Source organism: Luteipulveratus flavus (assembly GCF_029439465.1).
Classification (GTDB): domain Bacteria; phylum Actinomycetota; class Actinomycetes; order Actinomycetales; family Dermatophilaceae; genus Luteipulveratus; species Luteipulveratus flavus.
On record NZ_JAROAV010000021.1, the window covers coordinates 56204 to 159355 of the forward strand.

General features: G+C 72.0%; 98 protein-coding genes, 2 tRNA genes and 3 pseudogenes (1 of these 103 running past the window's edge). 73 read left to right on the forward strand and 30 right to left on the reverse strand.

What is annotated here, in order from left to right:
- The 3 genes from P4R38_RS05695 to P4R38_RS05705 form a co-directional block, all read right to left on the reverse strand.
- Positions 1-92 carry the 5' end (the start) of an HNH endonuclease signature motif containing protein gene (locus P4R38_RS05695; protein ID WP_277191396.1) on the reverse strand. The gene continues 1195 nt to the left of window position 1, outside the view, so only the first 92 of its 1287 coding nucleotides appear in the window; its start codon is at positions 90-92; the stop codon falls past the left edge of the window.
- 128 nt (positions 93-220) lie between these two features.
- Positions 221-1276 (reverse strand): EcsC family protein, encoded by a 1056-nt coding sequence (locus tag P4R38_RS05700; RefSeq protein WP_277191397.1) that lies wholly within the window; start codon positions 1274-1276, stop codon positions 221-223.
- Positions 1277-1701: 425 nt separating this feature from the next.
- Positions 1702-2199 (reverse strand): hypothetical protein, encoded by a 498-nt coding sequence (locus P4R38_RS05705; protein WP_277191398.1) that lies wholly within the window; start codon positions 2197-2199, stop codon positions 1702-1704.
- Positions 2200-2384: 185 nt separating this feature from the next.
- On the opposite strand from P4R38_RS05705, the gene P4R38_RS05710 reads away from it, so the two are divergent.
- The 5 genes from P4R38_RS05710 (at position 2385) to P4R38_RS05730 (ending at position 11902) form a co-directional block, all read left to right on the forward strand.
- Positions 2385-4463 carry a hypothetical protein gene (locus P4R38_RS05710; RefSeq protein WP_277191399.1) on the forward strand — a complete coding sequence of 693 codons (2079 nt, stop codon included), beginning with the start codon at positions 2385-2387 and terminating at the stop codon, positions 4461-4463.
- 3 nt (positions 4464-4466) lie between these two features.
- Positions 4467-6122 (forward strand): class I SAM-dependent DNA methyltransferase, encoded by a 1656-nt coding sequence (locus P4R38_RS05715; RefSeq protein ID WP_277191400.1) that lies wholly within the window; start codon positions 4467-4469, stop codon positions 6120-6122.
- Positions 6123-6130: 8 nt separating this feature from the next.
- Positions 6131-7378, forward strand: a complete 1248-nt coding sequence (locus tag P4R38_RS05720) for a restriction endonuclease subunit S (protein ID WP_277191401.1) — start codon at positions 6131-6133, stop codon at positions 7376-7378.
- Position 7379: 1 nt separating this feature from the next.
- Positions 7380-10580: a type I restriction endonuclease subunit R gene (locus tag P4R38_RS05725; protein ID WP_277191402.1), complete on the forward strand. Its 3201-nt coding sequence runs from the start codon at positions 7380-7382 to the stop codon at positions 10578-10580.
- Positions 10581-10810: 230 nt separating this feature from the next.
- On the forward strand, positions 10811-11902 hold the full coding sequence (locus tag P4R38_RS05730) for a fibronectin type III domain-containing protein (protein WP_277191403.1): 1092 nt from the start codon (positions 10811-10813) through the stop codon (positions 11900-11902).
- An 86-nt stretch (positions 11903-11988) separates the two neighbouring features.
- Here the strand turns inward: P4R38_RS05730 and P4R38_RS05735 are convergent, their stop codons facing one another.
- Positions 11989-12672 carry a TetR/AcrR family transcriptional regulator gene (locus P4R38_RS05735; protein WP_277191404.1) on the reverse strand — a complete coding sequence of 228 codons (684 nt, stop codon included), beginning with the start codon at positions 12670-12672 and terminating at the stop codon, positions 11989-11991.
- A gap of 88 nt (positions 12673-12760) precedes the next feature.
- On the opposite strand from P4R38_RS05735, the gene P4R38_RS05740 reads away from it, so the two are divergent.
- The gene (locus P4R38_RS05740; RefSeq protein ID WP_277191405.1) at positions 12761-13696 is read left to right on the forward strand and encodes an RDD family protein; all 936 of its coding nucleotides are present in this window, start codon (positions 12761-12763) and stop codon (positions 13694-13696) included.
- The gene (locus P4R38_RS05745; protein ID WP_277191406.1) at positions 13693-14250 is read left to right on the forward strand and encodes an LOG family protein; all 558 of its coding nucleotides are present in this window, start codon (positions 13693-13695) and stop codon (positions 14248-14250) included. Before P4R38_RS05740 ends, P4R38_RS05745 begins: the two co-directional genes overlap by 4 nt.
- Here the strand turns inward: P4R38_RS05745 and P4R38_RS05750 are convergent.
- Positions 14219-14704, reverse strand: coding sequence for a VOC family protein (locus P4R38_RS05750; RefSeq protein ID WP_277191407.1), 486 nt, complete (start codon positions 14702-14704; stop codon positions 14219-14221). The genes P4R38_RS05745 and P4R38_RS05750 overlap by 32 nt on opposite strands.
- Positions 14705-14731: 27 nt before the next feature.
- On the opposite strand from P4R38_RS05750, the gene P4R38_RS05755 reads away from it, so the two are divergent.
- Positions 14732-15646, forward strand: a complete 915-nt coding sequence (locus P4R38_RS05755) for an AraC family transcriptional regulator (protein ID WP_277191408.1) — start codon at positions 14732-14734, stop codon at positions 15644-15646.
- A gap of 68 nt (positions 15647-15714) precedes the next feature.
- Here P4R38_RS05755 and fahA read toward each other — a convergent pair whose 3' ends face one another.
- Positions 15715-16932 (reverse strand): fumarylacetoacetase, encoded by a 1218-nt coding sequence (fahA, locus tag P4R38_RS05760; protein ID WP_277191409.1) that lies wholly within the window; start codon positions 16930-16932, stop codon positions 15715-15717.
- Entirely contained in the window at positions 16929-17777 is an 849-nt protein-coding gene (locus P4R38_RS05765) for a hypothetical protein (RefSeq protein WP_277191410.1), read from the reverse strand. Before P4R38_RS05765 ends, fahA begins: the two co-directional genes overlap by 4 nt.
- Positions 17778-17877: 100 nt before the next feature.
- On the opposite strand from P4R38_RS05765, the gene P4R38_RS05770 reads away from it, so the two are divergent.
- A complete protein-coding gene (locus tag P4R38_RS05770; protein WP_277191411.1) occupies positions 17878-19170 on the forward strand; it encodes a homogentisate 1,2-dioxygenase in 1293 nt (430 codons plus the stop codon).
- A 297-nt stretch (positions 19171-19467) separates the two neighbouring features.
- Complete coding sequence (locus P4R38_RS05775; RefSeq protein ID WP_277191412.1) at positions 19468-21297, forward strand: bifunctional metallophosphatase/5'-nucleotidase; 1830 nt, start codon at positions 19468-19470, stop codon at positions 21295-21297.
- Positions 21298-21372: 75 nt separating this feature from the next.
- On the opposite strand, the gene P4R38_RS05780 is transcribed toward P4R38_RS05775, so the two are convergent.
- Positions 21373-21981, reverse strand: coding sequence for an isochorismatase family protein (locus P4R38_RS05780; protein WP_277191413.1), 609 nt, complete (start codon positions 21979-21981; stop codon positions 21373-21375).
- 66 nt (positions 21982-22047) lie between these two features.
- Between P4R38_RS05780 and P4R38_RS05785 the strand changes: the two genes are divergently transcribed.
- The 4 genes from P4R38_RS05785 to P4R38_RS05800 all read left to right on the forward strand — a co-directional run bounded on the left by P4R38_RS05785 (position 22048) and on the right by P4R38_RS05800 (position 25784).
- Entirely contained in the window at positions 22048-23208 is a 1161-nt protein-coding gene (locus tag P4R38_RS05785; protein ID WP_277191414.1) for a sensor histidine kinase, read from the forward strand.
- Entirely contained in the window at positions 23205-23933 is a 729-nt protein-coding gene (locus P4R38_RS05790; protein WP_275240838.1) for a response regulator, read from the forward strand. The genes P4R38_RS05785 and P4R38_RS05790 overlap by 4 nt, the downstream gene beginning before the upstream one ends.
- A 91-nt stretch (positions 23934-24024) precedes the next feature.
- Positions 24025-24957: an ABC transporter ATP-binding protein gene (locus tag P4R38_RS05795; RefSeq protein ID WP_275240741.1), complete on the forward strand. Its 933-nt coding sequence runs from the start codon at positions 24025-24027 to the stop codon at positions 24955-24957.
- A complete protein-coding gene (locus tag P4R38_RS05800; protein ID WP_275240742.1) occupies positions 24954-25784 on the forward strand; it encodes a hypothetical protein in 831 nt (276 codons plus the stop codon). The genes P4R38_RS05795 and P4R38_RS05800 overlap by 4 nt, the downstream gene beginning before the upstream one ends.
- Before the next feature lie 169 nt (positions 25785-25953).
- Here P4R38_RS05800 and P4R38_RS05805 read toward each other — a convergent pair whose 3' ends face one another.
- Entirely contained in the window at positions 25954-27279 is a 1326-nt protein-coding gene (locus P4R38_RS05805; protein ID WP_277191415.1) for a nicotinate phosphoribosyltransferase, read from the reverse strand.
- A 23-nt stretch (positions 27280-27302) separates the two neighbouring features.
- On the opposite strand from P4R38_RS05805, the gene clpS reads away from it, so the two are divergent.
- The 7 genes from clpS (at position 27303) to P4R38_RS05840 (ending at position 31680) form a co-directional block, all read left to right on the forward strand.
- Positions 27303-27617 carry an ATP-dependent Clp protease adapter ClpS gene (gene clpS / locus P4R38_RS05810; RefSeq protein ID WP_275240744.1) on the forward strand — a complete coding sequence of 105 codons (315 nt, stop codon included), beginning with the start codon at positions 27303-27305 and terminating at the stop codon, positions 27615-27617.
- Positions 27618-27619: 2 nt separating this feature from the next.
- Positions 27620-28240, forward strand: a complete 621-nt coding sequence (locus P4R38_RS05815) for a DUF2017 domain-containing protein (protein ID WP_275240745.1) — start codon at positions 27620-27622, stop codon at positions 28238-28240.
- 88 nt (positions 28241-28328) lie between these two features.
- Positions 28329-29849 (forward strand): glutamate--tRNA ligase, encoded by a 1521-nt coding sequence (gene gltX / locus P4R38_RS05820; protein ID WP_277191416.1) that lies wholly within the window; start codon positions 28329-28331, stop codon positions 29847-29849.
- Positions 29846-30652, forward strand: coding sequence for an HAD family hydrolase (locus P4R38_RS05825; protein ID WP_275240747.1), 807 nt, complete (start codon positions 29846-29848; stop codon positions 30650-30652). The genes gltX and P4R38_RS05825 overlap by 4 nt, the downstream gene beginning before the upstream one ends.
- Before the next feature lie 68 nt (positions 30653-30720).
- Positions 30721-30792: transfer RNA gene (locus P4R38_RS05830), tRNA-Gln, on the forward strand.
- A gap of 110 nt (positions 30793-30902) precedes the next feature.
- Positions 30903-30975, forward strand: a tRNA-Glu gene (locus tag P4R38_RS05835).
- Positions 30976-31053: 78 nt separating this feature from the next.
- Positions 31054-31680 (forward strand): histone deacetylase, encoded by a 627-nt coding sequence (locus P4R38_RS05840; RefSeq protein WP_275240748.1) that lies wholly within the window; start codon positions 31054-31056, stop codon positions 31678-31680.
- Here P4R38_RS05840 and P4R38_RS05845 read toward each other — a convergent pair.
- Positions 31599-32291 (reverse strand): MerR family transcriptional regulator, encoded by a 693-nt coding sequence (locus P4R38_RS05845; protein ID WP_277191417.1) that lies wholly within the window; start codon positions 32289-32291, stop codon positions 31599-31601. The two genes, P4R38_RS05840 and P4R38_RS05845, sit on opposite strands and share 82 nt — an antisense overlap.
- A 77-nt stretch (positions 32292-32368) precedes the next feature.
- Between P4R38_RS05845 and P4R38_RS05850 the strand changes: the two genes are divergently transcribed.
- Positions 32369-32911 (forward strand): DUF4188 domain-containing protein, encoded by a 543-nt coding sequence (locus P4R38_RS05850; RefSeq protein WP_277191418.1) that lies wholly within the window; start codon positions 32369-32371, stop codon positions 32909-32911.
- Here the strand turns inward: P4R38_RS05850 and P4R38_RS05855 are convergent.
- Positions 32908-33654, reverse strand: a complete 747-nt coding sequence (locus tag P4R38_RS05855) for an IclR family transcriptional regulator (protein WP_050670005.1) — start codon at positions 33652-33654, stop codon at positions 32908-32910. The genes P4R38_RS05850 and P4R38_RS05855 overlap by 4 nt on opposite strands.
- Positions 33655-33752: 98 nt before the next feature.
- Between P4R38_RS05855 and leuC the strand changes: the two genes are divergently transcribed.
- The 3 genes from leuC (at position 33753) to P4R38_RS05870 (ending at position 36852) form a co-directional block, all read left to right on the forward strand.
- Complete coding sequence (gene leuC, locus P4R38_RS05860; RefSeq protein WP_277191419.1) at positions 33753-35144, forward strand: 3-isopropylmalate dehydratase large subunit; 1392 nt, start codon at positions 33753-33755, stop codon at positions 35142-35144.
- Positions 35145-35158: 14 nt separating this feature from the next.
- Positions 35159-35761 carry a 3-isopropylmalate dehydratase small subunit gene (gene leuD / locus P4R38_RS05865; RefSeq protein ID WP_277191420.1) on the forward strand — a complete coding sequence of 201 codons (603 nt, stop codon included), beginning with the start codon at positions 35159-35161 and terminating at the stop codon, positions 35759-35761.
- 329 nt (positions 35762-36090) lie between these two features.
- A complete protein-coding gene (locus P4R38_RS05870; protein ID WP_277191421.1) occupies positions 36091-36852 on the forward strand; it encodes an HU family DNA-binding protein in 762 nt (253 codons plus the stop codon).
- A 97-nt stretch (positions 36853-36949) separates the two neighbouring features.
- Here P4R38_RS05870 and P4R38_RS05875 read toward each other — a convergent pair whose 3' ends face one another.
- Both P4R38_RS05875 and cofC read right to left on the reverse strand, forming a co-directional pair.
- On the reverse strand, positions 36950-37162 hold the full coding sequence (locus tag P4R38_RS05875) for a hypothetical protein (protein WP_275240754.1): 213 nt from the start codon (positions 37160-37162) through the stop codon (positions 36950-36952).
- A gap of 2 nt (positions 37163-37164) precedes the next feature.
- Positions 37165-37809: a 2-phospho-L-lactate guanylyltransferase gene (gene cofC / locus P4R38_RS05880; protein WP_277191422.1), complete on the reverse strand. Its 645-nt coding sequence runs from the start codon at positions 37807-37809 to the stop codon at positions 37165-37167.
- Between the two features lie 109 nt (positions 37810-37918).
- Between cofC and P4R38_RS05885 the strand changes: the two genes are divergently transcribed.
- Both P4R38_RS05885 and P4R38_RS05890 read left to right on the forward strand, forming a co-directional pair.
- Positions 37919-38680 carry a lysophospholipid acyltransferase family protein gene (locus P4R38_RS05885; protein ID WP_277191423.1) on the forward strand — a complete coding sequence of 254 codons (762 nt, stop codon included), beginning with the start codon at positions 37919-37921 and terminating at the stop codon, positions 38678-38680.
- Positions 38677-39678, forward strand: a complete 1002-nt coding sequence (locus tag P4R38_RS05890; protein WP_277191424.1) for an NAD(P)H-dependent glycerol-3-phosphate dehydrogenase — start codon at positions 38677-38679, stop codon at positions 39676-39678. Before P4R38_RS05885 ends, P4R38_RS05890 begins: the two co-directional genes overlap by 4 nt.
- On the opposite strand, the gene P4R38_RS05895 is transcribed toward P4R38_RS05890, so the two are convergent.
- Entirely contained in the window at positions 39659-40738 is a 1080-nt protein-coding gene (locus tag P4R38_RS05895; RefSeq protein ID WP_277191425.1) for a trans-sulfuration enzyme family protein, read from the reverse strand. The genes P4R38_RS05890 and P4R38_RS05895 overlap by 20 nt on opposite strands.
- A 72-nt stretch (positions 40739-40810) precedes the next feature.
- On the opposite strand from P4R38_RS05895, the gene P4R38_RS05900 reads away from it, so the two are divergent.
- Complete coding sequence (locus P4R38_RS05900; RefSeq protein WP_277191426.1) at positions 40811-41932, forward strand: D-alanine--D-alanine ligase family protein; 1122 nt, start codon at positions 40811-40813, stop codon at positions 41930-41932.
- Positions 41933-41951: 19 nt separating this feature from the next.
- Here P4R38_RS05900 and P4R38_RS05905 read toward each other — a convergent pair whose 3' ends face one another.
- Together P4R38_RS05905 and P4R38_RS05910 are read right to left on the reverse strand one after the other, a co-directional pair.
- Complete coding sequence (locus tag P4R38_RS05905) at positions 41952-42407, reverse strand: DUF3515 family protein (RefSeq protein WP_277191427.1); 456 nt, start codon at positions 42405-42407, stop codon at positions 41952-41954.
- Positions 42386-42619, reverse strand: coding sequence for an Lrp/AsnC family transcriptional regulator (locus P4R38_RS05910; RefSeq protein WP_275240761.1), 234 nt, complete (start codon positions 42617-42619; stop codon positions 42386-42388). The genes P4R38_RS05905 and P4R38_RS05910 overlap by 22 nt, the downstream gene beginning before the upstream one ends.
- Before the next feature lie 110 nt (positions 42620-42729).
- Between P4R38_RS05910 and thiL the strand changes: the two genes are divergently transcribed.
- The 4 genes from thiL (at position 42730) to P4R38_RS05930 (ending at position 46856) form a co-directional block, all read left to right on the forward strand.
- A complete protein-coding gene (thiL, locus tag P4R38_RS05915) occupies positions 42730-43722 on the forward strand; it encodes a thiamine-phosphate kinase (RefSeq protein ID WP_277191428.1) in 993 nt (330 codons plus the stop codon).
- 76 nt (positions 43723-43798) lie between these two features.
- Complete coding sequence (locus P4R38_RS05920; protein ID WP_277191472.1) at positions 43799-45499, forward strand: sodium:solute symporter family protein; 1701 nt, start codon at positions 43799-43801, stop codon at positions 45497-45499.
- 21 nt (positions 45500-45520) lie between these two features.
- A complete protein-coding gene (locus P4R38_RS05925; RefSeq protein ID WP_277191429.1) occupies positions 45521-46027 on the forward strand; it encodes a hypothetical protein in 507 nt (168 codons plus the stop codon).
- Positions 46028-46175: 148 nt separating this feature from the next.
- Entirely contained in the window at positions 46176-46856 is a 681-nt protein-coding gene (locus tag P4R38_RS05930) for a snapalysin family zinc-dependent metalloprotease (RefSeq protein WP_277191430.1), read from the forward strand.
- 54 nt (positions 46857-46910) lie between these two features.
- On the opposite strand, the gene P4R38_RS20045 is transcribed toward P4R38_RS05930, so the two are convergent.
- The 3 genes and pseudogenes from P4R38_RS20045 to rpmB form a co-directional block, all read right to left on the reverse strand.
- Positions 46911-47240, reverse strand: coding sequence for a hypothetical protein (locus P4R38_RS20045; protein WP_346770746.1), 330 nt, complete (start codon positions 47238-47240; stop codon positions 46911-46913).
- Between the two features lie 98 nt (positions 47241-47338).
- Positions 47339-47719 (reverse strand): annotated as a pseudogene (locus P4R38_RS20050) (class I SAM-dependent methyltransferase); the annotation flags it as partial.
- A 76-nt stretch (positions 47720-47795) separates the two neighbouring features.
- Positions 47796-47990 (reverse strand): 50S ribosomal protein L28, encoded by a 195-nt coding sequence (gene rpmB, locus P4R38_RS05940; RefSeq protein ID WP_275240766.1) that lies wholly within the window; start codon positions 47988-47990, stop codon positions 47796-47798.
- Positions 47991-48206: 216 nt separating this feature from the next.
- Between rpmB and P4R38_RS05945 the strand changes: the two genes are divergently transcribed.
- From P4R38_RS05945 to coaD, 4 genes are all read left to right on the forward strand, one after another.
- On the forward strand, positions 48207-49706 hold the full coding sequence (locus P4R38_RS05945) for a DAK2 domain-containing protein (RefSeq protein WP_277191431.1): 1500 nt from the start codon (positions 48207-48209) through the stop codon (positions 49704-49706).
- 5 nt (positions 49707-49711) lie between these two features.
- Positions 49712-51904 carry an ATP-dependent DNA helicase RecG gene (locus tag P4R38_RS05950; RefSeq protein ID WP_346770742.1) on the forward strand — a complete coding sequence of 731 codons (2193 nt, stop codon included), beginning with the start codon at positions 49712-49714 and terminating at the stop codon, positions 51902-51904.
- Positions 51904-52476 carry a 16S rRNA (guanine(966)-N(2))-methyltransferase RsmD gene (rsmD, locus tag P4R38_RS05955; protein ID WP_277191433.1) on the forward strand — a complete coding sequence of 191 codons (573 nt, stop codon included), beginning with the start codon at positions 51904-51906 and terminating at the stop codon, positions 52474-52476. Before P4R38_RS05950 ends, rsmD begins: the two co-directional genes overlap by 1 nt.
- Positions 52477-52551: 75 nt before the next feature.
- Positions 52552-53043, forward strand: coding sequence for a pantetheine-phosphate adenylyltransferase (gene coaD / locus P4R38_RS05960; RefSeq protein ID WP_277191434.1), 492 nt, complete (start codon positions 52552-52554; stop codon positions 53041-53043).
- Between the two features lie 14 nt (positions 53044-53057).
- Here coaD and P4R38_RS05965 read toward each other — a convergent pair whose 3' ends face one another.
- Positions 53058-53966 (reverse strand): diacylglycerol kinase, encoded by a 909-nt coding sequence (locus P4R38_RS05965; protein WP_277191435.1) that lies wholly within the window; start codon positions 53964-53966, stop codon positions 53058-53060.
- Positions 53967-54110: 144 nt separating this feature from the next.
- Here P4R38_RS05965 and P4R38_RS05970 point away from each other — a divergent pair, with 144 nt between their 5' ends.
- Genes P4R38_RS05970 through map form a run of 6 tightly spaced genes read left to right on the forward strand, consistent with a single transcriptional unit; the run spans position 54111 to position 59400 of the window.
- On the forward strand, positions 54111-54695 hold the full coding sequence (locus P4R38_RS05970) for a YceD family protein (protein ID WP_275240772.1): 585 nt from the start codon (positions 54111-54113) through the stop codon (positions 54693-54695).
- 1 nt (position 54696) lies between these two features.
- Positions 54697-54891 (forward strand): 50S ribosomal protein L32, encoded by a 195-nt coding sequence (gene rpmF, locus P4R38_RS05975; protein ID WP_275240773.1) that lies wholly within the window; start codon positions 54697-54699, stop codon positions 54889-54891.
- A gap of 13 nt (positions 54892-54904) precedes the next feature.
- Positions 54905-55711, forward strand: a complete 807-nt coding sequence (rnc, locus tag P4R38_RS05980) for a ribonuclease III (protein WP_277191436.1) — start codon at positions 54905-54907, stop codon at positions 55709-55711.
- Positions 55704-56672: a bifunctional DNA-formamidopyrimidine glycosylase/DNA-(apurinic or apyrimidinic site) lyase gene (gene mutM, locus P4R38_RS05985; protein WP_277191437.1), complete on the forward strand. Its 969-nt coding sequence runs from the start codon at positions 55704-55706 to the stop codon at positions 56670-56672. The genes rnc and mutM overlap by 8 nt, the downstream gene beginning before the upstream one ends.
- Complete coding sequence (locus tag P4R38_RS05990; protein WP_277191438.1) at positions 56669-58582, forward strand: M3 family metallopeptidase; 1914 nt, start codon at positions 56669-56671, stop codon at positions 58580-58582. The genes mutM and P4R38_RS05990 overlap by 4 nt, the downstream gene beginning before the upstream one ends.
- Before the next feature lie 50 nt (positions 58583-58632).
- The gene (gene map, locus P4R38_RS05995; RefSeq protein WP_277191439.1) at positions 58633-59400 is read left to right on the forward strand and encodes a type I methionyl aminopeptidase; all 768 of its coding nucleotides are present in this window, start codon (positions 58633-58635) and stop codon (positions 59398-59400) included.
- Positions 59401-59413: 13 nt separating this feature from the next.
- Here map and P4R38_RS06000 read toward each other — a convergent pair whose 3' ends face one another.
- The 3 genes from P4R38_RS06000 to P4R38_RS06010 form a co-directional block, all read right to left on the reverse strand.
- Positions 59414-60124 (reverse strand): hypothetical protein, encoded by a 711-nt coding sequence (locus tag P4R38_RS06000; RefSeq protein WP_277191440.1) that lies wholly within the window; start codon positions 60122-60124, stop codon positions 59414-59416.
- A 59-nt stretch (positions 60125-60183) separates the two neighbouring features.
- Positions 60184-60810: an amidohydrolase family protein gene (locus P4R38_RS06005; protein ID WP_346770743.1), complete on the reverse strand. Its 627-nt coding sequence runs from the start codon at positions 60808-60810 to the stop codon at positions 60184-60186.
- Between the two features lie 300 nt (positions 60811-61110).
- Positions 61111-61629 carry a MarR family winged helix-turn-helix transcriptional regulator gene (locus P4R38_RS06010; protein WP_277191442.1) on the reverse strand — a complete coding sequence of 173 codons (519 nt, stop codon included), beginning with the start codon at positions 61627-61629 and terminating at the stop codon, positions 61111-61113.
- 191 nt (positions 61630-61820) lie between these two features.
- Here P4R38_RS06010 and smc point away from each other — a divergent pair, with 191 nt between their 5' ends.
- From smc to P4R38_RS06030, 4 genes are all read left to right on the forward strand, one after another.
- A complete protein-coding gene (gene smc / locus P4R38_RS06015) occupies positions 61821-65477 on the forward strand; it encodes a chromosome segregation protein SMC (protein ID WP_277191443.1) in 3657 nt (1218 codons plus the stop codon).
- A gap of 99 nt (positions 65478-65576) precedes the next feature.
- Complete coding sequence (locus P4R38_RS06020; protein WP_275240783.1) at positions 65577-65825, forward strand: hypothetical protein; 249 nt, start codon at positions 65577-65579, stop codon at positions 65823-65825.
- A 72-nt stretch (positions 65826-65897) separates the two neighbouring features.
- Complete coding sequence (gene ftsY / locus P4R38_RS06025; protein ID WP_275240784.1) at positions 65898-67166, forward strand: signal recognition particle-docking protein FtsY; 1269 nt, start codon at positions 65898-65900, stop codon at positions 67164-67166.
- Positions 67167-67262: 96 nt separating this feature from the next.
- Positions 67263-68057, forward strand: coding sequence for a hypothetical protein (locus tag P4R38_RS06030; RefSeq protein WP_277191444.1), 795 nt, complete (start codon positions 67263-67265; stop codon positions 68055-68057).
- 2 nt (positions 68058-68059) lie between these two features.
- Here the strand turns inward: P4R38_RS06030 and P4R38_RS06035 are convergent, their stop codons facing one another.
- Positions 68060-68974 (reverse strand): oxygenase MpaB family protein, encoded by a 915-nt coding sequence (locus P4R38_RS06035; protein WP_277191445.1) that lies wholly within the window; start codon positions 68972-68974, stop codon positions 68060-68062.
- Between the two features lie 138 nt (positions 68975-69112).
- Here P4R38_RS06035 and P4R38_RS06040 point away from each other — a divergent pair, with 138 nt between their 5' ends.
- From P4R38_RS06040 to P4R38_RS06070, 7 genes are all read left to right on the forward strand, one after another.
- A complete protein-coding gene (locus P4R38_RS06040; RefSeq protein WP_277191446.1) occupies positions 69113-70498 on the forward strand; it encodes an ammonium transporter in 1386 nt (461 codons plus the stop codon).
- Entirely contained in the window at positions 70495-70833 is a 339-nt protein-coding gene (locus tag P4R38_RS06045; RefSeq protein ID WP_277191447.1) for a P-II family nitrogen regulator, read from the forward strand. The genes P4R38_RS06040 and P4R38_RS06045 overlap by 4 nt, the downstream gene beginning before the upstream one ends.
- A 152-nt stretch (positions 70834-70985) precedes the next feature.
- Positions 70986-73358 (forward strand): [protein-PII] uridylyltransferase, encoded by a 2373-nt coding sequence (locus P4R38_RS06050; RefSeq protein WP_277191448.1) that lies wholly within the window; start codon positions 70986-70988, stop codon positions 73356-73358.
- A 61-nt stretch (positions 73359-73419) separates the two neighbouring features.
- The gene (gene ffh, locus P4R38_RS06055) at positions 73420-75015 is read left to right on the forward strand and encodes a signal recognition particle protein (protein ID WP_275240790.1); all 1596 of its coding nucleotides are present in this window, start codon (positions 73420-73422) and stop codon (positions 75013-75015) included.
- 57 nt (positions 75016-75072) lie between these two features.
- On the forward strand, positions 75073-76158 hold the full coding sequence (locus P4R38_RS06060; protein WP_275240791.1) for an amidohydrolase family protein: 1086 nt from the start codon (positions 75073-75075) through the stop codon (positions 76156-76158).
- 37 nt (positions 76159-76195) lie between these two features.
- Positions 76196-77296 carry a GNAT family N-acetyltransferase gene (locus P4R38_RS06065; RefSeq protein WP_277191449.1) on the forward strand — a complete coding sequence of 367 codons (1101 nt, stop codon included), beginning with the start codon at positions 76196-76198 and terminating at the stop codon, positions 77294-77296.
- A gap of 94 nt (positions 77297-77390) precedes the next feature.
- The gene (locus P4R38_RS06070; RefSeq protein WP_277191450.1) at positions 77391-77891 is read left to right on the forward strand and encodes a TetR/AcrR family transcriptional regulator; all 501 of its coding nucleotides are present in this window, start codon (positions 77391-77393) and stop codon (positions 77889-77891) included.
- 55 nt (positions 77892-77946) lie between these two features.
- Here the strand turns inward: P4R38_RS06070 and P4R38_RS06075 are convergent, their stop codons facing one another.
- A complete protein-coding gene (locus tag P4R38_RS06075; protein ID WP_277191451.1) occupies positions 77947-78837 on the reverse strand; it encodes a hypothetical protein in 891 nt (296 codons plus the stop codon).
- Between the two features lie 206 nt (positions 78838-79043).
- On the opposite strand from P4R38_RS06075, the gene P4R38_RS06080 reads away from it, so the two are divergent.
- Positions 79044-79709 (forward strand): alpha/beta fold hydrolase, encoded by a 666-nt coding sequence (locus tag P4R38_RS06080; protein WP_277191452.1) that lies wholly within the window; start codon positions 79044-79046, stop codon positions 79707-79709.
- A gap of 108 nt (positions 79710-79817) precedes the next feature.
- Here the strand turns inward: P4R38_RS06080 and aceB are convergent, their stop codons facing one another.
- Positions 79818-81497, reverse strand: coding sequence for a malate synthase A (aceB, locus tag P4R38_RS06085; RefSeq protein ID WP_277191453.1), 1680 nt, complete (start codon positions 81495-81497; stop codon positions 79818-79820).
- Positions 81498-81646: 149 nt separating this feature from the next.
- A complete protein-coding gene (gene aceA / locus P4R38_RS06090) occupies positions 81647-82966 on the reverse strand; it encodes an isocitrate lyase (protein WP_277191454.1) in 1320 nt (439 codons plus the stop codon).
- 212 nt (positions 82967-83178) lie between these two features.
- On the opposite strand from aceA, the gene P4R38_RS06095 reads away from it, so the two are divergent.
- The gene (locus tag P4R38_RS06095) at positions 83179-84702 is read left to right on the forward strand and encodes a helix-turn-helix domain-containing protein (protein WP_277191455.1); all 1524 of its coding nucleotides are present in this window, start codon (positions 83179-83181) and stop codon (positions 84700-84702) included.
- Positions 84703-84736: 34 nt separating this feature from the next.
- Here the strand turns inward: P4R38_RS06095 and P4R38_RS06100 are convergent, their stop codons facing one another.
- Complete coding sequence (locus tag P4R38_RS06100) at positions 84737-85219, reverse strand: DUF4395 domain-containing protein (RefSeq protein ID WP_277191456.1); 483 nt, start codon at positions 85217-85219, stop codon at positions 84737-84739.
- A 331-nt stretch (positions 85220-85550) separates the two neighbouring features.
- On the opposite strand from P4R38_RS06100, the pseudogene rpsP reads away from it, so the two are divergent.
- From rpsP to P4R38_RS06175, 16 genes and pseudogenes are all read left to right on the forward strand, one after another.
- Positions 85551-85991: pseudogene (rpsP, locus tag P4R38_RS06105) on the forward strand (30S ribosomal protein S16); the annotation flags it as partial.
- Positions 85992-86102: 111 nt separating this feature from the next.
- Positions 86103-86246 (forward strand): annotated as a pseudogene (locus P4R38_RS20145) (sunset domain-containing protein); the annotation flags it as partial.
- Positions 86247-86249: 3 nt separating this feature from the next.
- Positions 86250-86492 carry an RNA-binding protein gene (locus tag P4R38_RS06110; RefSeq protein ID WP_275240801.1) on the forward strand — a complete coding sequence of 81 codons (243 nt, stop codon included), beginning with the start codon at positions 86250-86252 and terminating at the stop codon, positions 86490-86492.
- A gap of 98 nt (positions 86493-86590) precedes the next feature.
- Positions 86591-87100: a ribosome maturation factor RimM gene (rimM, locus tag P4R38_RS06115; protein ID WP_277191458.1), complete on the forward strand. Its 510-nt coding sequence runs from the start codon at positions 86591-86593 to the stop codon at positions 87098-87100.
- 4 nt (positions 87101-87104) lie between these two features.
- Entirely contained in the window at positions 87105-88280 is a 1176-nt protein-coding gene (gene trmD, locus P4R38_RS06120) for a tRNA (guanosine(37)-N1)-methyltransferase TrmD (RefSeq protein WP_277191459.1), read from the forward strand.
- Between the two features lie 254 nt (positions 88281-88534).
- A complete protein-coding gene (rplS, locus tag P4R38_RS06125) occupies positions 88535-88897 on the forward strand; it encodes a 50S ribosomal protein L19 (protein WP_275240808.1) in 363 nt (120 codons plus the stop codon).
- A 44-nt stretch (positions 88898-88941) separates the two neighbouring features.
- Entirely contained in the window at positions 88942-89649 is a 708-nt protein-coding gene (lepB, locus tag P4R38_RS06130) for a signal peptidase I (protein WP_409201238.1), read from the forward strand.
- A gap of 200 nt (positions 89650-89849) precedes the next feature.
- Positions 89850-90929, forward strand: a complete 1080-nt coding sequence (lepB, locus tag P4R38_RS06135) for a signal peptidase I (protein ID WP_346770744.1) — start codon at positions 89850-89852, stop codon at positions 90927-90929.
- A complete protein-coding gene (lepB, locus tag P4R38_RS06140; RefSeq protein WP_277191460.1) occupies positions 90926-91783 on the forward strand; it encodes a signal peptidase I in 858 nt (285 codons plus the stop codon). Before lepB (P4R38_RS06135) ends, lepB (P4R38_RS06140) begins: the two co-directional genes overlap by 4 nt.
- Positions 91780-92556, forward strand: coding sequence for a ribonuclease HII (locus tag P4R38_RS06145; RefSeq protein WP_277191461.1), 777 nt, complete (start codon positions 91780-91782; stop codon positions 92554-92556). The genes lepB (P4R38_RS06140) and P4R38_RS06145 overlap by 4 nt, the downstream gene beginning before the upstream one ends.
- Positions 92553-92876, forward strand: a complete 324-nt coding sequence (locus P4R38_RS06150; RefSeq protein WP_275240811.1) for a DUF2469 domain-containing protein — start codon at positions 92553-92555, stop codon at positions 92874-92876. The genes P4R38_RS06145 and P4R38_RS06150 overlap by 4 nt, the downstream gene beginning before the upstream one ends.
- 106 nt (positions 92877-92982) lie before the next feature.
- Complete coding sequence (locus tag P4R38_RS06155; RefSeq protein WP_277191462.1) at positions 92983-93369, forward strand: YraN family protein; 387 nt, start codon at positions 92983-92985, stop codon at positions 93367-93369.
- Positions 93366-94901: a YifB family Mg chelatase-like AAA ATPase gene (locus tag P4R38_RS06160; RefSeq protein ID WP_277191463.1), complete on the forward strand. Its 1536-nt coding sequence runs from the start codon at positions 93366-93368 to the stop codon at positions 94899-94901. The genes P4R38_RS06155 and P4R38_RS06160 overlap by 4 nt, the downstream gene beginning before the upstream one ends.
- Positions 94898-96064 (forward strand): DNA-processing protein DprA, encoded by a 1167-nt coding sequence (dprA, locus tag P4R38_RS06165; RefSeq protein WP_277191464.1) that lies wholly within the window; start codon positions 94898-94900, stop codon positions 96062-96064. Before P4R38_RS06160 ends, dprA begins: the two co-directional genes overlap by 4 nt.
- 9 nt (positions 96065-96073) lie before the next feature.
- Positions 96074-96973 carry a tyrosine recombinase XerC gene (locus P4R38_RS06170; RefSeq protein ID WP_277191465.1) on the forward strand — a complete coding sequence of 300 codons (900 nt, stop codon included), beginning with the start codon at positions 96074-96076 and terminating at the stop codon, positions 96971-96973.
- Positions 96974-96994: 21 nt separating this feature from the next.
- Positions 96995-99322 (forward strand): DUF3152 domain-containing protein, encoded by a 2328-nt coding sequence (locus P4R38_RS06175; protein ID WP_277191466.1) that lies wholly within the window; start codon positions 96995-96997, stop codon positions 99320-99322.
- Between the two features lie 4 nt (positions 99323-99326).
- Here the strand turns inward: P4R38_RS06175 and P4R38_RS06180 are convergent, their stop codons facing one another.
- A complete protein-coding gene (locus tag P4R38_RS06180; RefSeq protein ID WP_277191467.1) occupies positions 99327-99830 on the reverse strand; it encodes a M23 family metallopeptidase in 504 nt (167 codons plus the stop codon).
- 160 nt (positions 99831-99990) lie between these two features.
- Between P4R38_RS06180 and P4R38_RS06185 the strand changes: the two genes are divergently transcribed.
- Entirely contained in the window at positions 99991-100830 is an 840-nt protein-coding gene (locus P4R38_RS06185) for a DUF3152 domain-containing protein (RefSeq protein WP_277191468.1), read from the forward strand.
- Positions 100831-100844: 14 nt separating this feature from the next.
- Here the strand turns inward: P4R38_RS06185 and P4R38_RS06190 are convergent, their stop codons facing one another.
- A complete protein-coding gene (locus P4R38_RS06190) occupies positions 100845-102002 on the reverse strand; it encodes a pyridoxal phosphate-dependent aminotransferase (protein ID WP_277191469.1) in 1158 nt (385 codons plus the stop codon).
- 281 nt (positions 102003-102283) lie between these two features.
- Between P4R38_RS06190 and rpsB the strand changes: the two genes are divergently transcribed.
- On the forward strand, positions 102284-103152 hold an 869-nt coding region (gene rpsB, locus P4R38_RS06195; RefSeq protein ID WP_277191471.1), incomplete at its 3' end, for a 30S ribosomal protein S2.

The window sequence follows — 103152 nt, forward strand, 5'->3', positions numbered from 1 at the left end:
GCCTCGACACCCGCCAGTGCCGACACCGCGGCGTCCATCGCCTGGGGCACCGAGTGCGCCAGGGCGACAGGCGAGAGCGGCTGAACGGCCATGACTCGAACATACATTCGAACACCGACAGCGTCCGCGCGGCGATCGTGGCTGTCAGGACATGTGCGCTCTCGCTCACCGTTCCTTACTGCTTCACCGACAACGCGTGGAGGTGCCGGTGGAAGGGGACTCAGCGGACCGACAGGTCCGCATCCTCGACGGCGCGCGCGTCCGCGGTTTCGTCCTCCAGAATGGCGAGCACGGACAGGTGGTCGTCCTGGTCCTCCGGCTGCCGACGCGCATCGTCGGCTTGTGGAACGTGCGCGGGCGGCAGGTCGTACTTTTCTCGCAGGAACCTCTCGCGGTACAGAAGATCAGCGTCGGTGGCCGCGTTCATCAGCGACGCGGCATTCATGCCCGCTCCGATCACCACGCTGACGACAGGAACGGCTTGGCCGAGCTTCTTCTTGGTCAGGCGGATCCCGAGGCGGTGGAACACCGCCTGGATTATCTGCGTCACCTGGCTCTGGTTCAGCTGCTTCCACGTGGCGTTCCGGGCGAGTGCCTGGCTGAGCTTGGTGAGCTCGACGTAGGCGGCGTTCTTCGCGCCCTGCCCGCTCATGCAGTAGCCCATGACGCCCAGGGCGTAGATGCGCTCTTCCGGACGGTCCACGTCATACCCGTAGTACGCGGCTGTCTGCGCGATCAGCCGCGATGTGCCTCCGAGGACAGCGGCGGCGTCAGCGCTGATGGCCGTCACGACGACGGCGGCAGCCGGTGCGGTCGCCAATCCTCCGCTGGCGACCGTGCCGGCGGCGGCAGCTGCTTGAGTCGTCGTCACCGCCGCGCCGGCGGTCGCGCCGGTACTCAGGCCCCAGGCCGCGTAGCGCAGGTCGAGGGCGGGCTTCACGTCATCAATCTGCTCGAGCTCGAGCTTTCGGATGTCGCGGACCCGTTCGACGTGCTGGTGCCCATCTTGCTGGAAGGCGCTGACGACCGACGTCTTCCGAAGGGTGGACTCGCCGGCTCGTGTCACCGTACCGACCAGACCCTCGACGGCGTGGGCCATGGCGCGCCCGAACTCGTCGGCTCCGGGCATCGACCCGACGCGGTCGCGTGCGGCAGCGCCTGCGGCTGCCATACGGTGTCGAGCGGACTTCGGAAGCAGATGCCGCGGCGAGCGTGCTTCGCGCTTTCGGCGCGCCTCTTGGACGGCGTCCCACGCTTTGCGGTCGTAGTCGTTCATCGTCGGCGTTGTCATGAATTCCCCTGTGTGAGTGCTGCTCCCGCGCGGCAGCGTAGGACGTGAACGTTCGAGTCGTACTCGTTTCGGCAGCGTGGGTCGGGCGCGCCCCTCCGCACGCCCGACCCACGCCTCGATCCGGTCACGCCTGCGTGGACGGATCGTCCGGGCGCCGGCGGCGCACCGGCTTGGACGTCAGGTGCCACTGGTGGCAGTCGGCGCATCGGTAGCAGCGACGCTCCTGGCGTCTGGTTCCGGCGAGGTCGCCGCCCTCATCGGCGAGCTGCCGTGCCTTCGCAGCGTCCCGAAGGGCCTGACGAGCTGCGCCGCGGCTGAGACACCGCTTGCCCGTCGCCGGGCAGCGCGGGAAACGAGGAACCGGACGGTACGTCCGTCGCAGCCGGCGATGGCGTCGCCACCCGGCCATGTCAGCGAGCCGTCCAGTCGTTGCAGCCCGACGACTCGAAAAACTTGTCCGAGGCCTTGATCACCACGACCGACTGACCGGACGAGTTGTTGTTCGCGATGATCCCGTCGAACCCGTCGGCGCTCTTGAGCCGAGCCCAGTAGCAGTTGCCGCTGTCGGGGGTAGTGGAGGTGTAGCGGCCCGGCTGGACATCGACGCCGACCTCGTACGTGCCGTCGCCGGGAATCGTGGCTCCCGCGTTCGCGGAGCCGCCGCCGGCCGCGGTCGGTGTGGCGGTGACGGTGACGGTCTCCGCCGGCGGCGTGACCGTCTCCGCCGGCGGCGTCACGGTGACGGTCGCCGCGGGCGTCCCCTCGTCGCCGGCGACGGTCTGGGTCACGGCGGGCGTCGCTCCGGTGACGGTGTTGCCCGAGCCGCCGCTCGCGGCCGCGCTGCCGATCCCGATCGCGGCGACGGCGGTGACCGTGTAGCCGATGATGTGCTTGGTCTTGCTGTTCATGTCGAGCCCCTTGTCCGCTGGGCGAGCTCCTGTCGAGCCCGGCTGGCTGAACCATCCGCCCTGAGCTCTTGACACATCGAGCAAGAGCACCGATAAGGGGAGTTATCGCGCGTGCCTTCCGTCAATGCGTTCGTCGCCCCTAGTGTTCTCGTGTCCGGGATCACAGCGTCGGAGGGAGGGAAATCATGACGGTCACGACGACCGTGCCCGCATCGGGCGGGCTACGCATGTCGCTCGCGGATGTCGCGCGGCTGACCCAGGTGCAGCGCGCCGTCGTCACGATGTGGCGCAAGCGCACCAACCGTGCCGGCGTCGCCTTCCCGGAGCCGGTCGGGACCCGCTCGGGTCACGCGGAGTTCGACGCCTTCGAGGTGGCCCGCTGGCTGGAGGCCACCGGCCTCGGCAACAACCCGGACGCACCCGCCGACGTCGTCGCCCACGCCCGTCCGTCCGAGGCGATGGCTGCGTCTGCGTCGTACGACGTCGTCACCGCGCTTCTGGCCCTCGCAGCGGCGTCCCACGAGCAGCTCGCCGGCCTGGACCGCGACGAGGTGCTCGACCTGGCCGAGGACGTCGACGCCGACGACGCGTTCCTGCTGACGGAGGCCGAGGCGTTGCCGCAGGACTGCTCGGCGCTGCTGGCGTACGTCGACCGGCTGGCCGACGCGGCGTACTCACCGGAGCGCGCGCTGGACCTGGTCACCGAGCAGCACCGTCGCCTGTCGGGTGGCGCCGCACGCCGGCACGCGCTGCGGTCCGAGGCGCGAGAGCTGGTCTCCCGTACGGCGTGTGCCGTCGCCGAGGCGCTGGACCTCTCGTCGTGGGCGTTCGTCGACCCGACGCGCGGCGGTTGCGACCTGCTACTCGCGACGGCGCTGGCCGCTCGGGACGCGCAGCCGGTGACCGTGCTGACGGGGGAGTACGCGTCGGTCGAGGCGCGCCGCGCCCGTCGTCGGCTGCGAGCACACGACCTCGCCCACGAGCCGTGCGCGGTGCAGGACGGTGTCGTACTGATCGATCGGCCGGCGGTCGTGGTGGCGCATCTGCCCGACCCGGCGCGGCCCGGCATGGCCGTCGGCGAGATCCTGCGCGAGGTCGACGAGCTCACGCTCCAGATGGGTGCGGAGCAGTGGGCGTTGGTGCTCGCACCCGCGAGCGCGCTGTCGGACCGGTTGCGTTCGGACGCCGACGAGCGGGCGCGGGACGCGATCATGCGCGACGGCCGCCTGCGGATGGTCCTGCGCCTTCCGGCGGGCATGGCGACGCACCTGGGGCAGCAGCAGCTGACGCTGTGGTTGCTCGGCCCGGCGCACCCGGACGTGCCGCCGAGCGAGCGGCGCACGGTCCTCGGCGACCTGACCGGCGTCGAGCTGACCGAGGCGGTGTACGACGAGGTGGCCACGGACGCCGTGGCGGCCCTGGCGCCGCCCCGGCTGGCGGCGGCGCACCGGTGGCACCACGGCAGCACGGTGCTCACGTCGCGGCTGGTTCGGCAGCGCGGGGGCCTGATGACGTTCGCGACGGCGGAACCCGTTGACAGCCGTACGGACTCGGCGGCCGCCGTCCTCGCGATCGACGGACTGCGTACGGCGCTCGACGTCGGTGCGGCCTGGACGCTCGGCGCGGGCGAGGAGGGGCGCCGGCAGACCGTGACGGTGCAGCACGCCCAGGAGATCGGCGCGCTGCGCGTCCTGTCGGGCCATCGCATCCGCGCGCACGACGTCCGGGTCGGTGCGGGCGGCGGTGTCGCGGTGATCGGCCCGGACGAGGTGTCGGGCTCCGCCCGCTGGGGTGAGCGGCGGATCGACCGGTTCGACCTGGAGGCGACCTACCCTGGCTCCAGACTGACCGAGCCTGGAGACGTGGTCTTCGCGACGAGTGGCCGGGTCGTCGCCCGGGTCGACCGGCGGGGAGGCAGCGTGGTGCAGGCGCCGGCGCGGGTGATGCGCCTCCGGGCCGTCGAGAAGTGGCGTGGTGCGCTCAGCCCGGACGTCGTCGCTGCCGACCTGAACGCCCAGCCGCGCGCCGGGAACGCCTACCGCGCCTGGCAGCTGCGGATCGTCTCCCGTGAGGCGACCGCGCCGCTGGCCGACGCCGTCGCCGACATCGAGGCGATGGCGCAGGAGGCGCAGCGGCGGCTTGCAGACCTGCGGGACCTGCGTACTCGTCTCGTCGACGGCGTCGCCGCCGGCGCCGTGACGATGACCGACCAGACCAGAAGCATTGACACACAGCACGATTCGACACAGAGAGCAGGACGCTGACGTATGCCTCCGAAGAAGAAGGTCGACGCCACGGTGCCGTCGACGATGAAAGAGCTCAAGGACACGCTGTGGAAGGCGGCCGACAAGCTGCGCGGTTCGATGGACGCCTCGCAGTACAAGGACGTGATCCTCGGCCTGGTCTTCTTGAAGTACGTCTCGGACGCGTTCGAGGAGGCGCGTGGTCAGATCCGTGCGGAGCTGAGCGCGGACGGCTGGTCGGAGGATCAGATAGCGTCGGTCATCGACGACACGGACGAGTACGTCGGTCGCGGCGTCTTCTGGGTCGGGACGCACGCGCGCTGGACCTACCTCGCGAACCACGCCAAGGGCCTGCCAGCGACGGCAGGTCAGCCCGCCAAGAGCGTCGGTGACCTGATCGACGACGCGATGGATCTGCTGATGGGGTCGAACCCCTCGCTGAAGGGCACGCTCCCGCGCCTGTACGGCCGCGACAACGTCGACCAGCGCCGGCTGGGGGAGCTGCTGGACCTGTTCAACAGCGCGCGCTTCACCGGGCACGGCGTCTCCAAGGCGCGCGACCTGCTGGGCGAGGTGTACGAGTACTTCCTGGAGAAGTTCGCCCGGGCGGAGGGCAAGCGGGGTGGCGAGTTCTACACGCCCGCCGGGGTCGTGCGGGTGCTGGTGGAGGTGCTGGAGCCCGACCACGGCCGCGTGTACGACCCGTGCTGCGGGTCGGGCGGCATGTTCGTGCAGGCGGAGAAGTTCCTGGAGGCGCACGGCAAGGACGGCTCCGACATCGCCGTGTACGGGCAGGAGCTCAACGAGCGCACCTGGCGGATGGCGCAGATGAACCTCGCGATCCACGGCATCGACACCCAGGGCCTGGGCAGCCGGTGGGGTGACACGTTCGCCCGCGACATCCACCCGGACGTCAAGGCCGACTTCGTCATGGCGAACCCGCCGTTCAACATCAAGGACTGGACCCGCAATGAGGAGGACGCGCGCTGGGCGTACGGCACGCCGCCGCGCAACAACGCGAACTACGCGTGGATCCAGCACATCCTGTCCAAGCTGACGCCGACGGGCACGGCGGGTGTGGTGATGGCGAACGGGTCGATGTCGTCCAACTCCGGTGGTGAGGGCGACATCCGCGCGAACCTCGTGGAGGCGGACCTGGTCTCGTGCATGGTCGCCCTGCCGACGCAGCTGTTCCGCTCGACCGGGATCCCCGTCTGTCTGTGGTTCTTCGCCAAGGACAAGAGCAAGGGTGCGGGCGGGTTGGTGGACCGCAGCGGGCAGATCCTGTTCGTCGACGCCCGCGAGCTCGGCCACATGGTCGACCGCGCCGAGCGTGCGCTGTCCGACGACGACATTGCCCGGATCGCCGACACCTACCACGCCTGGCGCGGCACCAATGGCCGGTCGAGTAGGGCCGAGGCGCTAGCCGAGGGCCGTATCGAGACCAAGGACGAGGAGTACGCCGACGTGCCCGGCTTCTGCCGAAGCGTCACCCTCGCGGAGGTCAAGGAGGCCGGGTACGCCCTGACGCCAGGCCGGTTCGTCGGTGCGGCTGAGGCCGAGGACGACGGCGAACCGGTCGAGCAGAAGATCGAGCGCCTCACGAAGGATCTGCTGGCGGCCATGGACGAGTCCGCCCGTCTCGACGCCGCCGTCCGCACCCAGCTCGGGCGGCTCTGATGGCGCGAGTGACGACTACCGGCGGTCGAGCGGCGGTCGGCGGTGTTTCGCTCGGCCGGATCGCCATCAGCATCGGCGAGCCGAACATCAGCACACCGGACGGCTTTCGATGGACCGCGCTGAGCGCCGTCGCGCGCCTGGAAAGCGGACACACGCCGAGTCGGAAGCATGCTCACTACTGGGATGGTGATATCCCCTGGGTTGGTGTCCGCGACGCGACCGGCAACCATGGCTTGGTCATTGATGACACCGCACAGCATGTGACACAGGCCGGGATCGACAACTCTTCGGCACGAGTCCTTCCTGAGGGCACCGTGTGCCTCTCTCGAACTGCGTCGGTCGGATACGTCGTGACGCTCGGCCGACCGATGGCGACGAGCCAAGACTTCGTGAATTGGGTGTGCGGTCCTGATCTGGATCCGCGGTATCTGCACTACGTGCTGATGCTGGAGCAGGAAAGCATCCGTCGATTCGCGCGAGGAACGACTCACCAGACCATGTACTACCCGGAGGCTAAGGCGCTCCACGCCCTGCTCCCATCGAGGCCACAACAGACCGCAATTGCAGACGTATTGCGTGCGCTCGACGACAAGATCGCCGCGAACCGCACCGTCATCGACCGGGCCGACGACCTCGCCCGCGTCATGTATGCCTCCGCGTCCGCCGCCTCAGGCGTGCAGGTGCCGCTGTCGTCCCTGGCGCAGTTCGTCAACGGGAAGGCGTTCACCAAGGACGCCACCGGCACCGGCCGAGTGGTAATCCGGATCGCCGAACTGAACAGCGGCCTTGGCGGATCGACCGTGCGGAACGACCTTGAGGTGGCGGACCAGCATGTGGCACGCGCCGGTGATCTGCTGTTCGCGTGGTCCGGATCGCTCACGGTGCACCGCTGGTTCCGTGACGAAGCGATTGTCAATCAGCACATCTTCAAGGTGATCCCTGCTGAGGGTGTCCCGATGTGGGTCGTCAACGGTGCGGTTCGGTTGAAGCTCAGGGAGTTTCAGGCGATTGCTGCCGACAAGGCGACGACGATGGGTCACATCCAGCGTCGGCACCTGGATGAGCCAGTTGCCGTACCGAGTGAGACCGCGCTTGCGTCACTCAGCGACAAGATGACGTCCCTGTGGGAGCGTGCGCTGTCGGCGGAGATGGAGAACGAGCGGTTGGCGGCGACGCGGGATGCGTTGTTGCCGCTGCTGATGTCAGGCAAGGTCCGCGTCAAGGACGCCGAAGCAACAGTGGGGGAGATGGTGTGAGATGGCACTGACCGCAACAGGTTTCAGCGAGGCCGACTGGGAGGAGCTCGCGCTCGACACGCTCGGCGAGCTCGGCTGGCAGCCGAAGGAAGGCGCCGCCCTCGCGCCCGGCTCCGGCGAGCGCGAGTCGTGGGACGACCTGGTCCTGCGCGGCCGGCTGCTGCAGGCGATGCGCGACCTCAACCCCGGCGTACCCGAGCAGTACCTCCAGCAGACGATGGCCGACATCCTCGCCCCGAAGAGCCAGGACGCCATCACCGAGAACCACCGCGTCCACGACCTGCTGGTCGGCGGCTACCGGGGCACGACGTACGTCGACCACGACGGTGTCGAGCAGCACCCGACGATCCACCTGATGAGCACCGACCCGGACCGCAACGACTGGGTCGCCGCCCACCAGGTGACGATCCGCGACCGGGACCGCGAGCGCCGCTTCGACGTCGTCCTCTACTGCAACGGCCTGCCCGTCAGCATCATCGAGCTGAAGAAGGCCGGCTCGAAGACCGCGACCGTCGCCGCCGCGCACGCCCAGCTGCAGACGTACGTCGAGGAGTTCCCGATGGCGTTCCGGTTCGCGGTGTGCACGGTCGCCAGCGACGGCGTCCAGGCGCGCTACGGCACGCCGTTCACTCCGCTGAACCACTTCGCGGTCTGGAACGTCGACGACAGCGGCCACCCGATGGCCATCGGTGAGGCGGACGAGGACGGCAGGCCCGTCACCGAGCTCGAGCTCACCCTGCAGGGGCTGTTCAACCTCGAACGGTTCGTGCAGCTGCAGCACAGCTTCACCGCGTTCGACGAGGACGAGCGCGGCCTGGCCAAGCGGATCGCCAAGCCGCACCAGTACTTCGCCGTCACCAAGGCCGTCGCCAGCACCATCGAGGCGGTCGGCTCCGACGGACGCGCCGGTGTCGTCTGGCACACCCAGGGCTCCGGCAAGTCGATGGAGATGGAGCTGTACGCCAACCTCGTCAGCCGCCACCCCCGGCTGCTCAACCCGACGATCGTCGTCATCACCGACCGCAACGAGCTGGACGGCCAGCTGTACGGCGCGTTCGACAAGAGCCTGCTGCTGTCCGAGTCGCCGAAGCAGATCACCCGCCGCGCCCAGCTGCGCGAAGAGCTGACCGACCGCGTCACCGGCGGCATCTACTTCACGACGCTGCAGAAGTTCGGCAAGACCAAGGCCGAGAAGGAGTCCGGCGCCGACCACCCGGTGCTGTGCGACCGGCGCAATGTCATCGTCATCGTGGACGAGGCGCACCGCAGCCACTACGACGACCTCGATGGCTACGCCCGCCACCTCAAGGACGCTCTGCCGCACGCGACCCTGATCGCATTCACGGGTACGCCGGTGGCACAAGGGGATCGGGACACCCGCAAGGTCTTCGGCGACGACATCGACGTCTACGACCTGAACCGCGCGGTCGAGGACGGCGCCACCGTCCCCGTCCTCTTCGAGCCGCGGCTGATCAAGGTCGAGCGCAAGGGCGACCTGGACGACGAGTCCCTCGACGCCGCCGCCGACGAGGCCACCGCCGGCCTGGACGACGCCGAGCGCACCAAGGTCGAGCAGAGCGTCGCCGTCCTCAACGCGGTGTACGGCACGCCGGCCCGGCTGGCGACGCTCGCCGACGACTTCGTCGCGCACTGGGAGGCTCGGCGCGAGCGGATGCGTCCGTTCATCGGGGCCGACGGCAAGGCGATGATCGTGTGCGCCACCCGCCAGATCTGCGCCGACCTGTACGACGCGATCACCGCCCTGCGCAAGGACTGGCACTCCGACGACATCAGCAAGGGCGTGATCAAGGTCGTCTACTCCGGCGACCCGTCGGACACCGGCGCCGTCAAGAAGCACGTCCGCCGTCCGTCCGAGAACGCCACGATCAAGCAGCGGCTCAAGGACGTCGACGACGAGCTGGAGATCGTCATCGTCAAGGACATGATGCTGACCGGTTACGACTCGCCGCCGCTGCACACGCTCTACCTCGACCGGCCCATCAAGGGCGCGCTGCTCATGCAGACCCTCGCCCGGGTCAACCGCACCTTCCGCGGCAAGGAGGAGGGCCTGCTCGTCGCGTACGCCCCGGTCGCGGACAACCTGACCAAGGCGCTTGCCGAGTACACCGTCGCCGGCGGCCGCGACCAGCGCGACGCGGTCGGCCGCGGAGTGGAGGAGGCCGTCGAGCTGGCGCTCGACCTCGTCGTCAAGCTGCGTGCGCTCGTCGCGCCGGTCGACTGGAAGGGCATCTGGAGCGCGGACCCCAAGCGCGGCTTCGCTCACGCCGTGCAGGCGACGACGAACTTCCTGCGGACCGCAACACCCGGCCAGGGCGACGACGACAGCGAGACGCCGGCGGCGGCGTACCGGCGTCTGTCCACGCAGCTCGCCCGCGCCTGGGCGCTCGCACCGCGCTCGGAGGAGCTGGAGAACCTGCTGCCCGAGCTGCGCTTCTACGAGGAGGTGCGCGTCTGGATGGCCAAGTTCGACGTGGCCGACCGGCAGGCGCGCGGCGAACCCGTGCCTGAGGACGCCGCCCGGTTGCTCGGCGAGCTCATCGTGACCTCGACCGAGGCGGGCGGGATCGTCGACATCTACGAGGCGGCCGGCCTGCCGAAGCCGAGCCTGTCCGACCTGTCCACCGACTTCGTCGAGAAGGCGCAGCAGTCCAGCGCGCCCCAGCTGGCGATCGAGGCGCTGCGCGCCAGCATCCTCGCCGAGAGCGCCCGCGTGACGCGCGGCAACGTCGTCCGGCAGCGCGCGTTCTCCCAGCGGCTGGCCGAGCTGATGGCGAAGTACACCAACCAGCAGCTGACCTCGGCCGAGATCATCGCCGAGCTGGTCGAGCTGGCCAAGGAGGTCGCAGCCGACGCCGACCGGGGCAGCCGGTTCGACCCGCCGATGAATGGCGACGAGCTCGCCTACTACGACGTGGTCAGCGCCAACGAGTCCGCGGTCGACGTGATGGGCGACGACGTCCTTGCCCAGATCGCCCGCGAGCTGGTCCAGGTGATGCGGCGGGACGTCCGTACGGACTGGACGGTGCGCGACGACGTACGGGCCAAACTGCGGTCGTCGATCAAGCGGCTGCTGGTCAAGCACGGCTGGCCACCGGACCAGCAGCCGGGCGCGATCAAGGACGTCATGGAGCAGATGGAGGCCATGGCTCCCCGCTACGCCGAGGAGCGCCGCCGTCGCTGACCGATGCGCTGGACCTGTGACGGGGAGAGCGTCAGGACTCACTCTCTGGCACAGGTCCGAGCGCGAGCGAAATCGTAAGGAGAAGTGCGACTGGACGCACCTTTCCGTACCGCTCAAAGGCAGCGACGACTGATCCCGCTGTGAACGCGGTGGTATCAAGTTCCGGGCATCGACGTCCTTGGGTGATGTGCGTCTCACCTGGGAGGCGCCCATCCGAACGGGGAACCACCATGCAGCACCGCACGCGCACCCTCGCCGCCGTCCTGAGCACCACGACCCTCGGTCTCTTCGCCGGGGGAGTAGCCATCGCCGGTCCGGCGGCGGCGATCAACCCCTGCCAGAGCTCCAACCCGCCGGAGTACTGCTACACCGACCCGGACCCGGGCCCGGCCGTCCCCGGCGCGCCCGGCTCGCTGACCGCCGTGTCCGTGCTGCAGAGCGACGTCACGCTCAGCTGGACGGACGCGTCCGGCGCGCAGACCTCCTACTTCGTCCGGCGCACCGTGAACGGCGTCGCCGGCACCCCGGTGCAGCTGGGTTCCACGGCCACCGGCTTCTCCGACCACGGCGTCCCGACCGGCACGACCGTGACGTACGACGTGTACGCCCAGAACTGCGACGACACCGGCCAGTGCGTCAACGGCTCAGCCGCCCGGAAGGTCGCCACCACCAAGCCGGCGCCCTCCGACGCGGTCCTGTCCTCGATGTCGGCGGCGCAGGACGGGTACTACACCTACCCGTACGGCTGGACCGGCCGCGCGGTCTGGAACCCGTCCGGGTCGTACACGCTCAAGGGGACCGCGGTCGACTGGGACACCACCTCGCCGATCACCGTCCGCCTGGACGACTCGGGCACCAGCCGGACGGCCACCGCGAACGGCACCGCGGCGGGCTTCAACGTTGCGAACCCGGGGTACGGCGACGCGCACGCGTTCTCGTTCGGCTGGACGCCGATGTCGACCGTGCCCGGTAACCACTCGGCGTGCGCGACCGCGCTCAACGTGGGCGGCGGCTCGGACAGCGCGCCTTGGTGCTGGGGCTACTTCGTCGACGGCCCGCCGACGAACCTGGCCATCACCAAGGCCGCCAACACGGTGGACGTGACGTTCATCGACGCCTCCGACCACGAGACCGGCTACTACCTCCAGCGTGAGACCGCACAGGGCTGGGTGTCGGTCGGCAGCTCGCTCGGCGCCACGACCGGCCACGGCACCCGGCTCTCCATGCGGGAGTACGCGTCCGTCGGGTCCGGCGTCTGCTACCGGGTGCTGATGACCGACGCCAAGGGCCAGGTGCCCAGCGCACCGGTCTGCACCGCCTGAACGCGACCGGAGCCGTGAGGGAAGGTGCGCAGGAGCGCACCTTCCCTCACGGTTTCACGGCTTCACGGCTTCACGGCTTCACGGCTTCACGGCTTCACGGTGTCGGGCGTAGGCGAGGTCCCCGAGTCCAGCAGGGACGCGTCGCCGCCGTTCTCCTGCACGATGCCGGCCAGTGCGTGCCAGATCAGCAGGGTGAGGTGCTTCCCGATCTCGGCGCGCGTCATGGTGCGGCTGTCGAGCCACCACTCGCCGGTTGTCAGGCAGAGGCCGACGATGGCGTGCGACCACGGCTCGGCCAGCGCGGTGTCGAGCCCGAGGTGGCGCAGCTGCCCGGCCATCAGGCCGGCGAGGGCCGCGGCGATGGAGCTCTTCTGCGCGGCCAGGATGTCGCCGTCACCCCGGTGGTGGATCAGCAGCCGGAACACCGACGGGTGCTCCTCGATGACGGCGAGGTACCCGTCGACCGCGGCGCCGATGCGCTCCCGCATCGGGCCCGGCGCGACCAGGGCGGGCAGGACCCGCTCGGCGACCCGGGCGCTGCCCCACGCCGCGACGGCCGCGTGCACCTCGTTCTTGTCGGCGAAGTAGCGGTAGAGCACCGGTTTGCTCGCCTGGGCCTCCCGGGCCATCTCGGCGACGCTCGCATCCGGGCCGACCCGGTCGATCGTGCGTACGGCGGCTTCGATCAGACCCGCGCGCCGCTGCTCCCGGTGCTCGTCCCACCGGGTGGTCCGCCGGTCGACCCGGTCGACCTGGTCACGTGCTGTCACGGCGTCACCGTAGTGCGCCCCGCTGACGGTCCGCGCCGTGTGCCGACACCGCGGCCGGTGCCGGTCCCACCGGTGAGAGGATGCGCGCATGGCGCAACGTCCCTCCGGGTGGTACGACGACCCTGACGACTCGACGCAGCTGCGGTACTTCGACGGCATCCTGTGGACCGAGCGCCGCATGCCGAAGGTGCTGCCCGGGCTGGCGGAGTCGACGATCGGATCGCCGCCCCGCCCCGAGCAGCCGTACGCCGGGTCGCCGGCCGCGACCACGTCCCGCGCGCCGGGGTCCGGGGCGGGTTCCGGGGCGGGGTCCGGGCAAGGGTCGTCCTCGGGTACCCCTGAGCAGAACCCCTGGCAGGCGCCGCCGCAGGGCGGGTCCAGCCGCGTGCCCGGGGGCGAGCACCACGGTGAGTGGCCGGGTGGCCCCGCGCAGACCGGCCAGCACCCGCAGCGGCCGCCGGTCCCGACGACCCCGGACGGCCGGCCGATCAGCGGGTGGTGGCGTCGGTTCGGCGCGTACGCCCTCGACGGCATGCTCGTCTTCGTCATCAGCGCGGTCGCGTCGTGGCCGTGGGCGCAGAGCTGGTTCGAGACGTACGCGGACTACGCCCGCGACGTCACCGACGCCCAGCAGCGGGGGCTGACCACGCCGTCGGCGCCCGAGGCGCTGCAGGAGCTGCCGTGGCAGTGGCTCCTGATCTTCGTCCTCCTGCTGGCCGTGTACGAGATCGGCTTCACGGTCTGGCGGGGCCAGACGATCGGCAAGATGATCACCGGCATCAGCGTCCGGCAGCTCGAGCACGCGACCCTCCCGACGCTCAGCGAGGCGGCGGTGCGGTTCGTCGTCAAGGGGATCGCGGCGATCCTCGCGCCGGTCACCGTGCTCAGCGGGCTGGGCACGCTCTTCATGATCGCCGACGGGCTGTGGCCGCTCGGTGACCGCAACCGTCAGGCCGTGCACGACAAGGCGCCGGGCACCGTCGTCGTGGTCGGCCGGGTGCACCGGCAGAGCCCGCTGCAGTGAGGCGGGTCGCTCTCTTCACGGGGTCCTCGTTCGGCGCCGACGACCGGTGGCGCCAGGCGGTGGCCGACCTCACCGCCTTCTTCGCCGAGCGCGGCGTCGGGGTCGTCTACGGCGGCGCGTCCGTCGGGCTGATGGGCGTGGTCGCCGACACGGCACTCGCGCACGGCGTCGAGGTGATCGGTGTCATCCCGCGCGCGGTCTTCTCCGCCGAGGTGCCCCACCACGGGCTGACCGAGCTGATCCAGGTCGAGTCGATGCACGAGCGCAAGGCCGTGATGGCCTCGTACGCCGATGCCTTCGTCGCACTGCCCGGCGGGCTGGGCACGCTGGAGGAGATCTTCGAGGTCTGGACCTGGCGCACCATAGGCCTGCACGACAAGCCGGTGGCGTTCTACGACGTGGACGGCTACTGGTCGCCGCTGCTCGGCGCGCTCGACCACATGGTGGCGGCCGGCTTCGTCCGGGCGCCGGCGCGCGACGGGCTCGTCGTCGCCGATCGCCCGGACGGTCTGTGGGCGGCGCTCAGCCGTCCTGCTGGCTCACCCACTCCTTGACCCGACGCTCGGCCTCCTCGTCCGAGACGTCCTCCACGCGGGTCATGATCGACCAGCGGACGCCGAACGGGTCCAGGACGGACGCGAACCGGTCCCCGGTGACGAACGTCGACGGTGCCTCCCGCACGGTGCCGCCGGCCTTCTCGGCGGCCGTCGTCGTGGCGTCGCAGTCCGGCACGTAGATCGCGATCGAGTGCGTGGCGGCCGCTCCCGAGGTCGGCGCCGCGATGCCGTACGCCTCCGCCGGGTCGCTCAGCTGCAGGCGGCCCTGCTCCAGCTCCAGCTCGGCATGGGCGACCGTGCCGTCCGGGCCGTCGGTGCGCGACACGAGGCGTGCCCCGAAGACGTCGGTGTAGAAGTCGATGGCGCGGGCGGCGCCGTCCACGCACAGGAAGGGGGTCAGCGAGGTGTAGCCCGCCGGACGGTAGGTCGTGCTCGGTGATGTCTGGGTCATGTCGGCCATCCTGCCTAGGCTTCGAGGGTGGCGTCTTGGACGAATGCGACATCGACCCGACCCCGGCACGTCGGGCCGTACGGCCGTGGCGACGGGCTGGGCGAGATCGTCCACCCGCAGCGCACCGACCAGGTCCTGGAGCGGGGGCGGCTCGAGGTGACCTCACCGGCGCTGGCGGCGTACGCCGACCGGTTCTGGACGGTGCGCTGGCGGCGGTACGACGCCCCGGTCGAGTTCAGCGAGGTCATCACCAACCCGGTGTGCCACCTCACCTTCGAGGACGGCCGACGGTCCGACGGTGGCCCGCTCGTGCGCCACGGCATCGAGCTGCCGGCCGCCGTGCTCACCACGGTGTGGACCGACCGGTTCCGGGTCCGGCTCGAAGGCGAGGCACGGGTCATCGGGGTGCGCTTCCGCCCTGGTGCGATGGCCGCGATCGCCGGCCGGCCGCTGGCCGCGGACCAGAGCCTGACCGTCGACGACGTGCTCACCGGTGCCGGCGCCGTCCTGCGCCAGGTCCTGGCGGAGCCGTCCGACGAGCGCCGGCGCACCATCGTGCAGGACTGGCTCGAGCCGCAGCTGCCCGAGCCGGCGCCCGACTACCTCGCCGTCTCGGCGCTGGTCGACGAGATCCGCCTGGACGCATCGATCGTGCGCGTCGACCAGATCGGCTCCTCGGCCGGCCTGTCGGTGCGCTCGGTGCAGCGGCTGTTCCGTCGCTACATCGGCGTGACGCCCAAGTGGGTGCTCCTGCGGTGCAGGCTGCAGGACGCCGCGGCCCACCTCGACGACGACCCCTGCACGGATCTCGCCGACCTCGCGACCCGGCTGGGGTGGTACGACCAGTCCCACTTCGTCCGCGACTTCCGCCGCTTCCTCGGCGTCACACCGGGTCGGTACGCCCGCGACGCCCGTACGACGCCGCCGTCCGCGATGCCGTGAGAAGTGGCCCCGCCTGGCGAGGCTGCCAGGGCCACCGCCCGCGATCTCGTGGGAGGTGGCCCTGAGCGTCAGCGGGCGGGGAGGATCGTCCCCGTCACCTCGCCGAGCCCGATGCGGGTGCCGTGCGGACCGGGCGCCGTACCGGTGATCGTCACCGTGTCGCCGTCCTCCAGGAAGGCGCGGGTCGTCCCGTCCTTCAACGTGATCGGCTCCTGGCCGGCCCAGGTCAGCTCGAGCAGCGAGCCGCGCTCGCCCTTGTCGTGCCCGGAGATCGTGCCCGACGCGAACAGGTCGCCGGGGCGCAGGCTCGCGCCGTTCACGGTCAGGTGGGCGAGCATCTGGGTGGGGGACCAGTACATGTCCAGGTACGGCGGGTGCGACACCACCGTCCCGTTGATCGCCACCTCCAGGGAGATGTCCAGGCCGAACAGCGCCGAGCCGCGCAGGTAGTCCAGCGGCTGCGGGTCCTGGCCCGGGAGGTCGACGCGCGCGGCGGCCAGCGCCTCCATCGGGACCACCCAGGCGCCGACGGACGAGGCGAAGGACTTGCCGAGGAACGGTCCGAGCGGGACGTACTCCCACGCCTGGATGTCTCGGGCCGACCAGTCGTTGAACAGCGTCATGCCGAACAGGTGGTCCTCGGCCTGGTCCACGCCGACGCGGGTACCCACCTGCGTGGAGTCGCCGACGACGAAGCCCAGCTCGGCCTCGATGTCCAGGCGGACGCTGGGTCCGAACACCGGAGCGGGGTCCTGCGGGCCCTTGCGCTGCCCGGTCGGGCGGACGATGTCGGTGCCGCTGACCACGACCGTCCCGGCGCGGCCGTGGTAGCCGATCGGCAGGTGCTTCCAGTTCGGGGTGAGCGCGTCGCCGTCCGGGCGGAAGATCGAGCCGACGTTGGTCGCATGCTGCTCGCTGGCGTAGAAGTCGACGTAGTCCGCGACCTCGAACGGCAGGTGCAGCGTCACCGCGTCCAGGTCGTACAGGAACGGCTCGACGCAGCCGCGGCGCGTGTCGTTGGTGAGCATCTCCACGATCCACGCGCGCCCGGCGGCCCACGCCGAACGTCCCTCGGCCAGAAAGGCGTTCAGGGTCCCGGTCTGCCAGACGAGGGCCGACTCCATCCCCGCGGCCTCAGCCGCGGCGCCGAGGTCCAGGACGCGGTCGCCGACGCGGCAGCCGACGCGCGCCTCACCGTCACGGGGCGAGAACACGCCGTACGGCAGGTTGCTGACGCCGAACAGGTGGTCGGAGGGCAGCTGCAGCCAGTCTGCGGCCACGGTCATGGGCGGGTCTCCTCGATGAGTCGTAGGTCGGCCAGGTCACGGATGGGGTCGAGCACATCACAGCAGCCGTAGGAGTGGAACTGGTCGCGGACGGCGCGTACGGCCGTGTCGTCGAGGGCGCGGACCTGGTCGGCGAGCTCGGCCGAGTCACGTTGCGCCAAAACGGTTCCCACCTCGGACGCGGAGTCGCCCTGGAGCGCCCGGTGGGTCGCGAGCAGGACGTTGAGGACGCCGTGCTGCTCCTCGTCCCCGGCCGGGGTGGACGCCGTGTGGGCGACGGCGTGGTGCAGTCCGCCGGTGAGCTTGAACGCGATGCCGTGCTGCACGGTCGCGACGACGAACGCCGCCAGCTGGTGGACGGTCGGGACGGGCGTGCGCTCGGTCGAGCCGGTACGCAGCTTGGCCCGGACCTGCTGCCCGTCGGCGAGCTCGGACAGGTCCTGCAAGGCCGCCAGCCCGGCCTCGTCCGGACTCACCTCGACCGCGAGCGGGACCCCGAGGTCGAGCGCGTCCCGCCAGTGCGGCCCGTGGCCGAGCTCGATGCCGGCGAGCGAGTGACCCTCGGCGTCGGCGAGCAGGTGCGCGGCGCTGAGCAGCCGGCCGAGGTCGGCGCCGGGGCGCCCGACGACCGCGATGGTGAGCGGTGACGCGCCGCTGACCGCCTCGTTGACCAGATCGGTCGGGAGCAGCAGCGGCCCGACCAGGTCGGCGTACGTCGCGCCGCGTCTGCGCTCGCGTCGCGCGATGGCGTCCGGCAGGCTCGCGTTGCCCGGAGGAAAGACCGCGGCATCGTCGACGAGACCGATGAACAGCGCACGTGGGGGCAGCGTCCGCGGCGTTGACATGGCCGTCACGCTACTGCATGCTCGGCGGGCCGATGATACAGATGCGTCCGTTTATCGGACGCGCGCTCACGGGTTCAGCCGAGCGACGAAGGGGCACACGATGGCGCACTACCGCTCGCAGGGCAGCATCCCGCCCAAGCGGCACACCCAGCACCGCGACGAGAGCGGAAACCTCTACTACGAGGAGCTGATGGGCGAGGAGGGCTTCACCGCCGACTCCTCGCTGCTCTACCACCGCGGCATCCCCTCGGCCATCTCCGACGCCCGGGTCTGGGAGCTCGGCGACTCGCTCGCGACGACGCCGAACCACCCGCTGATGCCCCGCCACCTGAAGCTGCACGACCTGTTCAGCGCCGACGACACCGGAGTCGACGCCGTGACCGGGCGCCGGCTCGTGCTCGGCAACGGCGACGTCCGGATCTCCTACGTCGTCGCGGACACGGTGAGCCCCTGGTACCGCAACGGCATCGGCGACGAGTGCGTGTACGTCGAGCGCGGGAACGCCCGGGTGGAGACGGTCTTCGGGACGTTCGACCTGCGCCAGGGCGACTACCTGGTCATCCCGCGCGCGACGACCCACCGCTGGCTGCCGGTCGTGGCCGGCGACGAGGGCTTCGTCGAGCCGCTGCGGGCGTACTGCATCGAGGCCAACTCCCACATCGCACCGCCCAAGCGGTACCTGTCCCGGTACGGCCAGCTGCTGGAGCACGCGCCGTACTGCGAGCGGGACCTGCGCGGCCCGGACGGTCCGCTGCTGGCCGAGGGCATCGGCGCCGAGCGGGACGAGCCGACCGAGGTCTACATCAAGCACCGGGGAAGCGGCCCGCAGGCCAGCGGCGGCATCGTCGGGACGGTCTACACCTACCCGTACCACCCGCTGGACGTGGTCGGCTGGGACGGCTGCCTCTACCCGTACGCGTTCAACATCGAGGACTACATGCCGATCACCGGCAAGGTCCATCAGCCGCCGCCCGTGCACCAGGTGTTCGAGGGCTACAACTTCGTGATCTGCAACTTCGTGCCGCGCAAGGTCGACTACCACGAGCTGTCGATCCCGGTGCCGTACTACCACTCCAACGTCGACAGCGACGAGATCATGTTCTACGTCGACGGCGACTACGAGGCGCGCAAGGGTTCGGGCATCGGCAAGGGCTCGATCTCGGTGCACCCGGGCGGTCACGCGCACGGCCCGCAGCCCGGCGCCACGGAGAAGTCGATCGGCGTCCACTACTTTGACGAGCTCGCGGTCATGGTCGACACGTTCCGTCCGCTGGAGCTGGGCGAGGCCGGCCGCACGGTCGACGACGGCAAGTACGCCTGGAGCTGGGTCGGCGGACGGACCGACCCGCCCGAGTCCGCCCCCGGCAGCACCGAGGTCTTCAGCACCAGCTGACCACCGGCCGCCGGTTGAGCCGGTCCGAGGCGCCGGCTGTGTACGCCGGTTGAGCCGGTCCGAGGCGCTAGCCGAGGACCGTGTCGAAACCCCGTGACACGCAGGGAGACTCTCCCTGCGCGTCCGGCGGCCTCGACGGCTCCACCTCGCTCCGCAGGCTCGACCAGCGGCCGGTCGCTCCGACGACGGGCGACGGACGCGTGAACGCGGTCGGAAGTTTGGCCGGCTCGGCGGCGGGCGTCGGCGGTCGCGAGTAACGTCCCCTCGGTCCTACCGGACGCCACCCCGAGGAGAACGATGTCGAACCCGAGCAGCTCCCTGTCCCGCCGCAACCTGCTGTCCATGGCCGTCGTCGGCGGCGCCGGCCTGGCGCTGGCCTCGACCACCGAGGCCCGCGCGGCCGCGACCGGTGGTGACGACGTGACGATCACCGTGCTCGGCACGACCGACCTGCACGGCAACGTCTTCAACTGGGACTACTTCAAGAACGCCGAGTACGACGACGCCAAGCACAACGACATCGGCGCGGCCAAGTGCGCGACCCTCATCAAGGCCGTACGGGCCGAGCGCGGCGCCGACACCTGCATCACGCTCGACGCCGGCGACACGATCCAGGGCACCCCGCTGGCCTACTACTACGCCAAGATCGACCCGATCACCCAGGGCTCGACCCACCCGATGGCCGCGGCGATGAACGAGATCGGCTACGACGCCGCCGCGCTGGGCAACCACGAGTTCAACTACGGCATGGACCTGCTGCGCGCGTTCGAGCGCCAGCTGCGCCACCCGCTGCTCGGCGCCAACGCCGTCGACTGGAGCACCAAGGAGCCCGTCTTCCCGCCGTACGTCCTCAGGCGCGTCAAGGTGAAGGGGCAGAAGCCGATCACCGTCGGCATCCTCGGCCTGGTGACCCCGGGCGTCGCGATCTGGGACAAGGCCAACGTCGAGGGCAAGGTCCGCTTCGAGGGCATCGTCGAGCAGGCCAAGGTGTACGTCCCGAAGATGAAGGCCGCCGGCGCGGACGTCGTCGTCGTGTCCTGCCACTCGGGCGCCGACACCTCCTCCTCGTACGGGGACGCGCTGCCGTACCCGGAGAACGCCAGCACCCTGCTGGCGCAGCAGGTCCCGGGCATCGACGCGGTCCTGGTGGGCCACGCGCACAAGGAGATCCCGCAGCGGTTCGTCACCAACGAGCAGACCGGCAAGCAGGTGCTGCTCAGCGAGCCGTACTACTGGGGCATGCGCGTCACCGTCATGGACCTCGGCCTGACCAAGGTCCGCGGCCAGTGGCAGGTCACCAGCTCCTCGGCGACGCTGCTGGACGCGAACACCGCTCCCGAGGACGCCGCGGTCGCCGCGCTCGTCCGTCCCGCGCACCAGAAGGTGCTCACCTACGTCAACGGCGTCATCGGCACGAGCAAGGCCGCGATGTCGGCGGCGACGTCCCGGTACGAGGACACCCCGGCCATGGACTTCATCAACCACGTGCAGGCGGACGCGGTGAAGAAGGCGCTCGCCGGCACGTCCGACGCGAGCACGCCCGTGCTGTCGATCGCCGCGCCGTTCAACAAGGCCGCCGCGATCCCGGCCGGCGACGTCACCGTCCGCGACGTGGCGGGCCTGTACATCTACGACAACACGCTGCTGGCCATCCGGTTCACCGGCGCCCAGGTCCGGGCGTACCTGGAGAAGTCGGCGGAGTACTTCAAGCAGGTCTCCGGCGCCGGTCCGTTCACGCCCGACCAGCTGACCAACGCCGTGACGCCGACCGCGCCGAACGGCACGCCGGACTACAACTACGACATCATGGGCGGCCTCGACGCGGCGCTGACGTACGACATCGACGTGACCGTCCCGGCGGGCAGGCGGATCCGCAACCTCGCCTACGCCGGCGCGCCTGTGACCGACGGCCAGCCGTTCGTGGTCGCGATCAACAACTACCGCCAGTCCGGTGGCGGCGGCTTCCCGGGCGTCACCACCGCGCCGGTGCTCTACAACCGCCAGGTCGAGATCCGTCAGCTGCTGATCGACTGGGTCACCGCGGAGAAGGTCATCGACCCCGCCACGTTCTCCAGCACCGACTGGCGCCTGGTGTCGGGCAGCACCCCGGTGGTCATCAACGGCTGATCCCCACCCGCGACCACCCGATTTCGGTGTGGCTTACCGAGCGCTCTGGCGCTCGGTAAGCCACACCGACGGGGCTCAGGCTCCGACGACCGGCTCCCCGACCAGCTCGACCCCGGCGGCGCGCAGCCGATCGAGCGCGCTCTCGGTGCTCTCGGCGGCGACACCGGCGGTGAGGTCCAGCAGGACCCGGGTGCCGAAGCCCGCCTCCACCGCGTCCAGCGCCGTGGCCCGCACGCAGTGGTCGGTGGCGATGCCGACCACGTCGACGCGCTCGACCCCGCGCTCCTGCAGCCAGTCCGCCAGCGGCTGCTCCTGCTCGGTCGCACCCTCGAACCCGCTGTACGCCGCAGCGAACCGGCCCTTGCGGAAGACCGCCTCGACCTGGTCCAGCGCCGGCTGCACGGCCGGGTGGAAGTCCGCCCCGGCCGTACCGATCTTGCAGTGCACCGGCCAGGTGTCGACGAAGTCCGGGCTGCTGGACCAGTGCTCGCCCGGGTCCTCGTGCCAGTCGGCGGTCGCGACGACGTGCTCGTAGGAGTCGCCCTCGGCCTCGACGAACGCAGCGATGTCGGCGGCCACCTCGGCGCCGCCGGCGACGGCGAGGGACCCGCCCTCGCAGAAGTCGTTCTGCACGTCGACGAGGACGAGCGCGCGGCGGGTCGGGGCGACGGGGTCGGTGCTCATGGATCGAGCGTAGATCTCAACGCTGGTATGACCCGGGCGAGACCGTCGGTTCCTACAGTGACGGGCATGAGCGAGCGTTCCTGGTGGGAGTCCGTCCCCGCCGCCGTGGCGGTCGCGGGCCTCATCACCGTCGGAGTGCTCGGCTCCGCCCCGCACATCCCCGCCGGGCCCGGTCACCGTGAGATCGACGCGCTCGCGGTAGGGCTCGGCCTCGTCGGCGCCTGGGCGCTGCTGCTGCGCTGGGTTCAGCCGTACCTCATGGTGGCGATCTCCGGGCTCGCCGTCGCGACGTACGCGTACCTGAACTACCCGGGCGGGCCGGAGTACCTGCCCGGCCCGCTCGCGGTGATGACTTTCGGGTTCGTCCGGTCGCGGCGCCAGCTGTACGCCGTCGCCGTCGCGTACCTGGCCGCGATGTCGGTCGCGACGCTCGCGGCGGGTGACGGGAGCGACTACTCGGCGTTCCTGGGCTTCCTCGGCTGGACCGGCGCCGCCGTGCTCGTCGCGGAGGTGCTGCGCGCTCGTCGGGAGCGGGCGGCGGCCCACCGTGAGACCCAGCGCCGCCAGCAGCAGCAGACCCTGGTCGAGCAGCAGCTCGGGCTGGCCAGGGACCTGCACGACAGCGTCGCGCACGCCCTCACCGCCATCAACGTGCAGGCCGCCATCGCCGAGCGCACCGTCCACCGCGACCCGGAGGCCGCTGCCGGGGCGGCCGCCGCGATCCGCGAGACCAGCCGCAGCGCGCTGACCGACCTGACCCAGATCGTGAAGTCGCTGCGCTCCACCGACGACACGCCGACCAGCCCGGACCGCGGGCTCGAGGACGTGGAGACGCTCGTCGAGCAGGCCCGCCGGGGCGGCCTGCAGGTCGAGCTGCAGCGCCTCGGCGGGGAGGGCCGCGACAGGCCCGGCGGAGACAGCAGCGACCGCGAGGTTGGCGTCCCGGCCGCGCTCGCGGCGTACCGGCTGGTCCAGGAGGCGCTCACCAACGCGACCCGGTACGCACCCGGCTCGCGGGTCCAGGTCGTCATCGACCGCAGGCAGGGACTGACCGTCATCGTGCGCGACGACGGCGGCGACCCGCACCGGGCCGACGAGCGCGTGCAGGGATCCGGTCACGGCCTGCTCGGCATGCGCGAACGCGTCCTCGCCTCTGGTGGCACGCTGGAGCACGGACCTCGTGAGCGAACAGGATTCGAGGTGGCCGGCCGATGGGCGAATCCATGACCCCCGAGCAACCCGACCGCCCCGGCACGCCCGCCGAACGGACCGGGCCGATCCGCGTCGTCGTCGCGGACGACCAGACGCTCGTACGCCGCGGGTTCGCCACGCTGATCGGCCTGGAGGCCGACATCGAGGTGGTCGCCGAGGCGACCGACGGCGCCGAGGCGGTCCGGGCGGCCCGCGACCTGCGCCCGGATGTGATCCTGATGGACATCCGGATGCCCGGCCTGGACGGGCTCGAGGCCACGCGGCAGATCACCGGCGACCCTGCGCTCGCCGACGTCCGGGTGCTCGTGCTGACGACGTTCGACCTGGACGAGTACGTCTTCGAGGCGCTCCGGCTCGGCGCCAGCGGCTTCCTGGTCAAGCACACCGACCCGGACGAGCTGGTCCGCGCGGTCCGCGTCGTCGCCGCGGGCGAGGCGCTGCTCTCACCCGGCGTGACCCGGCGGCTGATCCACCAGTTCGCCCAGGGTCCGGCGGCGCCGCCCGGTCGTACCGCAGCCGCGACCTCGGACATCGCCCGGCACCTCACCGAGCGCGAGCGGGAGGTCGTCGGGCTGGTGGCGCAGGGGCTGTCCAACGAGGAGATCGCTGAGCAGTGGTTCGTCAGCCAGGCCACCGTGCGCACCCACGTGAGCCGCGCAATGACCAAGCTGTACGCCCGCGACCGCGCTCAGCTGGTGGTCCTGGCCTACCAGCACGGCCTCGCGACCCCGCCCGCCTGAGGTCCGGGTGCGCGGGCTCAACGCCTGACGTACGCCGAACGTCGACACCTGCACGACGCGGGTGACCACCGCTCGCCGGAACAGTCGAGGCATGAGCACCTCAACCCTTCCCGACGCGGTCGCGGTGACCGGCCTGACCAAGAGGTACGGCCGCCGCACCGTCGTCGACGACGTCTCCGTGCGGATCCCGAGCGGGTCCGTCACCGGTCTGATCGGCCCGAACGGCGCCGGCAAGACCACTGTCATGTCCATGCTGCTCGGCCTGGTCCGGCCGACGTCCGGCGAGGGCCAGGTGCTCGGTCATGACCTGGCCCGGCCCAAGGCGTACGTGGGCCGGGTCGGCGCCCTCATCGAGGGTCCGGCGTTCCACCCGTCCATGAGCGGCCGGGCCAACCTGCGCAACCTCGTCCGGCTCGGGCGCCATGACCCCGAGCAGATCGCACCCCTGCTGCACCTGGTCGGCCTCGCCGACCGCGGCGACGACCTGTACGGCGCGTACTCGCTCGGGATGAAGCAGCGCCTCGGCATCGCCGCCGCGCTGCTCGGCGACCCCGACCTGGTGATCCTCGACGAGCCCACCAACGGCGTCGACCCGCAGGGGATGCGCGACATCCGTCACCTGGTCCGGCGCATCGCCGAGGGCGGCCGGACCGTCCTGGTGTCCTCGCACCTGCTAGCCGAGCTGGAGCACGTGTGCGACCACCTGGTCGTGATCGACCGCGGGGGCCTGCGCTACCAGGGGCCGATGGACGAGCTCCCGACCGGCCGGCGCGAGGTCATCCGGGTCGCCGCCGACGGCGCGGCCACGGACCTGCACGACCTGCTCGTCCGCGACGGGCTCGAGGCCACGGCTCGCGGCACGGTCACCGAGGTCGAGATCGGCGAGGCGGACCCCGTACGGCTCGCCGCTCGCATCAACAGCACCGCCCACGCAGCCGGCATCACCCTGACCGAGCTGCACCACCAGCGTCAGACGCTCGAGGACCGCGTCCTCGAGCTCGTCGGGAACGGAAGTGCGTCATGACCACCGCCACTCGTCCTGCCGAGACGACCGGCACCGATCGGCGTCTGCGCGGGGGAGCGTTCCTCGCGGAGTGGACCCGCCTCGGCCAGCGCCGCGTCTGGCTGCCCGCGATCGCCACCACCGTCCTGTACGCCGCCGTCGTCACCTTCGCGCTGATCGCCACCGCGCAGGACCGTGGTCCGGGCGTCACGATCAGTGCGCTGTCGCAGTCGGGCGGCGGCACGCTCGCACCCTCCTCGGCGGCGCGCTTCGCCTCCGTCCTGCTGCTCGCGGTGTTCGTCGGGCTGTCGGCCGGCGCGTTCTCCAAGGGCACCTGGCGCGCGGCGCTGCTGCACCATCCGGGCCGGTTCGGTCTGGCCGTCGGGACGTTCCTCGCCCGTATCGCGGGTCTGGCGGTGATCGTCGCCCTGCTGTTCGTGGTCGGGTGGGCCACCGCGGCCGTCGTCGGACCGAGCCAGGGCGTCGACACCTCGGCGTGGACCGACGCCGCATCCTGGCAGAGCGCGGCCGAGGACTTCCTGCGCGTGCTCGGCTTCGGCGTCGGCTGGGCGCTGCTCGGCACGGCCGTCGGCATGGCGACCCGGTCGGTACCGGTCGGCCTCGCGGTCGCGGTCCTGTGGGCCGGTCCGATCGAGAACGTCCTGGGTGACTCGTTCGCCTTCGGGCAACGCTGGTTCCCCGGCCTGCTGCTGCGGTACGTCGTCGCCCCGGACTCGCTCGGCATCAGCCTCAGCAACGCCGAGCTCTACGGCACCCTCGCCGCGTACGGGGTCGTGCTGCTGGGCGTGATCGCGTTCCTGGTCGGTCGCCGCGACGTCACCAGCTGACCACCGGCCACCCGCCTGGACCACCCTTTCGGCCGGGTGCGCGTGTCCTGCCGGATTCCGCTGTGAATTCGCGCAGGACACGCGCACCCGGTCCGGAGAGGTCGCGAGGGAAAGAGGTCGTGAGCGTGGGCGCGGGACGGGGTGAGCGGGGCCGGGTGGGTACGGGCGGTCAGGGCTGGTCGTCGACGTACGTGGTCGGGATCACCGGCTCGCCGCGCGACAGCTGCAGCGCCGGGCGTGGCAGCTCGGCGCGGGACCGGGCGTGCCGGTCGCGCGCCGCGTCCAGCGAGGTGGCCCCGACGACGCGGCCCCGCTCGACCAGCGGGACGAGCAGCTCACGGTCGTTCCCGTCGTTCTCGGGGCGCTCGCCGATGCCGATGACCTCCTCCTGCGCGATGCCGTTGTCGCCGATGCGCCGCAGCGCGTACTTGCGCCCGGCGACGGAGAGCTTGTCCTTGCTGGCCTTGGCGACGCCGACCATGGCGCCCGCATCGTCCGCACGCGCCACCAGCTTGTAGACCATGCTCGCCGTCGGCGCACCCGACCCGGTCACCAGCTGGGTGCCCACGCCGTACGCGTCGACCGGGCCGGCCTGGAGAGCCGCGATGGCGAACTCGTCCAGGTCGCTCGTGACGACGATGCGGGTGCCGGTCGCGCCGAGGCGGTCCAGCTGCTCGCGCACCTCGCGGGCCTGCACCAGCAGGTCTCCGGAGTCCAGCCGGACGCCGCCGAGCTGCGGACCGGCCACCTCCACGGCGATCTCGACGGCCGTGGTCACGTCGTAGGTGTCGACCAGCAGGGTCGTCCCGACCCCGAGCGAGTCGACCTGGGCCTGGAACGCCTCCCGCTCGTCGTCGTGCAGCAGCGTGAACGAGTGCGCGGCCGTGCCGGCCGTGGGGACGCCGTACCGACGGCCCGCCTCCAGGTTCGAGGTCGTGGTGAACCCCGCGATGTACGCCGCGCGCGCCGCCGCGACGGCGGCCATATCGTGCGTCCGCCGCGAACCCATCTCGATGCACGGGCGGTCACCGGCCGCGCCGGTCATCCGGGACGCGGCCCCGGCGATGGCGGTGTCGTGGTTGAAGATCGACAGGGCGAGGGTCTCCAGGATCACGCCCTCGGCGAAGGTCGACTCCACGACCAGCACCGGCGACCCGGGGAAGTAGGTCTCGCCCTCGGCGTAGCCCCAGATGTCGCCGGTGAAGCGGTAGTCCGCGAGCCAGGAGAGCGTGGCCTCGTCGACGACCTCGCGCTGCCGCAGGTCCTCCAGCTCGGCGTCGCCGAAACGGAAGTCGGCGAGAGCGTCCAGGAAGCGACCGGTGCCCGCCACCACGCCGTACCGTCGGCCTTCCGGCAGCCGGCGCGCGAACAGCTCGAACACGCTGGTCCGGTGCGCCGCTCCGCTGCGCAGGGCTGCCTGGAGCATGGTCAGCTCGTAGTGGTCGGTCAGCAGCGCCGTCGACGGGCGCGACATGGTCGTGGTTTCAGCGCTCACAGCGGTCACCCTATGGTTGAGGCGTGTCCGTAGCCCCACCCGAGCAGGCGACGCCCGACGTCGAGACGGACGTCCGACCGCAGGAGCAGGTCGTCGAGCGCCTCGACCGCCCGTGGGTCACCATCGTGTGGAACGACCCGGTCAACCTCATGTCGTACGTGTCGTGGGTGTTCCAGAGCTACTTCGGCTACGGGCAGGACAAGGCCGAGGAGCTCATGCTCGCGGTGCACCGCGAGGGCCGTGCCGTGGTGTCGAAGGGGACCCGCGAGAAGATGGAGACCGACACCGAGGCGATGCACGGCTTCAGCCTCTGGGCGACGTTCCAGAAGGACGACTGAGGATGGCGACGGCTTTCCGGCGCAAGGGTTCTCGTGTCGTCGGGCGGATGGACGTGCACGAACGCGAGCTCGTCGTCAGTCTGCTGCAGCAGACCCGCGAGCTCCTCGGCGGGGACGACCACGCCGGTACCGGCGACCCGTTGCAGGACCTGCTCGGGTCGTTGGGCGCCGAGCCGCTGGACCCCGAGGAGGTGGCCGGCCGCGACCCGGCGCTGCAGCGCCTGCTGCCCCCGGCGAGCCGGGACGACGAGCGGATGGCGGCCGACTTCCGGGCCATGACCGAGGGTCACCTGCGGCAGCAGAAGACCGCGACGCTGGCCACCGCGATCGTGGCTCTCGGCGGCGACCCGGGCGCAGCGCCGGGGGCCGACCTGGAGGACCGCCGCGGCGACACCGTCGAGCTCGACCTGGGCCAGGCGCAGTCACTGATGCGGGCACTCACCGACGTGCGCCTCGTGCTCGCCGAGCGGCTCGAGCTGCGGACCGACGAGGACAGCGAGCAGCTGCACGCGATGCTCGAGGACGCCGAGGACATCGAGGACCCCCGGATGCTGCTGGCGGCGTACTACGACTTCCTGACCTGGCTGCAGGAGTCGGTGACGCTGGCGATCATGCGCCGCTGAGCGCGTCCCGCCCGCCCAGGAGCCTTGGCGGGGGAGGGGCGCCACGGGCCGAGGGCGGTGCGCGGGCGGCACTAGGATCGGGCCCATCATGAGCACCGAAGACTCCCGCCCCGTCCGCCTCCGCGTCGCCCCGTCGCCGACCGGCGACCCGCACGTCGGAACCGCCTACATGTCGATGTTCGACCTCGCGTTCGCGCGCCAGCAGGGCGGCCAGTTCGTCCTGCGGATCGAGGACACCGACCAGGCCCGGTTCCGGGAGGACAGCGAGCAGCAGATCTACGACACGCTCGCGTGGCTCGGCCTCACCCACGACGAGGGCCCCGACGTCGGCGGCCCGTACGCGCCGTACCGCCAGTCCGAGCGGCTCGAGACGTACAAGCCGTACGCCGACCGGCTGCTGGCCGAGGGCAAGGCCTACCACTGCTGGTGCTCCAGCGAGCGGCTCAAGGAGATGCGCGAGAAGCAGCAGGCGCTCAAGCAGCCCACCGGGTACGACCGGCTGTGCCACGGCAAGACCAAGGAGGAGCGTGCGAGCCTGCCGGGCTTCACCGACCAGCCCGTGGTCCGCATGTTCATCCCCGACGACGTCGACCTCACCTTCACCGACCTCATCCGCGGCCTGGTCAGCGCGCCGCGTCCGGACGACCAGGTGATCGTCAAGGCGGACGGGTTCCCCACGTACCACCTGGCCGTCGTCGTCGACGACCACGAGATGGGCATCACGCACGTGGTCCGCGGCGAGGAGTGGATCTCCAGCACCCCCAAGCACGTGCTGCTCTACGACTGGCTCGGCCTGGCGAAGCCGCACTTCGCCCACATGCCGCTGCTGCGGGACGAGAAGAAGGCGAAGATCTCCAAGCGCAAGAGCCCGTGGGCGCGGCTGACGTGGTTCCGGGAGCAGGGCTACCTGCCGGAGGCGCTGCTGAACTTCCTCGCGCTGCTGGGCTACCCGCCGATCATCGAGCCGGACGGCACGGAGCGGGAGATCTTCACCTTCGCGGAGTTCACCGAGCGCTTCGACTGGGCCAAGGTCAACACCGTCGGCCCGATCTTCAACCTCGAGAAGCTGAACTGGCTCAACGGTCACTACATCCGCGAGCTCGAGGTGGGCGACCTCGCCGGCCGGCTGCTGCCGTTCCTGTACGCCGACGGCGTGCTGCCGCAGCAGCCGAGCCTGCCGCAGCTGGGCCGGCTGCAGGAGATCACCGGGCTGATCCAGACCCGGATGAGCCTTCTCACCGAGGCCACGGCGTTGGTACGGCCGTTCTACGTCGAGGACGACCAGCTGGAGATCGCCGACGACGCGCGCGCCCAGCTCAAGGACGGCGCCAAGGAGGTGCTCGACGCGGCCATCACCGCCCTCGAGCCCATCTCGGGCAGCATCGGCAAGCCGGACGGCACGGGCGTGGAGTGGACCCACGACCGGATCGAGACCGCGCTGCGCGAGGCGATCGTGGACGGGCTGGGCATCAAGCCCCGCCTGGCGTTCGGCCCGCTACGGACCGCCGTCTCGGGCCAGAAGGTCTCGCCGCCGCTGTTCGAGTCGATGCAGATCCTCGGCAAGGCCTCCGTGCTCGCCCGGCTGGAGCGGCTGCGCGACTCGCTGTGAGCCGCGCGTACGACGCCGTCCTCCTCGATGTCGACGACACCCTGCTCGACACCAGCAGGGCGATGATCGCCGCGGGCGCCGTCGCCCTGCGCGAGCTGTGGCCCGGGCGCGACGACGGCTGGTACCAGGCGGCGTCCGAGCGCTTCCGGGTCGACCCGGGCGGTCACTTCCGCCGGTACACCGAGGGTGAGCTGGACTTCGAGGAGATGCGAGCAGCCCGGCTGCGGGAGGTCGCGGCCGCGTACGGGCTCGGCTACCCGGACGCGGGCCACGACCGCTTCGAGGCCGCATTCCGTCCGGCGTTCCGTGCTGCCCAGCGGGTGTACGACGACGTACGCCCGTTCCTGGCGCGGTGCGCCGCCGCGGAGGTCGCGGTCGGCGCGGTGACCAACTCCTCCGCCGCGGCGACTGCGGACAAGCTGGACGCCGTCGGGCTGGCCGAGGACTTCGCGGTCGTCGTGACGCGGGACACGCTCGGGTTCGGCAAGCCGGACGCCCGGGTGTTCGCGCACGCGTGCGGCAGCCTGTCGGTCCCGCCGGAGCGGACCGTGTTCGTCGGCGACGAGCTCGCCGCGGACGTGCGCGGGGCGGCGGACGCCGGGCTGCGGGCGTGCTGGCTGCGGCGCCCGGCTGCGGTCGTCTCGGCGCACGCGCCGGACCTCACGCAGGCGTCCTCGACGGCGCCCGAGGGCACCCTGATCGTCAGCGATCTCAACGCGATTCCGGGTACCGGAGACCCGTTCCGGAGCGGCTCGGCGGACGGTGCCGAGAGCCGATTTGGGACCGGGGGAACGGGCCGGTAAGGTTATCCCTCGGTTCACCGGAACGGCGGTGCGACGGCGACGTCGTCCGTGATCACGGTGATACCCCTTGGGGTATGGTGTAATTGGCAGCACGACTGATTCTGGTTCAGTTAGTCTAGGTTCGAGTCCTGGTACCCCAGCGCTGATCGTCAGAGTGATCCTCACTCCGACGATTCGGAGAAAATCACCGCTCACGGTATGGTTTTCCTCCGCTGCTGGTGAGGTTCTTCCGAGCCAGGGAGCATGCCGCGGCCCCGTTGTGTAGCGGCCTAGCACGCCGCCCTCTCAAGGCGGTAGCGCGGGTTCGAATCCCGTCGGGGCTACGTTGAGACGAACGGCCTCTGACCTTCACCGGTCAGGGGCCGTTCGTCGTTCCCGGGCCTGGCCGCGAGACTGGTGGCGTGACCACCCACGTCTGGTACGCCGCGTACGGCTCGAACCTGTCCGAGCAGCGTTTCGCGCACTACCTCTGCGGCGGCCGTCCTCTCGGGGCGAACCGGATCTACCCCGGCGCACGCGACCGAAGGCCGGCGTCGGACTCCCGGCCAGTGAGGCTCAGGGGCGGCATCTTCTTCGGCTGGGAGTCCCCGACCTGGGGCGGGGGAGTGGCGTTCCTGGACCCGAGAGGACCCGGCGAGGCGCTCGCACGCGCGTACCGGATCACCCGGGAGCAGCTGTCCGACCTGCACTCCCAGGAGATGCACCGTGAGCCGGGCGACGACCTCGCCTGGGAGCTGCTGCACCGGGACGGACAGCTCGTTCTCGGCGACGGCCGGTACGAGACCGTGATGCTGGCCGGTCGGGTCGCCGACGAACCGCTGGTCACCTTCACCTGCCCGGACGGCCCGGGCCGGCCGGACGTCAACGCTCCGTCGGCGACGTACCTCCAGCTGGTGGCGCGCGGGCTGGGCGAGACCCACCGGCTGGCCGAGCCGGAGATCGTCGACTACCTCGCCGGCTGCCCGGGGGTCTCGGGGCGCTGGTCCGGCGACGAGCTCACAGCGGCGGTCGCCGCCGGTCTCGGCTGAGGCCCGCCCTTCCCGACCGACCCTGCGCTGCGGTTCTGGTGCGCGAGGCGACGCAGCGTCTGCAGGACCGGGTCGACCATCACCGTGCCGACGACGACGTAGCGCAACGCCTCGCCACGGTCGACCGGCACGGAGGCGATGTCGGCGTCGGCCACCCGGTCCATCGCGTCCGCGTACTGGCCCAGTCGTTCCCAGGTCACGTCGATCCCGGCCGAGCGTGCGGCCTGGACCTGGTTCGTCAGCCGCGCGACCAGCGTCTCGTCGGGCGCGATGTGCCAGCCGCGCTCGTGGATCCACGACCAGGTCCGCTCGGTGAGCTCGGGGTCACTGACCGGTGCGGTGTCGCCGGTGAGCGCCCGAGCGGCCACGCCGAGCAGCTCGTGCCGCTCCGGCGGCGGGTCGTCGACGGCGGCGAGCACCGACCGGGTGGCCGCCATGCTGAGACCGCCGGTGTCCATCAGCGCCCGGATCAGGCGGACCCGCTCCACGTGCGACTCGTCGTAGCGCGCCTGGGTGCGGCTGAGCGACTCCCCGGGGTGCAGCACGCCCTCGCGCAGGTAGAACTTCAGGGTCGCGACCGGCGCGCCGGTCGCGGCGGACAGCTCGGACATGCGCATAGGGCCTCCTGTTGACTTGGAGAGTACTACTCCCCAATATGGGAACAGGAACTATCCAAGGGAGCGGAACCATGGTCGAACGCCTCACGCACTCCCATGACGGCGAGTTGGCGGTGCTCCTCATCGGGATGACCGTCAACCGGCCGTGGCGACCGGGCCAGTGGCTCCCGGTCGCGCGAGCGATGCCGCGGATGATCACCGAGCTGTACGCGAACAAGGCCGCCGCCGAGCGGGGCGAGCAGGAGTGGCTGGGCTTCCTCGGCGCTCGCTCCCTCGTCGGCGGACGTGGCCCGACCGTTGTGCAGTACTGGCGCAGCGCCGAGGACATCTACCGGTACGCCGGCGACGTCGGGCGGGAGCACCGGCCCGCGTGGAAGGCGTTCTACGAGCGCGCTCGTCGCCACCCCGACGCGGTCGGCGTCTGGCACGAGACGTACGCCGTCCCCGCGGGCGGTCACGAGTCCATCTACTTCGGGACACCGCCGATGGGGCTCGGCGCCGTCACGGGCCTCGTGCCGGTACGCCGACGCGGTGAGACGGCGCGCGAGCGCATCTCCTCGCGGGTGCGGCCCGAGGCCGAGGTCGGGCGCGGCTCCGAGGCCCGCCGGCGCTAGGCCGACTCGCCTCGCTGCGCCTGCTGCGCCGCCGCGCGGGCGAGCACCTCGGTCAGCTTGTTGGCGCCGGCGATCACCGTCGCCGCGTGCAGCCGGCCGGGCTGACGGGAGACGCGCTCGATCGGTCCGGAGATCGACACGGCCGCGATGACCTTTCCCGAGGGGCTGCGTACGGGTGCGGAGACCGAGGCGACACCCTGCTCGCGCTCGCCGACGCTCTGCGCCCAGCCGCGCCGGCGGACGGCCGACAGCATCGTGGCGGTGAACTTCGCCCCCTGCAGCCCCTTGTGCAGCCGCTCGGGCTCCTCCCAGGCGAGCAGGATCTGGGCGGCCGAGCCGGCGTGCATCGACAGGGTCGCCCCGACGGGGATCGAGTCGCGCAGGCCGACCGGCCGGTCGGCGGCCGCGACGCAGATGCGCTGGTCGCCCTGGCGACGGAACAGCTGAGCACTCTCGTTCGTGTGGTCGCGCAGCGCACCGAGTACGGGACCGGCGGCCGCGAGCAGCCGGTCCTCACCGGCGGCCGACGCCAGCTCGACCAGGCGCGGGCCCAGCACGAACCGGCCCTGGGTGTCGCGAGCCACCAGCCGGTGGTGCTCGAGAGCGACCGCCAGGCGGTGGGCCGTGGGCCGGGCCAGGCCGGTGGACGACACGAGCTGAGCGAGGGTCGAGGGGCCGGCCTCCAGAGCAGAGAGCACGACCGCCGCCTTGTCGAGAACGCCGACGCCACTAGACTTGTCCATGTCTTGATACTGCCGTCTCAGTGCGCGAGACGCAAGTTCATCGCCCACAACGGCGGCGGAGGATGACGGGAGTCACACCGGGAGAAGGAGCAGCAGCGATGCCACGGACGCTGGCCGAGAAGGTCTGGGACGAGCACGTCGTGCGGCGTGCGGACGGAGAGCCGGACCTGCTCTACATCGACCTCCACCTGCTGCACGAGGTGACCAGCCCGCAGGCGTTCGACGGTCTGCGTCTCGCGGGCCGTGGTGTCCGCCGGCCCGACCAGACGGTGGCGACCGAGGACCACAACGTCCCCACCACGCCCGGCCCGATCAGCGACCCGGTGAGCCGAACCCAGGTCGAGACGCTGCGCAAGAACTGCGCCGACTTCGGCGTCCGGCTCTTCCCGATGGGCGACGCCGAGCAGGGGATCGTGCACATCATCGGCCCGCAGCTCGGGCTCACCCAGCCCGGCACGACGATCGTCTGCGGCGACAGCCACACCTCGACGCACGGCGCGTTCGGGGCACTCGCCCTCGGCATCGGCACCAGCGAGGTCGAGCACGTGCTCGCCACGCAGACCCTGCCGCTCACGCCGTTCCGCACCATGGCGATCACGGTCGACGGCGACCTCCCGGAGGGCGTGACCGCCAAGGACATCATCCTCGCCGTCATCGCCGAGATCGGGACGGGCGGCGGCCAGGGGTACGTCCTGGAGTACCGGGGGAGCGCCATCGAGCAGCTGTCGATGGAAGCCCGGATGACCGTGTGCAACATGTCGATCGAGGCCGGTGCGCGCGCCGGCATGATCGCCCCGGACGACACGACGTTCGCCTACCTCGAGGGCCGTCCGCACGCGCCCGCCGGCGCCGACTGGGACGCCGCGGTCGCCGCCTGGCGCGAGCTGCGCACCGACGACGGAGCGACCTTCGACCGTGAGGTGCGCATCGACGCGAGCACGCTGTCGCCGTACGTCACGTGGGGCACCAACCCCGGTCAGGGCCTGCCGCTGTCGGCGTCGGTCCCCGACCCCGAGTCCTTCGGCGACGAGACCGACAAGGCGGCCGCCGAGCGCGCCCTCACCTACATGGGGCTGGAGGCGGGTACCCCGCTTCGCCGGATCGCGGTCGACACCGTGTTCCTCGGCTCGTGCACCAACGGCCGGATCGAGGACCTGCGCGCGGCCGCCGCCGTCATCGAGGGTCATCGGGTCGCCGACGGCGTCCGGATGCTCGTCGTCCCCGGGTCCGCGCGCGTCCGCCTGCAGGCCGAGGCGGAGGGGCTGGACGCGGTGTTCACCGAGGCGGGTGCCGAGTGGCGGCTGGCGGGTTGCTCGATGTGCCTGGGCATGAACCCCGACCAGCTGACTCCCGGTGAGCGCAGCGCGTCGACATCCAACCGCAACTTCGAGGGCCGCCAGGGCAAGGGCGGGCGCACCCATCTGGTCAGCCCGCTCGTGGCGGCCGCCACCGCGGTCCGCGGCACCCTGTCCAGCCCAGCGGACCTGTGAAAGGACCATGAGCCATGGAGAAGTTCACGACTCACACCGGCATCGGCGTCCCGCTGCGGCGCAGCAACGTCGACACCGACCAGATCATCCCGGCCGTCTACCTCAAGCGGGTGACCCGGACCGGCTTCGAGGACGGCCTCTTCTCGGCCTGGCGCGGCGACGAGTCGTTCGTCCTGAACGACGCCACCTACTCCCGTGGCTCGGTGCTCGTCGCGGGTCCCGACTTCGGCACCGGCTCCTCCCGCGAGCACGCCGTCTGGGCACTCATGGACTACGGCTTCCGGGTCGTCATCTCCTCGCGGTTCGCCGACATCTTCCGGGGCAACGCCGGCAAGGCCGGCCTGCTGACCGCACAGGTACGTCAGGACGACGTCGAGCTGCTCTGGAAGCTCCTGGAGAACCACCCCGGCCTCGACGTACGGGTCGACCTGGAGGACCGGACGATCACGGCCGGCGAGCTGGTCGTCCCGTTCGAGGTCGACGACTACACCCGCTGGCGGCTGCTGGAGGGCCTGGACGACATCAGCCTCACCCTCCGACACGACGGCGAGATCGCCGAGTTCGAGCAGGGGCGGCCGAGCTGGAAACCGTCGGTCCAGGAGGCCGCCCGGCGGTGAGCCGCGTACGCCCGCGGCAGCCGTACGGCCCCTGAGCGATCGCCGACGAAGAAGCCCGGATCCTGTTGTCCGTCAACTGGATCCGGGCTTCTTTGCGTGCGCGCGCCCGCGAGGTACCTACGGGTACGTGACCGTTTCGGGGCCGCCTTCCTGCCTCCGACGCGTGTTCTCGGCGACCGCCCAAAGCCGTTACGACACAAGGCATTCGAGGAAGCAGATGGTGGACGCGCGCGACAGGGAGGCATAACGTCATGTCAAGTCGGGTGTCCGCTCGGCCGTCAACCAGCTGTCCGGCGCAGGCCGGCGAGGATCCCTGAAGGGGCACCACCGTGAACAAGGCAGAGCTCATCTCGAGCCTTGAGGGCCGGCTGGGTAGCAAGAAGGCTGCCAGCGACGCACTCGAGGCCGTTCTGGACGTGATCATCCGCGAGGTGGCGAAGGGCAACAAGGTCGGCATCACCGGCTTCGGCACCTTCGAGAAGATCGCCCGGGCCGCCCGCACCGGACGCAACCCGCGTACGGGCGAGTCGGTGCGCATCCGGCGCACCTCCATCCCGAAGTTCCGACCGGGCACGGCGTTCAAGATCGTGGTCGCCGACCCCAAGTCGCTGCCGAGGACCGGGAACGCGGGTGGCCGTGCCGCGGCCGCTGCGCCGGTGGCGACCAAGAGCGCGGCGAAGAAGACCACCGCAAGGAAGGCGACGGGCACCAAGACGGCGGCGAAGAAGACCACCGCCAAGAAGGCCACCCCCACCCGGGCGACGGCCAAGAGGGCCCCGGCAGCGACCACGGCCGCAGCCAAGAAGACGACCGCGAAGAAGGCGCCGGCGAAGAAGACCGCGACGACCCGGACGGCGGCGAAGAAGTCGACGGGGACGGCCGCGGCCAAGAAGACCACCGCCGCCAAGAAGACGACGGCCACGAAGGCGCCCGCCACCAAGGCGGCGGCGAAGAAGAGCACCGCCAGGACGTCGACGGCCAAGAAGGCGCCGGCGAAGAAGACCACGGCGGCCCGCAGCACGGCGAAGAAGACCACCGCCAAGAAGACGACGGCCAAGAAGGCGCCCGCCAAGCGCACCGCCCGCCGCTGACCGCGGACGGCCCGGCCGCCGACGACCTGCGTACGGCGGCCGGGCCGGCGCCTTGTCGGGCGGTGCTCGGGAGTCGTGGAGCGGCGCTCGGCTGTCGTCAGCGGATGCGCTGGCCCGGTCCGACCCCGGTGATCCAGAGGCGGGTGACCCCCTGCGCGCCGACCTCGACGCTGACGCGCTGACCGGGTCGCAGCAGCCGTAGCCCGCTGGCCAGGAACGCCGCGCGCGAGAACTCCAGGGCGCGGCCGTTGTCCATCAGGACCGAGCCGGAGCAGTCCTCGGCGTCGAAGGTGTGCACTGTCGCCTGCATCGTCATGCCGTCCTTCGCGCGGTGGGGTCCAGCACCCTGCTCGACCAGGGGCCGATGCCCATCTCGACGGCCCGTTCGAGGGAGCCGATGTCGTCGACGTCGTGGCGCAGCGTCGGCAGGTCCAGCTCCAGGACGGTGCACCGGCGGGCGTGCCGGGCCGCCGACCCCCGGCCGAACCGAGGGGCGAGCGCGGTCGCGTCGTGGTGGGTGAGCAGGACCGTGCCCGAGCCCTCGCGGTCCGGTACGAGCGCGCTCTCGGTCGCCGCGCACGCCCGCAGACCCGCGGACAGCTCCTCCGCCCGCAACGCCGGGAGGTCTCCGAGCAGCACCGCCGCGGGCAGCCGCGGGTCGCGTCGGGTCGCCTCGTGCAGGCCCGCCCGGACCGCGCCGTTCAGGCCGCGACCGGGGTCGGGCACCGTCGTGATGTCGTGACGAGCCATCTCGGCGCTGACCAGGTCGTCCTCGGTGACCACGATGACGCGATCGGCGCGGACCACTTCCTGGACCACCGAGAGGGTGTCCATCGCCAGGGCGAACGCGAGGTCCGCACGGGCGACGCCCGCAGGTGGCCGGAGCCGGGACTTGGCCCGGAAGCGACTCTTCACCGGGACGATGACGTGCCAGGCCGAGGTGACGGGAGTGCTCACCGACCCATCGTCGCAGAGACCGGGCGCGCGCCGGCCCGTGACACGGGTCGACACTGCATGCTGAGCGCAGGCAGTATGACCCGAGCCCAGTGGTCGCGAGAGGAGAACCGTGCAACGCCCGCCCATGCGTGAGGACATCACCCCCCTCTACCGCGGCATCATCACGACGGTCCGTCCGGTGCTGCGCAAGGTCACCGCCCAGCGGTGGTCGGGCGAGGAGCACCTACCCGGGACGGGTGGCTTCGTGATCGCGTCGAACCACGTCTCGAACTTCGACCACTTCCCGCTGGCGCACTTCCTGGTCGACCACGGTCGCGCGCCGCACTTCCTCGCCAAGAGCGTGCTGTTCGACCCGCCGGGTCTGAAGCAGATCATGAAGGGCACGGGGCAGATCCCGGTCTACCGCGGCACGACTCGCGCCTCGGACGCGCTGTCGGCCGCGACGGCGGCGCTGCGTGGCGGCGCGTGCGTGTGCGTCTACCCCGAGGGCACCATCACCAAGGCTGCGGGGTACTGGCCGATGACGGGCAAGTCCGGTGCAGCGCGGCTCGCTCTGGAGACCGGCTGCCCGCTGGTCCCGATGGCGATCTGGGGTACGCAGGACATCCTCGAGCCGTACGCCGGCCTGCGGCTGCCGAAGGTCATCCCACCCCGCCCGGTGACGGTCCGCGTCGGTCCAGCGCTCGACCTGAGCGACGTCCGCGACGAGCGCCCGACGCCCGCGGTGCTGGGCGAGGTGACCAACCGTCTGATGGACGCGATCACCGGGCTCCTGGAGGAGATCCGCGGGCAGAGCGCCCCGAGCCATCGCTTCGACCCGCGCAAGGACACGCCGGTCCGGGGCAAGAAGTCGAAGAAGAGGTCGTCGTGACGAGGGTCGCCGTGTTCGGGAGCGGCAGCTGGGGGACGGCGTACGCCTCGATCCTGGCCGACGCCGGCTGCGACGTGACGATGTGGTGCCGTCGCGCGGAGGTCGCCGAGGAGATCAGCAGCACCCATCGCAACCGCACCTACCTGCCGGACCTCGTGCTGCCGGGGTCGGTCCGGGCAACCGCGGACCCGGATGAAGCCGGGACCGGCGCCGACATCGCGGTGCTCGCAGTGCCGTCGCAGACGCTGCGCGACAACCTCGCGCAGTGGGGTGACGCCCTGGGTGACCAGGCCGTCGTCGTCTCCCTGATGAAGGGCATCGAGCTCGGGACGACCAAGCGGATGAGTGAGGTCGTGCAGGACGCCGGCCGGGTCGACCCCGCCCGGATCGTCGTGGTGTCAGGGCCGAACCTCGCCGTCGAGATCGCGGCGAAGCAGCCTGCGGCAGCCGTGGTGGCCTCGACGGGCAAGCCGGCCCGGGCCCGCGTGGCCGAGGCGAGTGCGACCCCGTACTTCCGGCCGTACACCAACGGCGACGTCGTCGGCGTCGAGATCGGCGGCGCCGTCAAGAACGTCATCGCCCTGGCGGTCGGCATGGCCAAGGGCATGGGCATGGGTGACAACAGCATGGCCAGCCTGCTCACCCGCGGCCTGGCGGAGACCGCCCGGTTCGGGGTGCGCCTCGGCGCGGACCCGCAGACCTTCCTCGGGCTCGCCGGCGTGGGCGACATGGTGGCGACCTGCGCCTCACCGCTGTCGCGCAACTACTCCTTCGGCTTCAAGCTGGGGCAGGGCATGTCACTGGAAGAGGTCGTCGCCGACACCCGGCAGACCGCCGAGGGCGTGAAGTCGTGCGAGTCGATCCTGGCGCTGGCCCGGCAGGTCGGCGCGGACGTGCCGATCGTGGAGGCGGTCGAGGCCGTGGTGCACGAGGGACGCAACCCGCGCGACCTCGTCGGGCTGCTGATGACGCGGGCCCTCAAGCACGAACGGAGCTGAGCGCGCCGTCGAGGTCACTCCACAGGTCCTCGACGTCCTCGATGCCGACGCTCAGCCGCACCAGCTCCTCCGGCACCGTCGTCGGCTCCAGCGGGTGCCGGCGGCGGCGCTCGATCAGGGACTCGACGCCGCCGACACTGGTCGCCGGCGTCCAGACCTGCACGGTGCGCTCGACCTGCTCGGCCGCCGCTCGGCCGCCGGCCAGCTCGATGCTGACCACGGCGCCCATGCCGGGGTAGCGGACCACACGGACGGCCGGGTGGGCACGCAGGCGTCCGGCCAGCTCGGCGGCGCTCGCGCAGGCGCGCTCCATCCGCAGGTGGAGGGTGCGCATGCCGCGCAGAGCCAGCCACGTCTCGACCGGACCCGGGATCGCGCCACGCAGGCTGCGCTGCTCCACGAGGCGGTCCAGCAGCGCGTCGTCCGAGGTCACGACGGCACCGAGCAGCAGGTCGGAGTGCCCCGAGAGCCACTTGGTCGCCGAGTGCACGACGGCGTCCGCGCCGAGCGCGAGCGGCCGCTGCAGCAACGGCGTGGCGAAGGTGTTGTCGCAGAAGGAGAGGACGCGGCGCTCGCGCGCGGCGCCCAACAGGCTCGGCAGGTCGGCGACCTCGAGCATCGGGTTGGTGGGGGACTCGACCCACAGCACGTCGGCGCCGTCCAGCGCCGCGAGCACGTCGTCGGTCCGGCTGACGTCGACCCGGCGGACCTGCAGGTGCCCGTCCCGCTCGAGAGCGTCGAGCAGACCGCCGGTGCCGTTGTACGCGTGGTGCGGAGCCACGACGACCCCGCCCGCCGGTGTGAGGTCCAGGCACGCGGCGATCGCACCCATGCCGGAGGCGAACGCGAGCCCCCGCCCGCCCTCCAGCGAGCCCAGCGTCTCCTCGAACGCGCTCCACGTCGCGTTACCGGTCCGGGCGTACCCGACCGGTCCGTCGGCGACGTACGTCGAGCTGAGCTCCAGCGGAGGGCTCACCGGTGCACCCGGCGTCCGCTCCGGACGGCCACCGGCCACCAGGCGGGTCGCGACGGTCAACGACGAGGGGTCAGGTCCGGCCATGGCGTCAGCCTGGCACGTCGGGTGGGTGGCGCTGCACGGCAGACCGCGAGACGGGCACTAGTCTCGTCCGCGATGAGCACCTCACCAGCCTCCGGCAAGCAGCGCGTCGCGATCGTCTTCGGCGGTCGCTCCTCCGAGCACATGGTGTCCTGCGCGACCGCCGCGGGCGTGCTGGAGGCCATCGACCGGGAGCGCTTCGAGGTGCTGCCGATCGGCATCGCCCGCGACGGCCGGTGGCTGCTGATGGCCGACGACCCGAAGCCGTTGCAGCTGACCGCGTCCCAGCAGCCGGAGGTCGACGGCGACACCGCGGTCGTCGTCCCCGCCGACCCGGCCGGCCGCGACGTGCTGGTCCTGGAGCCCGGGCAGCCGCCGCGTGAGCTCGGGGCGGTCGACGTGGTGCTCCCGCTGCTGCACGGACCCTTCGGCGAGGACGGCACCCTGCAGGGCCTGCTGGAGCTCGCCGACATCCGGTACGTCGGATCGGGCGTCTCGGCGTCCGCGGTGATGATGGACAAGCACCTGATGAAGGTCGTGTTCGCCGCCGCCGGTCTACCCGTCGGCCCGTACGTCGTGATCACCGACAAGGAGTGGCGCCGGGACAAGGCGCTCGCCCTGGACGCGGTGAGCTCGCTCGGGTGGCCGGTCTTCGTCAAGCCCGCCCGGGCCGGCTCCAGCCAGGGCGTGATGAAGGTCGAGCACCACCAGCAGCTCGAGTCGGCGATCGAGGCCGCCCGGGAGCACGACCCGAAGGTCATCGTCGAGGCCGCCGTCGTCGGGCGCGAGATCGAGTGCGGCGTGCTCGAGGGCCACGGCTCGGACCGTCCACGCGCCAGCGAGATCGGCGAGATCGAGGTCATCGGCGGCCACGACTTCTACGACTTCGAGGCGAAGTACATCGACGAGGGCAACGTCCGGCTCAGCTGTCCCGCGAGCATCGCGCCCGAGGTGGCCGCGGAGGTCAAGGAGCTGTCGGTGAAGGCGTTCGAGGCCGCGGGCTGCGAGGGTCTGGCGCGGGTCGACTGGTTCTACGAGCCCGGTGGGCGGCTGGTCCTCAACGAGATCAACACGCTGCCCGGCTTCACCCCGCAGTCGATGTTCCCGCAAGTGTGGGCCCAGAGCGGCCTGGACTACACCGCGCTGATCACCGAGCTGATCGAGCTGGCCACCGAGCGTCGTACCGGCCTGCGCTGACCCCAGGCTCTCCCGATCGTCAGGAGCAGCGGTGGGGGCCCTGCGGGATCGCGGCTGCGGCGCGGGTGAACGCGCCCAGCACGGTCGGCTCGGGGGAGTACTTCTTCGGGACCAGCACCTCGATGGCCGGGTCGCGTCCGTACGTGACGAACGACATGCCGTCCGACAGCGGCGTACCCACCCAGTCGATGCCGCTGACGCCGAAGCACTGCCGGCTCGTGGGGCCGGGTGAGGTCACGCCGCACCGGGCGATGATCGCCGGGTCGCCCCACGCCCGCACGGACGCGGAGCCGGTCGAGACGTCCCGGCGCTGCTGGTTCGACACCGTGCTCGGCCAGGCCGCGGACGCCTTGGTGCACAGCGGGTCCGAGGCGCCGTCGGCCACGGTCACGTCCACAGCCGAGGAGCAGCCCGCGACCAGCAGCCCGGCCGGGAGCAGGAGAGTGAGCCGCCTCAGACGTGGACGATCGTGCACGTCAGCGTCCGCGTGATGCCGGGGACGTCCTGGATCTTGGCGATGACGAGCTTGCCCAGCTCGTCGACGGTCTTGGCCTCGATACGGGCGATCACGTCGTACGGCCCGGTCACGTCCTCCGAGAGCGCCACGCCCTCGATGGCGGCCACGTCGGTGGCCACGGACGACGCCTTGCCCACGTCGGTCTGGATGAGGATGTAGGCCTGAACCACTGCTGCCTCCGTGCTGGGGTGGCCCGGTGCGACCCGGGTGGGGACCTCCTTGGGTCCCGGCACCCAGACGCTACCGTGCGGTGCAGCCATCCAGACCCCGAGGGAGCCAGGTGACCACCACGCGGACGTCGCGTCCTGCCGGCGACGCCGGCCCGACGCTGGCCGACCTCGACGAGGACCAGCTGCTGGAGCGCATCTTCCCGGCCCTGCCGGGAGGTCCGGCCGTGCTGGTCGGGCCGGGCGACGACACCGCCCTGCTGCGCGCCCGCTCCGGCGCCGTGCTGGCGACGACCGACGCGATGGTGCGCGGCCGGGACTGGCTGGACGAGTGGTCGACCGGCGAGGACGTCGGCCGCAAGCTCGTCGCCCAGAACGCCGCCGACATCGCGGCCATGGGCGGTCGCACGACCGCCCTCCTCGTCACCCTCGTCGCGGACCCCGCGACGTCCGTCGCGTGGGTGAGCGACATGACGACCGGCCTCGCCGCGGCCGCCGCCGAGGCCGGGATCGCGGTCGTCGGCGGTGACCTGTCGTCTGCGCCCACCGGCACGCTGGCCCTGTCCGTCACGGCGCTCGGTGAGCTCGACGGCGAGCCCGTCCTGCGCTCCGGGGCACAGGTGGGTGACCAGGTCGCCGTTCACGGCACCTTGGGCTGGTCGGCGGCGGGTCTGCTTCTGCTGCAACGGGACTCGGCGACGCGCGCACCGGATCTCGTTCGCTACCACCGCGCGCCGCTCCCCGCGTACGAGGAAGGGCCACGGGCGGCCGCGTCCGGTGCCACGGCGATGCTCGACATCTCCGACGGTCTCGTGCGCGACGCGGGACGCATCGCGAAGGCGAGCGACGTCCGGATCGCCCTGGACACAGGGTTGCTCGCCGACGACATCGGCCGACTGGTGCCCGCCGTGGGCGCCGATGGCGCTCGCGACTGTGTCCTGACCGGCGGCGAGGAGCACTCCCTCCTCGCGTGCTTCCCCCGCGCAGGCGTGCCGTCCGGGTGGCGAGCCGTGGGCGTCGTCCAGGACGGATCCGGGGTGACGGTGGACGGCACCGTGACCGTCGGCGGCGGCTGGGACCACTTCGCGCGGCGCGCCACGCCGTAGCAGCACCTGCGACGCCATCAGGAGTAGCGTGCCAAGGTCACGTCAGCCCTGACCGGAAGGCGATTCGCCGATGCTCATGGACACCAGCGCGTTACGGCTCGACGCAGGGCCGATCGACTACGTGCTCGTTGCGCTGTACTTCACGTTCGTGCTCGGGATCGGGTACGTCGCCAGACGCCAGGTCTCGACCAGCCTCGACTTCTTCCTCTCCGGTCGGTCGCTGCCCGCCTGGGTGACCGGCCTGGCGTTCATCGCGGCCAACCTGGGCGCCGTCGAGATCATGGGCATGTCCGCCAACGGCGCCGAGTTCGGCATGGCGACGATGCACTACTTCTGGATCGGCGCCGTCCCGGCGATGCTGTTCCTCGGCGTCGTGATGATGCCCTTCTACTACGGGTCCGGCGTGCGCAGCGTCCCCGAGTTCATGCGGCGCCGCTTCGGCACGGGCGCGCACCTGGTCAACGCCATCAGCTTCGCGGTCGCCCAGGTCCTCATCGCGGGCGTGAACCTCTACCTGCTGGCCACGATCGTCAACGTCATCCTGGGCTGGCCGATCTGGGTGTCGACCATCGTCGCCGCGCTGATCGTCCTCTCCTACACCGCGCTCGGTGGCCTGTCGGCCGCGATCTACAACGAGGTGCTGCAGTTCTTCGTGATCGTCGCCGCGCTCGCGCCGCTCACGATCATCGCCCTGCACAAGATCGGCGGGGTCGACGGCCTGGTCGACAAGGTCAAGGGCAGCACCGGCGGTGAGGAGAACCTCAAGTCCTGGCCCGGCACCGGGCTGACCGGCATCGAGACACCGTGGCTGTCGGTCGTCGGCATCGTCTTCGGTCTGGGCTTCGTCCTCAGCTTCGGCTACTGGACGACCAACTTCGTCGAGGTCCAGCGGGCCATGGCGTCCCGGTCCATCTCCTCCGCGCGGCGGGCGCCGATCATCGGCGCCTTCCCGAAGATGTTCATCCCGTTCATCGTCGTGATCCCCGGCATCATCGCGGCGGTCATCGTGCCGGAGATGTCCAAGTACAAGGCAGCCGGCGGTCCGGACGGCAGCGAGGTCAAGTACAACTACGCGATCCTGTACCTGATGCGCGACCTGCTCCCCAACGGCATGCTCGGTATCGCGATCGCCGGTCTGCTCGCCTCGTTCATGGCCGGCATGGCCGCCAACATCTCCGCGTTCAACACGGTCTTCTCCTACGACATCTGGCAGCAGTACGTCGTCAAGGACAAGGAGGACGGCTACTACCTCGGGGTCGGCCGGGTGATGACGGTGGTCGCGACCGCGATCGCCATCGGCACCGCCGCGATCGCCTCCGGCTACAGCAACCTGATGGACTACCTGCAGACGCTGTTCGGGTTCTTCAACGCCCCGCTGTTCGCGACGTTCATCCTGGGCATGTTCTGGAAGCGGATGAGCCCGACCGCCGGTTGGGCCGGTCTGGTGTCGGGTACGGCCGCGGCCGTGGTCGTGGCGCTGCTGAGCAAGGACTCGCTCGGCGACCTCAGCACCGGAGCGCTGAACCTCTCGGGCCAGGGCGCGAGCTTCGCCGCAGCCGGTGCGGCGTTCGTGGTCGACGTGGTGGTCAGCGTCGTCGTGAGCCTCATGACGAGACCGAAGCCGGAGAAGGAGCTGCGCGGGCTGGTCTACAGCCTCACCCCGAAGGAGGACTTCGAGGACGATGAGTCCAGGTCCCTGCCGTGGTACCAGTCGCCGGTGAAGCTCGCCGGCATCGGTCTGGTGCTCGTCATCATCCTCAACGTCATCTTCCACTGAGCCCGGACGGAGTCACACATCATGGCCAAGAAGACAGCGGGCGCCTTCGACATCCGCAACATCATCGCGATGCTCGTCGGGATCTACGGCATCGTGCTGGTCGTCATGGGGTTCGCCTCGGCTGATCAGCACGAGCTCGACAAGTCCGACGGTCTCAACATCAACCTGTGGGCGGGCTGGGCCATGGTGGCGGCCGCCGCCCTGCTCGTGCTGTGGAGCGTGCTGCGGCCCGTGGTCATCCCACCGGAGGCCGAGCAGGGCGCGTCCGGTGCCGTGGGAGCGCGTGGTGCTGCCGAGGGCACCGCCGCGGCAGGTGCGGGCACGGCCGGAGCGGCGGCTGCTGACGGGACGACGGCTGCTGACGGGACGACGGAACGGACCGCGGACGGGGTGGGGGAGCGCACCGGCCGGGTCGACGACACGCAGACAGCGACCCACGGCGACGAGCAGAACATCTCGACCAGCGGTGCCAGCGCGTTCGAGCCGGGCGACCAGGACCACTCGGACGAGGAGCCGAAGGACACCTGACCGACATGGGGTGTTCACAAGATCCCCCTTGCCAACTCCTGACCTGCTCCGAACGGGGGGCCGACGTCCGGCTGCCTACCGTGGGCGGACCCCGCAGGGCACCACCCCGGTGACCCATGAGCGCGGGGTCGACCAGGAGGAAGAACGCATGAGGAAGACCGCAAGCGCCGCCGTCGCCGTCCTGACCGGGGCACTCACCGTCGGCGTGTCCGCCGGCACCGGTGCGCACGCCGCTGAGGCACCGGCGCACTCGTCGGTGTCCGCGCCGGCGTACACGCCCGGGTCGAACGACGACGCCGCCAACGAGCACCTCCGCAACCAGCTGCGGCAGGCGCTCGCGCGGCAGGCGACCTCGGCGCCGCGCGTGCAGGCCGCCACGACTGTGTACTTCTCGGTGGCCGACGCCCCCACCTACGCCGGGGTCATCCGCCAGGGCGCCGAGATCTGGAACAGCAGCGTCAGCAACGTCAAGCTGGTCGAGAACGACTCGTCCGCGACGCTGACCTACCGCGAGGGCAACGACTCGCGCGGTTCGTACGCCTCCAGCGACGGCCACGGCAGCGGCTACATCTTCCTGGACTACACGCAGATGGGCGAGTACGCGCAGGTGCGGGTCACCGCGCACGAGACCGGTCACGTGCTGGGCCTGCCGGACCACTACGAGGGTCCGTGCAGCGAGCTGATGTCCGGCGGCGGCCCGGGCCCGTCCTGCACGAACGCCAACCCCAACTCCACCGAGATCTCCCAGGTGAACGCGCTGTGGGCCAACGGTGTGACCGGTGGGGTGCTGAAGACCCCGAACGCCGCGCCCCGGGTGCTCGTGCACTGACCCGCGCACGAGACCGTCGACGACGCCCCGGTGCTCACCGGGGCGTCGTCGTGCTCAGACCAGGACGATCAGCTCGCCGTGCAGGACGCTGAGCCAGCCGTCCGGAGCGGCTGCCCAGGCCCGCCAGGCCTGCGAGATCCGGTGCAGTGTCGCCTCGTCGGCGAGCCCGTCGCGCAGCGCCTGCTGAGCGACGGTCGACGTCGTGATGCGGTCGGCCCACATCTCGCCCCACCACCTGCGGTCCTGCGGGGTGGCCAGGCACCAGGTGCTCGAGCTCGGGATGGCCTGCGGCAGGCCTGCCTGCTGCGCCCACGACAGCAGCCGGCGTCCGGCGTCGGGCTCACCGCCGTTGGCGCGGGCGGCCGCCTGGTACAGCGTCTCCACTCCTCCAGCCCGGGCAGCCTCGGCCACCACGCGAACGCCGCGTAGTCGCTGTCCCGGACGGCGACGATCCCGCCGGCCCGCGTCACGCGGGCCAGCTCGCGCAGTGCCTGGACCGGGTCGGTGACGTGCTGCAGCACCTGGTGGGCATGGGAGACGTCGAACGCGTCGTCCGGCAGGTCGAGCGCGTGCACGTCGGACACGACGGTCGTCGCGGCCACGCCCTGACGCCGCAGCTCGGCCCTGGTCAGGTCAGCGGCGGCGTCGGTGAGCTCGATCGCGGTGACCGCTCCAGGGGCGACGCGGCGCGCCAGGTCAGCGGTGATCGTCCCGGGCCCGGAGCCCACGTCGAGCAGCTGGTGTCCCGCGCGGAGCCGGGGGAGCAGGTAGCCGCAGGAGTTCTCGGCGGTCCGCCACCGGTGGGACCGCAGCACGCTGTCGTCGTGGCCGTGGGTGTACGTCGCGCTGCGGGAGCCGTCCATGGCAGGAGCCAACAGCAGAGGCCGACCCTCCGTCAGGAGGATCGGCCTCGGGGTCTCGCCCTACGGGCGAGAGAGGTCAGCGCGTGACCTTGCCCGCCTTGAGGCAGGAGGTGCACACGTTCAGACGCTTCGGCGTGGTGCCGGCGTCACCGACCAGCGCACGAACGCGCTGGATGTTCGGGTTCCAGCGGCGCTTGGTGCGGCGGTGCGAGTGCGAGATGTTGTGACCGAAGCTCGGTCCCTTGCCGCAGACGTCGCAGGTGGCAGCCACGGGTTTCTCCTGAGGTCGAACGTATGAACTGGACGAGATGTCTTGGTGCTCCCTCCGGGCGATCGGCCGCACGCGTGATCGGCCCAGGCCGCTCGGGGGAACCGGTCAAGAATAGCCGAGGCGCCCGTCCAGCACCAAAACGGACGCCGCGGGGCGGCTCCGCCCGGCGTGGCACACCTGCAGGCTAGCCTTCGTCACGCCCGCAAGGAGGTGTCCATGACCCTGGACGTGCTCGACCTGCCCGCGCTGCGCCGGTGGGTGGTCATCGCGCGCGCCGACCTGGCCAGGCACGCCGCCGCGATCAACGGGCTCAACGTCTTCCCCGTCCCGGACGGCGACACCGGCACCAACCTGCTGCTGACGCTGGACGAGGCCGCTCGCGAGGTCGCCGCGCTGCGGCTGACCGGTCTCGCCGAGTCCGCCGAGGCCCTGGCCCGGGCGACGCTCACCTCCGCCCGGGGCAACTCGGGGGTCATTCTCAGCCAGCTCGTCCGCGGGGTGGCCGAGATCGCGGGTCGCGGGACAGGCGAGCAGCTCGACCACGACGACCTGCGGCAGGCCCTCGCACGCGCGAGCGTCCTCGCTCGGTCCGGTGTAGCCCGTCCGGTCGAGGGCACCGTCCTCAGCGTCGCCTCCGCCGCGGCCGACGGCTGCGCCGACGGGTCCTCTCTCGCAGAGGTCTCCGGCCGTGCAATCACCGCGGGCCGGGAGGCGCTCGCGCGGACCCGCGAGCAGCTGGACGTCCTGCGCGAGGCGGGCGTGGTCGACGCCGGCGGCGCGGGCTACCTCCTGGTGCTCGAGGCGCTGGACCGGGTCGTCCGCGACGATCCGAGCCCGGCGGACGGCGACGCCACGCCGGAGTGGCTGCTCGCCGCCGGGCCGGTGTCGCTCGGCGCGGCGGGCTCCGACGACTGCGGACCGCGGCACGACGGACCCGCGTACGAGGTGATGTACCTCCTGGACGACAGCGACGACGTACGGGTCGAGCGGCTGCGCGGCCGGCTGGACGCCCTCGGCGACTCGGTCGTCGTGGCCGGCGGGCCGCGGGTCTGGTCGGTCCACGTGCACGTCGACGACGTCGCCGCCGCCCTCAACGCCGGGGTGGGCGCCGGTCGGCCGCACCGCTTCCGGGTGACGCGCTTCGACGTCGGCGCGCCGCCGCCTCGTCCGGTGGCGGGCTTCGGGATGCTCGTGGTGGCGGACGGCCTCGGCGACCTCGACGGCGTCCGGGGCTCGCAGGTGGCGCTGGTCGACGTCGCGGACGTCCGCGACCAGCCGGGTGCCGTCGTGGACCGGCTGCGCGACCTGGGCGGCGACGAGGGCGTCCTCGCCCTGACCGACTCCACCGCCGCGGCGGAGATCGTGCACGAGGCCGCCGCCATCGTCGGACGGGTCGTGCACGTGGTCGGGTCCCACCCGGTGCACGTCCTCGCGGGCCTCTCGGTGATCGACGGCGACGGCTCGCTGGTCGACGCCGCCCGGGACGCACTGGAGGTCGTCGACGAGGCCGTCGTCGTCCTTCTCGAGAGGACGGGCGCCGAGCAGACGGCACAGGTGCTCGACCGCGTCCGGGAGTCGGGCGCCGAGGTGGTGACCCTGGTGACCGGAGCGGGCGCGCAGGTCCCGGCCGAGCTCCTGGACGGGCTCGCCGGCGTCGAGGTCACGGTGCTGGAGAGCCGGGCGCGCGGCTGGGCTCTCGCGGTGGGCCTGGAGTGAGCGGCGTGCAGCGGTCGACCCGGCTGGTCCGGGTCCTGGGCGATGCCGCCAAGAAGCTGGAGAAGGCCCGCGGGCTCGGCACGGTGGGGGACCTGCTGGAGTTCCTGCCGCGGCGCTACATCGACGCCAACACCTCCGGCCGGCTGTCGGAGTTCACCGTCGGCGAGACGGCCGTGCTGGTCGCGACCGTCGTCTCCGCGCAGACCCGCAGCATGCGCAACCGCCGGGGTCGGATGCTCGAGGCGGTGATCCAGGACGCCGACGGGACCACCGCGCGCCTGGTGTTCTTCCGCGCGTACGGGCACGACAGCCGCCTGCTGCCCGGGGTGCGCGCCCTGTTCCGCGGCAAGCTGGACGCCTACCGCGGCGGGTGGCAGCTCTCGCACCCGGACTACACGCTCGTCGACGGCGAGGACGACACGGTGTACGAGGGCGGCCTCGTCCCGCTCTACCTCAACATCCCGGGCGTCACCGACATGCAGCTCACCCAGTCGATGCGCCTGGTGCTGGACCAGCTCGACGACGCCGACGACCCGGTCCCGCCGGACGTGCGGGACCGCCGCGACCTGGTCGACCAGCCCACCGCGTACCGGCTGCTGCACCTGCCGCGCTCGATGGCCGAGGTGGGGCGGGGCAAGCGACGCCTGCGGTACGACGAGGCGCTGGTCGTGCAGACCGCCCTCGCCCAGAGCCGGCACCGGTACGACGCGGAGGAGGCCGTCCCGCGGCGCCCGCTGGCCGGCGGCCTGCTCGCCGCCTTCGACGAACGGCTGCCGTTCGAGCTGACGCCGGGCCAGCAGCGGGTCAGCGAGGAGATCGCCGAGGACATGGCGCGCAGCCGGCCGATGCACCGGCTCCTGCAGGGGGAGGTGGGTTCGGGCAAGACGATCGTCGCGCTCCGGGCGATGCTCGCGGCTGTCGATGCCGGCGCGCAGGCCGCGCTGCTCGCTCCCACGGAGGTCCTGGCCCAGCAGCACGAGCGCTCGATCCGCGCGATGCTCGGCGACCTCGCCGAGGCGGGCATGCTCGGGGGCGCGGAGCACGCCACGGGGGTGGCCCTGCTGACCGGGTCGATGTCCCGCGGCCAGCGCGAGCGGGTCCTGCTCGACATCGCCACCGGTCCGGTCGGCATCGTGATCGGGACGCACGCCCTGATCCAGGACCAGGTCATGTTCGCCGACCTCGGCCTCGTCGTCGTCGACGAGCAGCACCGGTTCGGGGTCGAGCAGCGAGATGCGTTGCGCAGCAAGGCACTTCGGCCTCCGCACGTGCTGGTGATGACTGCGACGCCGATCCCTCGTACGGTCGCGATGACGGTCTTCGGCGACATGGACACCTCCTCGCTCACCGAGCTGCCGAGGGGCCGGCAGCCGATCGCCTCGCACGTGGTCCCGGCGTCCCGGCCCGCGTGGTTGGAGCGAGCCTGGACCCGCCTCGCCGAGGAGGTCGGCCGCGGTCATCAGGCGTACGTCGTGTGTCCGCGCATCGGCGACGCCGACGACGGCGCCCGGGAGAGCGACGTCGAGGTCGAGACGGACGCCGAGGAGTACGCCGACGAGGAGCCGGCCGAGACGCCGCGCGAGCTGCACGGGGTCTACGAGACGCTGCAGCGGCTGCGCGAGGAGCCGGCCCTGCGCGGGCTCCGGGTCGAGATGCTGCACGGCCGCATGACGCCCGAGGACAAGGACGCCGTCATGCGCGCGTTCGGCGCCGGCGAGGTCGACGTCCTGGTGTCGACGACCGTCATCGAGGTGGGCGTCGACGTCCCCAACGCCACCGCCATGGTCGTGCTGGACGCCGACCGGTTCGGCATCTCCCAGCTGCACCAGCTGCGCGGTCGGGTCGGGCGAGGCTCGGCCGGCGGCCTGTGCCTGCTGGTCACCGAGTCGGACAACCCCGACACGGTCGCGCGGCTGGAGGCCGTCGCGGGGACGACGGACGGCTTCGCCCTGGCCGACCTCGACCTGGAGCTGCGGCGGGAGGGCGACGTGCTCGGGGCGAGCCAGAGCGGGCGGCGCTCCGGGCTGCGGCTGCTGCGCCTCACCCACGCCAAGGACATCGAGCTGATCGAGCAGGCCCGCGAGGACGCCGGGGCGCTCGTCACCGAGGACCCCGACCTGCTTCGGCACCCGGCGCTCGCCGAGCTGGTCCGCAGCCGGCTGGACGACGAGCAGGCCGCGTTCCTGGAGCGCGGCTGATGTCGCGGATCATCGCCGGGACGGCCGGCGGCCGGCGGATCGAGACTCCACCCGGCGCCGGCACGCGGCCGACGACCGACCGGGTGCGCGAGGCGCTCTTCTCCCGGCTGGAGCACCTCGAGGTCCTGGAGGACGCGGTGGTCCTCGACCTGTACGCCGGCTCCGGGGCCCTGGGCCTGGAAGCCGCCAGCCGTGGCGCGGCCGCCGTCACGCTCGTCGAGGCGGACCGCCGGGCGGCCACCGTGATCCGGCGCAACGTGGCCGATCTCGGGCTGCGCCAGTGCCAGGTCCGCGCCGAGCCGGTCGAGCGCGTGCTCGCGTCAGCGCCGAGCGAGCGCACGGTCGAGCTGGTCCTGGCCGACCCGCCGTACGACGTGGAGGAGACGTCGCTGGAGCGGGTGCTGGCCCTGGTGGTCCCGTGGCTGGTGCAGGACGCCCTGCTGGTGATCGAGCGCTCCTCCCGCTCGCCCGAGCCAACCTGGCCGGCGGACGTGGAGCTGATCGGCCCGCGGCGGTACGGCGAGACGGTCATGTGGTTCGCCGAGTACCTCCCCGAGGGCGAGATCGCCTGAGGCGCACTAGGGTCGAGGGCGGCGTCGCGGCGGCCGTCCGGCGCCCGACCCACGAGCCGGCAGAGCGAGGCGCAGATGAGCGGCAACCCACGACGGTGCGTGTGCCCCGGTTCGTACGACCCGATGACCAACGGGCACCTGGACGTCGTCACGCGGGCGAGCGCGCTGTTCGAGGAGGTCGTCGTCGCGCTGCTGTACAACCCGGACAAGCACGGGACGTTCTCGCCGCAGGAGCGGCTGGAGCTCATCGAGAAGTCGGTCGCCCACCTGCCCAACGTCCGGGCCGAGGGCTTCGGCAAGGCGCTGGTGGTCGACGTGTGCGAGCAGGTCGACGCGGGCGTGCTCCTGAAGGGGATCCGCGGGGACGCCGACTACGACTACGAGCTGCCGATGGCCCTGATGAACCGCGAGATGACCGGCGTGGAGACGCTGATGCTGCCGGGCGATCCGCGGCTGGGGCACTACTCCAGCTCGCTGATCCGCCTGATCGCGAGCCACGGCGCCGACGTTTCCGCGATGGTGCCCGAGCCGGTCCTGCAGCCGCTGCTGGAGCGGCTGCGCGGCTGAGTCCGCCGCGCCGGTCAGGGCGTGATCAGCGAGAGCCCGTCCGGCACCGCCTCGATCACGGCCGGCAGCGGTCCGGCGCAGTCCCCGTCGGCGTACGCGTTCATGTCGGGGGTAATGATCTCGATCCGCTTGCCCCGGTGGGTCCGCACCGCGCGGTGGTCGACGTGCGTCCCGGTGAAGATCTTCGGCAGCACGGTCGGCAGCTCCAGGCGGGGGTACGGCACGGTGTGCATGACCGTGACGTCCAGCAGCCCGTCGTGCGGGTCGGCGGACGGGCACATCCGCATGTCCCCGCCGTACGAGCGGGTGTTGCCGACCGCGACCAGGATCAGCGCGCCGTCGATCACCTCGTCGTCGATGACGAGGCGGAACTGGCGCGGCCGTAGCCGCAGGTACTCCACGCCGATCGACAGGACGTACCGAGCACGTCCGTTCGGCCAGCGCAGGGCGTTGTTCCGGTCGGCGACGAGGGAGTCGAACCCCGCCATCGCGATGGTGGCGAAGTAGCGCGAGGAGCCGTCCGCCGTGGTCACCCGACCGAGGTCGAACGGCGCCGCCTCCCCTTCCAGCGCGACGTCGACGGCGGCGGACACGTCCTTCAGCGGGAGGTCGATGACGCGCGCGAGGTCGTTCCCGGTGCCCGCCGGGACGATCGCGAGCGGCACACCGGTGGCGGCGGCCGCCTGGACGGCCAGCCCGTGGGTGCCGTCGCCGCCGACGCTGAGGATGGCGTCGGGACGCTGCGCAGCGGCTGCGAGGATGCGGGCCGCGGCGTCCTCGCGGCTGGAGCCCGTGACGTGGTCGACCTCGACGCCCCGGGCACGCAGCATCTGCAGGACGGGAGCGACGGCGTCCTCGCCCTTGCCGTGCCCGGCGTTCGGGTTGGTGAGGACGGCGAGACGGCTCCGCGGGGCGCTGGTCACGCCGGCCAGTGTGCCCGAGGTGGTCGGCCGAGACGGCCACGACGGCTGCATTTGGGCCGTGGGCAGGGCCTCCGGTAACCTTGTGCGTCGGTCTACGTCGTCGTGACGTGTACCGAGCCACCCCGATATGACGTGAGTAGCCCGATGACGCCTGCCGATACCCGCCGACCCCTGGTGCTCGACACCAGAGAGCTCGGTCGGCGACCCGGTCAGATGGTCGAGCTGCAGCGCACTGTCGAGGCTCCGAGTGATCTGGGCACCGACGTGATCGCCGTCCCCGAGGGCCAGCCGATCGAGCTGGACCTGCGGCTGGAGTCGGTCATGGAGGGCGTCCTGATCTCCGGCTCGGCCCGCGCCACCGCGACCGGCGCCTGCGTGCGGTGCCTGGACGACGTCCACCTTGCGGTGGACGTGCCGGTTCAGGAGCTGTTCGCCTACGCCGACCGCGCCGCGCACCACCACGAGGTGGCCGCGGAGCAGGACGACGACGACCTGCGGGAGCTGGACGGCGACTTCGCCGACCTGGAGCCCGTGCTGCGGGATGCGGTGGTGCCAGCACTGCCGTTCCAGCCGGTGTGCCGGGAGGACTGCCCGGGACTGTGCTCCGAGTGCGGAGCGCGTCTCGCGGACGACCCGGACCACCACCACGAGAAGTTGGACCCCCGATGGGGTGCCTTGGCCGCGCTGAGCGACCAGGACGCCTCCGACGACGAGAAGAAGAGGAACTGACGTGGCTGTCCCGAAGCGGAAGATGTCGCGCTCCAACACCCGGTCGCGCCGGGCGAACTGGAAGGCGACCGCCGTGGCCACCCAGGCCTGCCCGCAGTGCTCCGCGCTGAAGCAGCCGCACCTGGCCTGCCCCTCCTGCGGTACGTACGCCGGCCGTCACTACAGCTCGGCCGAGCGCAGCGAGCACCAGGGCTGATCCCCCCGCTGCCGTGACCCCGCCGACGAAGAAGTCGCAGCGGCACGAAGCAACGCAGCGGCCCGTCGCTGACCTGTCCCGGATCCTCACCGAGGTCTCCGGGACGGTGATCGACGAGCCGCTGCTTCTGCGTGCCCTGACGCACCGCTCCTACGCCTACGAGCAGGGCGGCGTACCCCACAACGAGCGCCAGGAGTTCCTCGGGGACGCCGTGCTCGGACTGGTCGTGACGGACACCCTGTTCCGCACCCACCCCGACCTCCCCGAGGGCCAGCTCGCCAAGCTGCGCGCCTCGGTCGTGAACTCGCGCGCCCTCGCCGCTGTGGCCCGCGGCCTCGGCCTCGGCGACTTCGTGCTGCTCGGACGCGGCGAGTCGATCACCGGCGGCCGGGACAAGGACTCGATCCTCGCCGACACGACGGAGTCGATCATCGGCACCGTCTACCTCGCCGGCGGTATCGAGGCCGCGAGCCGGCTGGTGCACCACCTGATCGACCCGCTGCTGGCGACCGCCGCCGGCCTGGGCGCCGGCCTGGACTGGAAGACCTCCCTGCAGGAGGCGACCGCGGCCGCCGACCTCGGCGTGCCGTCGTACGTCGTCACCGACGAGGGTCCGGACCACGACAAGGAGTTCACCGCGGTCGTCCTGGTGGGCGAGCGGGAGCTCGGTCGCGGTGTGGGCCGCAACAAGAAGGGCGCCGAGCAGATGGCCGCCGAGCGGGCCTGGAAGGCGCTGCAGCAGCCGGACGAGCCGGCCGTCGCGCCGGACGAGATGGCTGCCCGGGCCGACGAGGCGGTCGCTCCGTCCGCCGATGCCTGAGCTGCCCGAGGTCGAGGTCGTCCGCCGGGGCCTGGCCGACCATGTGGTCGGCCGGTCCGTCGTGGCGGTCGACATCCGTGGCCATCGGGTCGCCAGGCGGCACCTGGCCGGGCCGCTGGACCTCGCCGACCGGCTGACGGGGACGACCGTCGTCGCCGCGCGGCGCCGCGGCAAGTACCTGTGGCTGGAGCTCGCCGACCACGCAGCCGGCCACGGCGACCCGGACGAGACCGCGCTGATCGCCCACCTCGGCATGAGCGGCCAGATGCTGGTCGAGCCCGCCGACGCGCCCCTGGAGAAGCACGCCCACGCGGTGCTCGCGCTCCGGGACCCCGACGGCAGCGAGGGCCTGCACCTGCGGTTCGTCGACCAGCGCACCTTCGGCGGCCTCTACCTGGACGACCTCGTGACCGACACGTTCGCCGGCGCCGACGCGCTCATACCCTCCACGCTCGCCCACATCGCCCCGGACCCGCTGGAGACGGCGTACGACCAGGCCTCGGTCGTCCGCCGGATGAAGGCCCGCCACACCCAGATCAAGCGCGCCCTGCTGGACCAGTCCCTGGTCTCGGGCATCGGCAACATCTATGCCGACGAGGCGCTCTGGCGCGCCCGGCTGCACGGTGAGCGAATGACGGACGCGCTCACCAAGCCGGTGCTGTCGGCGCTGCTCGACCACGCCCGCGACGTCATGGGCGAGGCTCTGGGGAAGGGCGGTACGTCCTTCGACGCCCTGTACGTCAACGTCAACGGTGCTAGCGGCTACTTCGAGCGGTCGCTGAACGCCTACGGTCGCGAGGGTGAGCCGTGCCGGCGCTGCGGGCGTCCGATGCGGCGTGAGGCGTTCATGAACCGCTCCTCCTTCTCCTGCCCGCGCTGCCAGCCGCGACCCCGGACGGTGCGGCGCACGGCCACAAGTCCGGCGACATCGTCAGGGGTTCGACGTAGTGTGCGCGGGTGACCGATCTGCACGCGCTCGCCCTGCCCGCCGCTGACGACGCCCTGACCTGGCTGACCGACCGCTGCGACGGCGAGCTCGACCGTGCGCGCCAGCTGGTGGACCGGCTGAAGGCCGCGCCGCCCACCTCCGCGACCGACGTCCTGCAGCAGTGGAACGACATCGCGATCGCGCTCGGCAACGCCGGCTCCGTCTCCTCGCTGATGGCCGAGGTGCACCCGCAGCCCGCGGTGCGGGAGGCAGCCGAGTCGGCGATGCAGCGCGTGGACGCCTTCTCCACCGACCTGGGCCTCGACCGCGACCTGTTCGACATCGTCAGCGGGGTGGCCACCGACGCGCTGGAGCCGTCCGCGCGACGCCTGCACGAGCGCGCCCTGCGGGACTTCCGTCGCTCCGGCGTCGACCGGGACGAGGGCGTGCGGGCGCGGCTGAAGGAGCTCGCCGAGCAGGAGCTGCTCACCGGTCAGGAGTTCGGGCGCAACATCCGCGAGGACGTCCGCACCATCACGGTCACGCCGGAGCAGCTGGCGGGCCTGCCGCAGGACTGGCTGGACTCCCACCCCGCCGGCGAGGACGGCCGGGTGACCGTGACGACCGACTACCCCGACGCGATCCCGGTCCGCACCTTCGCCCACGACCCGCAGACGCGGCTCGCGATGGCCGAGGCGTTCCTCACCGTCGGCTGGCCGGCCAACGACGCGGTCCTGCAGCGGCTCTTCGCCCTGCGCGCCGAGCACGCCTCGGTCCTCGGCTACGACACGTGGGCCGACTACGACGCCGAGGTGAAGATGATCGGCGCCGGCTCCGAGATCGGCGCGTTCATCGACCGCATCACCGAGCTGTCCGGGCCGAGCGCCCAGCGCGACCACCAGGTGCTGCTGACGCGCAAGCAGCAGGACGAGCCGGGCGCGACCGCCGTCGAGGCCTCCGACGTGCAGTACTACTCCGAGGTCGTGCGGCGCGAGCAGTACGCCGTCGACGGCCAGCTGGTCCGGACGTACTTCGACTTCACGCGGGTGCGGCAGGGCCTGCTGGACGTCACCGGTCGCCTCTTCGGGCTCACCTGGCAGCAGGTCGAGGCGCCCGTCTGGCACGAGGACGTCGCCGCGTACGACGTGCTGCGCGACGGCCGCCGGATCGGCCGCATCTACCTGGACCTGCACCCGCGCGAGGGCAAGTACAAGCACGCGGCGCAGTTCGACCTGGTCCGCGGGGTGCGGGACCGCCAGCTGCCCGAGGGTGTGCTGGTCTGCAACTTCAACCGCGGTCTGATGGAGCACGACGAGGTCGTGACGCTCTTCCACGAGTTCGGCCACCTGGTCCACCACGTGCTCGCGGGGGAGCAGGAGTGGATGACCTTCTCCGGTGTCGCGACCGAGTGGGACTTCGTCGAGGCGCCCAGCCAGATGCTGGAGGAGTGGGCCTGGGACGCCGATGTGCTCGCGACCTTCGCCACGAACGCCGAGGGGGAGACGATCCCCGCCGACCTGGTGCACCGGATGCGCGAGGCCGACGACTTCGGCAAGGGCTTCCAGGCCAGGACCCAGATGTTCTACGCGGCCGTCAGCCTGGACTTCCACGTCGCCCGGCACGGCGACCTCACCGCGCGCCTCCGGCAGCTGCAGGCGAAGTACTCGATGTTCCCGTACCTGGCCGGCACCCACATGCACACCGCGTTCGGGCACCTGGACGGCTACAGCTCGGGCTACTACACGTACATGTGGTCGCTGGTGATCGCCAAGGACATGTTCTCCGCGTTCGACCGGGACGACCTGTTCGCGCCCGCCGTCGCCCAGCGGTATCGCGACCGGGTGCTGGTGCCGGGCGGCTCGAAAGACGCCGCCGTGCTGGTGTCGAACTTCCTGGGCCGCGCCTACACCTTCGACGCGTACGCGGCCTGGCTGGCGGAGTAGCCACCGACCTCCCGCCGGATGCCCTGTCGGCCGGGGCATACGGTGGAGCGGTGATCGAGCTGAAGACGCCCCAGGAGATCGAGGCGATGCGACCGGCCGGCCGGTTCGTCGCCTCCGTGCTGACCGCGCTGAAGGAGAAGGCCGCGGTCGGCGTGAATCTCCTGGAGCTGGACGCCCTGGCGCACCAGATGATCCGGGACGCCGGAGCCACGTCGTGCTACATCGACTACCACCCCAGCTTCGGTGCCAGCCCGTTCGGGAAGGTGCTGTGCACCTCGGTGAACGACGCGGTGCTGCACGGCCTGCCGCACGACTACGTCCTGCGCGACGGCGACCTGCTGTCCGTGGACTTCGCGGCCGCGGTCGGCGGCTGGGTGTCCGACGCCGCGCTGTCGGTCGTCGTCGGCACCCCTCGGCCCGAGGACGAGAAGGTCATCACGACGACCGAGCACGCGCTGGAGGCAGGGATCGCCGCGGCCCAGGTCGGCAGCAAGATCGGCGACATCTCCGCAGCGATCGCCGAGGTCGCCCACGCCGCGGGCTACCGGGTCAACACCCAGTTCGGCGGTCACGGCGTGGGCCGGACGATGCACGGCGACCCGCACGTGCCGAACGACGGGCGCCCCGGGCGCGGTCTGCGTCTGCAGCCGGGCCTGGTCATCGCGATCGAGCCCTGGTTCATGCAGGGCACGGACGAGATCTACACCGACCGCGACGGCTGGACGCTGCGCAGCCGGGACGGCTCGCGGGGTGCGCACTCCGAGCACACGATCGCGATCACCCCCGACGGCCCGCTGGTGCTGACCGCCCGGGGCTGAGTCGCTGCGTCGGTCAGGCGCTCCACTTCCAGCTGGCGAGCACGGGCGCGATGACCTTGTTCCGGTCCGCCTCGCTGACCGAGGGGCTGAACGAGAACGTCACGACGTAGGAGTTCTTGCCGCGCAGGATGTACGCCTGGTCGATCAGGTAGCTCTGTGTACCGCTCGTGAGAGCGCTGCTCGTGCGGGACGCCTCGGTGCCCGCGACCGTGGTCCGCGGCAGCACCTTGACGTTCTTCGCGCCGGCCGCCTCGAGCTGCCGCTTGGAGGCGAGCTCGACCAGGTCCAGCGTCGTGCCGCCCGTGCCCTCCTGCCGGATGACGTTGATGTTGTCGGCGAAGCCGTCGCGGTCGAGGAAGTTGATGGCCACTGCGTCGGCGTTCGGCACCTTGCCCTTGGCGTCGCTCCAGCCCTTGGGCGCCGAGAAGGAGTAGTCCCGCTTCGTGCCGGTGATCCGCGCCCCCTGGGCGGGCGCGACCGAGGTCGACGGGGCGGCGGAGGACGGGGAGGAGGAGGTGCTCGTGGTCGTCGGAGCGGCGCTGGAGCTGCTGGACGACGTGCTGCTCGGGGTCTCGGCAGCGGTGCTGCTCGAGCTGGAGCTGGAGCTCGATGACGGAGCGCTCGGCTGCGCTGAGCTGACCTGGGGCGAGCTGTCACCGCAGGCGGAGAGCAGTCCGGCGGAGAGGGTGAGGAGGACGACGGCGTGACGGGTGCGGCGCGGCATGCCGTCAGCCTAGCGAGCGGTCGGTCGACGCCACCGTGTCGACCTCGCGACCCGCCGGGTCAGGTCAGGCCGAGCAGGCGCGCGCCGTTGTGCCACAGCACGGACCGCATCCAGTCGGCCCCGAGGTCGAGCCGGTCGAGCGCCTCGATCTGATGGGCGTACGGGTAGGGGATGTTGGGGAAGTCGCTGCCCAGGACGACCTTGTCCTGCAGGTCCCGCAGCCGTGCCGGGTAACCGGGCGGCATGGGCGCCATCGACTCGGTGAAGTCCGTGCCGACCATGGTCGTGTCGAGATGGACGTTCGCGAACTCCGTTGCCAGATCTGCGAACTCGTCGTACTCGGGCAGCCCGGCGTGGGCGATGACGAGGGTCAGCCGCGGGAACCTCGTCAGCAGGCGACGGATCGGCGGCACTCCGGTGTGAGTACCCGGGTGCGGACCGGAGCCGCAGTGGATGACGACGGGAATCTGGTTCTGCTGCAACGTGTCCCAGGCGTCGTCCAGCATCGGGTCGTCCGGCGCGAACTCGCCGACCTGCACGTGCACCTTGAACAACCGTGCCCCCGACTCCACTGCGGACCGGACGTACGCCGGCGCGTCCGGCTCGGCGTACAGCGTGGCGCAGTGGACGGCGTCCGGGACCCGTGCGGCGAAGTCGGCGCACCACGCGTTGAGCCAGGCGGCCATGCCCGGCTTGTGGGGGGTAGGTGAGTGCCGGGACCGACCGGACGCCCAGCGCGCGGATGATCTCGAGCCGGCGCGTCTCGTCGTACCGGTAGGTGATCGGCCAGGCGCGGCCCGTCACCTGCTCGGCCCGGTCGAAGTACGACCACACCTTCTCCAGCATCCCCTGGGGAAGGAAGTGGACGTGGACGTCGGCCAGCCCGGGGAGTCCGAGGCCGCGCCAGTACACGGGGACGTCGGCGTCGGTCCAGGTCGTCACCGGCCCGACTCTAGGCGCGGTGGGAACCCGTGACCCGCCGAGTCTCAGTCGTGCGCGAGGAACGCCTTGCGCAGCAGGGCGTTCAGGCGCGTGATCTCGGTGATCGTCAGCCCGCGGAAGAGCGCCTTCTCCTGGGCCGCCCAGTCGTGGACCACGCGGTCCCAGGCCTCCCGGCCCGCCGGCGTCGCCTCGATCAGGATGCTGCGGCGGTCGTCCGGGTCCTCGCGCCGGGTCACCATTCCGCGGGCGACGAGGCGGTCGATGCGGCTGGTCATGCCGGCCCGCGTGATTCCCACCCGGTCCGCGAGCTGGGCGGGCGTCGCTGCCTTCCCCTGGTCGTCGCTGCCGAGCAGGTGGTGCAGTGTCTTGAACTCCTCGTGGGAGAGCGGGTCGTCGGACAGCAGGTCGCGCAGCCGCCCGTCGGAGAGCTGGATCATCTTGTCCATGCGCACGAGAGCGCCCTCGACCTCACGGTCGAAGCCGTCCTCGTCCGTGAAGAGCCGGGCCCATCGCTCGACGTGCTCGTCGGCGAGATCGGTGCCCTGCGTCGGTGTCGTGCTCACTATCGAAGTGTCCCACCCGGAACGAGACGGGCGAAAAGCCGGCAACAGCTCGCCGGGAGGCAGCTCGTCGACGTTCAGCCGGCGGGTCCGGCCCCCGTCGGCACCGCGAGGCCACGCGGCCCGGGTCCCGGGAGCGCCGTACGCCCACGGCTACAGTGACCGGAATCGCGATCTGGGAGGATGCGCCGCTCGTGTACGTCAAGAGCCTCACCCTGAAGGGCTTCAAGTCCTTCGCCTCGGCGACCTCCATGCGCCTCGAGCCCGGCATCACCTGCATCGTCGGCCCCAACGGGTCGGGCAAGTCCAACGTCGTCGACGCCCTCGCTTGGGTGATGGGCGAGCAGGGCGCCAAGAGCCTGCGCGGCGGCAAGATGGAGGACGTCATCTTCGCCGGTACCCCCGGCCGCGCGCCGCTGGGCCGGGCCGAGGTGACGATGACGATCGACAACACCGACGGTGCGTTGCCGATCGACTACACCGAGGTCACGATCAGCCGGACGATGTTCCGCAACGGCGGCTCCGAGTACGCCATCAACGGCACCTCGTGCCGGCTGCTGGACATCCAGGAGCTGCTGTCCGACTCCGGTATCGGCCGGGAGATGCACGTCATCGTGGGCCAGGGCCAGCTCGACGCCGTGCTGCGGGCGACGCCCGAGGAGCGCCGCGGGTTCATCGAGGAGGCCGCGGGCGTCCTGAAGCACCGCAAGCGCAAGGAGCGCGCGCTGCGCAAGCTGGACCAGATGGAGGGCAACCTCACCCGCGTCAACGACCTGACCAGCGAGATCCGCCGCCAGCTGGGTCCGCTCGGTCGGCAGGCGGAGACCGCTCGCAAGGCCGCGGTCATCCAGACCGACGTCCGTGACGCGCGGCTGCGGCTCCTCGCCGACGACCTCGTCCAGCTGACGAGCACGCTCGAGCAGGAGATGGCCGACGAGACCGCCCTCATCGAGCAGCGCACCCAGGTCGAGCGGCGGCTCGCGTCCGTACGCGCCGAGCTCGACCGGCTGGAGCGCGAGGCCGCCGAGGCCGCCCCGATGCTGAGCACGGTGCAGAACCACTGGTTCGCGCTGAGCTCGCTCAAGGAGCGGCTGGAGGCCACGGCGAGCCTTGCGGGTGAGCGCGTCCGGTTGTTGGCCGAGGACGACGAGGACGAGCAGACTCGCCCCGGCCGCGACCCGGAGCAGCTGCGCCGGCAGGCCGCCGACCTGCGCGCCCAGGAGAGCTCGACGCGGACGGAGATCGAGCAGGCGACGCTCGCGCTGCAGGAGGCGGTCGAGCGCCGTGGCGAGCTGGAGCGCGCGCACGAGGAGGAGCAGCAGCGGCTCGCCCGGCTGGCGCGCGCGGCCGCCGACCGTCGGGAGGGCCTGGCCAAGCTGCAGGGCCAGGTGGGCGCCCGCCGCAGCCGGCTGGAGGCCGGGGAGTCCGAGCTGGGCCGGCTGCAGGAGACCATCGGCGACGCCGCCCGCCGCGCCACCGCGGCCGAGCGCGACTTCGCGGCCCTGGAGGCGACCATCGCCCAGGACGAGGAGGGCGAGGAGGGGCTCGACGACGCGTACGAGTCGGTGCAGGAGCGGCTGGAGACGGCTCATGCCGAGCACGAGGGCGTCCGCGAGACCGAGCGCTCCGCGACCCGAGACCGCGAGAGCGCGCAGGCCAAGGTCGACGCGCTCGCGCTGAGCCTGCGACGCCAGGACGGCGCCGCGACGCTGCTGGGGGCCGATGAACCGCTGGCCGGGCTGCGCGGCTCGCTGTCCACGCTGGTCCAGGTCACCGACGGCCACGAGGCCGCGCTCGCCGCGGCTCTCGGCTGGGCCGCGGACGCGGTCGTCACGGACGGCGTCGACGTCGCGGCACGGGCCCTGCGCGTACTGCGCGACCAGGACGCCGGCCGCGCCGTGCTGCTGACCGGCAGCACCGCGCGCAGCAGTGACCCGGCCGGGTGGCCGCGACTGCCGGAGGGTGTCTTCTGGGCGCGGGAGGTCGTGACCTGCGACGACCGGCTCCGTCCGGCGATCGAGCAGCTGCTGGAGCGCGTGGCCCTGGTGCCGGACGTCGAGGCGGCCAGGCGGCTGCTGGACGACGAGCCGGCCGTGACCGCGGTGACCGCCGAGGGCGACGTCTTCGCGCCCGGCTTCGTCCGCGGCGGCTCCGCGGCGGCACCGAGCCTGATCGAGCTGCAGGCGGCGATGGACGACGCCCGGGACCAGGTGGCGGACGCCACCCGGCGCGGTGAGCAGGCGCGCTTCAAGGCGGCCGAGCTCGCCGAGACGGTCCGCGCGCTCGCCGAGGAGGCGGACGCCGCGCTGGAACGGCTGCACGAGTCCGACGCCCGGATGTCCGCCGTCGCCGAGCAGCTCGGTCAGCTCGGTCAGGTGATGCGCTCCGCGGGCGCTGAGCGCGAGCGCCACGAGCGTGCGGTCGCGCAGGCCCAGGAGGCGCTGGAGTCCAACCGAAGCGAGCTGGAGGAGCTGCAGGCGCGGCTCACCGCCGCGGAGGAGGAGCCGGCGGAGGCCGAGCCGAGCACCGACGACCGCGACCGGTTGGCCGTCGAGGCGGCCCAGGCGCGGACGGCGGAGACCGAGCTGCGCCTCACCCTGCGGACCCGCGAGGAGCGGGCCCGCGCCCTGGCCGGACGCGCCGACGGCCTGGAGGCCGCCGTCCGGTCCGAGCTGGACGCCCGGGAGAAGGCGCGGGCGCGGCGCGAGCGACGCCAGCAGCAGGCGGCCGTGGCCGCGGCGGTCGGCCGGGGCGCTGCGTACACCGTGGCGGTTGTCGGCGGGCTGCTGGAGGTGGCCGCCGACCGGCGCACGACCGTCGAGCGGGAACGAGCCGAGCGCGACCGGGTCCTGGCCGACGTGCGGAGTCGCGTGAGCACGCTGGGTGACGAGCTGCGCGACCTCACCGACACCGTCCACAAGGACGAGGTCGCCCGTGCTCAGCAGCGGCTGCGCATCGAGGCGCTGCAGACCAAGTCCGTCGAGGAGCACGGCATCGACCCCCAGGTGCTGGTCGAGGAGTTCGGCCCGCACCAGCTCGTCCCGTACGTCGCCGGCCCGGACGACGACCCCGACGACCTGCCGGAGCCGTCGGCGTTCGTGCGCGAGGTGCAGGAGAAGCGGTTGCGCAGCGCCGAGCGGAAGCTGGGCCAGCTGGGCCGGGTCAACCCGCTGGCGCTGGAGGAGTTCGCGGCGCTGGAGGAACGGCACAAGTTCCTCACCGAGCAGCTGGAGGACCTGCGCAGCTCCAAGCAGGACCTGCTCTCGATCGTCGCCGAGGTGGACGAGCGGGTGCAGCGCGTCTTCGCGGAGGCGTTCGCCGACACGGCGGCGCAGTTCGAGGGTGTCTTCGAGCGACTCTTCCCAGGCGGCGAGGGGCGCCTCGTCCTCACCGACCCGGGCGACATGCTCACCACCGGCATCGAGGTCGAGGCGCGGCCCCCGGGCAAGAAGATCAAGCGGCTGTCGCTGCTGTCCGGTGGAGAGCGGTCGCTGGTGGCGGTCGCGCTGCTCGTCGCGATCTTCAAGGCCCGGCCGAGCCCGTTCTACATCATGGACGAGGTCGAGGCGGCGCTGGACGACGCGAACCTCGGCCGGCTGATCACCCTGTTCGAGGAGCTGCGCGACTCCAGCCAGCTGATCGTGATCACGCACCAGAAGCGGACCATGGAGGTCGCCGACGCGCTGTACGGCGTCTCGATGCGCGGCGACGGCATCACCACCGTCGTCTCGCAGCGGTTGCGCGACATCAGGGACGACGGCACGCCGACGATGTCGGCGGGCACCCCCGTCACGGCGGACATGGACCAGGAGCCCGAGGGCGCGCCCGCGGAGGCCGCCGCCGTCGGTTGATGACCGGCAGACGCGGCCGGCTGCCGGTGATCGGTGCGTCCTGTCCGGCGACGGGCGTGCCGGTTTGGGCTTCCGGGCGCGAGTGAGCACACTTGGCGCATGGTGTGGCTGATTCTGTCGATGGTCCTGTGTGTCGTTCTCGGTGGAGCCGTCGTCGGCGTCGTCGCCGTGCCTGCCCGACGGGACGGGAAGCAGGTGCTCACCCCGCGCGGCGAGCAGGTCGTCGCGGGGGTCGCCCGGCGCACGGACAAGGTCGTCGAGGGGGCCAAGGACGCCACCGGCACCGTGGTCGGGTCCGCCAGGAGCAAGGTCTCCGCGTCGCCGCAGCGCACCGAGACGGGCGAGTAACCCCCGGCTTCGCCGCAGCGTCGACGTCCGTCGTCGGCGCACGGGTGCTGTGCACCCTGACCCTTTGCCATGATGGGCCGCGTGGATGAGCTCTGGGTGATCCTGACCGTCATCACGCTCGCAGCGATTGCGGGCCTGATCCTGGTTGTCGGCCTGCTGCGTGGCAGGGGCGGCCGGACCAAGGAGCTGCCGACCCGACCGTCGGCGCCGACGCAGCCGGAGCGCACTCCGCCCAAGGCCAACACCTACAAGCCTGGCCCGGGCGCCCGGATCGACACCAGCGGCGGGGTCGGCACGATCGACCGCCCCGGGTCGGCGACACCGACGGCACCGCCTGCTCAGCCACCGGCCGAGCCGCCGTCGACGCAGGCCGAGCCCGAGCTCGTCGAGCCGCCGGTCCCGACCGTCGAACGCCCGGAGTCCGCTCGCGGGCGGATGGTGCGCCTGCGCGAGCGCCTGTCCCGCTCCAACACCGCGCTGGGCAAGGCGCTGCTCGCGGTGCTCGCCGGCGGGAAGCTGGACGACGAGGCCTGGGAGGACGTCGAGGACACCCTGCTGCAGGCCGACCTCGGCGTCGAGGCGACCACGGAGGTCGTGGACGCGCTCAAGAAGCGGGTCCAGGTCGACGGCGTCGCGGACGAGGAGCAGGTCCGCGGCTGGCTGCACGAGGAGCTGCTGGCCCAGGTCGACCCGACCATGGACCGCCGGATCGCGGCGACGCGGGTCGCCGGGCGGCCCGCCGTCGTCCTGGTCGTCGGCGTCAACGGCACCGGCAAGACCACGACGGTCGGCAAGCTCGCCCGCGTGCTGGTGGCCGAGGACAAGGACGTCGTGCTCGGCGCCGCCGACACCTTCCGGGCGGCGGCCGCCGACCAGCTGCAGACCTGGGGCGAGCGGGTCGGGGTGCCGACGGTCCGCTCCGAGCGCGAGGGGGCCGACCCGGCCGCGGTCGCGTTCGACGCGGTCAAGGGCGGCGCCGAGACCGAGGCCGACGTGGTCCTGGTCGACACCGCCGGACGGCTGCACAACAAGGCGAACCTGATGGACGAGCTGGGCAAGATCAAGCGCGTCATCGAGAAGCAGAGCCCGATCGATGAGGTCCTGCTGGTGCTGGACGCCACCACCGGTCAGAACGGCCTGCGGCAGGCGGAGGTCTTCGCGCAGGTCGTCGAGATCACCGGCATCGTCCTCACCAAGCTCGACGGCACGGCCAAGGGCGGCATCGTCGTCGCGGTGCAGCGCCAGCTCGGCGTGCCGGTCAAGCTGGTCGGTCTCGGCGAGGGTCCGGACGACCTCGCGCCGTTCGACCCCGCCGCCTTCGTCGACGCCGTCCTGGACTGAGGTCGCGAGTGATCGACCGCCCGCGCGGTGCCACGCCTCGTGATGAGATCGTGACCTTCCTGGACCCCGGGGCAGGCGCGTGTCACTGTATGGCTCATGTCCGGGAGGCATGCCGCGTCGGGGAGCGGCAGACGATGGTTGGTCCCAGCGCTGCTCACGATCGCGGTGCTGCTGCTCGCTGTCGGCGCAGCGGCGGGACTCGGCCTGTGGGACGGCGACGACTCCAGCGGTCAAGGCGCTCCGACGACGATCAGCCCGCCTGCGAGCACGTCTGCCGTCGTCCCGAGCTCGAGTGCCGGGGCGAGCCCCACCGCAGGGACGAGCTCCACGACCATCCCGAGCCCGGGCGCCGCGACCTCGTCCACCTCCGGTCCCTCGCCCGTCGCGGCGATCGATGCGTGCCGCGGCGAGGTCGGTGCAGGCACCGCGCTCGCTCGGGCGGCCGCGTCCTCGGCGGCGCACTACGGCACCCACACCCAGGCGCAGCTCGCGGTCGACGCCGGGCGCATCAGTGAGGCGACCGCCAAGCAGCGGTGGGCCGACTCCAAGAAGCTCGGGCCGAGCGATGTGAGTGCGTTCGCCGCGGCGGACCGGACGTACACCTCGCGGTCGGGCGCGTGCGGGCGCGTGCCGACCGGCACGGCCGGGGCGAACGGCTGTCGGTCCCGCGCCTCCGCGCTGGCCGACCTGGCGCGGACGGCACGGCCGATCAACAGCGGGTGGTCCCACCACCTGGACATGATGAAGTCCAAGCCGCACGACGAGGCGGGCCGCGACTTCAGCAGCTACATGACGACGTGGCGCGGCATGGTCCGGGCCGCCCAGCCCGAGCTGGCGGCGTACTCCCGGGCGAGCGCCGCGCTGGCGAAGGCGCCCACCTGCTCGTCCTGAGCTCAGGCGCGCAGACTGCGGGCCCGTCGTACCGGCGGGTCGTTCAGCATCCAGCGGACGCCCGACGCGGCGAGCCGGCCACCGGCGTCCAGGACCCGCAGACCACCAGGCGGCAGTGAGATGCCGAGCAGCTCGCGGTAGCGGTCGGGGAGTGTCGCCACGGCGCCGCTCACGAGGAGCGCGTACGCGGGGCGTGCCGCGACCGACATCGGAGGCTCGAGCATCACGAACCGTGCCGTGCTGCGCGCCAGCGGTGACCCCTCGAGCTCGCCGTCGTACGACATGAGCACCCGGCGCAGGTCGGCGACGGTGCGCGGCGGGTCGACCACGCCGACCCGCGCGGCGACCGAGCCGATCTGCGCGACGTAGGTGTCGGCCTCCTCGGTGGTCAGCGGTCGGGGACCGTAGGCCTGGTAGGTCGCGAGGAAGGACTCCGCCTCGGCCGCGTGGACCCAGCCGAGCAGGTGCGGGTCGGCGGCGTGGTAGGCCCGGCCGTCGGTCGTGGTGCCTCGGATCCGCTGATGGATGCCCCGGACCCGAGCGATGAGTCGCTCGGCGTCCTCGACCGTGCCGAAGGTGGTCGTGGAGATGAAGTTGCTGGTGCGCTGCAGGCGGCCCCAGGGGTCGCCGCGGTAGCCGGAGTGGTCGGTCACCCCGGCCAGGGCGAGCGGGTGCAGGGCCTGGACCAGCAGCGCCCGCAGGCCGCCGACGAACATCGCGGCGTCGTGGTGGACGCGCCACACCGGGTCCTGCGGGGTGAACCACCGGTCTCCGGGCGTACCCCAGATGCGGTCCGCGCGGCCGACGGCGTCGTCACCGGCGACGCGGCCCTGCAGCGCCATGGCCGCCCGGTGGCGCAGGACGTCGTGGGCCTTGCGCAGCGGGGCGGGAGGGGAGAGCAGCAGGTTCGCCGTCACCGCTCCAGTATCACCCGTCTCGCACCGTGGGACGATCGGCCCCGTGACACCGAGGGTTTACCTGGGAGGGGACGCCGCAACATCGACGTAACACGAGCGCACGCCCGGTGAAACGGTCGCCGACCACAGTGTCGGCCCATGACCTACGTATCCCTGGCCGCCGCCGAGGCGCCGACGCTGGATGTGGGCAACACCGCGTGGATGCTGACCAGCGCCGCGCTCGTGCTGCTGATGACACCCGGTCTCGCGCTGTTCTACGGCGGGATGAACCGGTCGAAGTCCGTCCTCAACATGATGATGATGTCGTTCGGCGCGCTCGGCGTCGTCGGCGTGATCTACGTGCTGTGGGGCTTCTCGATGTCCTTCGGCCCCCACAGCATCGGCGGGTTCTTCGCGAACCCCCTCGACCTGTTCGGGCTGAACGGTGCCATCAACGACAAGGCCGGCGACCCGATCCTGTGGTCGGTCGGCAACATCCCGACCGCGGTGTTCGCCGGGTTCCAGCTGACCTTCGCCGTCATCACCGTCGCGCTGATCAGCGGCGCGCTCTCGGACCGGGTGAAGTTCAGCACCTGGCTGGTCTTCTCCGGTATCTGGGTGACGCTCGTTTACTTCCCGCTGGCCCACATGGTCTGGGGTGGCGGCAAGCTGAGCGCCGCCGGCTGGTTCGGCAAGCTCGCCGCCGACGGCTCCACCGAGTACGGCCCGATCGACTTCGCCGGCGGCACCGTGGTCCACATCAACGCCGGTATGGCCGGCCTGGTGCTCGCTGTCCTGGTCGGCAAGCGGGTCGGCTTCGGCAAGGTCCCGATGCGCCCGCACAACGTGCCGCTGACGATGCTGGGCGCGGGCATCCTGTGGTTCGGCTGGTTCGGGTTCAACGCCGGTTCCGAGCTGGGCGCCGACGGTGTCGCCGCCCTGGCCTGGATCAACACCGCGGCGGCCACGTGCGCCGCGATCCTCGGCTGGCTGGTCGTGGAGAAGATCCGCGACGGGCACGCCACCTCCATCGGCGCGGCCTCGGGTGTCGTCGCCGGGCTGGTCGCGATCACCCCCGCGTGCGCCGCGCTCTCGCCCGTCGGGTCCCTGGTCCTCGGCGCGGTCGCCGGTGGCCTGTGCGCCTTCGCCGTCGGTCTGAAGTACAAGCTCGGCTACGACGACTCGCTGGATGTCGTCGGCGTCCACCTGGTCGCCGGTCTGTGGGGCACCATCGGCATCGGCCTGCTGGCCACCGACACCGGCCTGTTCTACGGCAGCGGCTGGCGTCAGCTCGGCATCCAGACCGCCGTCGCCCTCAGCGCCGTCCTGTTCACCGCCGTCATGACCACCGTCATCGCGCTGGCGCTCAAGGCCGTGATGGGCTGGCGGATCGCCGAGGACGACGAGGTGGCCGGCATCGACCAGGCCGAGCACGCCGAGTCCGGTTACGACTTCGGGGCGTTCGGCGGCGGCAGCCGCTTCGGCCACGCCCCTGCCGGCAGCACCCCGCTGTCGCGCGAGCCCGCTGAGGAGGTCAACGCATGAAGCTGATCACCGCGATCATCAAGCCCTTCAAGCTCGACGAGGTGAAGGAGGCGCTCGAGGCGTACGGCATCGCCGGCATGACCGTCAGCGAGGCCAGCGGCTACGGCCGCCAGCGCGGCCACAGCGAGGTCTACCGAGGCGCCGAGTACACCGTCGACTTCGTCCCGAAGGTGCGCCTCGAGGTCATCGTCGACGACATGGACGCGGGCTCCGTGGTCGACGTCATCGTGAAGGCCTCCCAGACCGGCCGGATCGGCGACGGCAAGGTCTGGACGGTGCCCGTCGACGACGTCGTCCGGGTCCGCACCGGAGAGCGCGGGGCCACGGCCCTGTGACAGACGTGGCGGCGCGTACGGGGACATCGTCGGATCCGTACGCGCCGCCACCGGTCGGCGGAGCCCCTCCCGCCCCCCTTCGGGCTCCGCCGACCTCCCCCGGCGCTCGCGGCACACGAGCGCCCCCGCCCGAGCAGAGAGGTCAGCCCGCCATGGACACGTCAGCGCTGGACACCACGACCAGGCTCGACCTGGCCGCCACCCGCGACTTCACCCGGCCGGGCGCGGGCCGGGAGCGTCGCCGGCGGCTGACGGAGCACAGCCGGCGCTGGCTCAGCGAGGTCTGGGACACCGGAGCGCGCGAGGTGCTCGGCGCACGGGAGGAGGGTGTCGCGCTCGCGGCCGTCGGCAGTCTCGCGCGCGGCGACAGCGGCCCTCTCAGTGACGTCGACCTGGTGCTGCTGCACGACGGTCGCAGCATCCGCGGCGAGGACGTCACGGCGCTCGCCGAGCGGATCTGGTACCCGGTCTGGGACTCCGGCGCCCGGCTCGACCACTCCGTCCGCACGTTGGGGGAGTGCCGGCAGGTCGCCGCGCAGGACCTGAGCGCGGCGGTCGGCCTGCTGGACCTGGAGTGGATCGCGGGGGACCCGGTGGTGGTGTCGGGTGTCCGGCAGAGCATCGCCCACGACTGGCGCTCCAACGCCCGCAAGCGGCTGCCCGAGCTGGTCGAGACGATGCGGCAGCGGCACGAGCGGCACGGCGACCTCACCACCTCCATCGAGCCCGACCTGAAGGAGGCGCGCGGCGGGCTGCGCGACATGACCCTGCTGCGGGCCCTCACGGCGGCCTGGCTCGCCGACCGGCCGCACGGTGAGGTCGACGCCGCGCACGACCGGCTGCTGGACGTGCGCGACGCGCTGCACGTGGTCACGGGGAGGGGGCGCGACCGGCTCGGGCGGGAGGACCAGGACGCCGTGGCGGCCCTGCTCGGGCACCCGGACGCGGACGCGATGCTGACCGGTGTCGTCTCCTCGGCGCGGGCGGTCTCCTTCGCGCTGGACAGCACGATGCGCCGCTCGTCCCAGTCCCAGCGCGCCCGCACGCTGCGGGTGGGTCCGCGACGGCCCGTCCTGATCCCGCTGGGGTACGGCCTGTTCGAGCACGACGGCGAGGTGGTCCTCGGACGCGGTCTGATCCCCAGCGGCGAGCCGCTCCTGCTCCTGCGGGCCGCCGCAGCCGCCGCGCGTCGTGAGCTGCCGCTCGGTCCGACCACCGTCGCCAACCTCACCCGCGACGTCGGGCCGCTGCCGACCCCGTGGCCGGACGCCGTCCGCGACGCCTTCCTCGACCTGCTCGCCAGCGGCCCGGGCCTGGTCCAGGTGTGGGAGGCGCTGGACATGTCCGGTGTCATCGGCCGGTGGATCCCGGAGTGGAAGGCCGTCCGCAGCCGTCCGCAGCGCAACGCCGTGCACCGCTACACCGTGGACCGCCACCTGGTCGAGACGGTCGTCGAGGCCGCGGCCCGCCGCCGTGAGGTGGACCGGGCCGACCTCCTGCTCGTCACCGCGCTGCTGCACGACATCGGCAAGATCGCCGGCGTGCACGACCACGCGGTGGAGGGAGCCCCCGTCGCGGCGACCATCGCGGCCCGGATGGGGTTCAGCGCCGAGGACGTGGACGCCGTCGAGCTGCTCGTACGCGAGCACCTGAGCCTGATCGACCTCGCGACCCGCCGCGACCCGCAGGACCCCCAGACGGTCCGGGCGCTGGTCGCCACCGTCGAGGAGCGGGCTGACCTGCTCGAGCACCTGCGCACGCTCACCGAGGCCGACGCGCTCGCCGCGGGCCCCACGGCCTGGACCAGCTGGCGGGCCAGGCTGGTCCAGGAGCTCACCGCTCGCGCGCGCGAGATGCTGTCCGGCCGGCGCGTCGTACCGGCCGAGCCGTCGGACGCCTCCGAGGTCCTGACGCCCGTCGCCCTGGAGAACCTGCTCGTCGGGGACCCGTACGTCACCGTGTCGGTCATCGACGGCGGCGCGCGGGTGGACGTCGCGGACCGGGACCGGCTCGGGCTCTTCGCGGACACGGCCGGCCTGCTCGCCGCGTACGGCGCGGTGGTGCGCTCGGCGCGGCTGCGCACGCACGACGGGCTGGCCGCCGACACGTGGTACGTCGAGGTGCCGGACGGTGACCTGCCCTCCCCGGAGGCCTTCGCCCGGGGGTTGCGGCAGCTGTCCACGGGCGACCGTGGACCCCTGCGTTCGCTGGAGCGGCGCGGCTCCGGTGCGCAGCGTCGGCCGGGTGAGGCGGGAGCGCGGGCGACCGTCGTCCCCGACGCCTCCGACGACGCCACGGTGCTGGAGGTCCGTGCGGCCGACCGGCCTGGTCTGCTGCGCGACATCGGCATGACGTTCGCGCGGTTCGGGCTCGGCGTCCGCAGCGCGCACGTGGCGACGTACGCGGGCCAGACCCTCGACACGTTCTACGTGACCGGCGCAGGGGACCGGCCGGTGGCTCCACCGATGGTCGCCCAGCTGATCGGGGCGCTCATGGACGCCTGCGACGGCGTGGTGAGCCGGTGACCACGGGTCCTAGGTGGCGCCGTGACGGATCCGGTCCCGGGCTGAACTAGGCTTGACCTCCGTGTTCACCAGCCTGTCCGACCGTCTGACCGCGACCTTCAAGAACCTGCGCGGTAAGGGACGCCTGTCCGAGTCCGACGTCAACGCGACCGTCCGCGACATCCGGATGGCCCTCCTGGACGCCGACGTCGCCCTCCCGGTCGTCAAGGAGTTCACCCGCGGCGTGCGCGAGCGGGCCCTCGGCTCGGAGGTCAGCCAGGCGCTGAACCCCGGCCAGCAGGTCGTCAAGATCGTCAACGACGAGCTGGTCCAGATCCTGGGCGGGGAGACCCGTCAGCTGCGGCTGGCCAAGACGCCGCCGACGGTCATCATGCTCGCGGGCCTGCAGGGCTCCGGTAAGACGACGTTCGCCGGCAAGCTCGCCAAGCTGCTGAAGGACCAGGGTCACTACCCGCTCCTGGTCGCGGCCGACCTGCAGCGTCCGAACGCCGTCACCCAGCTGGAGGTCGTCGCCGAGCGCGCCGAGGTCGTCTGCTTCGCCCCCGAGCGCGGCAACATCGGCGGCCACGACGCCGTGACCTCCTCCGGCGAGGGCACCCAGTCCTTCGGCGACCCGGTGTGGGTCGCCAAGGCCGGTGTCGGCCAGGCGAAGGTCCGCGGGTACGACGTGGTCATCGTCGACACCGCCGGCCGCCTCGCGGTCGATGAGAACCTCATGCAGCAGGCCCGCGACATCCGCGACGAGATCCAGCCCGACGAGGTGCTGTTCGTCATCGACGCGATGATCGGGCAGGCCGCCGTCGACACCGCGCTGGCCTTCCAGGACGGCGTGGACTTCACCGGCGTCGTGCTCTCCAAGCTGGACGGTGACGCCCGCGGTGGTGCGGCGCTGTCGGTCGCGTCGGTGACCGGCCGCCCGATCATGTACGCCTCGGTCGGTGAGCAGACCAAGGACATCGAGGTCTTCCACCCCGACCGGATGGCCTCGCGCATCCTCGACATGGGCGACGTCCTCACGCTCATCGAGCAGGCGGAGAAGGCGTTCGACCGTCGCCAGGCGGCCGAGATGCACCGCAAGTTCATGGCGGAGGAGGACTTCACCTTCACCGACTTCCTGGAGCAGATGGCGGCCATCAAGAAGATGGGCAACCTGAAGTCGCTGCTGCAGATGATGCCCGGCATGGGCCAGATGAAGGACCAGCTCAACGCCCTGGACGAGCGCGAGTTCGACCGGGTCGAGGCCATGGTGCGTTCGATGACGCCGTTCGAGCGGACCCACCCCAAGCAGATCAACGGCTCGCGCCGCGCCCGCATCGCGCGCGGCTCGGGGGTCTCTGTCTCGGAGGTCAACCAGCTGCTGGAGCGCTTCCAGGGTGCGCAGAAGATGATGCGGCAGATGCGTCGCGGTGGCGGGATGCCCGGGATGCCGGGCATGCCCGGTGGTGCGGGCGGCGGCAAGCGCCCCGCCAAGCAGGTGAAGAAGAAGGGCAAGAGCGGCAATCCCGCCAAGCGCGCCCAGCAGGAGCGCGCGGCCGTCGAGCGCGCGGACAAGGCCCGGGAGGCCGCGCTCGGCAACGCGTTCGGGACGCAGGAGCCCGAGGAGGAGCTAAAGGACCTCAAGCTCCCGAAGGGCTTCGAGAAGTTCCTCGACAAGTAGCTCCGGCGGTCGAGGCCCGGCGGGGCGGCGGCGACGCCACCGCCTAGGGTCGGGGGCATGGCTGAGGTGCTGCACGTCACCGGAGGGGTGCTCGTCGGCCCGGAGGACGTCCGGGACGAGCTGTGGGTCGTGGACGGGCGGGTGTCGTACGACGGGCCGCCCGCCGGCGCGGACGTGCAGAGCGTGTCCGGCTGGGTCCTCCCCGGTCTGGTGGACGCCCACTGCCACGTCGGACTCGAGGCGACCGGCGGCGTACCCCCGGAGCGCGCCGAGGAGCACGCCGTCGCCGACCGCGACGCCGGAGCCCTCCTGCTGCGCGACGCCGGCAGCCCGGTCGACACGCGCTGGATCGACGACCGCGAGGACCTGCCCCGGCTGATCCGGGCCGGCCGGCACATCGCCCGGACCAAGCGCTACATCCGCAACTTCGCGCACGAGATCGAGCCCGAGGACCTCGTCGCGTACGTCCGGCGTGAGGCGCGCCGCGGCGACGGCTGGGTCAAGCTGGTCGGCGACTGGATCGACCGGGACACCGGCGACCTGTCCCCGTGCTGGCCGACGGAGGCGCTCAAGCCCGCGATCGAGGCGGCGCACGCCGAGGGCGCGCGCGTCACGGCACACTGCTTCGGCGAGCAGTCGCTGTACGACCTCGCCGAGGCGGGCATCGACTGCATCGAGCACGCGACCGGCCTGCAGACCGAGTCGGTCGAGATGTTCGCCGAGCGGGGCATCGCCATCGTGCCGACGCTGGTCAACATCGCCAACTTCCCCAGGTTCGCCGAGGCGGGGGAGTCGAAGTTCCCCGAGTACGCCGGTCACATGCGCCGGCTGCACGAGTCCCGCTACGACGTGGTGAGCGCCGCGCACGAGGCCGGGGTGCGGGTCTTCTGCGGGACGGACGCCGGCGGCCAGCTGCCGCACGGCCTGGTGGCCGAGGAGGTCCAGGAGCTGGCGAAGGCGGGTCTGAGCCCGGTGGAGGCGATCTCCGCGGCGACCTGGGGCGCCCGCGAGTGGCTGGGCCGGCCGGGTCTGGACGAGGGGGAGAGTGCGGATCTTGTCGTCTACCAGGAGGATCCACGCCAGCAGCTCGGCGTCCTGACCCAGCCCTCCCACATCGTCCTTCGGGGTCGCGTTGTCCGCTGAGCCCCGGCGCCTGGAGGCCGTCGGACGTCGCGTCCGGGTGAGCACCGTCGTGGAGACCGACCTGGAGCCGTACCGGCGCGCGGTCGAGGCGTCGCGTGGGCGGCTGTCGCGGTGGAACCCCGTGGACCCGCACGACCTCGTCCGGCACCTGAGTGCCCAGTCGGCCTCGCACCGGACCTTCGTCATCCACGCCCTGGAGCCGGGCGGCGCGCACGGCATCGTCGGCAAGGTCAACGTCACCAACATCGTCCGCGGCCGCTTCCAGAACGGCACCATCGGCTACGACGCGTACGACCCGTACGCCGGTCGCGGCCTCTTCGGTGAGGGGCTGCGGCTGGTGGTCGACCTGGCCTTCGCGCCCGAGCCGCGCGGTCTCGGGCTGCACCGGCTGGAGGCGAACGTCCAGCCGGGCAACACCCAGTCGGCGGGCGCACTGCGGTCGATGGGCTTCCGGCGCGAGGGCCGTGTGAGCCACATGCTGTGGCTCGCGGACCACAGCGGTCACGCCGCCTGGCGCGACCACGAGGCCCACGCGTTGACCGCCGACGAGTGGCCCGCCCCGCCGTACCAGCCGCACCGGCCCGCCCGCCCGGTGGTCGTCGTCAACGGCCTGCCCGGTGCGGGCAAGTCCACCCTGGCGCGTGCGCTCAGCCAGGAGATGTCGGTGCCGCTGCTGTCCAAGGACCTGGTGAAGGAGGCCGTCGCCGCGCAGCTCGACGACGCCGACGTCTCCCGGCTCGGCGGACCCGGCTCCCGGCTCGGCGCCGGCTGCCACGAGGCCCTCTGGGCGCTCCTGGAGGCGAGCCCGGTCGGCGGGGTCGTCGAGTCGTGGTTCCCGCCGGATGCGGTGGGCTTCGTCCAGGACGGACTGGCGCACGCGGGCCTGCGTCCCGACCAGGTCCCGCAGGTCTGGTGCGACGTCCCGGTCGAGGTGGCCCGCGCGCGGTACGAACGACGGGTCACCGACGGGCGTCGCCACCGGGTGCACGGGACCGCCGAGGACGTCCGGTGGGAGGAGCTGGCGACCGCCGCACGTCCGTACGACCTCGGCCCGGTCATCCGGGTCGACACCAGCGCGTCGGTGCACCCGCGCGACGTCGCGCGGGTGGCTCTCGCGGTCCGCGCCCACGCCCGCTGAGACTCGGCTCGCGCGCTGACCCGCCGCGCTGTCGCGCTGCGCGCCCCGACGTGCGGAGCCGGGCTCCGACGCCTCAGGCCGTCACGAGGGTGTTGTGGCCGGACACGATCGACGGGCTCCCGGCGTCTCGGAGGCCACCGTCTACAGCATCTACGGCAACAAGGCGGGTCTGGCGAGCTCGCTCATCGACGCGGCGGAGCAGGGCGCCGACGTCCAGCAGACGATCGCGGAGCTGAAGGAGCGCAGCGGCGACCCGGACGGTCAGCTACGCGCCTTCGTCGGCTTCGACCGCCGGCTCTACGAGAGCGGCGGTGACGTGCTGCGCACCCTGGCCGAGGGTCGGCGCCAGCATCCCGAGCTGGGCGCGGCGTACGACGAGGGCCGGTCGCGCGGCGACGGCCAGCGCCGCACGGTCTTCTCGTCCTGGCCGACGCAGGTGCGGCGCGCCGGCATCGATGTCGAGCGGGCGGTCGCGATCTTCGCCCTCGTGGTGTCCCTCGACAGCTTCGGGTCGGCGACCCGGGACTACGGCTGGAGCGCGGACGAGGTCGAGGAGTGGTGGTACGCGACGCTCAGCGGTCTGCTCCTCGCGTAGCCGGCGCCGACGGGCGGCCGGCGCTCCCGCGGCGGGAGGAACGCCCCGACCGGGGTCAGGCGGTCACGGTGACGGCGGTCTCGCTGACGCGCTTGCCGTCGACGAGGAAGGTGCAGCCGTACCGACCGGGGGTGATGCGGCCGCCGAGCTGCTGGGCGTCGGCGGCCAGCTGGAGGACCGCGATCCCGTTGGCCTGCTTGCCGGCGCTGGCTCGTCGCTCGCCGGCCGGTGTGCTCACCAGGACGTCGACCTGCTTGCCCTGGACGTCGGTGATGACCGAGCTGCAGCCGATGCTGCGGGGAGCGGCCAGCGTCGTCACCGCCTTGGGGCAGTGCGCGATGCCCCCGGTCCGGACCATGGTCGACCCGTCGCACGCCATCGTCTGGTTGGCCAGACCGGTGGGGCCGGTGACCTGCGCAGACCCGGTCCAGGTGTCCGCGCCCTTCTTGAACTCGCACGCGTACGTGCCGCCGGGCAGCTGCAGCCGGCCGACGGAGAAGCTGAGGAAGAGCGTCTGGGAGCTGTCCACCCGGGACGCCTGCGCGCTGTAGACGGGAGCACCGTTGCGCAGCAGCGAGACCGCGACCTCGCCGTCGACCGACGAGGGCAGGTCGGCGGAGCAGTAGACGGTGCTGGAGGAGAAGGTGCGCTGCATCTGGTCGCACTCACGAGCCTTGGTGTCGGCCTCCTGGGTGCCGCAGACGCGCACGATCGAGCTCGGCTTCCCGGGTGCCTGCCGGCTCGCCGGGCTCGTCGCAGCGGCCGGGGTCGTCACGGTGGGCGTCGCGGACGACGGGCTCGCCGTCTCCGTCGCCGGCGCCAGGGTGCCCGGTGCGGTGCTCCCGGCCGCAGCGCCACCGCCACCGGAGTCGTCGCCGGAGCAGGCCGTGAGGCCGAGCAGGACGGCCACCACGACGGCGAGCACGGACGTACGGGCACTGCGCATGGAACAACCTCGGTGAGACGGTGGGGGAGCGGTCAGGCAGACAGACTGCCATGGGCGCCACGGCGCCACCGGGCCGCCGTGGAGAAGAGTGGCCCGCAGCACGTGGGTCTCCATGGTGCTGTCAGGAGCGGATGGGAGTATCGGCGCCTGTGAGAAGGCTCATCTTCCCTGCCCCTCGTCCGACGCCCATGCCTGCGGGAGTCGAGATGGTCGAGCACGCCGGCGGCGTCGCATCGATCGCCCGGACCGCCGATCCCGCGGCCCCGACCGTCGTGTACCTGCACGGGAACGGGTCGGACCTGACCACGGTGCATCCACTCGCGGATCTGCTGCGAGGCCAGGGCGTGACGTTCGTGGCGGTGGAGTACCCCGGGTACGGCCGGATGGCCGACCGGCCGGCGACCGAGACCGGCATCTACGACACCGTGGACGCGATGCTGCACCACCTGTCCGCCGCCCACGACATCTGCCGGCCGGTGCTGGTGGGAGAGTCGCTCGGCTCGGCGGTGGCGACGGAGATGGCCGTCCGCGGACACGGCGAGCGGCTCGTCCTCATCTCGGCCTTCACCTCGATGCTCGCGATGTTCCGCCGCCGGGCGCCCGGGTACCCGAAGCTGCTGCTGCGCGACCGGTTCGACACGCTGGCCAAGATCGAGGCAGTGACCCTCCCGACCCTGCTGATCCATGGTTCCGCCGACGTGCTCGTACCACCGCGCATGAGCCTGCAGCTGGCCAGCCGGCTGACCCAGGTCCAGCGCGTCGTGGTCCCCGGGCGCGGGCACAGCAACCTATGGGAGGCACCGAGCCGGACCCTGCAGCTGGTGGCTCGCCACGCGCACGCCGGCGAGCCCGAGGAGGTCACCGCGGACTGACCGGCCGCCGAGGATCCAGGCCGCCCGCACGCACAGCGAACCCCGTCTGTCCGGCACTCCATGGAGGGCCGGACAGACGGGGTTCGCCAGGTGCGACGGGTGCTCGGGTCAGGCGGCGCCCTGCCCGGCAGCGGCGGTCGCCGGAACCCGCTCGGACTGGCGCAGGTCCTGCGGGTTCAGCGGGCCCTTCATCCGCAGCGGTCGGTCGGTGAGGTAGCGGACGTACCCGTAGTTGGTGAAGAACCCGGGCAGGTACTCCTCCAGCGCGACCTGGGTGAGGATGTCGCGCGCTGCCTCGTAGCGCGCCACCTGCACGTCGTCCTGGCCCTGGGTGAGGCGGGTCATCTCCTCCTCGATCACCCGCTCGACCAGCTCGCGCGTCACCTGCGGCCCCTCGGCCAGCTGCGAGCGGTGGTGCACCCACTGCCACAGCTGCGCGCGGGAGATCTCCACGGTCGCGGCGTCCTCCATCAGGTGCTCGATGGCGACCGCTCCCGTCCCGCCGACCCAGGCGGCCAGGTAGCGCAGGGCCACGGTCACGTTGGTCCGGACGCCCTGGAGGCTGATGGTCTGCTGGATGCCATCGAGGGAGAGCAGGTCCCGGGCGGTGATGTCGGAGACCCGGTTCACGTCACGCTGGCAGGTCCGCTCGCCGAGCACGGTCGCGTACGCCTTCAGGCAGGTGTCGACCACCGCCGGGTGCGCGACCCACGAGCCGTCGAAGCCCTCGGCGGCCTCGCGCTCCTTCTCCGCGCGCACCTGCGACATGGCGCGGTGCCGGCTCTCCTCGTCCTGGCGGGTCGGGTTGACCGCCGCCGGGCCGCCGATCGCGTGCGCGCCGCGCTTGTGGCAGGTCGCCACCAGCAGCCGGGTGTACGCACGCATGAACGGCGTGGTCATCGTGACCCGGTCGCGGTCGGGGAGCACGAACTCGTCGCCGCGCTGGGCGAAGGTGCGGATGTAGCTGAAGATGTAGTCCCACCGGCCGGCGTTCAGCCCGGAGCAGTGGTCCCGCAGCTCGTACAGGATCTCGTCCATCTCGAACGCCGCGGTCAGCGTCTCGATCAGCACCGTCGCGCGGATCGTGCCCTGGGGGATGCCGAGCAGGTCCTGGGCCATGACGAACACGTCGTTCCACAGGCGGGCCTCGGCGTGCGACTCGATCTTCGGCAAGTAGAAGTACGGGCCGGCGCCGCTGTCGATGAGCGTCCGGGCGTTGTGGAAGAAGTAGAGGCCGAAGTCGACCAGGCTGGCCGAGATCGGACGCCCGTCGATGGCGATGTGCTTCTCGCACAGGTGCCAGCCGCGGGGCCGCATGATGATCGTCGGAGGGTTGAGCCGGCCGTGCTCGGTCTCACCGTCCTCGTCGGTGTACTCCAGCTGGTCGCGCGCGGCGTCGTAGAGGTTCACCTGGCCGGTGATGACGTTCTCCCACGCGGGGGCGGTGGCGTCCTCCAGGTCGGCGAGCCAGACCTGGGCGCCGGAGCGCAGCGCGTGCACGCCCATCTTGCGGGTGGCCGGCGAGACCAGCTCGCAGCGGCGGTCGGTCAGACCCGGGCCGGGAGCGGCCACCGTCCAGCTGGGGTCGTTGCGGATGCGCGAGGTCTCGGGCAGGAAGTCCAGCTTCTCGCCGGCGCTGATCCGCCGGGCGCGGTCGCGCCGGTCCTGGAGCAGCTCGGCCCGTCGTCCGGCGAACGCACCGTCGAGTGCGGCGACGAACGCCACCGCCTCGGGGGTCAGGATCGTCTCGAAACGCGGGTGCAGGGTGCCGCGGATGGTCGTGGTCATGATCGTCCTCCTTCGGTTGCGTTCGTCGGTGCGGTGTCGGTGATGCGTGCTGGGTGATGGAAAGAACCTGGGCCCCCGCGGCCGGAGCCAGGTGACCGCGGGGACCCAGGTGGTACTGCGTCGGAGGCTCCCTCAGGAGCCGGGTCCGACTAGAACTGAGCCGACTCCGTCGAGCCCTTCAGCGCCGTGGTGGAGCTGTTCGGGTCGATCGCGGTGGCGACGGCGTCGAAGTAGCCGGCGCCGACCTCGCGCTGGTGCTTGGTCGCGGTGTAGCCGCGGTCCTCGCTGGCGAACTCGCGCTCCTGCAGCTCGACGTAGGCGGCCATCTGCTCGCGGGCGTACCCGTGGGCCAGGTCGAACATCGAGTAGTTGAGGGCGTGGAAGCCGGCCAGGGTGATGAACTGGAACTTGAAGCCCATCGCGCCGAGCTCGTTCTGGAACTTCGCGATCGTCGCGTCGTCCAGGTGCTTCTTCCAGTTGAACGACGGCGAGCAGTTGTACGCCAGCATCTGGTCGGGGAACTCGGCCTTGACCGCCTCGGCGAACTGGCGGGCCAGCTCGAGGTCGGGGGTGCCGGTCTCCATCCAGATGAGGTCGGCGTACGGCGCGTACGCCTTGGCCCGGGCGATGCACGGCTCGATGCCGTTCTTCACCTTGTAGAAGCCCTCGGCGGTGCGCTCACCGGTGATGAACGGCTTGTCGCGGTCGTCCACGTCGGTCGTGATCAGCGTCGCGGCCTCGGCGTCGGTGCGGGCGATGATCAGCGACGGCACGTCCGAGACGTCGGCGGCCAGGCGCGCGGCGTTCAGGGTGCGCACGTGCTGCTGCGTCGGGATGAGCACCTTGCCACCGAGGTGGCCGCACTTCTTCTCGGACGCGAGCTGGTCCTCCCAGTGCACGCCCGAGGCACCGGAGGCGATCATCGACTTCATCAGCTCGTAGGCGTTCAGGACGCCACCGAAACCGGCCTCGGCGTCGGCGACGATCGGCACGACCCACTCGTCGACGGACTTCTTGCCCTCGGAGTACTCGATCTGGTCGGCGCGCAGGAGCGCGTTGTTGATGCGGCGCACCACGGCCGGCACGGAGTTGGCCGGGTAGATCGACTGGTCGGGGTAGGTCTGGCCAGAGAGGTTGGCGTCACCGGCGACCTGCCAGCCGGAGAGGTAGATGGCCTTGAGGCCGGCCTTGACCTGCTGGACGGCCTGGTTGCCGGTCAGCGCGCCGAGCGCGTTGACGTAGTCCTCGGTGTGCAGCTTGGTCCACAGCTGCTCGGCGCCACGACGGGCGAGGGTGAACTCCTCCTGGACGCTGCCGCGCAGCTTGACGACGTCGGCCGCGGAGTAGGTGCGCTCGATGCCCTTCCAGCGCTCGTTGGTGTCCCAGTCCTTCTGGATCTCGGCCGCCGCGGTGGAGCGCGGGTCCAGGCCCTGCTCGTTCAGCTCGGTCTCGTTCACGGTGGAGGTCATGGCTCCGCGTCAGTCCTTTCGAGCCCGGCGAGATCGCCGGGTCTGCCATTCGATGTCTCGTCCGCCGGACCGTCACCGGTTCGGCGTGGGCACCACTCTGACCGACGTTTACGCGGAAGTAGGTACACCTGCACCGTAAAGATCGACGCTTTTTCTTCTCATGTGCCGAAATGGCCTGCCTTTCACTCCGCGACCGGGCAGACTCTCGTGTCATGAACCGCGCTTCTTCTCCCACGGCGTCCGCACCGGTCGGTCGTCTGACCACTCCTCGCGCGGCCGTCCCGGTCGAGGAGAGCCGCAAGCCCGCGCCCGACGCGCTGACCATCGGGCGGCGGTTGCGGCACGTGCGGCAGGAGTCCGGTCAGACACTCGGCGACGTCGCGCAGACGGTGGGCATGTCGGCCTCGGCCCTGTCGCTGATCGAGAACGGCAAGCGCGAGCCGCGGCTCTCCGTCCTGACCGCGCTCGCCGAGGCGCTGGGCACGCCGCTGGCCGAGCTGCTCGCCACCGCGCCGCCGACGCGTCGAGCGGCCCTGGAGATCCGCCTCGAGCGGGCCCAGCGCGCCGACTCCTACCATCAGCTCGGGCTGCCGGCCGTCAAGATCGGGCCGCGGCTGCCGATGGAGGCCCTCGAGGCGCTGGTCGGGATGCACGAGGCGATGGCCTCGGTCCAGGCCGAGCGCGCGGCCACCCCGGAGCACGCGCGGATGGCCAACGCCGAGCTGCGGATGAGGATGCGCGCGGCGGACAACTACTTCGGCGAGATCGAGGGGATGGCGGCCGAGCTGCTCACCGCGATCAAGCACCCCGGCGGCCCCATCAGCCGCGCGGCCGTCGACCGGCTGGCCGGCCACCTGGGGTACAGCCTGGTCCACACCTCCGACATGCCCGGCTCGACGCGCACGGTCACCGACATGACCCACAAGCGCGTCTACCTCCCGCAGCCGGAGGCGGGCCAGCACGACTCACGGTCCCTGGCCCTGCAGGCGATCGGCCACCTCGTCCTGGGCCACCAGGTGCCGGCCGACTACGCCGAGTTCCTGTCCCAGCGCGTGGAGATCAACTACTTCGCCGCCGCCCTGCTGATGCCCGAGCAGGACGTCGTGCCGCGCCTGCAGGACGCCAAGCAGGCCAAGGACATCGCCATCGAGGACCTGCGCGACGCGTTCGCGGTGTCGTACGAGACGGCTGCACACCGCTTCACCAACCTCGCCACGCGGCACCTGGACATCCCGGTCCACTTCATGCGCATCTCCCGCGAGGGCGTCATCTACAAGGCGTACGAGAACGACGGCGTGAGCTTCCCCCGGGACGCGACCGGTGCGATCGAGGGCCAGCGGGTGTGCCGGCAGTGGACCGCGCGCCGGGTGTTCGAGCAGCCCGACCTGAGCCAGGCGTTCCAGGCGTACACGGACACGCGTTCGGGGACGTACTGGTGCACCGCCGTGGTGGACCGGACGTCCGACGGGCTCTTCTCGGTCAACGTCGGCGTGCCGTACCAGTCGGTGAAGTGGATGCGCGGACGCGAGACCACGCACCGCTCCCAGTCGCGCTGCCCCGACCCGAGCTGCTGCCACCAGCCGCCGGCGGAGCTCGCCGAGCGCTGGACGGGCCACGCCTGGCCCAGCGCCCGGGCGCACTCCCACCTGCTGGCCGCGATGCCGCCCGGGGTCTTCCCCGGCGTCGACGACACGGAGGTCTACACCTTCCTGGAGCGGCACGCCCCGACCGGCTGAGGGCCGGCGGCCCGGAGCTGCGGCGGCTCGCCGCTCAGGCGGGCTGGCGCAGCCGGATGTCGTTGCAGGCCGCGCAGGTCTCCTGCGGGATGACGCCCAGTCGCATCAGCTGACCGAAGGCGAAGCAGCCGGCGCAGAACCCCAGGACCGACTCCAGGGTGGCGAAGACCACCAGCACCGCGGTCAGCGCGAGCGCGAGGGTGGTCCAGCCGAACGCCAGTCCGCCGACCGCGGCGACGGTCGTGAGGGCGGCGCCGATGCCCTGGGCGAACCGCTTGGGTGGGCCGGGCGTAGGGCGCGGCGTCCCGAGGCGGGGAGCGATCACCCGCATCGCGAGCGCGCCGAGCGGACTCAGGCGTGGACCCGTGAGGACGCGGGCGACGAAGCCGTACGCGAGCGGGACGAGCAGCCAGAACCACCCCGTGGCCAGGATCAGGGCCCCGGTGAGTGCGACGCCGGCGGCCACCGTCCGCGCGGCCTTCTCGTTGACGGGGTCGGGGAAGCTCAGCAGTGTCATGCGGACGAGCATAGATAACCCCACGTGATGCAACCCATCACCATCCACGATGCAGATGCCTGCCGACTGCGCGTGTCCTGCGCGGTGCAACGATGCATATCCGCAGGACACGCGCACTCGGCCGGTCGAGGCGCGGCGTCGTGACCCGCGTCGGGCTGGAAGCGCTCGATTCGGAGCGAGCGGGTGAGGTCTGGCACACTGGACGGCGTACCCGTACGCCTGGAGCCCTCTACCTCCCTGCGGCACGTCTACCCCCCGAGCCACGGCTCCCCGCGTGTTCCCCACCCGGTCTCGCCGTGCTCACCTGACACAGAAACAGGAGACAGACCACGTGTCCGTCAAGATTCGTCTGAAGCGTCTCGGCAAGATCCGCACCCCGCAGTACCGCGTCGTCGTCATGGACGCGCGTACCAAGCGCGACGGTCGCGCGATCGAGGAGATCGGCAAGTACCACCCCAAGGAGGAGCCGAGCCTCATCGAGATCGACTCCGAGCGTGCGCAGTACTGGCTGGGTGTCGGCGCGCAGCCGACCGAGCAGGTCGCCGCGCTGCTGAAGGTCACCGGTGACTGGCAGAAGTTCAAGGGCGAGCCGGGCGCCGAGGGCACCCTGAAGACCGCCGCCCCGAAGCCGGACAAGAAGGCTCTGTACGAGGCCGCGCTGGCCGCGTCGCAGAACGCCGGCGACGGCGAGAGCAAGGGTGGCGCGACCACCGCCCGCAAGAAGGCCGAGAAGAAGACCGAGGCTCCGGCGGCCGAGAAGAAGACCGAGGCCCCGGCCGAGAAGCCGGCCGCTGCGGCCGCGACCGACGGTGGCTTCGGTGCCGACTCCGCCGCTCCGCTCGAGGACGGCTCGGCGCCCGAGGGCTTCACCGTCAAGGGCAACAAGGACTCGATGAAGTACCACGTCGCGGGTTCGCAGTGGTACGACGCCACGGTGGCCGAGGTCTGGTTCAAGACCGCCGAGGCCGCGGCCGCGGCCGGTTTCGAGCCCGCCGGTGGCGCGGACGCTCAGAAGGTCGAGGCCTGATCCGTGCTCGAGGAGGCCCTGGAGCATCTGGTCAAGGGCATCGTCGACCACGACGGCGACGTGCAGGTGCGTCGCAAGGACAACCGCCGCGGTGAGCTGCTCGAGGTCCGGGTCCACCCCGACGACCTCGGTCGCGTGATCGGCCGTTCCGGCCGCACGGCGTCGGCCCTGCGCACCGTCGTGTCGGCCCTCGCGGGCGGCAAGAACGTCCGGGTCGACATCGTCGACACCGACCGCGTGCGCTGAGCCGTCACGACACCGCATCGACAGCGGCACCTCGGGACCCCGGGGTGCCGCTGTCGTGTGCCTGATGCCCCACACCCACACCTGAGAGGATGCCGGCCATGGATGACGTCGTGGTGGCGCGGATCGGTAAGCCGCACGGACTCAAGGGCGAGGTCACCGTGCAGGTGCACACCGACTCGCCGGGTGAGCGTTTCGTGACGGGCGCCGTCTTCGCGACCGAGCCGGCCGCTGCCGGTCCGCTCACCCTGCGAAGCGCCCGGTGGCACAACGGGATCCAGCTGCTCGCGTTCGAGCAGGCCCTGGACCGGACGGCGGCCGAGGCCCTGCGTGGCACTCGCCTGCTCTCCTCGGCCGACGCCGAGACGGAGGACGACGCCTGGTACGAGGACGACCTGGTCGGCCTGGCGGTCGTCGCGCCGGACGGGACGGCCCTGGGCTCGGTCGTCGCGCTGCACCCCCGACCCGTGCAGGACCTCCTGGAGATCGAGAAGACCGGCGGCGGCACGGCGTACGTGCCGTTCGTCGAGGAGATCGTGCCCGAGGTCGACGTGGACGCCGGCCGTGTCGTCGTCGACGCTCCGCCCGGTCTGCTGGACCTGGACGGCTGAGCCGATGCGCCTGGACGTCGTCTCGATCTTCCCCGAGTACCTCGCACCGCTGGACCTGTCGCTGATCGGCAAGGCGCGGCGGGACGGCCTGCTGGGCCTGCACGTGCACGACCTGCGCGACTTCACCCACGACCGCCACCGCACCGTCGACGACACGCCGTACGGCGGTGGCGCCGGGATGGTGATGAAGCCGGAGCCGTGGGGCGAGGCGCTGGATCACATTGCGGGACAGGGTGATTCGCGGCCCACGCTGATCGTGCCCGGTCCGGGAGGGACGCCGTTCACCCAGGCCATGGCCCGGGAGCTGGCGCAGCAGGACTGGCTGGTCTTCGCGTGCGGACGCTACGAGGGCATCGACGAGCGCGTGTACGAACACGCGCGGTCGGCGTACGACGTGCGGGTCGTGTCTCTCGGCGACTACGTGCTCAACGGCGGCGAGGTCGCGGTGCTGGCGATCGTCGAGGCGGTGGCGCGGCTGCTGCCCGGCGTGATCGGCAACGCCGCGTCGCTGGTGGAGGAGTCGCACGAGGACGGCCTGCTGGAGTACCCGGTCTACACCAAGCCCGCGCAGTGGGACGGACGCGCCGTCCCGGACGTCCTGCTGTCCGGGGACCACGGGCGGATCGCGCGGTGGCGGCACGAGCAGCGGCTGACGCGGACGGCCGCGCGTCGTCCCGACCTGCTGCACGCCAGCGCCACCCTGCGCGGTGACGACCTGCCTGGCGAGCTCGTCCCGGCCACACCGGGCGACGTCGGCGAGCTGCTCACGATGACCCACGCGTGCTGGCTCAAGGAGACCCTGGCCAACCGCACCTTCGACATCCCGGCGGTCCACGAGACGGTCGAGACCCTCAGCGCGTCGCTGGCGGAGTGGCAGACGTACGTGCTGCGCGCGCAGGGTCGCCTCGTCGGTTCGGTGCGCGGTCGGCTGGACGGCGACGTATGGGAGATCGGCCGCCTGATGGTGGCGCCGGATCTGCGGGGGCGCGGGCTCGGGCGTGCGCTGCTGAGCCGCATCGAGGCGGTGGCCCCGCAGGCGGCGCGGTCGTACAGCCTGATCACCGGTGCGGCGTCGGCCGACAACCAGCGGATGTACAAGAAGGCCGGCTACCGCGCCGGACCGAGCCCGATCGAGGGGACCGTCCTGCTCACCAAGCGCCGCCCCGGACGATCGACCTGACATCACGTGCAGTCGTGCACGTGATGGGGAATGATCGTCAGGATTTCCGGTACGCCGCGGGCTTCTGGCAGACTTGACGCTCGCGTCCCGTACCGGTTCGGCCCCCGCCGCAGGGGGAGTGACCTGTCGGGGTGACCGCCTCCGCGTGAGGTGGGCTCCCGACGCCCGTCATGCGGCCGACTCACAAGGGCGAGGACGCACCACCTCACGACGAGACGGTGGCGGCCTGTGGCGCCCCAAGGAAGAAGCACCAGATGCAGAAGTTCGACGCGATCGACGCTGCCAGCCTGCGCGACGACGTCCCGGCGTTCCGTGCCGGCGACACCCTGAACGTCCACGTGAAGGTCATCGAGGGCACCCGCTCGCGTGTCCAGGTCTTCAAGGGCGTCGTCATCCGCCGGCACGGCGCCGGCATCGGCGAGACCTTCACGGTCCGCAAGGTCTCCTTCGGTGTCGGCGTGGAGCGCACCTTCCCGGTGCACACCCCGGTGATCGACAAGATCGAGGTCGTCACCCGTGGTGACGTCCGCCGCGCCAAGCTGTACTACCTGCGCGAGCTGCGCGGTAAGGCCGCCAAGATCAAGGAGAAGCGTGAGACCCCGGCCGCCAAGGCCTGAGCCTCCCGACAGCTCACAGCATCGGCGGCTAGTCTCGCCGCACGATGACCGAGCACGCGGCGCCACAGCGCGCATCCGACGATGGCGTGGACTCCCCGGAGCCCACGCCATCGTCGCGTGTCCGGCGTCGTTGGCCCCTGTGGGTGCTGGCGTTCCTGGCTCTGGTGACGCTCACGCGCGGTCTGCTCGTCGAGACGTTCTCGGTCCCCTCGGGGTCGATGCAGCCCACGCTGTCCGCGGGCGATCGCATCGTGGTCTGGAAGCCTGCGGCCGACGAGGTCCGCCGCGGCGACGTGATCGTCTTCGACGGCACGGGCACCTTCGGCCCGCGTCGGGGCGCGTCGGAGCCGGGCGGTCTCGCCGCGGTGGTCCGGTCGGTCGGGGACGCGTTCGGATTCCGCAGCGGCCAGTCCGACTACGTCAAGCGCGTGATCGGCGTCGGCGGCGACCGCGTCCGGATGGACGAGCGGGGCCGGGTGTTCGTCAACGGCCTCGCGCTCAGCGAGCCGTACGCCGACACCCGCGCAGCGGGGCCCGCGTTCGACATCCAGGTCCCGCCCGGTCGGCTGTGGGTGATGGGCGACCACCGGGGCGACTCCGACGACTCCCGCGGACACCTCGGTGACCCCGGCGGCGGCACCGTTCGGGTCGATGACGTCGTGGGCACGGTCGTCGGGCGATACTGGCCGCTGAACGAGCTCGGAGGCGTGTCCTCCGCAGCACCGCGCGAGGACCCGGGGGCCGATCGATGACGGAGGGCGAGGAGTCCGAGGCCGGCGGCGGCCGGCTGCGTCGACTGCCCCCACCCGGAGCCGGTCGCAGCGCTCCTGACCCGGACCGGGACGGGGTCCGGAGTGCGCCTCCTGGAGCACACGCTCTGCCGCGCCGCAGGCGTGGACCGACGCAGAGCGCCTCGTCGCGCGCGCCTGCTCCACGGCCCGCCGCCGACCCGATGGACCGTCGCGACCACGACCCGGTGCGGGACGACGTCACCAGAGCGATCCCGCGGTGGGACCCCGCTCGCGACACCGCCACCGTCCCGGTCTCGCGCGAGGCCATCGAGGCGCTCGGCGGCCTGCGCGCCACGGACACCGCGCACCCTCTCCCGATGCCGCGCTCTCGCGCGGCCCTGGACCCGTCGCTGGTCCGGCCGGGTGCGCCCGGCCGAGCGGGCGTGGCAGCGCCTCCCCGCGGACCGGCCGCCGACCCCGACGAGACGGCGGAGTACGCCACGGGCCGGCCGGCCGCGTACGAGCGGAACGGCGCGCCCGTCGTGCGCCGCACCCCGACGGCCCCGACGACCGGCGCGACGCGTGAGGAGGCGGCCGCTGAGCCCGACGAGGAGGACGAGAAGGAGGACGAGGAGCAGCCGAAGCATGGCAAGCTCTACTCCTCCGTCCGCGAGCTGCTGATCGTCGCGGTCATCGCACTCACCCTGTCGCTGGTCGTCAAGACCTTCCTGATGCAGCCGTTCTGGATCCCGTCCGGCTCGATGAACAACACGCTCATCCGCGGCGACCGCGTCGTGGTCAGCAAGCTCACTCCCGGCCCGTTCGACCTCAAGCGCGGCGACGTCGTGGTCTTCAAGGACCCCGACAACTGGCTGGAGGAGACGCCGTCACGGCCCGGGCCGGTGGTACGCGCCCTGGAGTTCGTCGGGCTCTACCCGGCGGGGGACAACCACCTGATCAAGCGGGTCATCGGGCTACCGGGCGACCACGTGGTGTGCTGCGACCGGCAGGGCCGCCTCACCGTCAACGGCGTCGCCATCGACGAGCCGTACGTCTTCGACGGCGACGCGCCGAGCGAGGCGAGGTTCGACATCCGGGTGCCCGACGGGAAGGTGTGGGTGATGGGCGACCACCGCTCGGACTCCTCCGACTCCCGGTTCCACGACGACGGCAAGGGCGAGACGGGATCCGTCCCGGTGAAGGACATCACCGGGCGCGCCGTTGCGGTCGTCTGGCCGGTTGGCAGGATGGAATGGCTCAGCGACTATCCCGACACATTCGACAAGGTGCCCACTTCGTGACTGACGAACCCACCGGCCGCCCCGCCGAGCCGACCCAGGACCCGGGCGACCACGCGCGCGAGGACTCCCGCTCCCGGACCGACCCGGTGGCCGATCCGGCACGCGGCGCCGAGCCGTCGCGCGCCGCCGAGCCCTCGGCAGCCGACGACCCGGACGAGGGCGGCGCGCGGGCGGCCCGGCGCCGGCCGCCGACCCTGCTGCACCGGCTCAGCGAGTACGCCGTGGTCGCCGTGATCGCGATCGTGCTCGCCTTCCTGGTCAAGACCTTCCTGGTGCAGCCGTTCTGGATCCCCTCGGAGTCGATGGAGGACACCCTCATCACCGGCGACCGCATCGTCGTCAACAAGCTGCCCGGCAGCTCGGACGGCCTGCAGCGCGGGGACGTCGTGGTGTTCGAGGACCCCGACCACTGGCTGGGCGAGACGCCGGAGCAGGGCGGCGTGGGCGGCACCGTCAAGAAGGGTCTGCAGTTCGTCGGCCTCTACCCCGCGGGCGACCAGCACCTGGTGAAGCGCATCATCGGCCTGCCCGGGGACCGGATCGTCTGCTGCGACCAGCAGGGACGCCTGACCGTCAACGGCGCCTCGATCACCGAGCCCTACGTCCGCGCCGGCCAGAAGCCGAGCAACGAACGCTTCGAGATCACCGTCCCGCCTGGCAGGCTGTGGCTGATGGGTGACAACCGGGCGTTCTCCTTCGACTCCCGCGGCCACGACCAGGGCAGCGGCGGCCGGCTGGGCTCGGTGCCGGAGTCCGCGGTGACCGGCAAGGCGGTGGCGGTCGTGTGGCCGCTCGGCCGTCTCGGCGGGGTGACCTCCCACCACGACGTGTTCGCGAAGGTTCCCGCGCCGTGACCAGCCGCCGCCCGAGCCTGCGCGTGGAGCGTGCTCTCCTGCGGGAGGGTCACCGCCTGCTGGCCGGGATGGACGAGGTCGGGCGTGGCGCGCTCGCCGGGCCGGTGTCGGTCGGGGTCGTCGTGATCGACGAGTCGACCCGGACGGTGCCGCAGGGAGTGAAGGACTCCAAGCTGCTCAGCCAGCAGGCTCGCGAGCGGATGGTGCCGAAGGTGCGTCGCTGGGCGGTCGACCACGCCGTCGGTCACGCCTCGGCGGCGGAGATCGACGAGCTCGGGATCATGGCCTGCCTCCGGCTCGCCGGTACGCGTGCGCTGGCCGGGCTGAGCGTCGTACCCGACCTCGTCATCCTCGACGGCAACCACGACTGGCTGACCGACCCCTCGCGAGCGGGCCTGCTCGGACTCGTCGGCGACGGTCCGGCGACCCCCCCGGTCACGACGATGATCAAGGCCGACCTGCGCTGCTCCTCGGTCGCGGCGGCCAGCGTCCTGGCCAAGGTCGAGCGGGACGGGATCATCACCGGGTACGGCGAGCAGTACCCCGTCTACGGCTGGGCGGGGAACAAGGGGTATTCCGCGCCCGATCACCTGGCGGCCCTGGACGAGCACGGGTCGTGCGAGCTGCACCGCCGTTCCTGGCGCCGGTTCGCCCAGGAAGGGATCACCGCCCAGCAGGCAGAGGGTCTGGCCGCCGAGGTCGGCGCGGTGGCCGCGATCGAGGAGGTCGAGGGGGAGACGGTGCTGGTCGAGGTGGTGGAGGAGCTCGCATGAGCGCTGAGGACCTGGAGAAGTACGAGACCGAGCAGGAGCTGCAGCTCTACCGCGAGTACCGCGATGTCGTCGGGCTGTTCACGCACGTGGTGGAGACCGAGCGCCGGTTCTACCTGTGCAACGACGTCGACGTGCAGGTACGCGGCGAGGGTGGCGACGTCTACTTCGACGTCCGGCTCAACGACGCCTGGGTGTGGGACGTCTACCGGCCCGCTCGGTTCGTGAAGAACGTCCGGGTGATCACCTTCAAGGACGTCAACGTCGAGGAGATCGCCAAGGCGGACATCGAGTTCCCCAAGGGCGAGAGCTTCCCGCGCTGAGCGGATCCACATCCCCGGACCCGGGGTGGGCGCCGTCCACAGCGCCACGGTTCGCCGTGGTCGGGCGGGCAGCGCCCGGCCATCCTCCTGAGCAGGAGGTGGTCCGATGGCGACCCAGACGGGGTCCGGCGCGCCGCGACAGGCGGTCGGTCGGTACGGCGAGGCCGTGGCAGCGAGGTTCCTGCAGGACAAGGGCCTGCAGGTGCTCGACCGCAACTGGCGGTGCGCTGCGGGGGAGATCGACATCGTCGCCTACGACGAGGCGTCCCGATGCGTGGTGATCGTGGAGGTGAAGACCCGGCGGTCGAGCACCTACGGCTCGCCTGTGGAGGCGGTCACCTGGTCGAAGGCCACGCGCCTGCGGCGGCTGGCGGCGGCGTGGCTGCACGCCAACGACGCTCATCCCGATGCCGTCCGGATCGACGTCATCGGAGTGGTCCGGCCACCACGGGGCGCCGCGCAGATCACCCACCTGCAGGACGTCGCGCCATGACCCTCGGACGGACCAGGTCGGTCGCGGTGACCGGCATCGACGGGACGCTCGTCGCGGTGGAGGCCGACGTCGCGAGCGGGCTGCCGGCGTTCACGGTCAGTGGCCTTCCGGACACCGCGTGCGCGCAGTCCCCGGACCGGGTCCGGGCCGCCGCGAGCAACTGCGGCCTGGCGCTGCCGCGACAACGGATCACGGTCAACCTCTCGCCGGCCTCGCTGCCGAAGCAAGGGGCCGGCTTCGACCTCGCGATCGCCGTCGCGGTCCTCGCTGCCGGCGGCACGGTGCCGACGGACGTCGTCGCGGACGTGGTGCACCTGGGTGAGCTGGGTCTGGACGGGACGGTGCGGCCGGTGCACGGCGTCCTGCCCGCGGTGCTCGCCGCCGTCGACGCCGGTGCACGGACCGTGGTCGTGCCGCTGGAGAACGCCGCCGAGGCCGCGCTGGTCGAGGAGGTCGACGTGGTGCCGGTCCGTCGGCTGGACGAGCTCGTCGCCCGGTACGTCGCCATTGCTCGTGGCGCGGCGGTGAGCGACCCCGAGCCGCCCGTCTCGACGTCCGGGCCGTCCGGCGCCGCACCGGACCTGGCCGACGTCGCGGGTCAGCCCGAGGCGCGGTTCGCCCTGGAGGTCGCCGCGGCCGGCGGACACCACATCGCCATGACCGGGCCACCGGGCGCCGGGAAGACGATGATCGCCGAACGGTTGCCCGGCCTGCTTCCGGCGCTGTCCAGGGCGGAGGCGTTGCAGGTGACGGCCATCCACTCGGTGCTCGGGGCGTTGCCCGACGCGGTGCTGGTGGACCGGCCGCCGTTCGTCTCTCCGCACCACGGTGCGTCCATGGCGGCGATCATCGGCGGCGGCTCCGGGCGGGTCCGTCCCGGGGCGGTGTCACGAGCCTGCTGCGGAGTCCTGTTCCTCGACGAGGCGCCGGAGTTCCGGCGGGACGTCCTGGATGCGCTGCGTCAGCCGTTGGAGTCGGGCCGGGTGAGCATCGCTCGGGCCGACCGCAACGTGAGCTATCCCGCGCGGTTCCAGCTCGTCCTAGCGGCCAATCCCTGCCCGTGCGGCCGTGCGTACGGCAAGGGCACCGGGTGCGTGTGCTCGCCAAGGATGCGACGGGCCTACCTCGCGCGGCTGTCCGGACCTCTGCTGGACCGGGTGGACCTCCAGCTGACGGTGCACCCGGTCACGAAGGCGGCGCTGCGCGCCGGGCCGGGGGAGTCTTCGGCCGCTGTCGCCGAGCGGGTCGCGCTCGCACGGGCGCGGCAGGAGCAGCGGTGGGCGGGCCACCCGTGGCGGCTCAACAGCCACGTGCCCGGACCGGTCCTGCGGTCGGGTGCCTGGCGGCTGGACCGGCGCACCACCGACCAGCTCGACCGTGCGCTGGAGCGCGGAGGACTCACGCTGCGCGGGTACGACCGTGTGCTGCGCATCGCGTGGAGCCTGGCCGACCTGGCGGACCTGGACCGACCCGGCTCGGCACAGCTGATGCAGGCCCTGTGCCTGCGCTCGCAGACGGCGGAGGCGGCATGAGCGCCGACGCGCCAGTCGTCGACCCGCTCGCTGCTGAGCGGCGGGCTCGCGTGAGCTGGGCCCGCCTGGTCGAGCCCAGGGACGCCACGGCCGCGGCTCTCGTGGCCGAGCACGGGCACGTCGAGGCACTGGCCATGCTCCGCCGCGGGGCCGCGACGCTCGGTCGGGCCGCTACCGAGCGCCTGCACGGTCTCGACCTCGAGCGGGAGTGGCGAGCCACCGCCCGCTCGGGTGCACGGGTCGTCGTGCCCGGTGACGCCGAGTGGCCGACCGGTCTCGACGACCTCGCGATCCCGCCGCACTGCCTGTGGGTGCGAGGGACAGGTGACCTCGCCGCGCTCACCCTCCGCAGCGTCGCCGTCGTGGGAGCACGAAGCGCGACGGCGTACGGCGAGCGGGTGGCGGCCGAGCTCGGTGCCGGCCTCGCGGAGCGGGGATTCACCATCGTCTCCGGTGCCGCCTTCGGCATCGACGCGGCGGCTCATCGAGGCGCGCTGGCCGTGGACGGCAGGACGGTCGCCGCTCTGGCGTGCGGGGTCGACCGCGCGTACCCGTCGGCGCACGCCGACCTGCTGGCGGAGATCCGGGAGGGCGGGGTCGTCGTCAGTGAGGTCCCACCGGGCTCGGCGCCGATCCGGCCGCGGTTCCTGGCCCGCAACCGCCTGATCGCGGCGATGACCCGCGGCACCGTCGTCGTCGAGGCCGGGCTGCGATCCGGCTCGCTCAGCACGGCTCGACGCGCCATCGACTGCGGCCGCCCGGTCGGTGCGGTGCCCGGCCCGGTGACGTCGGTGACCAGCGCCGGCACGAACCAGCTCATCCGGGAGCACCAAGCCGAGCTGGTGAGCGACACCGCGGAGGTCGCCGAGCTGGTCGGGGACATCGGCGTGGACCTCGCGCCCGTGCGGCGCGGGGACGCACGCCCCGAGGACGCCCTGCGGGAGCAGCCTCGGCAGGTCTGGGAGGCGCTGCCTCGTCACGGAGGCATGCCGGCAGAGCAGGCCGGCGTCCTGGCCCGGCTCACGCCCGCCGAGGTGCTTGCCGCGCTCGGCGAGCTCGAGCTCGTCGGGATGGCCGAGCGACACGGTCGCGGGTGGCGCAAGACGACGCTGGTCGACGACACGCGGGAGGGTGCGGTGCCGTCGTCGGACGTGGCTGGTTAGCGTCGGGCCGTGGACCGTGCGCCGTTCGACGACTTCGACAGACACCTGCGATCCGAGCGGGGACGGTCGGAGCACACCGTGCGCGCCTACCGGGGCGACCTGGAAGCCCTTGCGGCGTTCCTGGACGAGCACGAGACCACCGAGTGGTCCCAGGTGCGGCTCGGCGACCTGCGCTCGTGGCTGGCCTCGATGGACGGCGGCGGCGCCGCGCGAGGCACGATCGCGCGCCGGGCGGCATCGGCCCGCGCCTACTTCCGCTGGGCGGCACGGACGGGCGTCATCGACCAGGACCCGTCCCTGCGGCTGCAGTCCCCGCGGCGGACCCGGGCCCTTCCCGGGGTGCTGAAGCAGGACGAGGCGCGAGCGCTGATGGACGTCGCAGCGGTCGCGGCCGACGACTCGGACCCGGTGCACCGCCGCGACGCCGCGGTGCTGGAGCTGCTGTACGCCACCGGGATCCGCGTCAGTGAGCTGACCGGGCTGGACATCGACGACGTCGACCTGGGTGAGCGGGTCGCCAGGGTCGTCGGCAAGGGGGACAAGGAGCGCTCGGTGCCGTTCGGCGTGCCCGCCGCACGCGCGCTGGAGTCGTGGCTCGCCGTTCGACCGCTGCTGGTGATCGAGGGCAGCGGAGCGGCGCTCTTCCTCGGCCGACGGGGGCGCCGGATGGACGTGCGTCAGGTACGGACCGTCGTGCACCGGCTGCTCGCCCACGTGGCCGACGCCCCGGACCTCGGTCCGCATGGTCTTCGTCACACTGCGGCCACGCATCTGCTCGAGGGAGGCGCGGACCTGCGCCAGGTCCAGGAGATTCTGGGCCACGCGAGCCTGTCCACCACGCAGATCTACACCCACGTCTCGACCGACCGGCTCAGAAGATCGTTCCGGCAGGCCCATCCGCGCGCCTGAGTTCCTCTAGAGTTTTGACCCGTGAGTGACGCCTGGAGGAGCCCCGACCCAGGTGGCCCTCGGGGCTCCGACGGTGACAGCACGGTCTTTCCGGCTCCGGGTGAGAAGACCGTCGCGCAGGGTCTTCGTCCGGTCGTGCTCCGCGCAGGTGCGGCGTCGTACGCCGGCGCTCGCTCGCTCGTCGGCGACCTGCAGCTGGGCGAGCCGTGGGAGGTGCGCTCGGCCGGGCTGTCCCGACGGATCGGCACCCGGCTCACCATCCCGACCACCGGCCGAGCCCTGAGCGTCGCGCGACCGCTGGCCGAGGCGATGCGCCTCGCGGCCGCGCCGCCGGCCGAGGTGGATCCGAGCACGCCACCGCACCCCGAGCCCACGAACCCGGCTGGGTCGTCCTCGTACCGCTGGTTCGAGCCGACCGGCGGCGGCGGCCAGCACGACGCGAGCGGGCACCGCCCGCAGCAGTCGCCCCCGGAACGCCAGGAGCCGGAGCCCACCGGCTGGCCGAGCCCGGGCGTCGCCGTCACCCGCTTCGCTCAGCTGCCCCGGACCACGGGCACCTCCACGCCCGCTCTCCCGGACCGGCCAGCCGTGACGGCCTCGGGCGCGTCGGTGGCATCTCGGGTGAAGCCGGTCGGTCGCGGCGCCGTCAGTGGGGAGTCTCACCGACCGAGCGCCTCTCCGACGTCCGAACGCGTTCCGGACTCGACGGCCATGGCGCCGCAACGAGACTCGGTCGTCGCCGACGACCAGCCGACCTCGGTCGTGCCCGTTCGCACCGCGCGCGACCTGGATCCCGACCTGACGTCGGTGGCTCCGTCCCTCGGCGGAGCCACGACGGACCCACCGGCCCCCGGCGTCACGCGTCACGGCCGACTCCCCACCGCTCCCGAACGCGCCGCGGGAGTCCAGCCCCGTGCCGACCGTACGAGTGCCGCGCCGTCGGCGCGGTCGGCGCCGGCTGCGCCGGAGCCCCTCCCGGACCCCGTGCCCATCTCGACGCAGGTGACGCGGCGGAGCACTCCCACGGCGACGAGCGTTCCGAGCCTGTCCTCCTACTCCATCGTCGCGCCGTGGGGCGCCTTTCCGACGCTGGGTGACAGCGAGCGGGCGGCACGGGCGCGGGACGGGGCGGACGGCCGGAGCGACGCCGTACGGACCGAGCCGGCACGACGCTCTGCCCTGGGTCGGCGTGCTGACAGTGCGCGGGCTGCTGCGGTGGGCTCCTCACGGCTGGGCGGGCTCCCCTCGGCACCGCCCGAGAAGCCGGCGGCTGAGTCGTCGGAACCGGCTCGTCGCGACCCGGCCCGTCCCGACCCAGCCGCTCCCGACCCGGCTCGTCCTGACCCGGTTCGTCCTGACCCGCCTCGTCCTGAGGCGGCCGCGGCGGACGCCGGGGACGAGACCGACTTCACCCAGATCTACCAACCGCGTCGACCCGCGCCGCGGCTGCGGCCGCCCGGCGGTCACGTCGGCAACGACGACCGCCGCGCCGAGGCGGTCGCCTCCGATGACGAGGCGAGTGACGGGGGACGCGTGGACGACGCCAAGCCCTGGGCAGCCGAGCCCCCGGCGACGGATGAGGAGGAGCAGCGCGACGGCGAGGCGCTGTACTTCGTCCCGGACGACGAGCGCGACGGCGCGCACACGGGCTGGGCTCGTGGCCTGATCGCCGGGGCGCTCGTGGCCACGGTCGCCGGCGTCGGCGCATTCATCGCGCTCAACGGCAAGCCGGCCACCCCACCGAACCCGGCTCCGAGCGCGTCGGGTTCGAGGAGCGCGACGCTGCCGCCTGCGAGCACCGGTGCCAAGCCCGGAGTCCTCGCCGCGGTCGTGGTGCCGGGCAGCGACACTCCCAGCAGCACCCGTGCCGTGACCTACGCGCTCGAGGTCGAGAGCGGCGCCGGCGTGAGTGCGACCGATGTCGCTCGCAAGGTCGGGGACGTCCTGAGGGACTCGCGCGGCTGGCAGGGGCTCGGCGAGATCCACTTCGAGCAGGTGACTCCCGATCGGCTGCGGGCCGGGGTCAAGCCCGAGGTCCGTATCGTCGTCGCGGGGTCCGCCACCGCGGCACGGTTGTGTGCGCCGACCGCTCTTGAAGGCGGCTCGACCTGTGCGACCGGCAGCACGGCGGTCATCGACGCGAACGGCTGGCAGCGCACCGCGGCGACCTACCAGGGTGATCCGGACGGCTTCCGCACCTACCTGATCAATCACGCGATCGGCCACGTCCTGGGCCGGGCCCATGCTCCCTGCCCCAGCGACGGCGCTCGCGCTCTTGTCATGACCCCGCAGATCGACGACCTGCAGGGTTGCAAGCCGTGGCCGTGGCCGCTCGCCCCCGACAGCTGACGGATCAGCCCACCGGCAGCAGGACCGGTCGACGAGCACCGAGCAGCAGCAACGGATCTCGGTACTCGTCCGGACCGGTGACCAGCCCCCAGTGGAGGCAGGTGGCCGGGGCGCAGTGACTGGCTGCGGTGTCCAGCCGCCCGATCGTCGTCCCGGCCCCGACAGCGGTGCCTCGCGCGACGCGGTCGATCAGAGGCTCGTAGGTCGTCCGCCATCCGCCGGCGTGCTCGACGGAGACCACCCCGCGGCCAGCAACCACCCCGGAGAAGACGACGCGACCCGACCCCGCTGCGAGGACGACCGACCCGGCGCCGCCCTCGAGGTCGACGCCGCGGTGACCCGGCAGCCAGGGTTTTGGCGGCGGCTCGAACCGCCGGACGACCGCGGGCGGCGGACTGAGGGGCCAGACGTACCCGTGCGCCGGTGCAGGCGCGCTGTCGGTCGTGCCGCCCAGGCCGGCAGCGGCGACCCCGGCAGCGAGCAGCGTCGACCAGTCGAAGGAAGCCATGCGTCGACTCTGAGGGCGCGCTCGACTCCTGGCGCGCGGCGCATCCGCCGGTGTGGACGACGGGCCAGGCGCGGGCGGGGATGTGGACCGTCCGACACGACGCGTGCCCCGCCGCCCACGTCCCACGCCTGCGCGAGCGCCATTCCTAGACTGCCGAGGCATGACCTCGAGGTCCGCGCAGGCGAGTCAGGACGGCGAGCGGCGTGTGGCCGACTCCGGGCTTCGAGCGCGTCGTGCGATCGCCGCGGCGGCGGTGGTTCTGGCGGTCGGCAGCGCGGTCCTCGGCCTCCTGCACGACGATCCCGCCTCCGCCGAGCCGCGCCACCGGCCTGAGGCGGCGAGGCCCTCGAGTCCGTCAGCAGCGCGCCCGAGCCCCTCGTCGAGCGGGTCCGGTGCTCGGCGAGCAGCCGCCGCGAGCCCCACCTCCGGCACGCCCACGACGTCGGTCCCCGACCGCGGCGACGGCCGCCTCACCCCGGTGCTGGTCCCGGGAGCCGACTCGCGTACGCAGGGCCGTGCGGTGACGTACGCGCTGGAGATCGAGGGCGGTCTCGGCGCGGACACCCAGCAGGTCGCCCGCACGGTGGGTGAGGTCCTGCGCGACCCGCGCGGGTGGCAGGCGCAGGACAAGGTCCGGTTCGTCCAGGTGACGCCGCAGCAGCGCAGCGAAGGGACGCACGTCGACGTGACGATCTCGCTGGTGAGTCCGTCGCGGGTGGACCAGATGTGCGCTCCGCTGCAGACCGGCGGTCTGTGGTCGTGCGCCAACAAGGACCACGCGGTGCTCAACTACCGGCGCTGGGCCGAGGCGACGCCCACGTACGGCGGCAAGGTCGACCCGTACCGCGTCTACCAGATCAACCACGAGGTCGGCCACGAGCTGGGGCACCCGCACGCGGAGTGTCCGGGCGCCGGGCGCCCGGCGCCGGTGATGCTGCAGCAGTCGATGGGCCTCGGCGGCTGCGTGCCGAACGCCTTCCCGACGGTCACGCGCGGCTGAGGCGCGGCGGAGCGTCAGGAGGAGAGGGCGCCCAGCCGTCGGACCGCCTCGTGCAGCACGTCGTCCTGCTTGCAGAAGGCGAAGCGCACCAGCGTGCGCGCGGCGTCCTCGTCGTCGTGGAACACCGAGACCGGCACACCCACGACGCCGCATCGCTCGGGCAGCTCCCAGCAGAAGTCGACGGCGTCCGAGGCGCCCAGCGGGGCGGCGTCGGCGATGACGAAGTAGGTGCCGGACGGCCGGCTGACCCGCAGGCCCGCTCGCTCGAGGCCGGTGACGAGCAGGTCCCGCTTGGCGGACAGCGACGCGGCGAACCCCTCGAAGTAGCCGTCGTCGAGCCCGAGGCCGTGGGCGATGGCGGGCTGGAACGGGCCGCTGCCGACGTAGGTGAGGAACTGCTTGACGGTGCGGCAGGCCGCCACCAGCTCGGCCGGCCCGGTCAGCCAGCCGACCTTCCAGCCCGTCGTGGAGAACGTCTTGCCGCCGGAGCTGATCGTGATCGTGCGCTCGGCCATCCCAGGCAGCGTCGCGACCGGGATGTGCTGCGCACCGTCGAAGGTGAGGTGCTCGTACACCTCGTCGGTGACGACGTACGCGTCGTGCTCGCGGGCCAGGGAGCAGACGAGCTCCAGCTCCTCGCGGGTGAAGACCTTGCCGGTCGGGTTGTGCGGCGTGTTGAGCAGCACGAGCCGGGTCCGGTCGCTGAAGGCCGCCCGCAGCGACGCCTCGTCGACGGCGAAGTCGGGGAAGCGCAGCACGCTGGTACGTCGGGTCGCGCCGGCCAGGGCGATCGTCGCGGCGTAGGAGTCGTAGTAGGGCTCGAACGTGACGACCTCGTCGCCGGGCTCGCACAGGGCGAGGATGGCGGCGGCGATGGCCTCGGTGGCGCCGACCGTCACCAGGACCTGGGTGTCGGGGTCGAGGTGGATGCCGTAGAACCGCTGCTGGTGGGCGGCGACGGCCTCGCGCAGCACGGGGAGCCCGGTGGGCGGCGGGTACTGGTTGAGGCCGGACGCGATGGCCTCCCGGGCGGCGTCCAGCACCGGCTGCGGTCCGTCGGTGTCGGGGAACCCCTGTCCGAGGTTGATCGCTCCGGTGCGGACCGCGAGCGCCGACATCTCGCCGAAGATCGTCGCGCCGAACCCGTGCATGCGTGTGACCAGGCCTGCCATGGCGCGATCGTAGGGGAGCGGGACCGGCCTGATTTCCGCGGGAGGACGCCGATCCCGTATCCTGAATGCACGACTCGTGTGTCCACGTCCCCAGGGCCGGGCCAGGCGGGTCGAATTCGCGCGTTCTTCTCCGGCCGCCTTTGCCGGGGTGCGTCCCCCACAGTCCGTGACGGTCCGGCCGGCCACCACGGGAGGGACGGGCCAGGACGCCAGGCTTCACGACCGCCACCGGGTGGGCGTGAGAACAACTGGGAAACACTCACGAAAGGCAGACCGCCACCATGGCCGTCGTCACCATGCGCCAGCTCCTCGAGAGCGGCGTCCACTTCGGACACCAGACCCGTCGCTGGAACCCGAAGATGAAGCGCTTCATCATGACCGAGCGCAACGGTATCTACATCATCGACCTGCAGCAGTCGCTGACCTACCTCGCCGACGCGTTCGAGTTCATCAAGCAGACCGTGGCCCACGGCGGCACGATCCTGTTCGTCGGCACCAAGAAGCAGGCGCAGGAGTCCATCGCCGAGCAGGCCATGCGCGTCGGCATGCCGTACGTCAACCACCGCTGGCTCGGTGGCATGCTCACCAACTTCAACACCGTCAGCAAGCGTCTCGCCCGGCTCAAGGAGCTCGAGGAGATCGACTACGACGACGTCGCCGGCTCGGGCCGCACCAAGAAGGAGCTCTTGGTGATGAAGCGCGAGAAGGACAAGCTCGAGCGCAGCCTCGGCGGTATCCGCGACATGGCCAAGGTGCCCTCGGCCGTCTGGGTCGTCGACACCAAGAAGGAGCACCTCGCCGTCACCGAGGCGCGCAAGCTCAACATCCCGGTCATCGCGATCCTGGACACCAACTGCGACCCCGACGAGGTCGACTACAAGATCCCGGGCAACGACGACGCCATCCGCTCGGTCACGCTGCTGACCCGCGTGGTCGCCGACGCCGTCGCCGAGGGCCTCATCTCCCGCTCGTCCGGCAAGTCCGGCGAGTCGACCGAGGGCGCCGCCGAGCCGATGGCCGAGTGGGAGCGCGAGCTGCTCGGCTCCGACTCGACCGAGGCTTCGACCACCGAGGCTCCGGCCGCGGACGCCGCGACCACCGAGGCTCCGGCCACGGACGCCGCGACCACCGAGGCTCCGGCCGCGGACGC

Coding starts and splice junctions, on each gene's coding strand:
- leuD (WP_277191420.1), top strand. CDS start 35,159: ATGGAGAAGTTCACGACTCACACCGGCATCGGCGTCCCGCTGCGGCGC.
- P4R38_RS05855 (WP_050670005.1), bottom strand. CDS start 33,654: ATGGACAAGTCTAGTGGCGTCGGCGTTCTCGACAAGGCGGCGGTCGTG.
- trmD (WP_277191459.1), top strand. CDS start 87,105: ATGCGCCTGGACGTCGTCTCGATCTTCCCCGAGTACCTCGCACCGCTG.
- aceB (WP_277191453.1), bottom strand. CDS start 81,497: ATGACCACGACCATCCGCGGCACCCTGCACCCGCGTTTCGAGACGATC.
- rsmD (WP_277191433.1), top strand. CDS start 51,904: ATGTCGCGGATCATCGCCGGGACGGCCGGCGGCCGGCGGATCGAGACT.
- leuC (WP_277191419.1), top strand. CDS start 33,753: ATGCCACGGACGCTGGCCGAGAAGGTCTGGGACGAGCACGTCGTGCGG.
- P4R38_RS05800 (WP_275240742.1), top strand. CDS start 24,954: ATGACCACCGCCACTCGTCCTGCCGAGACGACCGGCACCGATCGGCGT.
- P4R38_RS06020 (WP_275240783.1), top strand. CDS start 65,577: ATGGTGTGGCTGATTCTGTCGATGGTCCTGTGTGTCGTTCTCGGTGGA.
- P4R38_RS05920 (WP_277191472.1), top strand. CDS start 43,799: ATGGACACCAGCGCGTTACGGCTCGACGCAGGGCCGATCGACTACGTG.
- P4R38_RS05925 (WP_277191429.1), top strand. CDS start 45,521: ATGGCCAAGAAGACAGCGGGCGCCTTCGACATCCGCAACATCATCGCG.
- P4R38_RS06005 (WP_346770743.1), bottom strand. CDS start 60,810: ATGGCCGCCTGGCTCAACGCGTGGTGCGCCGACTTCGCCGCACGGGTC.
- ftsY (WP_275240784.1), top strand. CDS start 65,898: ATGGGCCGCGTGGATGAGCTCTGGGTGATCCTGACCGTCATCACGCTC.
- P4R38_RS05775 (WP_277191412.1), top strand. CDS start 19,468: ATGTCGAACCCGAGCAGCTCCCTGTCCCGCCGCAACCTGCTGTCCATG.
- P4R38_RS05895 (WP_277191425.1), bottom strand. CDS start 40,738: ATGGCCGGACCTGACCCCTCGTCGTTGACCGTCGCGACCCGCCTGGTG.
- P4R38_RS05900 (WP_277191426.1), top strand. CDS start 40,811: ATGAGCACCTCACCAGCCTCCGGCAAGCAGCGCGTCGCGATCGTCTTC.
- P4R38_RS06185 (WP_277191468.1), top strand. CDS start 99,991: ATGACCTCGAGGTCCGCGCAGGCGAGTCAGGACGGCGAGCGGCGTGTG.
- P4R38_RS06190 (WP_277191469.1), bottom strand. CDS start 102,002: ATGGCAGGCCTGGTCACACGCATGCACGGGTTCGGCGCGACGATCTTC.
- P4R38_RS05930 (WP_277191430.1), top strand. CDS start 46,176: ATGAGGAAGACCGCAAGCGCCGCCGTCGCCGTCCTGACCGGGGCACTC.
- P4R38_RS06095 (WP_277191455.1), top strand. CDS start 83,179: ATGAACCGCGCTTCTTCTCCCACGGCGTCCGCACCGGTCGGTCGTCTG.
- P4R38_RS06060 (WP_275240791.1), top strand. CDS start 75,073: ATGGCTGAGGTGCTGCACGTCACCGGAGGGGTGCTCGTCGGCCCGGAG.
- P4R38_RS06180 (WP_277191467.1), bottom strand. CDS start 99,830: ATGGCTTCCTTCGACTGGTCGACGCTGCTCGCTGCCGGGGTCGCCGCT.
- P4R38_RS05740 (WP_277191405.1), top strand. CDS start 12,761: ATGGCGCAACGTCCCTCCGGGTGGTACGACGACCCTGACGACTCGACG.
- P4R38_RS05790 (WP_275240838.1), top strand. CDS start 23,205: ATGACCCCCGAGCAACCCGACCGCCCCGGCACGCCCGCCGAACGGACC.
- P4R38_RS06045 (WP_277191447.1), top strand. CDS start 70,495: ATGAAGCTGATCACCGCGATCATCAAGCCCTTCAAGCTCGACGAGGTG.
- P4R38_RS05715 (WP_277191400.1), top strand. CDS start 4,467: ATGCCTCCGAAGAAGAAGGTCGACGCCACGGTGCCGTCGACGATGAAA.
- P4R38_RS05750 (WP_277191407.1), bottom strand. CDS start 14,704: ATGACCCAGACATCACCGAGCACGACCTACCGTCCGGCGGGCTACACC.
- P4R38_RS05815 (WP_275240745.1), top strand. CDS start 27,620: ATGGCGACGGCTTTCCGGCGCAAGGGTTCTCGTGTCGTCGGGCGGATG.
- P4R38_RS06160 (WP_277191463.1), top strand. CDS start 93,366: ATGACCCTCGGACGGACCAGGTCGGTCGCGGTGACCGGCATCGACGGG.
- P4R38_RS05945 (WP_277191431.1), top strand. CDS start 48,207: ATGACCCTGGACGTGCTCGACCTGCCCGCGCTGCGCCGGTGGGTGGTC.
- lepB (WP_409201238.1), top strand. CDS start 88,942: ATGACCGAGCACGCGGCGCCACAGCGCGCATCCGACGATGGCGTGGAC.
- rplS (WP_275240808.1), top strand. CDS start 88,535: ATGCAGAAGTTCGACGCGATCGACGCTGCCAGCCTGCGCGACGACGTC.
- fahA (WP_277191409.1), bottom strand. CDS start 16,932: ATGACCGTGGCCGCAGACTGGCTGCAGCTGCCCTCCGACCACCTGTTC.
- P4R38_RS06040 (WP_277191446.1), top strand. CDS start 69,113: ATGACCTACGTATCCCTGGCCGCCGCCGAGGCGCCGACGCTGGATGTG.
- mutM (WP_277191437.1), top strand. CDS start 55,704: ATGCCTGAGCTGCCCGAGGTCGAGGTCGTCCGCCGGGGCCTGGCCGAC.
- P4R38_RS05730 (WP_277191403.1), top strand. CDS start 10,811: ATGCAGCACCGCACGCGCACCCTCGCCGCCGTCCTGAGCACCACGACC.
- P4R38_RS06155 (WP_277191462.1), top strand. CDS start 92,983: ATGGCGACCCAGACGGGGTCCGGCGCGCCGCGACAGGCGGTCGGTCGG.
- P4R38_RS06000 (WP_277191440.1), bottom strand. CDS start 60,124: ATGCCGCGCCGCACCCGTCACGCCGTCGTCCTCCTCACCCTCTCCGCC.
- P4R38_RS06080 (WP_277191452.1), top strand. CDS start 79,044: ATGGTCGAGCACGCCGGCGGCGTCGCATCGATCGCCCGGACCGCCGAT.
- P4R38_RS05785 (WP_277191414.1), top strand. CDS start 22,048: ATGAGCGAGCGTTCCTGGTGGGAGTCCGTCCCCGCCGCCGTGGCGGTC.
- P4R38_RS05700 (WP_277191397.1), bottom strand. CDS start 1,276: ATGAACGACTACGACCGCAAAGCGTGGGACGCCGTCCAAGAGGCGCGC.
- P4R38_RS06075 (WP_277191451.1), bottom strand. CDS start 78,837: ATGCGCAGTGCCCGTACGTCCGTGCTCGCCGTCGTGGTGGCCGTCCTG.
- P4R38_RS05705 (WP_277191398.1), bottom strand. CDS start 2,199: ATGAACAGCAAGACCAAGCACATCATCGGCTACACGGTCACCGCCGTC.
- P4R38_RS06050 (WP_277191448.1), top strand. CDS start 70,986: ATGGACACGTCAGCGCTGGACACCACGACCAGGCTCGACCTGGCCGCC.
- P4R38_RS05765 (WP_277191410.1), bottom strand. CDS start 17,777: ATGTCAACGCCGCGGACGCTGCCCCCACGTGCGCTGTTCATCGGTCTC.
- P4R38_RS05725 (WP_277191402.1), top strand. CDS start 7,380: ATGGCACTGACCGCAACAGGTTTCAGCGAGGCCGACTGGGAGGAGCTC.
- coaD (WP_277191434.1), top strand. CDS start 52,552: ATGAGCGGCAACCCACGACGGTGCGTGTGCCCCGGTTCGTACGACCCG.
- dprA (WP_277191464.1), top strand. CDS start 94,898: ATGAGCGCCGACGCGCCAGTCGTCGACCCGCTCGCTGCTGAGCGGCGG.
- gltX (WP_277191416.1), top strand. CDS start 28,329: ATGAGCACCGAAGACTCCCGCCCCGTCCGCCTCCGCGTCGCCCCGTCG.
- P4R38_RS05875 (WP_275240754.1), bottom strand. CDS start 37,162: ATGCAGGCGACAGTGCACACCTTCGACGCCGAGGACTGCTCCGGCTCG.
- P4R38_RS05970 (WP_275240772.1), top strand. CDS start 54,111: ATGACGCCTGCCGATACCCGCCGACCCCTGGTGCTCGACACCAGAGAG.
- aceA (WP_277191454.1), bottom strand. CDS start 82,966: ATGACCTCCACCGTGAACGAGACCGAGCTGAACGAGCAGGGCCTGGAC.
- P4R38_RS06150 (WP_275240811.1), top strand. CDS start 92,553: ATGAGCGCTGAGGACCTGGAGAAGTACGAGACCGAGCAGGAGCTGCAG.
- lepB (WP_346770744.1), top strand. CDS start 89,850: ATGGACCGTCGCGACCACGACCCGGTGCGGGACGACGTCACCAGAGCG.
- P4R38_RS05770 (WP_277191411.1), top strand. CDS start 17,878: ATGGCGCACTACCGCTCGCAGGGCAGCATCCCGCCCAAGCGGCACACC.
- P4R38_RS05850 (WP_277191418.1), top strand. CDS start 32,369: ATGGTCGAACGCCTCACGCACTCCCATGACGGCGAGTTGGCGGTGCTC.
- P4R38_RS06100 (WP_277191456.1), bottom strand. CDS start 85,219: ATGACACTGCTGAGCTTCCCCGACCCCGTCAACGAGAAGGCCGCGCGG.
- P4R38_RS06030 (WP_277191444.1), top strand. CDS start 67,263: ATGTCCGGGAGGCATGCCGCGTCGGGGAGCGGCAGACGATGGTTGGTC.
- rimM (WP_277191458.1), top strand. CDS start 86,591: ATGGATGACGTCGTGGTGGCGCGGATCGGTAAGCCGCACGGACTCAAG.
- P4R38_RS05780 (WP_277191413.1), bottom strand. CDS start 21,981: ATGAGCACCGACCCCGTCGCCCCGACCCGCCGCGCGCTCGTCCTCGTC.
- P4R38_RS05710 (WP_277191399.1), top strand. CDS start 2,385: ATGACGGTCACGACGACCGTGCCCGCATCGGGCGGGCTACGCATGTCG.
- P4R38_RS05845 (WP_277191417.1), bottom strand. CDS start 32,291: ATGTCCGAGCTGTCCGCCGCGACCGGCGCGCCGGTCGCGACCCTGAAG.
- P4R38_RS05795 (WP_275240741.1), top strand. CDS start 24,025: ATGAGCACCTCAACCCTTCCCGACGCGGTCGCGGTGACCGGCCTGACC.